The organism is Deinococcus depolymerans (genome assembly GCF_039522025.1).
Taxonomy (GTDB): domain Bacteria; phylum Deinococcota; class Deinococci; order Deinococcales; family Deinococcaceae; genus Deinococcus; species Deinococcus depolymerans.
The window spans coordinates 1-111570 of sequence record NZ_BAAADB010000011.1 but is presented as its reverse complement, the minus strand read 5'-3'; the positions used below and the strand labels follow the sequence as shown (position 1 = coordinate 111570).

Genomic DNA, 111570 nt, shown 5'->3' with positions numbered 1-111570 from the left:
GCCACGCGCGGGCGCTCAGGGGGCGGCGGGTGATGCGGGCCAGCACGTCCCAACCCTCACCCTGCTGCTGCGGCAGGATGCGGATGAGCAGTTCGCCGGTCTCGGGTTCGTGCGGGAGTTGCAGGGCCGTCTGGAGTTCCTCGGCGATGCGCTGCATGACCGGACTCTCGCGGCCGGCCGCGCCGATCCGGAAGGACGTGTGCCCGCCGACCGCCACGACCTCCTGCAGGAAGGCCGTCAGTTCCCCGAGCTGCTGGTGGCCCAGCAGGCCACGCGGGCGGGGCACGTCCCAGCCGCGCACGCGGTACACGGCCGTCACGCTCTTCATGCGGGTCAGGCGTTCCGGGTCGCCGGGGTACCAGAAGCGCGGGCCGCGGATGTCACGGGCGAGCGGCACGGTGTCGAGTTCGGTGGCAGCCACGTGTTCCAGGCCGGCCAGCGCCTCGAGTTCGTACTCGTGGGCGGGCGCGCGGGTACGGTGATCGACCTTGGGTCGGCTGGATTTCCGGCCGGTGGGCGCGGTTCGGTCTGATCGGGCGGGTCGGGGCATAGCAGGACAGTATAAGGCCGCCGCGCACCGACGGACGCGTGGGCGTAGAATCCGGGCCGATCTATGACCCGCCCACCGCCATCCCGCCCGACCGCCGGTCCACCCGGCGCAGTCCGAACCGTGCGCCGCAAGACGCTGTACTCCCGCCTGAGTCCGCCGCAGCTGATTGCGCTGTCGTTCGCGCTGGCGATCCTGGTGGGGGGCGCGCTGCTGAGCCTGCCGGTCACGCACGGCGTGAACCCGGACGGCACGCGCCGCTCCGTGAATTTCCTGCAGGCGCTGTTCACGTCCACCAGCGCGCTGTGCGTGACCGGCCTGAACGTGGTGGACCCCGCCAAGGACTTCAACCGGCTGGGGCAGGTGATCATCATGCTGCTGATCCAGCTGGGCGGCCTGGGGATCATCACGTTCGGAACGTCGTTCGCGCTGCTCTCGCGCCGCCGCGTGAACTTCAGCGAGCGGCTGCGGGTGGCGCAGCAGGTGGGCGCCCTGAACGCCGGCGGGGTGCTGTCGCTGATCCGCAGCATCTTCCTGTACACCTTCCTGATCGAACTGGCCGGCGCGGCGCTGCTGGCGTTCCGGTTCGTGCCGCTCGAAGGCTGGGGGCGGGGGCTGTTCTACGCGCTGTTCCACTCGGTCAGCGCCTTCAACAACGCGGGGTTCGCGCTGTACAGCAACAACCTGATGAATTTCGTGGCGGACCCGCTCGTGAGCCTGGTCGTGGCGCTGCTGATCATCCTGGGCGGCACCGGGTTCCTGGTGCAGCTGAACGTCGTCGCGCACCTGATGGACCCGCGCCGTAACCGCCTGCTGGTACACAGCAAACTGGTCCTGACCATGATGACGGTCCTGCTGGTACTGGGCACCCTGACGTACCTGATCTTCGAGTGGAACAACCCGGCCACGCTGGGACCGCTGGGTTTCGGCGCGAAACTGCTGGCCAGCTTCTTCCAGAGCGTCACGACCCGCACGGCCGGGTTCAACACGCTGGATTACGGCGCGATGGGCCTCACGACCCTGTTCGTCAGCATCATCCTGATGTTCATCGGCGCGAACCCCGGCGGGACCGGGGGCGGCATCAAGACCAGCACCTTCTACGTCATGATGGCCAGCGCCTGGAGCATGGTGCGCGGCCGGCGGGACGCGACGCTGTTCCACCGCCGACTGGACACCGACACGATCCTGCGGGCCATGACCGTCGGGCTGCTCAGCATCGGGCTGGTGAACATCATGTTCACGCTGCTGCTGGCCCTCAACACCCGCGCGGACGTGCGTTTCGTGAACCTGTTCTTCGAGGCGGTCAGTGCCTTCGGAACGGTTGGCCTGAGCATGAACACCACGCCGCTGCTGAACCCCGATCAGCACGTCGTTCTGATCGTCCTGATGTTCCTGGGCCGCATCGGACCGCTGACGTTCGCGGTGGCGTTCAGCCGCTCGGGTTCCGGCGACCTGATCCGCTACCCGGCCGAGAAGGACATCCTGATCGGCTGAGCCCGCCCCTCCACTGCCCTCCCGCCTCTCCCCCACCCCGGGCCGCGCAGCCCCCCAGAAAGGACTTCCCATGAAAAGCAAACAATGCCTGGTGATCGGACTCGGCCGCTTCGGAACGGCGGTCGCCACCACCCTCTACGAGATGGGCCACGAGGTCATCGCCGTCGATCAGCACGAGGAGAACGTCGAGCGGGTCATGAACCTCGTCACGCACGCCGCCGTGCTGGACGCCAGCGACGAACGCGCCCTGCGTGCCCTGGGCGTCGCGGACTTCGACGTGGTCGTGGTCGCCATCGGCACGGACGTGCAGTCGAACATCCTGGCCACCATGAACGCCAAGAGCCTGGGCGCGCCGTACGTGGTCTGCAAGGCCATCGACGAGATGGCCCGCCGCGTGCTCGAACGCATCGGCGCGGACCTGGTGATCCGGCCCGAGCATGACATGGGCGTGCGCCTGGCGCGGCAGATCGCCACGCCGAACATCGTGGATACCCTGGACCTGGGCAGCGATTACGCCGTCGTGGAGATCGAGGCGAACGAACGCCTGAAAGGCACGCTGCGCGACCTGAACCTCACGGGCCGCTTCGGGGTGCAGGTCATCGCCATGAGCCGCGCCGGGAAGATCGAGGTGACCCCCGGCGCAGAGGACGAACTGCGCCCCCACGACAAACTCGTGCTGATCGGCACCAGTCACGCCCTGGACGAACTGCGCCGTTACCTGGGCGAATGAGGCGGACCCGGATTGAATGGCCCTACAAGCCGTTCAATCCGAGCGAAGCGACCCGGAGAGCGGCTCCGCAGCGTGGGCCATGCCGCACGGGAGGCCCCACGGCCTACGGGTGACCCAGGGCCACGACCATCGCCGCCAGCAGCGGCAGGAGCGCCGCCAGGCCCCACACGGCCGCTGCGCGGGCCGCGCCGGGCCGCAGCAGGAACAGCAGCAGCAGTGCGGCGGTCGCCAGGGTCAGCAGCAGGTACACGGTCTTCATGCCGGGCAGCATACGGCGCTCAGCGCTGCGCCTGCCGCTGCGCGTCGTCCAGGGCGGCCTTTGCGCTCAGTTTGCCGGTCGTGGCCTTCTGCATGGCGTCTTCCAGCAGCGCCGTCCAGCCGGCGTAGTCGGGCGTGGTGGGGCGCGGCACGGCGCGGTTCATCTGGGCGTGTGCGCCCCGCAGCTGCGGGTTCCGGGCGTACCAGCCGTCCAGCAGCGGCACGGCCGCGCGGCGCGGGGGGGCGTAGGCGGTGGCCTGCACCCAGCTGGCGAGCCGTTCGGGTTGCGTCAGGTACGTCCAGAAGGCCGCCGCGCCGGCCTGCTCGGCTGCGGGGGTGCCTTTCGGGATGGCCAGGGTCGCGCCGCCCAGCGGGACGGTGCAGGCACCGGGTTTCTCGCAGGGGAACGGCGCGACGCCCAGCTTGAAGAACGGAAGTTTGCGGGCGTCGGTCCAGTTGGCGACGCTGGCCAGCACGAACACGTTCTGCCCGCGCGCGAAGTCGAAGGCGGCGCGGGTGGCCTCGGCCAGGCTGCGGGGCTGCGCCTGCCCGGCGGCACTCATGCGGGCCAGCTGCGTGAGCGCCTCGATGGCGTCCGGGCTGTTCAGGCGGGGTTCCTGACCGCTGCTGAGCGTCCCGCCGCGGGACAGGACGTTCGCCTCGAAGGTCCAGGCGTCGGCGGCGGCGACCAGGGGGCGGCGGCCGCCGGTGGCGAGGACGCGGCTGGCGCGTTCCAGGTCGGCCCAGGTGTCGGGGACCTTCAGGTCGGCGTTCTCCAGGATGCGGGCGTTGAACATCAGGACCGGGACGCTCACGTTCCACGGCAGGCCGTAGGTGCGGCCGCCCATCTCGCCGGCACGCCACACGGCCGGGTAGAAGTCGCTTTTCAGGGCGTCGGGCAGGGCGTCCACGGTGCGGGTCAGGTCCGTGAGCTGCCCGGCGGCGGCCAGCGCGGGAAACTGCGTGAATTCCAGCTGGACGAGTGCGGGTGCGCCGCCGGTTTTCAGGGCCGCCTGGAGTTTCGGCAGCAGTTCGCGGTAGTTGCCCTGCGCGACCGGCACGACCTCGAAGCTCCCCTGCGAGCGGTTGAAGTCGCGGGCGTAGGCGGCGACAGTGTCCTGCACGCCGGTCATGGCATGCCAGAATTCCACGCGGACCGGCGCGGCCTGCGCGGCGTTCAGGGCCGTCAGGGCCAGCGGGGCGGTCAGGGCCAGGGAGCGGAGGGACAGGCGCATGCCGCGAGTCTAGCGGCTGAACCTGACGCCAGGCTGGCGCCCCGGTGGGCGGCGTTCAGGACAGGCAGCGTTGGGGCCGTTCTCCGAATGGAGGCGTCGGACGTCGGTTGTTCCGCTGCCTCCATTCTCTGCTTCGCGGCTGTTCCCGTCCGTCCGGCCCGTCCACAGTCACCCGCTCTCCTGCGGAGCGTTCCAGGTCCGCCCGGCCATCAGGACTGCCTCTTGATGGCCACTGCTCTAGGGCAGGACGGGGTACAGGTCCACGCGGGTGCCGGGGCGCACGTCCTGGCGGGCGGCGATGCCGACGGTGGCGACCGGGCCGCTGCGCGCACCGAGGCGGCTGAGCAGCGTCACGAGTTCCGTCACGTCCAGGCCCTGCACGTACTCGCTGGGCACGCCGCGCGCCGTGATGTCCAGGACCGTGTCCTTGACGAGGTCGTTCACCTGTTCCTGCAGGGCGCCGGGCGTGACGTTCAGGTTGACGGTGGCGCGGCGGATCACCTGATCGCCGCGGTACAGGACGTTGTTCGCGCGCGCGTCGCAGCTGAGGTCCACCGGGAAGCCCACGGCGGCGTTCTGAGCGGCGCGGCACTGCACGAAGGTGCTGGCGTTCAGGCCGCGCAGCTTGGTCTCCAGCAGGCTGCGCGCGCCGGGACCGAGGCGCACGCTGGGCGTGCCGCGCGCCCCGCGCGTCTGGGCGCTGCGGGCGGCGTCGGCCAGGAAGGTGTCGAGGTTGCGGACACTGGGCACCACGGCGGCGTACACGAGGTCGTTCTTGGGGTAGGCGAGGTCGGTGTTGCGGCTGGCGCTCAGTTCGGCGCGGCTGCTGGAGTACTCGTCTTGCAGTTTGCCCAGCGTCTCGCGGGCGGCGGCGAGGTCACGGCCGAGGGCCTCGTTGCTGGCGCGCAGCTGGGCCTGCTGCGCCCGCAGCTGCGTCTGCTGGGTCTGGAGGGCCGTGAGTTCCGACCGGACGCGGTCGCGGTCGCGGGCAGCCGCGTCGCGTTCGCCGGTCAGCTGGGTGCGTTCGGCCAGCAGGCGGTCGCGGGTCTGCTGCGCGGCCTGCTGCTGCTCGCGGGCGCGGGTCAGCGCGGCCTGCGCGGCGCTCAGGGCGGCGTTGGCGGCCGCGCGTGAGGCGTTCAGGGTCCGGACCTGTTCGCTCAGGGTGGCGACCTGCGCGCGGGCCTGCTGGGCCTGTTCACGCGCGGCGCGCTGCGCGGCCCGCGCGGCGGCCTGCTGGGACGCGGCGCTCTGCTGGGCCTGCTCGGCGACCGCCTGGGCGGCGCGGGCGCGGTCCTGCGCGGTGCGGGTCTCCTGTTCGCTCAGGGCGATGCGGGCAGCGAGGTCGATGACCTGCGCGTCGAGGGTCTGGGCGCGCGCCTGGGAGCTGGTCAGGGCCTGCTCGCTGGCGGCGAGTTTCGCGCGGTTCTGCTGCGCGCGGCGTTCCAGGGCCGTCATGGTGCCGGTGAGGGTCTTCACGCGGGTCTGCAGGGCGGCGGCCTCGGCCTTGAGTTTCTGCTCGGCGGTGCGGGCGGCGTTCAGGTCGGCGCGGGTGCTTTTCAGGTCCCGCAGCGCCAGCGTCTGCTGGTCGCGCAGCGTCCGGGCTTCCTGCTGCGCGCGGTCCCGGTCGGCCTGCGCGGCCTTCAGGTCGCCCTGCACGCTGCGGATCTCGCCGCGCAGCGCCTCGAGTTGCGGGCGCAGCTGGTCGGCCTGCGCGATGGTGTTCACGGCGCTGCTGTTGAGCAGCAGGAAGGCCGCGAGGCTGGCGGCGCTGATGCCCATGCCGGAGAGCACCGCCACGAGCAGCGCGGTGGTCTTGGGGCGCAGGCCGAACAGGCGGATGTGCTTGCGGCCGGCCTTGCGGGCGATGGTGTCGGCGGCGTAGGCGACCACGCCCGAGAGGACGATCACGAACGGCAGGAACAACCACAGCATCTCAGGGCCTCCGGGGGGCGGCGGGCGTCACAGTTCGAAGTCGTCGCCCAGGTAGTACTGGCGGGCGTCCTCGTCCTGCGCGAACTGGGTGGGGGTGCCCTCGAACTTCACCTGCCCGTCGAACATCAGGTACACCCGGTCGGTCAGGGCGATGGTCTCGCGGACGTTGTGGTCGGTGATGAACACGCCCAGGCCCCGGCGGTCACGCAACTCGTGGATCAGGCGCTGAATCTCGCGGATGCTCTTGGGGTCCACGCCGGTGAAGGGTTCGTCCAGCAGCAGGTAGTCGGGATCGGTGGTCAGGGCGCGGGCCAGTTCCAGGCGGCGGCGTTCCCCGCCGGACAGCTGGTAGGCGTAACTGCCCGCCAGGTGCGTCAGGCCGAACTCGGCGAGCAGCGAGTCCGCGCGGGCTTCCTGCTCGGCGCGGCTGAGGTTCTGGTATTCCAGGATGGCCAGCAGGTTGTCGCGGGCCGTGAGTTTCCGGAAGGCGCTGGGCTCCTGCGGCAGGTAGCCCAGGCCCAGGCGGGCGCGTTCGTGCATGGGCAGGCGCGTCACGTCCCGGTCGCCCAGCGCGATGCGGCCCGCGCCGGGGCGGATGAAGCCCACCAGCATGTAGAAGGTGGTGGTCTTGCCCGCGCCGTTCGGGCCGAACAGGGCGATGATCTCACCGGGCCGGACGGTCAGGTTCACGTCGCGGACCACGGCGCGGCGCCCGTAGGTCTTGCCCAGGTGCTCGGCGTGCAGGACCGGGCGTTCCGGGGCGGCCAGGTCGGGCGTGACCGCCGTCTGAGAAGGGGTCCGGGAGGCGGGAGCAGTCACGTGCGCAGCGTACCACGCGCCCCCCATGAGCCCCGTGATGAACTCCCCTGTCCCGGCAAGGGCGCGGGGACTGTGGGCGCACGCATGGGGCGGCGCGGGCGGGCGCATTAGACTGGGCGGCATGTTGCTGACGATTGTCGTACTGGATTCCGTGGGTGCCGGCGAACTGCCGGACGCCGCGAGCTTCGGGGATACCGGAGCGCACACCCTGAACCACACCCTGCAGGCCGCGCCCGTTCACCTGCCGAACCTCGCGGCGCTGGGGCTGGCGCGCGTGCCGACCATCCACACCGACCCGGCGACCATCCCGGCCGTTCCCGCGCAGGGGGCCTTCGGGCGGATGCGCGAGGTCAGTCCCGGCAAGGACACCAGCACCGGCCACTGGGAGTTCATGGGCGTGCAGCTGGAGCACGCCTTCCAGGTGTTCCCGGACGGTTTCCCGCCCGAGGTGATGGACCGCTTCGACGCGGCGACCGGCACCGGGCACCTGTGCAACCGCCCGTACAGCGGCACCGACGTGCTGCTGGACTTCGGTGAGGAGCACGTCCGGACGGGCAAACCCATCGTGTACACCAGCGCCGACAGCGTGTTCCAGATTGCCGCGCATGAGGACGTGGTGCCGCTGGAGACGCTGTACGCGTGGTGCGCCGCGGCGCGCGAGATCCTGCAGGGCGAGTACGCCGTGGCCCGCGTGATCGCCCGCCCGTTCCGCGGCGAGCGGCCGTTCGAGCGCGTGAACGAGCACCGCAAGGACTTCAGCCTGATCCCGCCGCCCACGGTGCTGGACGCCCTGAAGGACGCGGGGCAGGCGGTCGTGGGCATCGGGAAGATTCCGGACATCTACGCGCACCGGGGCTTCACCGAGGAGATCCACACCGACGACAACGCCGACGGCATCGCCAAGACCCTGGATCGGATGCGCCGCGCGGCCGCCGAGGGCACGAGCGGCCTGATCTTCACGAACCTGGTCGATTTCGACAGTCGGTTCGGGCACCGCCGCGACCCGCAGGGCTACAGCGCCTGCCTCGCGCAGTTCGACGCGGCCCTGCCGGACCTGATCGCCGCCGTGCCCGGCGGGGGCGCGCTGATCGTCATCAGCGACCACGGGAACGACCCCACGTGGCGCGGCTCGGACCACACCCGCGAGTACGGGCTGCTGCTGGCGCACCGCGCCGGGGCGGCGGGCGTGGACCTGGGCGAACGCGCCACCTTCGCGGACGTGGGCGCCACGGTCGCCGACGCGCTCGGCGCCACCTGGAGCGGACCGGGCGAGAGCTTCTGGCCGCAGCTGGGCGCACGGAACGGGTGAACGGGCCGGCGCCCGCACCGCTGCCGGACGGCCTGTACGCCGCGCCGGAAGCGTTCACGCTGACCCTGACGCTCGGCGGCCGCTACGCCGGCGAGCAGAACTGGACCATCCATCCGGAGCGCAGCGCCGTCGTGGCCCGCGTGCAGACCGACTTCGGCGGCGTGCTGCCCGAGATCCGGCGGGTGCAGACCAGCCGCCTGCACCCCCGGCAGCACACCAGCCTGGGGTACGCCGAGGGGGACGGGCGGGGCCGCGCGGGCTTCGAGGTGAACTTCGACCGGCGCGCCGGGATGATCACGTTGCGCCAGGGCCGTGACGAGGCCAGCGCCCCCCTCACCACCGAGTACCAGGATCCGGTCAGTCTGCTGCTGTGGCTGCGCGCCCTGGTGTCGCGCGGCCCGGCGCACGCGGATCCGGACGCGCCCGAACGCACGCACGCCCAGCTGACCGGCGGCCGGGTCCTGATTCAGCGCCTGCCGGACCAGGAGATCGGCGGCGTGCCGTGCAGCGGGTTCTACCTGCGGCCCGGCGGCGCGTACGTGTTCGTGGAGCAGGCCGAGCCGTGGCGGCTGACGCGCCTGATTCAGCCCACCGATTTCGGCCCGGTCGAGGCGAACGTGGCGGCCGGCGCCGGCCGCCGCGCCCCGCCGGGCAACGCGCCCCGCCGCCGCCGCGCCTGAGTCCCCTCCCCTCCCCTTTTTCTGTTCATCCGCCTGTTTCCTGTTTCCTGGAGTGATCATGCAAGTTCTGGAAGGCCCCGACGCCCGCCGCGCCCTGACGCGCACCTTCAATGACCTGCCCGTGCCGGACGCCGTGCTGTCCCGGATCGAGGCGACCTTCGGTGAGGCCCTGAGCCCCACGCAGGTCGCAGAGCGCATCCTGGCCGACGTGCGCGAGCGCGGTGACGACGCCGTGCGCGACTGGACCGAGCGGCTGGACGGCACGCGCCCGGACGCCCTGGCCGTCAGCGCCGACGAGCTGGCCGCCGCCCACGTGCCGACCGACCTGCACGCCGCCATCCGGACCGCCATCACCCGCGTGCGCGCCTTCTACGGGCAGCAGCCGGCGCACGGGTTCCTGAACCACGGGCCGGACGGCGCACTGGGACAGCTGGTGCGGCCGCTCGGCCGGGTGGGCGTGTACGTGCCGGGCGGGCTGGCCCCGCTGATCAGCACCCTGATCCACACGGCGGTGCCCGCGCAGGTGGCGGGCGTGACGGACATCGTGATCACCACGCCGCCCGCCCGTGACGGCAGCGTTCACCCGGCCATCCTGGTCGCGGCGCGCGAACTGGGCCTGACGCAGGTGTTCCGCGCCGGGGGCGCGCAGGCCATCGCCGCGCTCGCGTACGGCACGGCCAGCATTCCCGCCGTGGACAAGATCGCCGGGCCCGGCAACCTGTTCGTGGTGATCGCCAAGCGCCTCGTGTACGGCCAGACCGGCATCGAGAGCCTCCCCGGCCCGACCGAGACGCTGGTCGTGGCCGACGACAGCGCCGACCCGCGCCACGTGGCCGCCGACCTGCTCGCCCAGGCCGAGCACAACGGCGCGGAACCCGTGCTCGTCTCGACGAGCCGCGAGCTGCTGCTGCGCGTGCAGGCCGAACTGAACGGGCAACTGGAGGCGCTGCCGGAACCCAACCGGGGCTGGGCGCGTGACAGCGTCTCGGCGCGCATGAAGGTCGTGCTGGCCGCCACGCTGGACGAGGCGCTGGAACTCTCGAACCTGTACGCGCCCGAACACCTGTGCCTGCTGACCCGCGACCCCTGGAGCCTGCTGGGGCAGGTGCAACGCGCCGGGGGCGTGTTCATCGGCGAGTACTCCATGGAGGCGCTGGGCGATTACGTGGCCGGGCCCAGCCACGTCATGCCGACCGGCGGCACCGCCCGTTTCATGAGCCCGGTGAACGTGCGGGACTTCCAGAACATCATCTCGGTCGTGGGTCTGAACGAGGGCACGCTGCGCCGCATCGGGCCGGCCGGGGCGACCCTGGCACGCGCCGAGGGCCTCGAGGCGCACGCCCGCGCCATCGAGAGCCGCCTGCCCCGCGACCCGTCATGAGCGCCGCGGTCACCCCGGCCCCCGCGCGGGTCCTGACGCCGCTGGTGCTGCTGTGCCTGGGCACCGTGTACGTCGTGTGGGGCAGCACGTACTTCGGAATCAAGGTCGCCATCCAGACGCTGCCGCCACTGGGGATGCTGGCCGCGCGCTTCGGCGTGGCGGGCGCGCTGCTGCTGCTGGTACTGCGGCTGCGCGGCGCGGCCCTCCCGACCGCGCGGCAGTGGGCGGCGAGCGCCGCCATCGGCACGCTGCTGCTGGGCGGCGGCACCGGACTGGTCACGCTGGCCGAGCGGGACGCGAGCAGTTCGGTGGCGGCCATGATCATCGCCGTCTCGCCGCTGTTCGCCGCGCTGTTCGGGCGGCTGTGGGGGGAACGCACGGGCGGCCGCGAGTGGCTGGGCATCGCCGTGGGTCTGATCGGCATCGCGCTGCTGAACGCCGGGGAACTGCGGGCCACGCCGCTGGCCGCCGCGCTGCTGGTCCTGGCGCCGCTGTGCTGGACTTTCGGCAGTCAGTGGTCCCGGCACCTGCCGCTCCCGCCGGGCCTGATGGGCAGCGCCGCCGAGATGCTGACCGGCGGCGGCGTCCTGCTGCTGCTGAGCCTGCTGATGGGCGAACGCTGGGGCGCCCCCAGCGCCGCGAGCCTCTGGGCGCTGGCGTACCTGACGGTGTTCGGCAGCCTGCTGGCGTACTCGGCGTACATGTACCTCGTGGCGCACACCCGGCCGGCACTGGCGACCAGTTACGCCTACGTGAACCCGGTCGTGGCTGTCCTGCTGGGCGTGGGCTTCGGTGGCGAGCAACTGGGCACGCTGGGCTGGGCGGCGCTGGGCGTGATCCTCACCGGGGTGCTGCTGGTCGTGTGGCCCCGCCGCGCCCCCACCCACCCGGCCGGAGCGGGCGCGTGAGCAGCGAGCTGCACCTGACCGACGCGCGGCCCACCGACCCGGTCAGTCTGGTCGTGCGCCGCCGCATCCGGCCCGGCCGGGAGGGCGAGTACGAGGCGCTGCTGACCGAGGCGAACGCGCTGCTGGCCCGCATTCCCGGTCACCGCGGGACCGGCGTGGTCCGCCCCCCGCCCGGCGAGCAGGAGTACACCCTGCTGGCCCGCTTCGACTCGCTGAGCGCCGCGGCCGACTGGGAACTCTCGCCGGAACGGGCCGAGTGGCTCTCGCGGATCGCGCCGCTGGTCGACGAGCACGTCAGTTTCGAGAAACAGCCGGGCCTGGACTTCTGGTTCACGCCGCCCGCCGCCGCGCGCCTGCAACAGCCGCCCCGCTGGAAGATGGCGCTGCTCACGCTGGCCGCGCTGTACCCGGTCAGCGTGAGCACCTCCTGGCTGTTCGGGGAGGCGCTGAAACCCTGGCTGGGCCACTACCCCATGCCGATCCGCGCCGTGCCGCAGATGATCGTGGTGGTCCTGTCCATGACCTACCTCGTCATGCCGGCCGTGACCCGCTGGGCCACTCCCTGGCTGCGGCGCTGACCGCCCCCACCGGGGATTACGGACGGCCGTCTGTTCCGCCCGTCACCCGCCCACACGCCGGGTTGCCAGCGGCACGCCCGGCAGACCGCTCTGCTCCTGCGCGGCGGGGCCGCTCTCCGAGTCGCATCCGCTCGGATTGAATGGCCTTCGCAGCCCATTCAACCGGAGTCCGTATCATACGGATTCCGTTTGTTTCGTTGACAACCCGGAACGGCACCGGGTCGTCAACTCCACGTCCGGAACCCGTTTCTCTCCTGCTCTGCGGGGCAGCTCTCCGAGTCGCATCCGCTCGGATTGAATGGCCTTTGCAGCCCATTCAACCGGAGTCCGTATCAGTTCAGCTGTGCGCCCTGCCAGTCCTGCACGGCGGCCGCGTCGCTGGCGGCGGCCAGCAACGTGACGAGCTGCCCGTCGCGGTAGGGGGTCAGCAGCAGCGTGTGGCGGCCGTACGTGACCTGCAGGCCGCTCAGGTCACCGCGGTTCAGGTGGAAGCTGGCGGTGGCGGCGGCCGTCACCAGGAACCGGGCGTACATGCCGAAGGTTTCGGGGAGCGTCTCGCCGAACTCGTCCTGGCGTTCGCCGTCGGCGTTGTACAGCACCGCCCCGAGCACGCCGGGCACCGAGCGCAGGCTGCCCAGCGGCCCGCCGGGTGCGGGGCTCGGCGCGGGCTGCTGCGGCGCAGGAACGACCGGGGCCGGGGGAACGGGGGCCGGGACGGGCGCGGGCATGACGGGCGCCGGCGCGGCCGGGACCGTTCCCTGATCCCGCGCGGCCAGCGCCGCCTGCAGGTGCGGCTCGATGGCCGGCAGCAGCTCGGTGGGCGTGAAGGGCTTGCGCAGCACGCCGCAGGCACCGGCGGCCTGCGCGTCACGCTGGGTGACCTCGTCGACGATGCCGCTCATGAGCATCACGGGAACGTTCACCTGACGGTCCCCGAGGGTACGGGCCAGTTCCAGGCCGCTCATGCCGGGCATCAGGATGTCGGCCAGGATCATGTCCGGCAGGGGCTCCAGGGCCAGCAGGGCGTTCTCGGCGCTGTCGGCCATGCGGACCACGTAACCCTGCGGCGCCAGGATGCGCTCCAGGGCCTTGCGGACACTGACGCTGTCGTCCACGACCAGCACGGTGGTAGGAGCAGTAACTTGGGTATCAGACGGGTTCATGAGGCCTCCAGGGCAGAGTTGAGAGGATCGGCCGCGCGCGTGTGATCGGTCTGCACGGCGGCTTCCATCAGGAGACGGGACGTGGGGAGGGAGATCTGCTTGGGGTACCCGTTCAGGGCGTCCGGTGAGATCAGGTGAAACCGGAACTCGCCGGGACCGGACACGGACAGCAGGTGGGTGGCCGCCTGGGACGGGTTCAGCGCGCCGTACTCCGCGTCTATGATCTCACCCCGGCGGACCACCAGGTGCGCAGGTTCGGGGCCCAGATGCACGATCAGCAGCCCCGAGAGCTGCAGTTCCTGGGCGCACAGCAGCACGTCGGTCAGGTTCAGGTCGTTCAGGGCGCCTTCGAGCGCGGCGGCGGCCGGGTCTGCCCAGCGGGGCGCGGTGAGTTCCGCCATCCGCCCCAGGGCGCGCGCCAGTCCCTCGGGCACGCTCAGACCGGCCGGGACGACGACGTCGTAGGGACCGCCGTAGCGGCTGGGCAGCTGCGCGCCGGGAATCAGGACGATGGTCTCGGCGCTGGCCGGATCGTCCCGCAGGATCTCGTGCAGGTCGGCGGCACTCAGGTCCTCGAGGTGCGGGTCGATGACCACCAGGTACGGGCGTTCCCGCTCGATCTGCGTCAGGGCGTGCAGCCCGCCGGCAGCGGTGGAGGCCGTCCAGCCGGCGGCCTCGATCAGGGCGGCGTGGGACAGGGCGCGGGTCAGCTGCGGCGAGATCACCAGACAGCAACTGTCCGAGCCGGTCCAGGTCACGCGCGGACCTTCCCGGTGGGCAGCAGGGCGTTCAGGCGCCGCTGCAGCAGGCGTTCCTCGGCCGGTTTGGCGAGGTAGTCGCTGGCGCCGAGTTCCAGGGCCAGCTGCTGGTGCTTCTCGCCGGCGCGGGTGGTCATGATCACGACCGGCAGCGTGGCGTGGGCGGGGCTGCTGCGCACGGCGCGCAGCAGTTCGAAGCCGTTCATGCGGGGCATCTCGAGGTCGCTGAGCAGCAGGTCGGCGCGCTCGCCGGCCAGCAGCCGTTCCAGGGCTTCCTGGCCGTCGCTGGCGGTGGTGACCTGAAAGCCGAAGCGTTCGAGGCTGCGGCCCACGTGGCGGCGCACGCTGAGGCTGTCGTCAACGAGCAGGATATGGGCGCGGTCCGGCGCGGCGCTGACCGGCCGGGCGGCGCGGCGCACGCCCCGCGCGCTGGCCTGCGCCAGCCCGGCCGGGTCGAGGATCGCGACCGGGAAGGCCCGGCCGGAGGGGTCGTTCAGGGTCGTCATGCCGCTGAGGTAACCGAGGCTGCCCAGCAGTTTCCCGGCGGGGCGCAGCACGATCTCCTCGAGGCTCAGGAACTCGTCCACCAGGACGTGCAGGGTCCCGGCGCCGCCCAGGGAGAGGCGGGCCACGTACCGGACGGCGGCCGGTGGCTCGCCCCACAGGTCGTTCAGGTCGACGCTGCCGGCGGGCGCGTCTCCCTCGAGCAGACTCATGCCCTGCATCTGCGAGGCGAGCACCGCGACGCGCTGCGTGCCGACCCGCATGACCAGCACGTCCGTGATCTGCTGCGCGACCGGGACGTGCAGGGTGATGGCGGTGCCCTGACCGGGCTGGCTGCGCAGGTTCACGCGGCCGCCCATGCGGGCGATGGCGTCGCGCACGGCGTCCATGCCGACGCCACGGCCGGCCTCCTGGGTGACCTGCCCGGCGGTACTCAGGCCCGGCAGGAACACCAGTTGCGCGGTCTGCTCGTCGGTGTACGCGGCGAGTTCGCCGGCGCTGGCGTGTCCGGACTGCAGGGCGCGCTGGCGCAGCGCCTCGAAGTTCAGGCCGCGGCCGTCGTCCTGCACGGTGACGCTCAGGTGACCGTCGGCCACGTGCGCCGAGACGCTGACCTGCAGGCGGGCGGGTTTGCCCTGCGCGGCGCGCTCCTCTGGGGGCTGCGCGCCGTGCACGGCGGCGTTGGTGAGCAGGTGCAGCAGCGCCTCGCCGAGCGGTCCGGCGTGCTGCGCGTCGATCAGGCTGTCCTCGCCGTGCAGGGTGAGGGTCAGGTCGGTGCGGCGGTTCGCCCAGCCGCGCAGCGGGGCGGTCACGCGGCTGACCGGGAGCAGGCGCGCGCGGCTGAGTTCCACGCGCAGCTGCCGGGTCAGTTTTTCCAGGCCGGTCAGTTCGTCGCCCAGGGCGCTGATGGCCTGCGCGTTCTGCGCGCGGATCTCGGTCAGGTCGGCGCTGAGTTCGGTCACGGCGCGCGCCAGGATGTTCAGGTCGTCGTAGGTGTCGAGTTCCAGCGCCCCGAAGTCCGCGAGGCGGTCTTGCAGGTGCAGGTCCCCGGAGGGACGGGCCGCGCCCGGCGTGGTGGGCGCGGCGCCGCCCGGCGTGAGGTTCGGGTTCAGGTAGCGTTCCTCGAAGTCGCGCACGGTGCGCTGCACGCGCTCGTGCGCGGCGTCCAGGCTGCGGGCCAGGCCCTGCTGGCGCAGCAGCAGGCCGTTCAGGCGGGCGCGGCTGGCGACCAGTCCGGCCACGTCGTCGAGCATGCCGTCCAGGCGGGCGCTGTCCACGCGGACGCTCAGGCGGGTCTCGCTGCGCGGCGCGTGGGTGGGCGCGGCCGCGACGGGCAGGGCCGGTGCCTGACCGCCGAGCAGCGCGGCGACGCTGGCGCGGTAGGCCTGCACGCGTTCCGTCTGGGAACCCAGGCGGCCCTCGGCGTGGGCCAGGACGGCCTCGGCGACGTTCAGGCCGTCCTCGAGCAGCGGCAGCGCGCGGTCCAGGGGAATGCCGTCCTCGCGGGCGCTGGACATCAGGTCTTCCAGGGCGTGCCCGGCGTCCGCGAGGTCCTGCAGGCCGACCATGGCGCTGCTGCCTTTCAGGGTGTGCGCGGCGCGGAACAGCGCGGTCAGGTCCGGGGTCTCGGCGTGCAGACCGGCGCGCAGCGCGGCGGTCAGTTCGGCCGCTTCCGGGCCGAAGTCCTCCCAGATGGGCGCGTTCACGACCGCGAAGGGCTGCTCTTCCTGGCTGTGGTCGCGGGCGTCACGGGCGCTGAGTTCGAAGGGGTGGGCGCGCAGCAGCGCGGTGACCTGCGCCGGGCCGCCGCGGTCGGCGAACATCAGGCCCACGTCGCCTTCGCCCTCGCCGCGTTCGACGCGGTCCAGCGCGGCGTTCAGGCAGGCGACGGCCGGTTCGAGCACCTCGGTGATCTGCGGTACGGCCTCCTCGGGCAGGCTGGCGCGGCCTTCCATCAGCCGTTCGAGCAGCGCCGCGAGCGCGGCGGTCTGCGGGTAGCCGTAGAGGCCGGCGGTGCCCTGCAGGCGGTGGCCGAGCACCCAGAGGGTCTCCATGGCCTGCAGGCGCGTGGCCGGGACCCACAGGTCGACGGTCGCGTCCTCGATCCCGGCCGTGACGCTGCGGGCGTCCTGCAGGTACGTGGCGATCAGGTCCGCGTCCAGGGTGACCGGGTTGTAGGGGACGGACGTCATGTCAGGGTTCCTCGCAGGGGGGTGGGGGGGGTGAGGGCCGGCAGGGCGCGGCTCAGCTGGGCAGCTTGAAGCGCGACAGGCTCTGCAGCAGGTTCTGCGCGAGGTGCTGCAGGCGCTGCGCGGCGGCGCGGCCCTGCTGCACGCTCTCGTGGGACTGCTCGGCGACCTGACCGATCTGCTGCACCGATTCGCTCACCTGTTCGACGCTGCGCACCTGTTCGGCGGTGGCGGCGTTGATTCGTTCGGCGAACTGCGCGGCCTGCGCGGCCAGCGTGCCCAGTTCCTCGATGCGCTCCCCGGCGGTCGCGGCGACGCGGTAGCCCTGTTCCACCTCGCGGGTGCCGTCTTCCACGCTGGTGACGACCTCCGTGATTTCCAGCTGCACCGTGCGGATCAGGCTGGCGATGCGGGCCGTGGCCTGCGCGGAGGAGTCCGCGAGTTTACGCACTTCGTCTGCGACGATCGCGAAGCGGCTGCCGGCCGCCCCGGCCCCGGCCGCCTCGATGGAGGCGTTCAGTGCCAGAAGGTTGGTCTGGCTGGACAGACGTGAGATGGTGTCCACGATCTCCTGAATTTCCAGCGAGCGTTCGCCCAGCGTCTTGATTCGGCGGGAGACGCCCTGCACCTCGCGGCGGATGTTCTGCATGCCGTCCAGGGTGCCCAGCACGGCCTCGCGACCCTGCTGGGACGCCGCGAGCGCCTGCCGGGCGGACTCGGCGCTCTGGCGGGCGGCGTCGGCCATCTCGCGGAAGCCGTCGGTCACGGCCTGCACCTGTTCGGCCACGCGGCGGGTCTCGGCAGTGGTGGTGTCGGCCCCGCGCACGATCTGGTCGGTGGTGCCCAGCATCTCGCGGCTGGCGTCGGTCACGGACGCCGAGGCCTTCTGCACCTCGCCCAGAACGGCGCTCAGCTCGTCGACCATCACGTTGATGGAGTCCACGACGTTGCCCAGCACGTCCTCACTGACCACGCCGCGGCGGGTCAGGTCGCCGCCCGCGATGTCCATGGTCACGTCCAGGAACGAGCCGATGTTGCCCTGCAGGCGCTGGGCTTCCTCACGCTCGGCGACGTTCTTCTGCTCGTTGACGCGCAGCTGCTCGGCGGCGTTGTTGAAGGTGTGGGCCATGAAGCCCAGCTCGTCTCGGGTCTGCACCGGCACCTGCACGTTCAGGTCTCCCTGCGACAGGGCGCGGCTGGCGCGGGTCAGCGAGCTCAGCGGTTTGACGATGGAGCGCGACAGGCGGATCAGCAGCGTGAACGCCACGACCAGCGCGGTGGCCACCAGTGCCAGGGTCAGCAGCAGCCGGCGGCGGGACTCGTCGATGCGCTCCTGGAGAATGCCGGCCAGCGCCTGGGTGCCGGCGTTCAGGGCGGCGCTGCCTTTGAGGGACGCGCCGTCCTCGATGTTGTTGACGTTGATGCCCTTGAGGGTCCCGAGTTCCACGGCCTGGTTGATGTCGGCGATCACCGGCGTCAGGGCGTCCGTGAAGCTCTGCGCGGCCTTGCCGAGGGTGTCTTTCAGGGCCGGGTTGGCGCGCACGGCGCGTTCCACGCTGCTGTTGTAGGTGCTGAGCGAGGCCTCGAATTCCGTGCCCAGGCGGCGCAGCAGGTTCAGGTAGGCGGCGTCGTCGCCGGGTTCGCGCAGGCCGGCCTCGGCGGTCAGGTACGCGATGTTCAGGCGGATCAGGATGTCCGGCAGGGCGCGCAGCGTGGAGTCCATCACGAAGAAGCTGTCGGGCACCGGGTCGAGCATCAGGCCCGACTGGGTCAGGGCGTCTTCGGTCATGCCGCGCTGGTAGGTGCCGATCAGGTTCTGGAAGGTCTGGATGATCGCCAGGTCGGCCTGCGTGCCGATGGCGTCCGGGAGGATCTTCCAGTCGTTCCTGAAGGCCTGGATACGTTCGCGGTAGATGGGGTCGGTCTGACGTTCCAGCGTGGCGATGGCGGCGTTCACGGCGGCGGCGTTCTTGGCGGCGTCGTCCAGTTTGCCTTCCAGCGAGTGGTCCACGAACGCGTTGATGTTCGTCTCGATGGCCTTGAGCGGCTCGAACAGCGTGATGCCGGTCAGCTCGCGCTGCGTGAAGGTGATGTCGCGCTGCTCGGCGGCGAGCAGCAGACTGACCAGCACGGTCAGCGGCACGCCGAAGGCCAGTGCGGTCAGCGAGAGCTTCTGCCCCACGCGCAGGCGTCCCAGCCAGCCGACTCGCTGTTCACTGGCAGGGCGGGCAGGGCGGGACAGTCGGGCAGTCTGGAACTGGAGTTGCATGGGTGAACCTCCGGGAGGGGGGGCAGGAGAGTGGGCGGGCGCGGGGAGGGGCTCGGCGTTCGGTTGGCTCAGCGGGCGAGGGGATCAGCGGGCGAGGGGATCAGCGTTCGAGGGAGTCGCGCAGTTCGAGCAGCAGGGCAGACGGGTTCAGCAGCGGGCCGCCGGGCAGGTCGATCAGCAGCGCGGCGCTCGCCGGGGCTTCCGGCAGGGCCGAGACCCCCAGCACCTCGCTGACCAGCAGGGCCACGCGGTCTCCGTCGAGGTCGGTCAGGACCATCAGCCGGTCGTCCAGCCCGGACGGGTCGGACGCGCCGGGCAGCAGCGGCGCGAGGTTCACCAGCGGCACCGCGCGGCCCTGCACGGTCGCCAGGCCCAGCAGCAGGGGCTCCCCGTTCGGCAGGGGTGCCACCGGTCCCAGCTCGGCGATGGTCTGCTCACCCGAGAGAGGCAGGGCCAGGCGCGCGCCCTGAATGCGGACCAGCAGCGCGTCCGGCATCAGCCGAGCAGTTTGGAGATGACGCCCAGCAGCTGATCCTGGGTGTACGGTTTGACGATGTAGTCGTCGGCGCCCTGTCGCAGGCCCCACTTCACGTCGGTCTCGTTGCCCTTGCTGGACACGAACACGACCTTCAGGGCGTCCATGCCGGGCTGGCGGCGCAGGCCGCGCACGACCTCGTAGCCGTTGCGGCCGGGCATGACGACGTCCACCATCAGCAGGTCGGGGCGCATCTGGTCGGCCACGGCTTCCACCTGGTTGGGGTCGTTCAGGGCGGTGACGGTGTGCGGGGAGCCGTTCAGGGCGGCTTCCATGAACTTCAGGTCGGCGGGGGAGTCATCAACGATCAGGATTCGTGCCATGCAGATTCAACTTCCTTTGCGGGCCGCGGCCCGTCAGGGCCGGCGGGGAGTGGGCCGGAACATTCCGGGAGGGTCAGGCGAAACGGGAAGACGGGGAATGCGGGCGCCGGGCGCGGCCCGGCCGGAAAGAGACCGGGGTCCGGGCGCTTCAGTCGGCGGCGCTGGTGAAGTCCATCTCACCCAGGTCGCCGCCGCGGCCGGCGTCCATCAGGATGCTCGTGACCGCCAGACCCATCAGCAGGAACGACACGACGCCCACGATCAGCGCCAGCAGCGAGGTGTCCACCCCGCCGGAGGCCAGACCGACCTTCAGTTCATCCACGATGTGGTAGCGCAGGGCGGCCATGCCGGTGTAGTGCATGCCGATCACGGCGCCGCCCATCACGAGTCCGGCGCCGATCTTCACGCCGGTCAGGGTCAGGCGGGGCTGACGCTCGGCCCAGGCGCTCGAGAGCAGGCGGAACAGGTAGAACGCCACGGCGCTGGCGCCCACGGCGATCAGCACGGAGGCGATCAGCGGGAACCACACGATGTGCGCCTCGGTGCCCGGCAGCTGGTAGGCGGCCATGCCGGTGTAGTGCATCACCACGATGCCGGCCCCCGCAAGGGCGGATGCCAGCCCCAGGCGGGCCGGGGTGAGCGGGCCACCGTGCAGGACCCGCAGCGCCGGGTAGATCAGCGCCACGGCCACGAAGCCGGAGAACAGCGTGAGGCCCGCGCTGAAGCTCGCGGCGGCGTCCACCTGGTACGCCAGCATGCCCACGAAGTGCATGGCCCAGATGCCGTAGCCGAGCACCAGGGCCTGTGCGATCAGCCAGAAGCGGCTGGCGGTGGTCTTGAAGTTCTGTCCGGCGCGGCCCGCCAGTTCCAGTGACACGTACGATGCCAGCGCGGCAATGACGTACGAGAGCACAATGTATGAGGTGTTCCACTGAGAGTGGAGCATGTCACCGTGATCCATGTAAGTTCCTCCTCGCGACGGTTGGCCCACCGTTCAACGTGGGTGAACCATAAACCCAGGGAACTCACATAAAACTTACTGACCCTGACCATGTGCAGTGGCCGGCCGGCGCGCCTCCCCGGCCGAACCCGGCCGCCCCCGCAGGTCCGCCTGCGCCGCGCGGCCACGGGCTCTATCGTGGGCGGCATGACTGACTTTCCACTCGGCGCGGCCTTCACCGAGGCCCTGCACCTGGCTGCCGCCTGGCACACCGGCCAGTACCGCAAGGTTCCGGCCGGGCAGGCCCCCACCGTGCCGTACGTCTCACACCTGCTGGGCGTGGCGTCCATCGCGCTGGAGTACGGCGCCGATCAGTCGGAGGCCGTCGCGGCCCTGCTGCACGACGCGCTGGAGGACGGCCCGGTCCACGCCCGCCGCTCCCCCGCCGACCTGCGCGCCGAGATCGCCCGCCGGTTCGGTGAGCCTGTCGCCCGGCTCGTGGACAGCGCCACCGACGACACCCCGGCTCCCGGGCAGCCCAAGCGGCCCTGGGCGGACCGCAAGGCCGCGTACCTGCGCCACCTGCCCGCCCAGCCCGCCTCCCCGCTGCTGGTGAGCGCCGCCGACAAACTCCACAACGCCCGCACCATCCTCGCGGACATCCGTGACCTGCCCGCCGGGCAGCGCGCGGCCTTCTTCGACCGTTTCGCGCAGGGCCGCGACGGCACCCTCCAGTACTACCGCCTGCTGAGTGACCACTACCTCGCCGCGCCCGCCACGCACGCCCGGCCCCGCCTGCGGGCGCTGCTGCGCGAACTGGAACGGACTGTCACCGACCTGGAACACGCCACCGGCCTGACCGGCGAGCAGACCCGCCACTTTCCGCTGCTGGGGCACGTCCAGGCACCCCGGTAACGCGGCACGCACAGGGCACGCGCCGTGATGCATGCGCGTGCCCGGAATGAAAAAACCCCCTCTGGGAGGGGGTCTGTGTGGTGTGCCCGAAGGGATTCGAACCCCTGGCCTTCTGATCCGTAGTCAGACGCTCTATCCAGCTGAGCTACGGGCACATCCTGTTTTCTGTGGTGGTACTTGGCGGAGAGAGCGAGATTCGAACTCGCGGTAGGGTATAACCCCTACGAGCGTTTAGCAAACGCTTGGTTTAAGCCGCTCACCCATCTCTCCATGCGGGCAGTACCGTGTTGTCATCTGGCGAGGGGTGAGGGATTCGAACCCCCGGTAGGTTGCCCTACTACGGTTTTCAAGACCGTTGCCTTCAACCACTCGGCCAACCCCCCCTTCTGGCGGGGCGCGCTTTCGGTGCTTCCTTGAGCGCGAGGGGAAGTATAGGGGGGCTTTGCGATCTTGTCAACGGTTGCGGCGGCGCAGCAGCAGGAGCGGCAGCAGCAGCAGGAGCGGCAGGGGCCAGCGGGCGCGGCGAGCCGGACGGGTTTCGCCGCGCAGCAGGGCGCGCAGGGCTTCCTCATGGGGGGTGGGGACGGGCGGGGTGAGGGTGGTGGGCGGCAGGGTCAGGTCGGCGCAGAGGGTGTCGGTGCGGTAGGCGTTCTCGCGGGGGTGACCGCTGCCGGCCGCGAGCTGCTGCCCGGTCTGACGTAACTGATCGGCGGGGCCGTCCTCGACCCAGGGGGTCAGGGCCAGGAAGCCGGGGCGGGGGTCGGTCATGACGTAACTGCGGGGCCGGGGCGCTTCGGCGGGCGGGCCGGTGATCGCGCTCTGCCCGTCGAAGGTGAGGTCCAGGAGGTTGCCGACGACCATGGGGTTCACGGCGTAGCGGATGCGTGGACTGGTGCTGGTGACCTGCCAGCTGCTTTCAAGCCACGCGACCGGCTGGTCGCGCAGGTGGGCCGGGTCCGGGGGCAGACCCTCGCGGGCGGTCCAGGGAGAGCCGTTCGCGTCGGGTTGCAGCAGGACGGTGCAGCCCTGGCGTTCCAGCGCGCCGATCACGTCGGGCCGGAAGGCGTCGAGGCTGATTGCCACGCCCAGGTCCCCGGCGGGCGTGGGAAACACGCGCAGTTCGGCCGGGTCGCCGGGCGTGAGGTCCACCCCGCCGCGCTGCTCGTCGGGCGTCAGGTGGATCTTGTCGGTCACGCCGATCAGTTCGCCCTGCGGGTCGAGCAGGACCGTCTGGTTGGTGAGGACGCCCGGAGCGCGGATCAGGCGGTGGCCGCGCCGGGCGTAGCGGGGCATGGGAGCGCTGCCGCAGCAGAGGTACACGCCGTACTCGCGGGCCAGGTCGCGGCAGGTGCGCAGGTACAGCGCGGTGTTCTCGTCGGTGTGGGCGAGTTGCAGCGCGCGGACGGGCGACACGCGCTCGCGCAGCAGGACGGGCAGCGTGCGGGGCAACCGCGCCAGGAAGAGGGCCAGCGCCACCCGCTCGAAGGTCCGCAGCCGCAGCGCCCAGGCGCCGCCACGCAGGACCAGCGGCAGGCCGTTCAGTTCGGTCAGCACCACCAGGTTCGGGCGGTCCGGGGCGAGGTGCGGGCGGGCCGCTTCCAGCTGGCCGCGCATCCAGCGGCGGAAGGCGGCGGCGGAGGTGAAGTCGGTGGCGTGCCAGTGGGGTTGCGCGGCAACGGCGCGCACGAGGCGGGGGGCGGCAGTCATCTGCGTGCCAGCGTAGCGGGCGGCGCGTGAGATCATGCGGGCATGAGCGGCGTGGATGTAGAGGCGTCCTTCACGTGGCTGGGGGACTCGGCGCTGGTGGTGGGCACGCCGCACGCACGCGCGCTGCTGGACGAACTGCGGGCGCGGCCGCTGCCGGGCGTGCAGGAGGTCGTGCCGGCCCTGCACCTGCTGACACTGCTGTTCGATCCCCTGCAGTCGGACGGAGCGACCCTGGAAGCGGGGGTGCGGGCGCGGCTGCTGGCCCTGCGGCAGCCCGACCCGGCAGACGGGGCGGCGCGCACGCTGGTGGTCCCGGTCCGTTTCGGCGGGCCGGGGGGGCCGGACCTCGGCTGGTGCGCGGCCCGCGCGGGCCTGGACGCGGCGGCGTTCGTGCAGGCGCTGTGCAGGACGCCGCTGGAGGTCGCGTTTCTGGGTTTCACGCCGGGCTTCGCGTTCCTGACCGGCCTGCCGCCCGAACTGCGGATGCCGCGCCTGGACGCGCCCCGCGAGCGGGTTCCGGCGGGCAGCGTGGCGCTGGGGGGGCCGTGGGCGGGCGTGTACCCGCGCGGCACGCCGGGCGGGTGGCGGATCGTGGGGGTCACGGACCTGAACCTGTTCGACCTGTCACGGCCCGAGCCGGTGCCGTGGCGGGCCGGGGACCGGGTGCGTCTCGAGGCGGTTGCCGGCCGCCCCGGGCAGGGCCGCCCGTGAGCGGGGCGCCGCTGATCGAGGTGAGCCGGCCCGGCCTGCAGACCACCGTGCAGGACGCCGGGCGGCAGGTGCGGGCGCTGGGGGTTCCGGCGGGCGGCGCGGCCGATCCGGTGACGCGCCGGCTGGCCAACGCCCTGGTCGGGAACCGGGCGGGCGCGGCGGGCCTGGAGGTCACGCTGGGCGGCCCCACGCTGCTGTTTCACGCGCCGGCGCTGGTCAGTCTGTGCGGCGCGCCGTTCGTTGCGGAACTCGACGGCGCGCCCTTCCCGCTGTGGCGGGCGGTGGCGGTGGGAGCGGGCCAGACCCTGCGGGTGGGGGGCACGCCGGTGGGCGCGCGGGCCTTCCTGGCGGTGCGGGGCGGCCTGGACCTGCCGGAGGTGTTCGGGAGCCGCTCGACCGACCTGCGCGGCGCCTTCGGGGGACTGGAGGGCCGGGCGCTGCGGACCGGGGACCGGCTGCGGTATGGCGCGGCGCCCCCCGTGACGCCCCGGCAGGCGTTCATCGCGCCGGCGCTGCACACGCCGCTGGGGCCGGAGCAGACGCTGCGGGTGACCGGCACGTCCGACCTGACCGCCGGGCTGGGGGCGGCGCTGCTGGAGCGGCCGTTCACGGTGGGCGCGCAGGTGGACCGCATGGGCGCGCGGCTGCAGGAGGCGGTGGCGGCCCCGCACGATCCGGCGCGGGCGAGCGTGCCGAACGTGCCGGGCATGGTGCAGCTCCCACCGGACGGGCGGCCCATCCTGCTGCTGCCGGACGCGGGCACCCACGGGGGCTACCCCACGCCGCTGGTGGTGATCCGCGCGGACCTGCCCCGCCTGGGACAGCTGCGCCCCGGAGACCGCGTGACCTTCCGGCCGGTCCCGCTGGCCGAGGCCCGCGCGGCGCTGTGGGCGCAGGAGCGGGCGCTGCGGCAGGCGGAATCGGCGCTGCGGGCGTGGTCCGGGTGGGCCGGGGGCGGTCCTCTCCCCTATGCTCGGGGGGATGCAGATTGACCTGAACGCGGATCTGGGGGAAGGCAGCGCGCACGAGGCGGCGGTGATGGCGTCCGTGTCGAGCGCGAACATCGCCTGCGGCGGTCACGCCGGGGACGCCGGGACCATGCGGGATTCGCTGCGGCTCGCGGCGCGCTTCGGGGTGGTGGCCGGCGCACATCCGGGCTTCCCGGACCGCGAGGGCTTCGGGCGGCGCGAGCAGCACTTCCCGCCGGACGAGGTGACCGCCTTCGTGCGCGAGCAGATCGAGGCCCTCAAGGCGGTGGCGGCGCGTGAGGGGGTCCGGCTGAACCACGTCAAACCGCACGGGATGCTGTACAACATGGCCGCGCGGGACGCGGCGCTGGCCCGGGCGGTCGCGCGGGCCGCGGCCGACAGCGGCATTGGGCTGTACTTCGGGCTGGCAGGAGCGGGCAGCGTGATGCTGCGCGAGGCGGCCGCGCTGGGCCTGCGGGCGGTGGGTGAGGGCTTCGCGGACCGCGGGTACGCCCCGGACGGCACCCTGTGGCCGCGCGGGCAGGCGGGAGCGCTGCTGGGGGCGGCGCAGGCAACCGCGCAGGGCGTGAGGATCGCCCGGGAGGGCCGCACCTTCGCCGTGACCGGCGAGGAGGTCCGGGTGCCGGCCGGGACGCTGTGCCTGCACGGGGACGGGCCCGAGGCGGCGGCGCTGGCGCGTGAATTGCGCGCGGCCCTGGGAGCGGCCGGCGTGCGGGTGGCGCCCCCGGCAGGCCCGTGAACTCCGGGCCTGTTCGTTTCGTTCACAGATCGGAACACCACCGGTCTGCCAACTCCACGCCCGGAGGGGCGTTTCTCTCCTGCTCGTTCCGCTCGGGTTGAAACGAAACAGACGGCCGTCCGTATGAACGGGTTCCGGGCAGCCGGCGGGAGGGGCGGAACGCGGGAGCCCCCCCCACCCTCCACCCGCCGCGCCGAGATGACTGTCAGGTCAGCGTGAGAGTGGCTGTGCTGCACTGCTGATCAGAATGCGTTTCCCTCCCGCCACTGCTTTGACCGCCCACCCGGCTCCCGACGGGCGGGGCCTGCGGGAATCCGGGGAGCGCCGATCGGTGAACCGCCGGCTGCTGCTGGTGCTGCTGGCGGCCCTGCTACTGCGTATGGCGTCGTTGCCCATGAACGAGTTCGAGCGGGTGGCCCTGCCGGGGCTGGCCGGGGTGGTCGCGCTGGTCGTGGCGGCGCTGCACAGCCGGCGGGTTCCCGTCCGGACGCTGCACCTGACCACGCTGCTGGGCTGCTGGGTGTACCTGCTCAGCCACCTGTGGTTCGTGCTGTTCCGGGTGCCGGAACCGCTGCAACTGGCGACCCTGGCGGGCGTGGGGCCGTGGGTGCCGGTGCTGCTGGCCGCGCACCTGTGGATGCTGGGCCGGCAGGGCAGCCTGCCACTGAACGTGGTGGGGCTGGGCGCGTCGGCCGCGCTGCTGAGCGTGTTCGTGGCCGGTCCGGCCGGAGCGCTGGCGTCTCCGGTGACGGGCGCGCTGACGCAGATGCTGCTGGCATCCCTGGTGCTGCTCGGCGGGCAGCACAGCGCAGTCGTGCGGACGCTGGGCCTCATGCGGCGTGACCTGCTGGGCGACGGCCTGCCGGATGGACGGGACGCCCTGACGGGCCTGCCGGACCGGTTCAGCGTGCAGGACGCGCTGGCACGGGAGTTCCGCCGCCGTCCGGAGGGGCTGGGCGTGGCAGTGATCGAACTGGATCAACTGCCGGCCCTGCAGGCGCAGCGCGGGCAGGGCTTCACCGAGCGGCTGATCGCGCACGTGGCGCGCGTGACGCTGGGCGCCCTGCGCGACGAGGACCTGCTGGGCCGCCTGAACCCGGATCAGCTGGTGGTGGTGCTGCGCGCCCCGGACGCCCGCGCGGCCCGCGCCGCCTGCGAGCGGCTGCGGGTGCGGGTGGCGTCCCGGCCGCTGGAGGGCGTGAACCCGACCGTGAGCATCGGGCTGGCGTTTCAGGATCTGCACGGCGACGCCACGGAGCTGCTGCGTGACGCGCAGGACACCCTGCGCGGACTCGAGGACGGACGCAACCGCGTGGTGGTGGGCGGCGTGGGCGCCCTGGACGGCGCGGGCCAGCCCCTGCTCGCCTGAAGCCGGTCGCACGATTCCCGGCGTTCTGCGCGTGGCCGACCGGAACCCGTTTTGCCCCAGCTCGGATCTAGCGTTTCCGGGCGGCACGAGACGCCCTTCAGAACGTCGCCCGGCACGGACCTCTGTGGATTTTCATCGGGCAGGACAGCTGCCATGCCACCCTACGTCGTGTGGCACACGGTTCCAGCAGTCGTGCATCCTCTCGGGAGTGAACAGGTCAGCACCCCGTTCAACCGGCGTCCGTATCATACGGATTCCGTTTGTTTCGCCAACAATCCGGAACTTCACCGGATTGCCGGCTCCACGCCCGGAACCCGTGTTGCTCCTACTCGCTTCGCTCGGACCCAGCGGGCTTTGCAGCCCCTTCAATCGGAGTCCGTATCAGTCTGCGCTGATCGTCACGCCCTTCCAGAAGGCGACGCGGCCCGCGATCTGCCGCGCGGCGTCCCTGGGTTCGGGGTAGTACCACGCGGCGTCCGGGTTCTCCTGGCCGTTGACGTGCAGGGTGTGGTAGCTGGCCTCGCCCTTCCAGGGGCAGGTGGTGTGGGTGCGGCTGGGTCGAAGGTACTCGGGGTTCACGCTGTGAGCGGGGAAGTAGTGGTTGCCCTCGACGACGACGGTGTCGTCGGACTGGGCGATGGTCGCGCCGTTCCAGGTGGCTTTCATGGGGATCACGCTACGGGCGGGCGGCGAGCGGGACTGTCGGCGGGCTTGCCACGTGAGCGCTCGGTGAAGATTGACTTCCGGAAGCGCTTCCGTCTTGAATGAATGACACATGAAACGCTTCCATACGGTCGGGCGCGCGGGCGCCCTGGCGGCCCTCACGCTGTCCCTGTCAGCCTGCAGCCTGTTCAAGGCTCCCTCTCCGCCCACGCCTCGCACCTGGCAGGACGAGGTCATCTACTTCGCGATGACCGACCGCTTCGCCAACGGTGATCCGACCAACGACAACGGCCCGGGCCGCGACGCCGGGGACCGCGCCGACCGCACCAACCCCCTGGCGTGGCACGGCGGGGACTTCGCGGGCCTGAAGGCCAGGATCGACGAGGGCTACTTCAAGCGGATGGGCTTCACGGCCATCTGGGTCAGCCCGGTCGTGCTGCAGGTCCCTGCGATCAACACCGGCAGCGGCCCCAGTCAGGGCAGACCGTTCGCCGGGTACCACGGCTACTGGGCCGAGGACTTCAGGAAGGTCGACCCGCACCTCGGGACCCTCGACGAGTACAGGGCGCTGATCGACGCGGCGCACAAGAACGGCCTCAAGGTCATCCAGGACATCGTGGTGAACCACGCCGGGTACGGCGCGACCCTCACGAAGATGAACCCCGAGTGGTTCCACACGAAGGCGGACTGCGACGCCTCAAACAACAAGACCACCGACTGCGATCTGGCGGGCCTGCCGGACTTCAGGCAGGAACTCCCGGCCGTCACCGCCTACCTGAACGACTTCGTGACGTACTGGCGCGGCGCGACCGGCATCGACGGCCTGCGCATCGACACGATGAAGCACGTGCCCGACGCCTACTGGACGCAGTTCTTCAAGGCGGGCGGCGCGGGCGACCCGGCCAGGATCTGGTCGGTCGGTGAGGTGTTCGACGGCAATCCCGCCTTCCTGGCGCGGTTCATGAACGACCTGGGTGCGCCCAGCGTGTTCGACTTCGCGCTGTACTACGCCTTCAAGGACCAGATGAGCACCGCGGGCGGGAACCTGGACCGCATGGCGGACGTGTTCGCGCAGGACGGCGTGTACCGCGACCCCACCCGCCTGACGACCTTCGTGGACAACCACGACGTGCGCCGCTTCGTGACCGAGGTGACCGAACGGGGCGGCAGCGCCGCGCAGGCCGCCGAGCGCCTGGATATGGCGCTGTCCACCATGTACTTCTCGCGCGGCACGCCCAGCGTCTGGCAGGGCACCGAGTACGCCCAGGCCGGCAAGGGTGACCCCTACGACCACCCGCTGGGGCAGGGCAACCGCGAGGACATGGACTTCACCCGCCTGGGCGGCAGCACGCTCGACGAGCGCCTGGGGGCCCTGGCCGCCGCCCGCGGCAGGTACCGCGCCCTGACGCGCGGCGCGCAGCAGGAACTCTGGCGCCCCAACGGCGGCGCGCCCGTCCTGGCCTACCGCCGCGTGATGGGCGGCGTGCAGGGCGTGGCCGGGCAGCCGGTGGTGTTCGTCGTGAACAACGGCGACACCGAACTGGATCTGGGCAGCCTGAGTGGCGGCGGGATTCCGCTGCTGGGCACCTTCTCCGGCACCGCCCTGACCGAGGTGACGGGCCGAGCCAACACCCTGAGCGTCAGCGGCGGCAAACTGGTCGGCCGCGTACCCGCCCGCAGCGTGCTGGCCGTCACCGCGCCCGGCGGCTCCGGCGCGGCCGGCACCGTGAACCCCGCCCTGCCCGAGGTCGCCGGCCTGACCGTGAAGGCCGGGGACAGCGCCGCGCAGCTCAGCTGGACGCCGGGCACGGACCCGAAGGTCGCCGGATACCGCGTATACGTGCAAGCAGCCGGTGGCACCGAGCGCCTCGTGAACTTCGCGCCCCTTCCCGCCACGCAGGGCAGCTTCCTGGCGCGCGGCCTGACGAACGACGTCAACACCACCTTCCGCCTCGTCACCGTGGACAGCGCCGGGGCCGAGAGCCGGGGCGTGACGGTCACGGGCACGCCGGGCAGCAGGAACACCGCGAAGGTGACGTTCACCGTGGACGCCCGCACCCAGGGCAACGGGCCCATCGAACTGCGCCGCTTCGACACCGGCAGTCAGATCGAGTACCCCATGACCCAGGACACGCCGGGCGTGTGGAAGACCAGCATCGACCTGCCCCTGTTCCGCGAGGTGAAGTTCAAGTTCGGGAACGACAGCGCGGGCGCGAAGAACGGCGGCTACGAGGCCCCGGGCCAGGGCGACCGCACCTACGTGGTCGGCACGAACGGCAACGCCTACAGCGGCACGTACGACTTCACCGAGCAGCCCGTCCCGGCCGCCACGGTCACCGGGCGCGTCACGGGCGGCGGGCAGAACCTGGGCGGGGCCCTGGTGGAAGCCACGAGCGCCAACCCCAGCCTGAACTACGCGGTCACCTTCCCGGACGGCACCTACACCCTGCGCGTGCCCGCCGGAGCGCAGACCCTGAAAGCCAGCGCGGGCGGGTACGTGGACGGCACCCTGAACGTCACCGCGCCCACGCAGGACGCCAACATCACCCTGGCACGCGACCTGCGCACGAAGTACACCATCGACGGCGACCTGGGCGACTGGACCGCTCCCGCCGTCAGCGTGCAGAGCCCCGCCGAGGGCACCTTCGGCGCGAACAACAACTGGCTGAGCCTGCGGGCCGACAGTGACGCCCAGTACCTGTACCTCGCGTACACGTACCGGGGGGACGGCAACAGCGCGATCCTGTACCTCGACACCGCGCCCGGCGGCGCAAAACAGGCCGACAGCTTCGACGCCTGGAAACGCGCCGCGACCTTCGGCGGTCAGATGGACGGCGTGAACGCCTTCATCGCCCGCTACGGCACCGAGAAGGCCCAGCTGCGGCTCGTGCAGAGCGACACGGCCACGCCCGAGGTGAACGCCGCCGACTACCTCCAGGCCAGCCGCGGCGCGGCCCCCGAGCAGACCGTGGAACTCGCCATACCCTGGACGGCGGTGGGCCTGAGCGGCAGACCCACCGCCGGCATCGGCCTGATGGGCGGCATCTTCGGCGGGGACGGCTACGGCGCGGGCGACATCATCCCCGACGCGAAGAGCACCCCGGCGGGCGCGAACACCATCACCGACTGCTACGCCTCCTGCCGCGCCACGTTCACGGAACCCCTCAAGCTGCCCTGAACCTCACCAGCAGAGAGGGCGTGCCGGTCAAACCTGGCACGCCCTCCTCCTCATGCAGGTTCCGTTTGTTTCGTTGACAGATCGGCACACCACCGATCTGCCCACTCCACGTCCGGAACCCGTTTCCCTCCTACTCGCTTCGCTCGGATTGAACGGTCTTTGCAGCCCATTCCATCGGAGTCCGTATCAGTCGCTCACGCGACTGGCGTCGCCCGCAGGTAATCCAGAATACCTTCCACATCCGACGGCGCCAGATTCTCCAGCAGCCACCCCGCATCCACCCGCTCCGCCTGCGCCCGCGCGTTCAACACCTGCGCCAGCACCTCCAGCACCGCGTCCATCAACTCCACCTCAGTCCCACCGTCCCCCGCACCCGCCAGCAGACGCTCCTCCGAGAGCGACAACGGCAACCCGGAAAACACCAGATCGTTCACCTCGAACGGAGCCCGCTCATTCAACTGCCGACCAAACTTCACCTGAGTCATACAAGTCCCTCCCTGTCAAGCACGGGGCAACGGCTGTCCACGCACGAACGCTTCCCTGGCCGCCCGCAACCACGCATTCTCCGGTGCGTCCTGCACCGTCGTCAGGTAATCCAGCAGCGCATCATGAATCGCCTGCAACTGCGCCGTGAACAGATTCAACGCGTCCGTCTCCGGCGACACGTAGAACTTGTTGCAGATCAGCAGCCGCTCCCGGTCAATCAGGAAACAGATCTGCCGGTGCCGCAACGCCACCCCGTTGATCAATTCCAGAATCTGCTCCCGGTACTCGTCGTACAGCCCCTCGTAATCCCGCAGATCATAGGAAATGATGATTTCCTGGCTGTTGTCCGACTTCTGCAGTCCCAGGGGCACCCCGCCAGTATCAAACGAGATGTAATGGCTGGCTTCCGACGTGACCCGGTCGCCCTTGATCTTCTTCATGAAATGCGCGAACGCCTGCCAAGACGTACCATACGTCTTTCCATTCAGATACGGCCGGAAGTGAATGAGCTTCCCGCTGTATCGTTCCCCCAACAGAGTTTCATAGATATGAAAAAATAGTTTTTCCGAAGACGCTTCCACGTCTCCCTGGTACCTAAAATCGAACTGCCGCGAAATCAACACTTTCCCTCCAACATTAACTATTCCGAAAAATGGGTCAAAGTATTCCACTCCCGAAAGATCTATGTCCGATCTGGACGTCTGGAGCTCGATATGCAAAGCTCCTTTTCCAGAGGGCAAGATCAGAATATCGTTCTTATTGGCAGTTCTTATACGAACAGACTCGCTATTTAATTCTACATCATCCAAACGGATTCCTTTAAGAAATCCAATAAATGCCGTATACGAATCGCCAGAAAACTGCTCAGGCAGATCTCTAGGTTGCCCGAAAGCGCCTCTAAATATTTTACTGAGCATAATTCACTTACCTTCTTCCTGAGTCGAGTTCGCCACTTCATGCTGATCTCCACCCACGCTATTGCCAAAAATGGCACCAGCCTGCTTAAAAAGCAGATCATATCCAGCTAGACCAGGCACCATTCCTTCTTTCTTGCCGAATATTTCGGGGGACAGTCCGACAATGCCCTGCAGGGCCGCGTCACCATAATTCGAGACTTTCGAGAATTCCCCCATCGTGGCCTGAGCCGCACTGGGAATGGCAGCCCCAGGGCCTTTCTGCGCATTGTCCTTGACGTTCTGGGAGAACTTGAGGCCCGCGAATTTCACCAGTTCTTCGCTGGTACTTCCGGCCAGGGTACCCAGTCCTCTGGCCGCGCCGCCTGCGAACGCCGAGAGGTGCAGGTTCAACTTCTGCGCGACATTGCCAGCGACCAGCCTTGGGCCCATGGTGGCCAGATTGAGCGCCTTGCCCGGCAGGGTACTGGCGTTGCCGAAGGCCACCTGCTTCACTTGCCGCCCGATGCCCCGGAAAGTCTCGCCGTAGGCCGCGCGCCGCAGCTGGGCGTTGGCCTTCCAGGCCGCGGCGATCAGTTCGTCGGGCGAATTGGCCTTCAGTTCGTTGAACAGCGCCGTCTGAAGTTTGCGGGTGCTGGCGCCGGGCATGTTCAGGCGCTGCCGGGCCAGAATCTTGCCCATCGGGCCGCTCAGTTGCGCCTTCACGCGCGCGCGGGCCACCTGATTGACGGCTTTCCTCAGGACGTCCGTTCCGGCCAGCAGGGTCGCGGCGTCCCGCTGGGCCATGCCCCGCCAGCCCGCATTGCCGAGCATGTCGCCCCTGATTCCGGCGCGGACTTCAGTCGAAATTGCACGGTTGTAGGTCTGTACGCCCTGCCGGGTAGCCTGCCAAACCTGCGAGGCTTCCTGCCGAACGACGTACATGGATCTTCTGGCACCAGCTGCACTCACCAGACCAAGCTGCCGCAACGCTGAAACCTTGGCGTTCTGCAGACCCGCTCCGGCGTATTTCCCGGCGATTTTCAGGCCGCCGCCGGCGTATTTGGCGGCGCTGCCGACGAGGCGGCTGGCGGCGCCGCCGACGATGCGGGCGGCGGGGCCGAGGGCGACGCCCAGCGCGCCGTCGATGAGCATGGTGGTGGGGGTGATGCCGTGGGTCAGTTTGCGTCCGGCGTATTTCGCTTCGCCGGAGCCGCGAAGGACGGCGTTCTCGGCGAGGCTGCCCGCGACGCCGCTGGCGACTCCGGCGGCTGCCAGGACGAGGGGCAGGGCGGCGCCGCCGGTGCCGACCACGGCGACGACCGCGACGCCTGTGGCGATGGCCGCGCCGAATTTGGCCAGGGTGGCTTTGCCCTCGGTGCTTTTCATCCACGCCCAGCTTTTCTGGATGCCCTGGCCGACCTTGCTGTGTTTGGCCTGCTCGAATTTCCTGGTGGCCCAGGCCATGGCCTCCCCGCTTTTCTGGACGACGCTGACCATGGCGTCCCTGCCGAGGCTGCTGATGTCGCGGCCCAGTTGCGTGACGGGCAGGGTGATGCGCTGTCCGGCCTGCGCGAGTCGGTGGAGTTGCTGGGCGCGGTAGGCGCGGTCGGTGGTGAAGCGCTGCAGGTTCCCGCCGACCTTCGCGAGGCCGCTGACCATGGGGGTCTGCGTGAGGCGGGTCAGGGTTTCCTTGCGGTAGGTGGGGTCGGTGGTGAACTTGTGGACGCTGACGCCCAGTTGCCTGAGGTTGTGGGCGGCGGCGGTGGCGGTCCGTCCGATCCTGCTCAGGGTGGCCTGCGCGCGGGGAGGGAGGCGGCGGGCGGCGGCCTGGATGGTCTGCTGGGCGGCCGCGCGGGCGCGCTGGGCGAGGTGGGCGCGGCCGCTGGCGGTGCCGAGGGTCTGCGCGGCCTGCCGGATGCGGGTGGCAGCGGCGATGGCCGTCCGGGCGCGGGCCGGGAGACTGCTGGCGACCTTGAGGAGCTTCTGCACCTGCGGGGCGCGGCGGGCGACCTGCGTGACGCGACTGACAGTGGCCTTGACGCGCGTTTTTCCCTTCTGGATGGCGTTCTGGACGCTGCGGCGGATCTGGGCGGGCACGGCGCGCTTGATGGCGTTCAGGGCGGCCTTGCGGGCGGCGGGCTCGCGGACAGTGCGGATGACCTGCCTGACAGCAGTTTTCGCTTTCTCCTTGAGTTTCCGCAGGTGGTCCAGAGGATTGGCCCAGCGCTGCACGGTGGGGGCGGCGGGTGCGGTGGGGTTCAGGAGGGCCGCGCGGGGCATGGGGGTGTGTTTCGTGCCGAACTGCGGGCCGCTCTGCGCGAGTCTGGCGCCCATGCTGCGCGCTTCGGCTTCCAGTCCGGCGTCCGGGTCGATGCCCCGCCCCACGCGCCCCTGGCTCTGCTGCACCGTGTGCGTCACCTCGTGCGCCAGCAGCTCCAGCCCGCTCTGCGTGTTCGGGTTGAACTGCCCCGCCTGGAAGAAGATGTCGGTGCCCGTGGTGAAGGCGGTGGCATTCACGCCCTTCGCCAGTTTGTCTGCTTCCGCGTCGTCGTGAATCCGCACGCGGCTCAGGTCATGGTTCAGGCCCTGTTCCAGGTGCCGCTGGATCGCCTCCGGCAGCGGGTTCCCTGCGCCCCGCCGCGCCTGGATGCGCTGCAACACGGGTTGGGTCGCCTCGGCGTCCAGCTCGGCCAGGTGCCGTTGCAGGGAACCGAGGGTGTCGAAGTTCAGTGCGGCCTGCTCCTGCGCCATCTGACGTTGCAACGCCTCTTCCGTCGCGCGCTGAAGCGGCAGTCGCTCGGCCGGGGGAACCATGCCGAGCACCACACGGGACACCGGGGCACTCAGCGCGTGGCGTTGCAGGGTGGCGAGGTGCTCGCCATAGGCGGCGTAGCGGGCGGCGGGGTTACCCCGGTCCATCCGGAAACCCTGACCCAGCGACTGGGCAACCTGCCGCTGGAGGGTCTGGAAGTCGCTGAAGGTGCGGGTGTCCAGGCGTTGCCCCTCGACAGTCTCGGCGCGGTGGCGCATCACGGTCACCCAGTCGGACGGCGTGACGGGCCGTGCGGGAACGGGCAGATCAGCGTGCCGCTGGACGGGGGCGACGTCACCCACCGCCTCGACCTGTCGTTGGACCGTCTGACGGGCACCCGACAGGCGGTCCTCCTCCTGCCGCTGGAGCGTTGCGGCGCGCAGGACGGGCCGGGCGACCTGCCCCTGCGCGCGGGCAGGCGTGCTCAGGAATCGCTGCAGGGGCGCGGCCGCGCGTTGTGCAGCAGTCTCGGCTGGCTCCGGGCTGGGGCCGAGGCTGGTCCTGGGCGCGGCCCGGCGGTCCGGGGTCCGGGAGCGGTGCTGGAATTCAGCCATGAGTGCCATGATAGGCGGGGCCGTCACGTGACTGTGCCGCAGGTCAGCAGAACGGGATTGGTGTTTGGGGAACGTGAAGTGTAGTGTCTGTACAGTGCGGGAGGTGACCACAGTGGCCCTCCCGGTTGTTCTTGCCCGCCCGGGCTGACATTTCCATGACATTCGGGCGGACAATCAGGAGGATTGTCATGGTTCTGTCTAAATTCATGCCCAGCAACCCCAAATTCAGCCAGAAGTTCGCTGAAGCCGCCCGGAACGCCCACGCCACCGCCACCGCGCTCGTGGACCTGCTGGAGAACTACACCGACGTGGAAGCCAAGGTGCAGCGCGTCCGCGACCTGGAGCACGAGGGGGACCGCCTGACCGGCGAGATCACCAACCTGCTCGCCGAGTCCTTCATCGTGCCGTTCGACCGTGAGGACATCATCAGCCTGAACAACGAACTCGATGACCTCGTGGACGACATGGAGGACGCCGCACGCAAACTCAGCCTGTACGGCGTGGAACGCCCGCTGCCGCAGATGGCGCAGCTGGCCCGCATCGTCGAGCAGCAGTGCGCCCTGCTGGCCCAGGGCATGCCCCTGATCGAGAACAAGGGCAAACTGAGCGACCTGGCCCGGATCGCCCGGGAGATCCGCGCGCTGGAAGACCAGGGGGACACCATCAGCGACGAGGTGCAGCGCCACCTGTACGACGGCGTGAACGACGTGCCCGGCATGATCCGCGCCATGCGCGGCGGTGAGATCGTGGCGCTGATCGAGGACGCCAGCGATCAGGCGCAGCGGGTCGCCAAGACCGTCGAAAGCATCCTGCTGAAGAACGCTTAAGGCAGCGGACCATGGAACCTGCCCTGCTCGCACTGATCGTCATCGTCGTTCTGGCGCTGGCCTTCGACTTCATTAACGGCTTTCACGACACCGCGAACGCCATCGCCACCTCGGTCGCCACCAAGGTCCTCACGCCCGCGCAGGCCATCACCATGAGCGCCGTCCTGAACGTCGTGGGCGCCCTGACCGGCACGGCTGTCGCCAAGACCATCAGCAAGGACATCATCCCGCAGGAGTACGCCACGCTGGAACTCGTGGGCGCCACCCTGGTCAGCGCCATCGCCTGGAACCTGTTCACGTGGTGGAAGGGCCTGCCCAGCAGTTCCAGCCACGCACTGGTGTTCAGCATGGTCGGCGCGGGCGTCGCGGCGGGCGGCTGGAGCATCATCATCCCGAAGGGCGTGAACAAGACCCTGACCGGACTGGTCTCCAGTCCCGTGCTGGGCTTCATCGTGCCGATCCTGCTGATGTTCCTGCTGTCGTGGCTGGTGCTGCGCTGGATGAAACCCCGGCTGGTGACCCGCAATTTCCGGGTGCTGCAGATCTTCAGCGCCGCGTTCATGGCCTTCTCTCACGGCGGGAACGACGCGCAGAAGACCATGGGCATCATCACCTTCGCGCTGGGTGCGTATTTCGGCGTGAAGTACGAGACAGTACCGACCTGGGTGATCCTGTCGGCCGCCGCTGCCATGGGTGCCGGGACCGCCGTGGGCGGGTGGCGGATCATCAAGACCATGGGCTTCAAGGTCGTGGATCTCAAACCCGTGGACGGCTTCGTGGCCGAGACGAGCGCCGCGCTGATCATCGAGACGGCCAGCCGCCTGGGCATCCCGGTCAGCACCACGCACACCATCAGCACCGCGATCATGGGCGTCGGGACCACCAAGGGCTTCCGCAAGGTCAAGTGGCAGGTCGCCGGGCGGATCGTGCAGGCCTGGATCTTCACGCTGCCCGTGTGCATCGCGCTGGGCTGGTTGGCTCACAAGCTGATCCTGGCCGCCGGGCTGTAACGCCGGGCCACACCCGCACGCCGGCCGACCGGACGCAGGCAGGGGGAGGGGGGATCCGCGGGGGTCCCCCCTCCCCCGTTCATGCCCGGCCGCCTGTCATACCGACTCCGATTGAATGGGCTGCAAAGCCCGTTCAATCCGAGCGAAGCGAGTGGGAGCTGGGCGGGTTCCGGACGTGGAGTTGGCAACCCGGCTGCCTTCGGGGTTGTGAATGGAACAGACGGAATTCGTAGCATGGACGCCGGTTGAACGGGTTGCCACCACCATTCCATCCGGGCGGAGGCGACTCGCACAGAGGCCCCGCAGAGGAGGAGCGCGACGGGGGTGCCGTCCCTTTCAGCCCCGGACGCGTTCGCTCTGGCCGGGGGTGGCCTCGCCGCGCAGCAGGGCCGCGAGGACCTCCGCGCCGCGCACCACGCCCAGCGCGGGGCGGCTGAACAGGGCGTTCGCGTCCACCGCCCACACCTGCCCCAGCGGTCGCTGCGGGTCCAGGGCGCGGGCGAAGCTGACGTTGTCGCGCAGCCCGTACCCGCAGCACATGACGACCGTCACGTCGGGCCGCAGCGCCTCGATCTGCGCCCAGCCCGCGCGGCCCGAATCCGTTCCGGCCGCGCCCAGCACGTTCACGCCGCCGGCCCGCTCGACCTGCTCGGGCACCCAGTGCCCCCCGTAGAAGGGCGGGTCCGTCCATTCCAGCGTCAGGACGCGCGGCGCGTGCGGGGCACTCGGCACGGCGTCCCAGCGGGCCTGCGCCCGCGCGGCCAGCGCCCCGGCGTGTTCCGGCACGCCAGCCGCCTCGCCCAGCGCCCGCAGGTCGTCCAGGATGCCGCTCAGGCGGCGGCCCTCCAGGCTCAGGACGTTCGCGGCGGGCAGGCAGCCCGGCAGGTACCGCACGGCCGCCTCGATGGTGCCGGGCGTGACCGCGCAGACCTCGCACACGCCCTGCGTGACCACCAGGTCCGGGTTCAGGACGTCCAGCCGCGGGCCGTCCACCCGGTACAGCGCGCGGCCCTCGCGCACGGCGTCGCTGACGGCCCGGTCGATCTCGGCCTGCGGGGCGGCGCTGTCCACGATGGAGCGCGTCAGGACCGGCAGTGACCGCGCCTGCGGGTGGTCGCAGGAGTGACTAACCCCCACCACCCGCGCGCCCAACCCCAGGTCGAACAGCAGGTCGGTGGCGCTGGGCAGCAGGCTCACGATGCGGGTCGGGGCCGGTCGGTCGGCGGGAGCGGTGGGGGCCGGGTGGGTCATCCGTCCAGGGTACGGCCCGCCGCGCTCGGGCGTGGTGCCGCCGCAGGACAGGGAGGCGGGGCCGTCCGTCACTGCTGTCCGGAGGCCCCGCTTCCCTGTCGTTCATCCCTGCGCCCTGCTAAGCGCGGTATCTCTCTGGGCGCGCTGGTGTCAGCGCGCGCTGCCGTCGGTCCTCAGGGGCGTTCGGTGCTGCCGCTGGCGTTCACGCCGAGGTTCAGGGCGCTGGTGAGGCCGCCGAGCAGGCCGGCGCTGCCAGCGCTGTCGTTCCCGCTGACGCCGGCGCCCAGCAGGCCGCTCAGGGCGCCGGACAGGCCGACGTTCACGCTGCCTGCGCTGCCCGATTCCCGGCCTTCACGGTCGGTGGTGGTGCTGCCGCTGGCGTTCACGCCGACGTTCAGGGTGCTGTCGACCGCGCCGAGGAGGCTGGCACTGCCTGCGCCGTCGCTCCCCTGCGCCTGTCCTGCGAGGCCCGCACCCAGTCCGGCGCCGAGGTTCACGCCGACGCTGCCGGTGCTGCTGGTCTGCGCCGAGGCGACACCGGCGGTCAGGGCGAGGGCGGTCAGGGCGGTCATCATCTTGGTCTTGGTCATGGTGGTTCCTCCTGGGACCGATGATGCGGGCGCCGTGTGGCACGACCTTGAGAGGATCGCGGTGACCCTTGCGGCTTGGCCCGGACGCCCTCATGCGGGCCGGGGCCGCTCGGGGGCCTGGAAGGCCGTGTGGCACGGCCAGGATCGTGCCCGGGCGACCGGGCGCCCGTCTGAGAGGACCGTTTATTTCCGCGCTGCGTGCGGGTGCCGGGTCATCCGATCCGGCCGGACTGGTATACGCGCGTGCAGTGAGAGCGTGCAGTCAGGGTGGTCAGGGGCGCGCGGCAGGAGTCGTGGGGTCGGACGCACTCCGGCACCGCCGGATGCCTGCCAGCCGCATGATACGGACTCCGATTGAAGGGGCTGCAAAGCCCGTTCAGTCCGAGCGGATGCGACTCGGAGAGCTGCTCTGCAGAGCAGGAGAAAAACGGGTTCCGGACGTGGAGCCAGCAATCCGGTGAAGTTCCGGATTGTTGGCGAAACAAACGGAATCCGTATGAGAGGCCGCGTTGACAGGCTGTTCACGCAGGGCCGCGCCGGGACCGGGGAGGCACACAATGGCAGCCATGCGAGTCCCGACACGTCTGCTCCTGACGGCCGCCGCTGCCCTGGCCGCCCGACGCGCCCTCCGCTCTCCGGCCGGCCGGTACGACCTGACGGGCCGGAGCGTGCTGATCACCGGCGGTTCGCGCGGGCTGGGGCTGGCGCTGGCCCGGGAGTGCCTGTCGCGCGGGGCGAACGTCACGCTGATGGCCCGCACCGCCGAGGACCTGCGCCGGGCGCAGGAACGCCTGAACGCCGGGCCGCGCGTGCACACCGTGACCGGCGACGTGCGACGCGACGGGGACGCCGCGCGGGCCGTGCAGGAGGCCGTGCGCGCCCACGGGCGGCTGGACGTGCTGGTGAACAACGCCGGCATCATCCAGATCGGGCCGGAGGCGAACACCACCGAGCAGGATTACCGCGACGCGCTGGAGGTGAACACGCTGGGGCCGCTGCGGATGGTCCGCGCGGCCCGGCCGCACCTGCGCGGGGGCGGCCGGGTGCTGATCGTGTCGTCGGTGGGGGGGCGGGTGGCGATTGCGCACCTGGGGCCGTACTCGGTCAGCAAGTTCGCGTCGGCGGGGCTGGGGCAGGCGCTGCGGGCGGAACTGGCGCGCGAGGGCATCGTGGTCAGCACGGTCCTGCCGGGCCTGATGCGCACCGGCAGTCCGCTGAACGCGCCGGTGAAGGGGCAGGTGCGGCGCGAGTACGCGCTGATCGCCACGCTGGCCGCGCTGCCCGTGCTGTCGCTGGACGCGGCCGAGGCGGCCCGGCGGATCCTGAACGCCCTGGAGGCCGGGCGGGCGGAGACCATGATCGGCGGTCCCGCGGCGGTGATGCGGGCCGTGCAGGGGGCCGCGCCGGAACTGACGGCGTCCCTGATGGCCTTCGCGGCGCGGCTGCTGCCGGGGCCGGCCGGCTCGGACCGGGCCGTGACCGGCCGGGACGCCGAGGGTCCGCTCACTCAGGGAAATCCCATGAAACGCGCCGCCGAGGGGGCGTTCAACCAGCGCCGGGCGCATGGGCGCCAGCCGGGTGACCGGGAAACCTGAGCGTTCACCTGAGGGTCACACAGTGCGCGCGGACGCAAAGGACCCCCGCCCCGCAGGCTTGACTGGCCGGACCGGACCGGCTGCGCCGTGACCCCTGGGCAGACGTCCGCCTCTGCGTCGTTCTCTTCCGTTCTCTCTCTTCTGCCGGAGGTCACCATGAACCCAGACAGCACGAACCCGGACACCACGAATCCGGACACCACGAATCCGGGCAACACCAGCCCGGACAGCCCGAAACCCGACGGGCAGGTCACCTCCGACCGCACCCCCGAGTCGCAGGCGGCCGGGGAGGGCAGTACCGGCGCCCACATGCCGCCCCTGGAACGCTCGGTGGTGGGCAGCGTGGGCGTCGCCCTGATCGGCGCGGGGCTACGCAGCGCCCGGCCGCTGCAGAAGCTCGTGCTGGGGGGCGTCGGGGCGGGGCTGACCGCGCTGGCTGCCACGGGCCGCAACCCGCTAGCGACCGCGCTGAAGATCCGGCAGAACGCGCAGGGCGAGGTCCTCGTGAGTGACGCGGTGACGGTCGGGAAACCCGCCGCCGAGCTGTACGCCCGCTGGCGGGATCTGGCCCGGCTGCCGGACCTGATGACCCACCTTCAGGCCGTCGAGGTGCTGGACGGGCGCCGCTCGCGCTGGACCGTGAAAGCCCCGGCCGGCACGGTCAGCTGGGAGGCGGAACTGACGGCGGACGAACCGGGCCAGCGGCTGGCGTGGCAGTCCCTGCCGGGCGCGGCAGTCGAGAATCACGGTGAGGTGCTGTTCCGCCCCGCGCCGGGCGACCGGGGCACCGAGGTCATCGTGCGCCTCACGTACCGCCCGCCAGCCGGCACGGCCGGGGCCGTCGTGGCGCGGCTGGCCGGCGAGGAACCCGCCCAGCAGTTGCGGGACGACCTGATGCGTTTCAAGCGCGAGCAGGAACTGGGCTTCGCGCCGACCACGCAGGGCCAGAGCAGTGGCCGCGCCGCGACGGGCGGTCCGGCATGAAGGCCATCGTCTGGCAGGGCACGAACCGCGTGGGCGTGGAGACGGTCCCCGACCCCACGCTGCTGCTGCCCACCGACGCCATCGTGCGTGTCACCTCGACCGCGATCTGCGGTTCGGACCTGCACCTACTCGACGGCGTGATTCCCAGCATGGAGCGCGGTGACATCCTGGGCCACGAGTTCATGGGTGAGGTCGTCGAGATCGGGCGGGACGTGAAGAACCTGAAGGTCGGGGACCGGGTGGTCGTGCCGTTCAACATCGCCTGCGGGGCCTGCGACCCCTGCCGCCGGGGCCTGTTCAGCGCCTGCGACAACTCGAACCCCAACCACCGCATGGCCGAGGCGCTGTACGGCGGGGTCAGTGGCGGCGGGCTGTTCGGGTACTCGCACATGTACGGCGGGTACGCGGGCGGTCAGGCGCAGTACGTGCGCGTGCCGTTCGCGGATGTCGGGCCGCACCGCATCGAATCGGACCTGCGGGACGAGCAGGTGCTGTTCCTGACCGACATCTTCCCCACCGGGTACCAGGCGGCCGAGCAGTGCGGCATCGTGCCGGGCCGCGACGTGGTCGCGGTGTTCGGGGCCGGGCCGGTCGGGCAGTTCGCGGCCCGCAGTGCGCAGCTGCTGGGCGCGGCGCACGTGATCGTGATCGACCGGGTGCCCGAGCGGCTGGCGATGGCGGCCGCCGCCGGGTGCCAGACCATCAACTACGAGCAGGACGACGTGCTGGTGGCGCTGCGTGAGGCGACCGGCGGGCGCGGCCCGGACCACGTGATCGACGCGGTGGGCATGGAAGCGCACGGGCACGGTCCCGGCGCGCTGGCCGACACCGCCAGGCAGCGGCTGCGGCTGAGTTTCGACCGGATCACGGCGCTGCGCTGGGCGCTGCTGAGCTGCGCGAAGGGCGGCACGGTCAGCCTGCCCGGCGTGTACGGCGGCCTGATCGACAAGGTCCCGATGGGCGCGGCGTTCGCCAAGGGCCTGACCTTCCGCATGGGTCAGACGCACACGCACCGGCACGTCGCGCCGCTGCTGTCCCGCATCGAGGCGGGCGAGATCGACCCGAGTTTCGTGATCACGCACCGCGCCACCCTGGACGAGGCGCCGGACCTGTACAGGACCTTCCGCGACAAGCACGACGGCTGCGTGAAGGTCGTGCTGAACCCCTGGGGCTGACAGGCTGCGGAGTAGAAGGCCGCCGGAGGCATGAGCTTCCGGCGGCCTCTGTCACGCGGCGTTCAGCGGCTGGCCCAGAGTTCCACGAGGCCGCGCAGGGTCAGGGTCTCGTCGTAGTGGTCGATCTCGCGGCAGATGCCCTCGATGGTCCGCGAGAAGCCCCCGGTGGCGATGGCGACCGCCGGTCCCGGCAGTTCCGCGCGGATGCGGCGCAGCAGGCCGTCCACCATCTCGGCGTACCCGAACACCAGACCCGACTGCAGGGCGTGCGTGGTGTTCGTGCCGATGGCGCTCTGCGGGGCCTGCAGGGTGATGCGCGGGAGTTTCGCGGCGCGTGCGAACAACGCGTCGGCGCTGACCTGCGCGCCCGTGGCGAGCACGCCGCCCAGGAACCGGCGGCCCCGGCCGATCACGTCGAAGTTCGTGCTCGTCCCGAAGTCCACGACCACGGCGTACTCATGGGTGTTCAGGTACTTCTCGGCGCCGAACAGGTTGCACAGGCGGTCCGCGCCCACGGCGTCCGGCACGTCGAGTTCCACCTGGACGTCCGGGAGGTTCGTGGCGCTGACCTCGAAGGCCTCCACGGCGAAGTGGCGGCGCAGCGCCAGCACGTAGTTCTGGCCCAGGGGCGGCGCGACGCTGCTCAGGACGGCGGCGCGCGGCGTGGGCGCGCCGGTCAGGGCCAGCAGGCTGTGCAGCCGCATGGCGAGGTCGTCCGGCAGATGCTCGCGGTTCGTGCGGATCCGCCACGTGTGCGTCAGGTCCAGGCGTTCGTCCGCGAGTCCGATGACGGTGCTGGTGTTGCCGATATCCACGGCCAGAAGGGGAAAGGCGGGCACGCCCCTCAGTGTAGGGCAGTCGGGTGGGGGTCGCCGCGCGGCGCGGTGGTGCGCACCACGCGCCCGTTCCCGCGTGAGGGACAGGCCGCGGCTGGGTCGCGCCGCTCATGTGGCCGCGTTACCCTGAAGGTCCACACAACCCGACATCCTTTCCTCTCTGCCCCCCGGAGGTTGTTTCATGGACGCTGCCCTGCTGTCTGTTCCGCTCGTGTCGCCCACCGCCGCCCTGAGCGCCTGCCCGCCCGTCCCGCCCGCCGAGGCCGAGCGCCTGCGTCACCTGGACCCGCAGGCGTACTGGCTGCATATCGCGCAGGAACTGACCTGGGACACGCCTCCCACCACGGCCCTGGAGGGCACGCTGGGGGACTTCCGGTACTTTCCGGGCGCGACCGGGAACGTCAGCGTGAACTGCCTGGACCGGCACCCGCCAGAGCGTGTGGCGCTGCGCTACGAGCGTGAGGACGGCCTGCGGGAAACCTGGACGTACGGGGAGCTGACCGACGCCACCGCCCGCTTTGCCGCTGCCCTGCAGGACCTGGGCGTGGAACGCGGGGACCGCGTGGCCGTCTACCTGGGCAACGTGCCCGAGGCGTTCATCGCCATTCACGCCTGCTACCGCATCGGGGCGATCTACTCGGTGATCTTCGCGGGCTTCAGCGCCGCCGCCGTGCGTGACCGCCTGGAGGACGCCCGCCCGAAGGTCGTGGTCTGCACGGACGCCACGCTGCGGCGCGGGCGGATCGTGCCGCTGAAGGCCACGCTGGACGAGGCCCTGACCGATCTGCCGCCCACGCAGGTGATCGTGGCGCGGCGCGTGAACGCCGGTCACCCCCTGCGGGCCGGGGAACTGGACTTCCAGGCGCTGCTGGACGCCACCACCCGCCGCGCCGACCCGGTGATGCTGGAGGCGAACGAGCCGGGGTTCATCATCTACACCAGCGGCACGACCAGCAAACCCAAGGGCCTGGTGCACGCCGGGCTGGGCTTCCTGACCGGCGCGTACGCGAACGTGAAGTGGACCCTGAACCTGCGCGGGCAGGACACGTACTGGTGTACCGCCGACGTGGGCTGGCTGACCTTCCCGATCTTCGCGCTGGTGGGCGGACTGGCGCACGGCGCGACGCACGTGATCTACGAGGGCAGCATCGACACGCCCACGCCCGCCCGGCCGTACGAACTGATCGCCGCCTACGGCGTCACGAAGGTCTTCACGGCCCCCACGGCCCTGCGGATGCTGCGCCGCGCCGGGGACGACGCCCTGCGCGGCCACGACCTGGGCCGGCTGCAACTCATCGGGCTGGTCGGGGAACCGCTGGACCCGGAAACGTGGCACTGGGCGCACGACACGCTGGGCGGCGGGAACGTGTTCATCAACAACACGTACGGGCAGACCGAGACGGGCACCGCCTGGGCGGCCAGCATGGTGGGCCTGACCCCCACCCGCCCCGGCGCGTGCGGGCACCCGCTGCCCGGCTACCGCGCCCGGATCGTGCGGGACGACGGCCATGAGGCCGCGCCGGGTGAACTGGGCGCCCTGACCCTGACCGAACCGTTCCCGTGCCTCGCGCGGACCGTGTGGGGCGACCACGACCGTTACCGCGCCACGTACCTCAGCGACCATCCGGGCGCCTACGCCGCGAGCGACGCCGCGCTGCTCGACCACGACGGGCAACTGTGGGTGACGGGCCGTCTGGACGACGTGATGAACGTCGCCGGGCACCGCATCGGTACCATGGAGATGGAAGCGGCGCTGATCACGCACCCGGCCGTGTCCGAGGCGGCGGTGGTCGCCATGCCCGACAACGTGAAAGGCTCGGTGCCCGTCGCGTTCGTCGTGCCGCGCGGCGACGCGCAGGGCAGCCCCGAACTGCAACGCGAACTGGCCGAAGCCGTCGTGCGGGGCGTGGGCGCCATTGCCCGCCCGGCGCGCGTGATCGTCACGCCGACCGTGCCCCGCACCCGCAGCGGCAAGATCATGCGCCGCGTCCTGCGCGACCTGCTGATCACCGGTCAGGCGGGCGGCGACCTGAGCAGCCTGGAAAACCCGGACGCCATCGCCACCGTTCAGGCGCTGCTGGAGGGGGCCAGCGGCACGGCGTAGGCAGCCGGGACAGCCGCCGGGAGGGAGCGTCGGCCTGCGCCAGCACGCCCTCCCGGCGCCCCCCTGCTCAGCTGAACTGGCCGAGGTTCACGGGAATGGCGTACGCGCAGCTCGTGTCCGCCTCGGTCCGCAGCAGCAGGCTGACGGTGTCGCTGGCCCCCAGCCCGGCCTTCAGCGGCTCGAAGTAGTACACCAGGGTGCCGCTCCAGGTTCCGCCTTCCTCCCTGAAGTCGTTCACGTAGGTGCTTTTCACCGGGGCGACGAGTTTGCCGTCCGCGCCCTTCAGGCGCACGAGGTACGCGGCGCGGGCCTTCTCACTCGGGAGGCCCTGCACGGCGAGGTCGAGGCGCAGCTGCCCGTCCGGGAGGCGTCTGCTGGCGGACTCCTCGCTCAGGGCCTCTTTCACGCTGAGGTTCCTGAAGTTGTCGCGGGCGTCCTGCGCCTGGAAGAACAGCTGGTCGGCCTGTCCGCTGGCGGTCAGGGTGACGGGACGGCTGCCGCGCGCGTGGTCCTGTGGGGCGGCCAGCCAGTCGGTGACGCAGGCGGGGCCGCCGTCGAAGGCGGTGACGGCGCCCGCCCCGGCCTCGAACTGACCGTCCCTGACCTTCAGGCTGGTGATCAGGTACGTGGGGACCGGGTCGCGGCGGCCGTACGCGCCGTCAATGACGTTCTTCGCGGTGGTGTCTTCCAGCCTGGGAACCCAGGCGTGGGCGGGCGCGGCGAGCAGCGCGGCGAGACTCAGGGACAGGGACAGGCGGGCGGGAATGCGGATGCTCATGGGGAACCTCGGGGAGAAAGGAATTGCTCGGGGGGCAGGTCAGGTTTTGAGGTACACGACCCGGCAGGCCTGTCCGGCCGAGCGGAACTGCGCGGCGGCCTCGGCCGGGAGGGTCACGTCCGTGTACACCTTCGAGGTGGGCGCGAAACGGTTGGGTTGAATGCGGGCGGCCTTCAGGCGGGTGACGTTCTTGAAGGCGGACAGTTCCGCCTCGCTGGTCACGTAGGTGTGCAGGTTGCCTTCCTGCACGAGGCGGCTGCTGACACCCCTGATCAGGGTGGCGTCCGGCCACAGCTGCGTGCCGTCCTGGGCGTACACGACGCTGGTCATGTCCCGCTGGAACGCCCCGAGGCCGCGCACGTCGATCACGACCGTGCAGGTCAGCGGGCGCGTCTCGCCGCCCTCGCCGCCCTCGCCGCCACGCGCGACGGTCCCGGCGGGCGCGGCGGGGGTCGCCCCGGTGCCGCCGGGACCGCTGCGCGGCGTGGCGGACGCCGGACCGTCCGTGCCAGGAGCGGCGTCACGGCCGCCCCCGGGCGCACCCCGGCTGGCCTGCGCCGGGGCGGGCCCCTCGCCGCCATCCGGGGCGTCGCGGGTCACGCCGCCGGACGGGCTGGCAACCGGGCCGCTGTCCTCCGGGGCACTGGCAGCGCCGCCCGGAGCCGTGGCGCGGGCCGCCGCGCCTTCAGGGAGCCGGGAACCGCCCCCCGGGGTGGCGGGCGGAGCGGGTCGGGCCGCCGGCACCGGGGTCGGCGCAGGGGGTGCCGGGGTGGCCGCCGCGCCGGAAGGTGCCGTGACGGGCGCCGCCTGCGCGGGTACCGGGGCCGGGGTGGGCCGCGCGGACGCCTGCGGGGCGCTGCCGGTCGCGTTCCCGGCGCTGGTGGCCCCGCTGACCTGGGCGCGGCTGGGTGCTGCCGGGTCCGGCGCGGCGACGGGCGAAGCGTCCGGCAGGGTGGCGCGCGGGGCCGCCCCGGCGGGCGTGCCGGTGGCGGCCGGTCCGGATGGCGGGCGGGCCGGGATGGCCGTCACGGTCACCGGGTCCGGCGAGTCTGTGGGACGGCCCGCTGCGGCGCGCGGCGCGGCGTCGGCGGGGGCGCTGCTCTCGGGGGTGGCGTCCTCGCGGCGGGGCAGGGCCGCCACCGGCCCGGCCGCCTCCTGCGCCTGCGGGTCCGGTGTCGTCACGCCCGGGATGCGGGCGGGAGCCGCCGGGCCCTCCGGAGTGCCTGCCTGGGCACCCGCCGCAGGAAGCGGGGCGGACGGCGTGTCAGCCTGCGCTGATGTCCGGGCAGCCACCGGGGCCACCGGGTCGACCGGGGCCGGGGTGAGCGTCCCGGGCGCGGCCTGCGCCGGTGTTGCCTGTACTGGGGCTCCCTGTACTGGGGCTCCCTGTGCCGGGCGGGCCGCCGGGGTCGGCGTGAGGTCGGGCGTGGGGGCCGGGTCGGCCGGGCCGGGTCGGGCGGGTTGCGGAGCGGCGGGTGGCGGGGTGGCCGCGCGGGGCGCCTCTGCAGGCGGCGCGGGCTCGGCCGGGGCCGGGTCGGGTGTGGCGGCCGGGGTGGGTGCCGGCGTCGGCGGGGTGGGTGCCGGCGTCGGCGGGGTGGGTTCCGCTTTCGCTTCTGCTTCCGGTTTCGTTTCCGGCTGCGACGGCGTCTGCCGGGGGTTCGTGATCGCTCGGGGCGTGGGGGCTGGCGTGGGGGCCTGCGGGACGGCGGGTGTCGTGAGGGGCGCGCTGGCAACTGGTGCGGCCAGCGTCACGACTTCCATGGGGGCGGTCGTCAGGTCTGGCGGCGCGGCGGGCGGCAGGGGCTGGGGGCGCAGCAGCAGCAGGCCGGTCAGCAGGGCCACGTGGACGGCGGCGGCCACCACGCCCGCCCGGACCTGCTCGCGCCGTTCGGGTGAGGACCGGCCGGGGTGCGGGGCGGTGGTCACGGCGCGCCCTCCCCCGCCGCGCCGCCGGGCTGGGTGCCGAGCGCCAGGCGGGAGCCTCCGGCCTGCTTGATCTCGTCCATGACCCGCACGACCGTGCCGTAATTGCCGCGTTCGTCGGCGCGCAGGCCCACCACTCCGCCCGAGGCTTTCGCCAGGGGCTCCAGCGCGCCGCGCAGGCGGGTCAGGGTGGTTTCCTGGCCGTTCAGGAACACCTGCCCGGTGCGGCTGACGCTCACGATGGGCAGGTCCGGGGTTTCCTGCACGGTGCTGCTGGCGCGCGGCAGGTCCAGCGGGAGGGCGTTGTGCCGGGCGCCCAGGTTGCTGGTCAGGAAGAAGAAGATCAGCAGCAGCAGCACGATGTCCACCATGGGCGCGAAGTCGAAGGTCACGGTGTCCGTGTCCTCCCGGAAGCGGCGGCGGGCGGCGCTCACGCGGACCCCACGGCGCCAGCCCTCACGGCGTTCCGCCGAAGCTCAGCGCGACGTCCGGCAGGGGCGCAGCCGGCACGGCCGGGCGGGCCGCCGGCACGGGGCGGGTCAGCCAGCCCGGCAGGTCCTCGCGCACCTGTTCGGCCTGCAGGGCCAGCCGGTCGGCTTTCAGACGCAGGGCGTTGCGGCACACGTACGCGATGATCGCCACGGCCAGCCCGGCCGCCGTGTTGACCAGCGCCTCGCTGATCCCGGTGCCCAGCTGCGCGGGCGTGGGGTTGGTCGTCTGACTGAACACCAGGAACGACCGCACCATGCCGATCACGGTGCCCAGCAGGCCCAGCAGCGGGCCGATCTGCGCGGCGGTGCCCAGTGCGCCCAGGCCGGCGTACAGGCGGGCGTCCTCGGTCAGCAGCGCGGACTGCATGGCGGCCTGCGCGGCCTCAGCGCCGCGGTCGGCGCGGGCCAGTCCGGCCCGCAGGACCTGCGCGGCCGGGCTGGGGTGGGCGGCGCGGTCCACCTCGGCCAGCGCGGCGGCCGGGCCGCTCTCGGCGGTGACGGCGCGGGCGCGTTCGATCAGGGTGCGGGCGTCCGCGCCCAGGCGGGAGAGTGCCTGGGCGCGGGCGGCACTCAGGTACACGACGTACACGGACAGGGCCAGCAGGACCCACAGCAGGGGTCCGGCGGCGCGGAGGAGATCAATGACGTTCATGTGCCCCACGGGTAGCACGCAGGGGCGTGGCAAGCGTGAAAGGGGCGTGCGCGGGCCTCATGAGGGGGGCGGGGCGGGTGCGTGGGGCGTTCACGGGGGTGGCGCGTGTGGTTCTCCGGCCATCACCGGTCGGGCGGGGGCTTCCCCCGCTTCCACGCCCCAGTGTCGCCCGGCGCCGCATCCCGCCTCCCGCGCGCCGCGCCCCCGCAGAATCCGCAGTGAATCACTCGACTTTAAGGGGCGATGCGGGTAAAATAGGCCCGTAAGTAGGAATCATTCCTAACAAAACCCCCTGATTCCCCAAGGAGCCCGCATGACCCACCAGCTCGAAATCCGCAACCTGCACGCCACCGTCGGCGACACCGAAATCCTCAAGGGCATCAACCTGATCGTCCCCAGGGGCGAACTGCACGCCATCATGGGGCCGAACGGCAACGGCAAGAGCACCCTCGCCAAGGTCATCGTCGGCGACCCCGAATACACCGTCACGCAGGGCGAAGTCCTCGTGGACGGCGTGAACATCCTGGAGATGGAACCCGACGAACGCGCCCGCCTCGGCGTCTTCCTGGCCTTCCAGTACCCCGTCGAGATTCCCGGCGTCACCATCGCCAACTTCCTGCGCCTCGCCATGCAGGCCCGCAAGGAAGAAGGCGAAGAGGTCTCCTTCACCGAGTTCTACGGCAAGCTCCAGAGCGCCCTCAAGACCCTCGAATGGGACGAGAGCATCGTCGAACGCTACCTGAACGCCGGCTTCTCCGGCGGCGAGAAGAAACGCAACGAGATCCTCCAGATGCTGATGCTGGAACCCAACTACATCATCATGGACGAAACCGACAGCGGCCTCGACGTCGACGCCCTGAAGATCGTCTCCAAGGGCGTGAACTCCATGCGCGGCCCGAACCTCGGCGGCCTGATCATCACCCACTACCAGCGCCTGCTGGACTACATCGTCCCCGACAAGGTCCACATCATCCTCGGCGGCAAGGTCGTGCAGACCGGCGGCCCCGAACTCGCCAAGAAGATGGACACCGAAGGCTACGACTGGGTCAAGGAACTCGCCACGGCGTAACGCCGCAGAAGGCTGAAGGCAGACGGCTGAGGGCCAGAAGCGCTCCAGCAACAGCTCAAGCCGCGCCCGCGCCATCTGCCTTCGACCAGTTGCCATCTGCCCCCTGAAGGAGCACCCCCATGACCATTAATCCCGAAGTCAACGAGATCAACAAAGAGTACGAGTACGGCTGGAGCAACCCCGAACGCTACGCCGTGAAGGCCCCCAAGGGCCTGCGCCGCGACGTGGTCGAGATGATCAGCAAAGCCAAGGACGAACCCCAGTGGATGCTGGACTTCCGCCTGAAGGCGCTGGACATCTTCTACTCCAAACCCATGCCCACCTGGGGCGCGGACCTGAGTGGCCTGGACCTCGACGAGATCTACTACTACATCAAGCCCGAGGGCGCGAACGCCCGCTCCTGGGATGACGTGCCGGACGACGTGAAGCAGACCTTCGAGCGTCTGGGCATCCCCGAAGCCGAGCGCGCCGCGCTGGCCGGCGTGGGCGCCCAGTACGAGAGCGAGATGGTGTACCACAACCTCAAAGAGGAGTGGGAGAAGCTGGGCGTGGTGTTCCTGAGCATCGAGGACGGCCTGAAGGAATACCCGGACCTGTTCCGTGAGCACTTCGCCACCATCGTGCCCCCCGAAGACAACAAGTTCGCGGCCATCAACTCCGCCGTGTGGTCCGGCGGCTCCTTCGTGTACGTGCCCAAGGGCGTCAAGGTGGACATCCCCCTCCAGACGTACTTCCGCATCAACGCCGAGAGCAGCGGCCAGTTCGAACGCACCCTGATCATCATCGACGAGGGCGCGCAGGCCCACTACATCGAGGGCTGCACCGCCCCCGCGTACTCCAGCGACTCCTTCCACTCCGGCGTGATCGAGATCGTCGTGAAGGAAGGCGCCCGCTTCCGCTACAGCACCATCCAGAACTGGAGCCACAACGTCTACAACCTCGTGACGCAGCGCGCCGCCGTGTACGGGAACGGCGTCATGGAATGGGTGGACGGCAACCTGGGCAGCAAGGTCACCATGAAGTACCCCGCCTGCTACCTCCTCGAAGAGGGCGCGCGCGGTGAGGTGCTGAGCATCGCCATGGCCGGCCGCGGCCAGCACCAGGACGCCGGCGCGAAGATCGTGCACTTCGCCCCGAACACCAGCGGCACCATCGTCAGCAAGAGCATCAGCAAGGACAGCGGCCGCAGCTCCTACCGTGGCCTCGTCAAGATCTACGAGGGTGCCAAGGGCAGCCAGACCAACGTGGAATGCGACGCCCTGCTCCTCGACGACGAGGCCCGCACCGACACCTACCCGTACATCGAGATCGAAGAGAAGGACGCCCGCGTCGGCCACGAAGCGACCGTCTCCAAGATCAACGACGACCAGATCCTGTACCTCCAGAGCCGCGGCCTCAGTGAAGACGAGGCGGCCGGGCTGATCGTGCGCGGCTTCATCGAACCCATCGCGAAAGAACTCCCGCTGGAGTACGCCGTGGAACTGAACCGCCTCATCGAACTGGAAATGGAAGGCAGCGTCGGCTGATCTCCGTTCGCCTGCCGGGCCGGTCACATCGCACCGGTCCGGCAGGCAGACGGACTTCATCACCGACGCCGCAGGGCGACCCCTCCGCCCCTCCGGGGCACCTCCCCTTGAGGGGAGGCAGGGCAGTCGCTTTCTGGCTCCCCTTGAGGGGAGCTGGCCGCGCAGCGGACTGAGGGGTTCCCCCCGCCGGAGCAGCCGCGCTGCCCGGGGATGCCCATAACAACGCAAATCAAGGAGGGTTCATGACCAAATTCAATGATCAACTCGCGCAGGTGCAGGGGCCGGAGTGGCTGACTGCGAAGCGTAAGGAAAGCCTGGAGCTGTTCACGACGCTGGACGTCCCGCAGGAGAGCGTGGAGGCGTGGAAGTACACGCGCGTGGACGTGGATTTCGACGCGCTGCGCCCGCACGGCAAGCGTGACGTGGTGACGGACGTGTCCGCGCTGCCGCAGAGCGTGCAGGACCGCCTGACCGGCACGGACGTGGGCGCGTTCCTCGTGCTGGACGGCCCGGACGTGGTGTACCGCACGGAACTCCCGGCGGAACTGACGGCGAAGGGCGTGATTTTCACGGACCTGAAGACGGCGGTGGAGCAGCACGCAGATAAAGTGCAGCAGTACCTGTACTCCGTGGTGCCGGCGGAAGTGCCGGACGACACGACGATTGCCGCGCCGGGCACGACGCCCAGCAAGAGCCCTGATCCCAGCGAAGGGAAGTTCAGTGCGCTGGCGGCGGCCCTGTGGACGAACGGTGCGTTCGTGTACGTGCCGCGCGGCGTGGAGGTCGAACTGCCCCTGGGTTCATTCCGCGTGATGAGCGAGGCCGGGACGTACACCGCGACCCGCACGCTGGTCGTGGCCGAGGAGAACGCGCAGGTGACGTTCATCGACGAGCAGGACAGCGAAGCGCTGCCCGGCACGTACGCGATCGGCGCGGTCGAACTGGTCGTGAAGGACGCCGCGCGCGTGCGCTACGTCAGCATTCAGAACTGGGGCGAGGGCGTCACGCACATCCAGCGGCAGCGTGGGGACGTGGGCCGCGACGCGACCCTGAACTCCCTGGTCGTCACGATGGGCGGCACGCTGAGCCGCACCGAGATGCAGTCCTACCTGCGCGGGCAGGGGTCGAACAGCGAGATGCTGGCCCTGTACTTCGCGAACAGGGATCAGCACTTCGATCACTACACCCTGCAGCATCACGCCGCGCCGAACGCGTACAGCGACCTGCTGTACAAGGGCGTGAACAATGATTCTTCCGTCGGCGTGTTCAGCGGCATGATCAAGGTGGACCTGGGCGCACAGAAGACCGACGCTTACCAGAAGCACCGCACCCTGATGCTGAGCAGCGACGCGCGGAACTTCAGCGTGCCGCAGCTGGAAATCAACGCGAACGACGTGCGGTGCAGCCACGGCAGCACCACCAGCCCGGTGGATCAGGAGGCGCTGTTCTTCCTGCGTTCGCGCGGCATTGCCCGCGAGGTCGCCGAGAAGATGCTGGTCACCGCGTTCCTGGAGGACGTGCTGGGCCGCGTGCCCCTGAAGAGCGTCGTGAAGTACATCGAGGGCATCATTGCCAAGAAGGTCGGCGCGGCCTAATACGGACTCCGATTAAATGGGCTGCAAAGCCCGTTCAATCCGAGCGGATGCGAGTGGGAGCAACACGGGTTCCGGACATGGAGCCAGCAATCCGGTGAAGTTCCGGATTGTTGGCGAAACAAACGGAATCCGTATAAGCAGCCTGTGCCCGGCGGCGGTCAGTTCCTGCGGGAGCTGACCGCTCTGCTGTCTGCTGCTGGCGGCGTGCGGATCACAGTTCGATCTCGCCGTCTTCCTCGCCCCACCAGTTCACGCGCCGGGCCTTGACCTCGATCATGGTCAGGCCGGGCGTGTCCAGGCCTTCTTTGAACCACTGCGTGAGTTGCTCCTGCCAGTGCTCCTGCATGGCGTCGCGGTCGGTGGTCAGGGTGGCTTCGCCCTGCACGGCCACGAACAGGAATTCCTTCTCGGCGCGGAAGTTCAGTTGCACGTGCCTGTTCTTGCCGATGTCCTGTGCGGTGCGGGAGTCCGCCCAGGTGAAGAAGTAGCTGGTGCCGTCGTACTCGACCTCGCCGTTGTTGCTCATGGGTCTGGAGGCGAGGTGGCCGTCGCTGGTGACGGTGGTCATCAGGCACAGGTCCAGGCCGCGCATCTTGCGGGCCAGCCGGGTCATCTTCTGGTCGGGCATACCTGCCACGCTACGGGGCGGGCTGGGCGGGCGGGTGCGGCGGGATTCATGGAGCGGCGAGGCGGCCTTCATGCGGCCTTGCGCGGCCGGGGCGTTTGCGGGTGGGCGTGCACTTCGTGGGGGCGCGGCGGGGTATCAAGGGCGCATGCGACTGAATCACCTGAACCTGAGCGTCACGGACGTGCCGGGCACCGTTTCACTCATGGAGACCTTTTTCGGGTTCTCGCGCACGGCGGACATGCCGGTGAACGAGCACATGGCGTTCCTGCGCGGCCCGGACGGGTTCCTGCTGTCCATGTTCCGCGCGCGGGACGTGGCGTACCCGAAGTCCTTTCACGTGGGCTTCCTTCAGGACACGCCCGAGCAGGTGCTGGCGGTGCGGGAGCGGCTGCTGGCGGCCGGGTTCACGGTGCCGGAACCGCAGCGGAATCACGGCCGCCTGACGTTCTACTTCGACGCGCCGGGCGGGTTCGTGATCGAGGTGGAGTCGTTCCTGGGTGAATGACCGGCGTGCCTGTGTGCTACATGATCTTCGTGGGCGCGTCTGCCTCGAACGCGATGATGCTCAGGTCGGTGATGCCCAGGGCGTGGACAGCGGCGACGGCCTCGGCCACGCCGGGCAGCGCGAGGTGCGCTTGCATGTCCTGCATGGAGTGCCAGTGTTCCGTGATCAGGAAGTGACCGGGCCGTTCCAGGACCTCGGAGACGACGTACAGCTGGCAGCCGCGTTCCTGCCGGGTGGCCTGCGCGATCCGGGTCAGCAGGGCGCGGACCTGCCCGGCGTGTTCGGTGGGGGCGCTGAGGGTGCCGTGGGAGATGATCATGGGTGAAACCTCCTGAACGTCCGGGTGGGTTGTGGGTGCGGGGTTCACCTTACGCTTTTTGCGGGTGTGCGTGGGCGGGGCATACTGGGCCGCATGAGGCGGTCAGCGTGAGGTGGGCAGGGGGGCGGCGTGTGCGGGCGGGTCTGGTGCTGGGCGCGGTGGCCGCCGTGCTGGCCCTGAGTGGGTGCGCGGACGTGCGGTACCTGACGCAGGCGGCGGGCGGGCAGCTGGATCTGCTGCGGCGGGCGCGGCCGGTCGAGGCGGCCCTGGCGGACCCGGCCACGCGGCCGGAGCTGCGGCGCAAGTTGCAGTTGGCGTCGGACGTGCGGGCGTTTGCGGTGGCGTCCGAGGCGGCGGGCGGGCTGGGCCTGCCGGATCACGGGTCTTTCCTGACGTTCGTGGATGTCGGGCGTCCGTTCGTGGTGTGGAACGTGTTCTCCGCGCCGGAGTTCAGCGTGACGCTGGACACGTCGTGTTTCCCGGTGGCGGGCTGCGTGGGGTACCGGGGGTACTTTGCCGAGGCGGACGCGCGGGCGTACGCGCAGGAGCGGCGCGCGGCGGGCCGGGACGTGAGCGTGGGCGGCGTGAGTGCTTACTCCACGCTGGGGTACCTGAAGGACCCGCTGCTGTCGACCATGCTGGCGTACCCGGACGCCACGCTGATCCGCACGGTGATTCACGAGCTGGCCCACCCGGACCTGTACGTGCCGGGTGACACGGTGTTCAACGAGTCGTACGCCACGGCGGTCGAGGAGGAAGGCATGCGCCGCTGGCTGGCCGCGCACGGCACGCCGGAGCTGCGCGAGCAGGACCGGGCGGCGCAGGCGCGGCAGGCGGCATTCGAGGCGCTGCTGCTGGACGCCCGCGCGCAGCTGGAGGCGCTGTACGCGCAGCCGGACCTGCCGGACGCTGACCGGCGCACGCGGAAGGCGGCGGTGCTGGCGGCCCTGCACGCCCGCTACGGGGCGTTGAAGGCGTCGTGGGGCGGGTACGCGGGGTACGACGCTTACTTCGCGCGGGGTGTGAACAACGCGGCGCTGGGGGCGGTGGCGGCGTACGCGACGATGGTCCCGGATTTCCAGGCGCTGCTGGCCCGGGTGGATGGGCACCTGCCGGCGTTCACCGAGGCGGCGCGGGTGTGCAGTCGCCGGCCGCAGGCGGAACGGGCCGCGTGTCTGCGCGGCTCCTGATGGGGCGGCTCCTGATACGGATTCCGTTTGTTTCGCCGACAATCCGGAACTTCACCGGATTGCCAGCTCCACGTCCGGAACCCGTTTCTCTCCTTCTCTGCGGAGCAGCTCTCCGGGTCGCATCCGCTCGGACCCAGCGGGCTTTGCAGCCCATTCAATCGGAGTCCGTATGACCTGGCAGTTCCTGACGGGTAAATGAGGGTCGGCGGGGTCGGGGCCGCTGGTGATGCGTGTCCGTGGGGGTGTGGGCGTGAGGACACGCGCCCATCCGCCGGCCGGGCCGGATGTGGTAACGCGGGTCCCCTGCGGCGCGTGCGGCGGCGCGGTGGGCGGGCGATGGGGTGAGGGGTCCCTGACGGCCGGCTGAGGCAGGTGAGGGATTCGCGTGCCTGTCCTGAGCCGAGCGGGGGGGCGCCCTTGAGCGTCCACGCAGGGAAAGCGCAGGTCCGCCCGGCATGGTGAGGGGCAGGAACGGCCGCGATCCCGCCGGGCCGTTCACTTTCCCGCACTGACCCGCTCCTGGCGGGCACTGCCTATCAAGAGGTGCCTCATGCGTTCCACTGAAACCACCCGCTTCGTTCCTGCCCGCTCCCGTCACCTGCTGGGGCTGCTCACGCTGGGCCTGCTGGCCGGTGCGCCCGCCTTCGCCCAGACCGCTCCGGGCGGCACGCCGGCCCTGGGCACGCCGCCCGTGACGACGCCGGTCACGGAGCAGGTCCCGAACCTGGGGCTGCCGGCCACCGGGTCGGGGCCGGCGACGCCCACCCCGACCGACACCGCCCCGGCCGGTAGCGCCCCGGCCGGTAGCGCCCCGGTCGAGACTGCACCCGCCACCCCGGCCGACACCGCACCCGCGGACCCGGCACCTGTCGGGACTCCGGCCGACACCGCCCCGGCCACGGACTCGGCCCCGGCCGACACGGCTCCCAGCGGCGCGGCCCCGACCGATACGGCGCCGGCCGGGACTGCTGCGCCCGGCCTGCCCGAGCCGGGCAGCGTGAAGGTCCCGGTCCTGGACGGCGAGAAGGTCCTGAAGACCGTGCCGACCGTGCTGGGGGAGGCGCTGATCTACGCGGCCGGCACCAGGGACGCGCTGCCCCGCACCCTGGAAGCCCTGCAGGCCGACGGGTACACCCCGGTCGGTGAGGCCGGAACGGGGGACCGCGTCCTGCTGTCCCGCGACGATCAGCAGTTCGAACTGAGCCGCCGCGAGTCGTTCGGCGTGACGGTCGTGGCCCTGGCCCGCGTGCCGGCCGGCGCGGTGACCGGTCCGCAGGCCAGGCCGGATGGCGCCCCCACCGACGCCCCCACGGAACCCGCACCCGGCCCGGACGACTCCACCGGTCCGGCCGGGGGCACGCCGGCCACCCCGGCGGACACCGTCCCGGTCCCCGCGCCCGGGGAGCCCGGCACGGACGCCCCGGCCCCCGCGCCGGTCACGCCCGGCCAGCCCTGACGCCAGCCTCCGGCTGTGAACGACCGCCCCCGTGGGGGCGGTCGTTCGTGTGGTTCATGGGGGGCAGGGTTTCCCGTGCGGGGACGCCGCTCACGGGCAGAGGCGCGGCTGCCGCCCCCCGGCAGGCCGCCCTCAAGTGGCCGGGGACGTCCCTGCAGACCGGACACCCGGCAGGCCAGGCGGCGCAGGCAGGGCCGGGACAGAAGGGGCCGCCCCCCTCCCGGTGTGGGAGGGGGGCGGCCCTGTCGCCTGGGATCAGGCTTCGCTGGTGTCGTCGGCCTTGACGTCGTCCAGGCTGGCTTCGCCCTCGAGGACGGCCGTGGCGGCTTCCTCGCTGAGTTCGCCGCTGGCGACCATGCCGGCCACCTGGGCGGCCTGCTCCTCGGCGGCGGCTTCGCCGTCGCTGAGGCGGGGAGGCAGCACGCTGATGACGACCTGGTCGGCGTCGGCGGCGAGCTTCACGCCTTCCGGGAGTTTGATCTGGCCGGCGGTGACGTGGTCACCGATGGCGAGCTTGGTGACGTCCACGACGAGTTCCTGGGGAATGCGGCGGGGGCCGGGGGCGATCACGGCGAGGTTGTGAACGACGATGTCGAGCAGGCCGCCCATGACGACGCCCTGGCTCTTGCCGGTGGTGTGGACGGGCACGTTCACTTCGACGGGTTCACCGTAGGTGACCATGTAGAAGTCGACGTGGATGGGGGTGCGCTTGCGCTTGTCCATCTGCACGGTCTTGACCAGCGCGGGGAAGGTCTCGCCGCCCTCGACGGTGATGTCGAACAGGCCGGTGGTGCTCTGCGTGCGGAAGGCGCGGTCGAAGGCCTTCTTGTCGATGGCGAAGGAGACGTTGTTCTCCTTGTTGTAGGCGACGGCGGGGATCATGCCTTCGGCCAGTTTCTCCTGGCTCTTGCGGGGTTTGGCGTTCAGTTCCATGTGCTCTCTCCTTGGCGTTCTTCGCCGCCTCGCTCTCGCCGCGCGCCGGGACCCGGCGGGGTCGGTCCGGGGGCGGGGGCGGACGTGCAACCGTGACAGCATAGCAAACGCGCCCCGCCCGGTGGAAGGGTTGAGGGGGGGTCTGCTAGACTCCTATGCGTTGCCGCGCGGCTCCCCGCGCCCCTGCCTGGCGGCGGGCGGTGCGGAGGCGGCCCCGGCTAGAAAAAAGGAGAATGACATGATCAGCGTTACTGAACTGCGCAACGGCACCAAAGTGGAGATGGACGGCGGCCTGTGGGAATGCCTGGATTACTCGCACCTGAAGATGGGTCGCGGCGGCGCGAAGGTCGTCACGAAGTTCCGGAACATGGAGTCCGGCGCCATCGTGGACCGCACCTTCAACAGCGGTGAGAAGCTGCAGGACATCTACGTCGAGGGCAAGAAGATGCAGTACCTGTACAAGGACGGCGAGGACTTCATGTTCATGGACATGGACACCTTCGAGCAGGTGACGCTCTCGCCGGCGCTGGTGGGTGACGCCGCGAAATTCATGAAGGAGAACACCGAGATCGAGGTGGCGATGTACGGCGAGAAGGCGCTGAGCATCACCCTGCCCAACCAGGTGATCCTGAAGATCGTGGAGACCGACCCCGGCGTGCGTGGCGACACCGTTTCCGGCGGCACCAAGCCCGCCAAGCTGGAGACCGGGGCCGTGGTGCAGGTGCCGCTGTTCGTGGAGCAGGACACCAGCGTGAAGGTGGATACCCGCACGGGCGCTTACCTCAGCCGCGCCTGAACCGTGATTGCAGGGCCGCTCTCCCAGCCGACAGTGCGGGGGGCGGCCCTGGCCTTTGCATTAGACTCGGTTCAGCCAAACGAGCGTTAGGCAGCCGGTGACACCCCCTCTCATCCCGCACAGGGCATGATTGGGGGCAGCGTCAACCGCAGCACACACCAGATCTTCAAGGAGGGGCCATGAACCCGAACGACCTGAAACAGATTCTCGATGCACTCACGTACGCCGACGTGCGCGAATTCCACCTGCGCACCGGCAGCTTCGACCTGAGCCTCAAGCGCGGCCCGCAGGCCTTCGCGGCCCCCGCACCCCAGCCCACGCCCGGCCCCGCGCCGCTCGCGGCCCCGGCGCCCGCCAGCGCCCCCACCTTCGCGCCCATGCCCGCACCCAGCGCGCCCACCCCCCAGGCAGCGGCCAGCGCCCCCGCCCCGCAGGCCGCGCCCACCCCCGCCCCGGCAGAGGCCCCCGCCGAGAAACCCGCCAGCAAGGGCACGCCCGTCAAGGCCCCCATCGTCGGGACCTTCTACGCCTCCAGCAGCCCCGACGCGCCCCCCTACGTGAAGGTCGGGGACACCGTGCAGGCCGGGCAGGTGCTGTGCATCATCGAGGCGATGAAACTGATGAACGAGATCGAAGCCGAACAGGGCGGCACGGTGCGCGAGATCCTCGTGAAGAACGCCGAACCCGTCGAGTACGGCCAGACGCTGTTCATCATCGAATAAGAGACAGAAGGCCGGTGGAAGAAGGCAGAAGGCCACCCCGCGCCTGCGCTCTCGCCATCCGGCCCTGAGCCTTCTGCCATCTGCAAGGAGCGAAAGTTCATGTTCAAGAAGATCCTGATCGCCAACCGTGGCGAGATTGCCCTGCGCGTCATCCGGACCGCGCGGGAGATGGGCGTGAAGACGGTCGTGGTGTACTCCACCGCCGACGAGAAGAGCCTGCCGGTGCTGCTGGCCGACGAGTCGGTGTGCGTGGGGCCACCCGCGAGCAACCAGTCGTACCTGAACATCCCGAACATCCTCTCGGCCGCGCTGATGACCGGCGCGGAGGGCATTCACCCCGGGTACGGCTTCATGGCGGAGAACCCGGATTTCGCGGAGATGTGCCGCGAGCACGGCATCACGTTCATCGGCCCGACGCCCGAGAGCATGCGCGCCCTGGGCAGCAAGGCCGGTGGCCGCGAGATCGCCGCGCTGAGCAACGTGCCGGTCGTGCCGGGCACCGGCGTGCTCGACACCGTGGACGACGCGCTGCTGGCCGCCAAGCAGATCGGGTACCCGGTCCTGCTGAAGGCCAGCGCGGGCGGCGGCGGGCGCGGACAGAAGGTCATCCGCACGCAGGAGGAACTCGCCAAGGGCTTCGCGCAGGCGCAGGAGGAAGCGCGGCTGTACTTCGGTGATCCCGCGATCATCATGGAGAAGTTCCTGGAGGAATTCCGGCACGTCGAGGTGCAGGTCATGGGCGACGGCAACGGCCACGTGATCCACATCGGCGAGCGCGACTGCTCCATCCAGCGGCGCAACCAGAAACTGATCGAGGAGGCGCCCAGCACCCTGCCGGACACGCTGCGTCAGGAGATCCTCGCGGCCGGCGTGCGCCTCGCCAAGCACGTCAACTACGCCGGGGCCGGCACGCTGGAATTCATCGTGGACCGCGACGGGAACTACTACTTCATGGAGATGAACACCCGCATCCAGGTGGAACACTGCGTCTCCGAGGAGATCTCCGGCCTGGACTTCGTGAAGCTTCAACTGGAGATCGCCGCCGGGTACGGCCTGAAACTCCAGCAGGAGGACGTGGTCCTGCGCGGGCACGCCATCGAGTGCCGCCTGAACGCCGAGGACCCCGACAAGGACTTCCGCCCGGCCGCCGGGAAGATCGACGACGTGCACTTCGCAGGCGGACCCGGCGTGCGCGTGGACAGCCACTGCTACACCGGCTACGTGATTCCCCCGCACTACGACAGCCTGATCGGCAAACTGATCGTCCACCACGACACCCGCGAGCAGGCGATCAGCCGCATGAAACGCGCCCTGGAAGAAACCGTCATCCAGGGACCCAAAACCACCATTCCGCTGTACGTGAAGATCATGGACAACCCCTTCTACAAACGCGGGGCGGTCATGACGAACTTCCTGAAGACCCGGATGGAAATGTAAGAGCTGATGGCAGATGGTCGGAGGCAGATGGCTGGGGGGCACCCGGCGTCTGCCTCTGCCCGTCTGGAGGCGCGGGACGCTCTGCTCTCGCGCCTGTGTGGGCAATCCTGGCCGGAGGGGGTACTGCTGGACGCGCTGGACCTCTCCCCTGCCCTGGACGTGCTGGATGTGGGCACGGGGGACGGTCGGCTGCTGCGGGAGCTGGCGCAGCGGGGGCACGCGGGCCGGGTGGTGGGGGTCGATCCCACGCCGGGGCCGGGCGTGCAGCCCGCGTCGTCGGAGGCGCTCCCGTTCCCGGGCGCGAGTTTCGACGTGGTGCTGTTCGCGCGCGTCCTGGCGCACCTGCCCGATCCGGCGCGGGCGCTGGCGGAGGCGCGGCGCGTCCTGCGGCCCGGCGGGCAGGTGTGGGCGGCCGCGCACGGTCCGGCGCACCTGCGGGTCACCTGGGCGACGCTGGGGCAGTCCCTCGCACCGGGGGACACGTTGCCGGAACCCGCGTCGACCCTCACCTGCCCGCTCACGGTGACCGGTGACGATGCCCGGTTCCTGCTGGGCACGTACGGGAAAGAGGCGGAGGTTTCCCCCCACCTCTTCCCCGTTCAGGACGCCGCGCAACTGCTGGTGTGGCGGCCCTGACGGCGCTTACACGGGGTCGGTGGCGGCGATCCGGTCGAGCACGCCGGGGTCTTCGAGGGTACTCGTGTCGCCCTGGATTTCTTTGCCGGCGGCGATCTGGCGCAGGAAGCGGCGCATGATCTTGCCGCTGCGGGTCTTGGGCAGGGCGTCGGCGACGTAGATGGCGTCGGGGCGGGCGAGGGCACCGATCTCGCGGTTGACGTGCGCTCGGAGTTCGGCGGGGTCGATGGTGCGGTCGCCCTGCGGGAGGACGAACGCGACGACGCATTCGCCTTTCACGTCGTCGGGGCGGCCGACGACGGCGGCCTCGGAGACGCTGGGATGTGAGACGAGGGCCGATTCGATCTCCATGGTGCCGAGGCGGTGGCCGCTGACGTTCAGGACGTCGTCCACGCGGCCCGTGACGGTGATGTAGCCGTCCGCGTCGCGGCGGGCGCCGTCCCCGGCGAAGTACACGCCGTCGATCTCACCCCAGTAGCTCTTGCGGTAGCGGTCGTCGTCGCCGTACACGGTGCGGAGCATGCTGGGCCAGGGGCGTTTGATGACCAGCAGGCCGCCGTCGTCGGGGCCGAGCTCCTCGCCGGTGTGGGTCATGATGGCGGGTTCGATGCCGAACATGGGCAGGCCCGCGCTGCCGGGTTTGCTGGGGTGCGCGCCGGGCAGGGTGGTCAGCATGATCGAGCCGGTCTCGGTCTGCCACCAGGTGTCCACGACCGGGCAGCGCTCCCCGCCGATGGTGCGCCAGTACCACATCCACGCTTCGGGGTTGATGGGTTCCCCGACCGAGCCGAGCAGGCGCAGGCTGCTCAGGTCGCGGCTGGCGGGGAGTTCGTCGCCCTGGCGCATGATGGCGCGGATGGCGGTGGGCGCGGTGTACAGGATGGTCACACGGTGTTTCTGCACGACGTCCCAGAAGCGGCCCCAGTCGGGGTGGTTGGGGGCGCCCTCGTACATGACGACGGTCGCTCCGTTCAGGAGGGGGCCGTACACGCTGTAGGAGTGGCCGGTGATCCAGCCGACGTCGGCGGTGCACCAGTACACGTCGTCGTCGCGCAGGTCGAACACGGCCTGGGTGGTCAGGTACGTGCCCACCATGTACCCGCCGGTGGTGTGCTGCACGCCCTTGGGTTTGCCGGTGCTGCCGGAGGTGTACAGGATGAACAGCGGGTGCTCGCTGTCCAGCGGCGCGGCCTCGTGGTCGTCGCTGGCGGCGTTCAGGGCGTCGTGCCAGAACACGTCCCGGCCGGGCTGCATGGGCGCGTCGCAGTCGGCGCGGCACACGACCAGCATCTTCTCCAGGCCCGGTGCGAGCGCGGCGGCAGCGTCGGCGTTCGCCTTGAGGTTCACCAGGGTGCCCCGGCGCTGTCCGGCGTCGGCGGTGATCAGCACCCGGCTCTGCGCGTCGTTGATGCGGTCGGCCAGGGCGCTGACCGAGAACCCGCCGAACACCACGGAATGCACCGCCCCGATGCGGGCGCAGGCGAGCATGGCGATGGCCGCCTCGGGCACCAGCGGCAGGTACAGGGTCACGCGGTCGCCGGGCTTCACGCCCAGGTTCAGCAGGGCGTTCGCGGCCCGTTTGACCTCGCGCAGCAGTTCGGCGTAGGTGTAGGTGCGGACCTCGCCGTCCTCACCTTCCCAGATGATCGCGGTCTTGCCGCCCAGGCCGCGGGCGACGTTGCGGTCCAGGGCGTTGAAGGCGATGTTCGTCTGCCCGCCCACGAACCACTGCGCGTGGGGCGGCTGCCAGTCGAGCACCTGCGTCCAGGGTTTGAACCAGTGGAGTTCCCCGGCGACTTCCGACCAGAAGGTGTCGGGGTCGTCGAGGCTCTGGCGGTAGCGGCGCTCGTACTCCTCGCGGGTCACGCGGGCGCGGGCGCGGAAGTCGGCGCCCGGTTCGATCACGCGGGTCTCGTGCAGCATCGCGTCGATGTGGTCGCTGGCAGGGTGGTCGCTGGCAGGGTGGTCGCTGGCGGGCATGGGGGACTGGGACATGCGGGGAACCTCCGGGGGATGGGGCCGTCGGTGTGGCCCCGGACGCTGGGTCGGGCTGGTTGTGTGTGGAATTCACTGTACTCGCCCAGAGGTGGGATTCCGGATGGGAACCCTGCACGGGTACTGCGGCGGTACTGCACCCGGTTCAAGTTCCTGGGGTTCAGGTTCACCCGGTTCAGGCCAGCGGGGTTCAGTGCATGGAGTTCAGGCCAGGGCTTCCTGCTGACGCTGAAGCAGGCGGCCCCGCACGCGTCCCTCCAGGGCCAGCAGCAGCAGCGCCGCCATGAACGCCAGTCCGGCGATCACGACCCACAGGCCGCCCGCCCCGAGCGTCTGCAACAGCGCGCCGCCCAGCAGTGGGGCGAGCAGGGTCGCCAGGCCCGCCATGCTGCCCACCAGTCCGATGTACGTGCCGCGCTGCGCGGGCGGCCCCAGTTCGCTGATGATGCTCTTGCTGATGCCGTACGCGATGATCTCCCCCACTGTCCACACCGCGACGGCCAGCATGTGCGCCCACAGGGTGTGCGCCACGGCGTGCCCCAGGAATCCCGCGCCGAGCAGCGCGGCGCCCAGCGCCTGCCAGCGCGGGTGGCCGCTGCGGGCGATCAGGTGCCCCAGCGGCAGGCCCAGCAGGACGACCAGCGCGCCGTTCACGGCGAGCACCTGTCCGTACTGCACGGCGCTGAAGCCCTGCTGCGCGAACACCACGGCCAGCACCTTGTAACTCTGGTACGTCAGGCCGAACAGCAGCGAGGCGAGGCAGAACTGCCACAGCAGCGCATCGCGGGGCAGCAGGCGGCGGGTGCGGGCGTCGCCCTGCGGCGCGGCGCGGGGCGTGCGCGGGTACAGCAGCGTCAGCAGCAGCGCGAACGCAGCCATGGTGGCGGCGTCCAGCCAGAACAGCAGCCGCATGGACCGCCCGGCCAGCCAGCCGCCCAGCACGGGCGCGGTGGCCGCGCCGACGTTGATCGCCCAGTACAGCAGGTTGTACGCGCGGGTCCGCTGCGCGCCCTGCGTGAGTTCCGCGACGGCGGTGCTCGCGGCGGGTTTATACAGGGCCGACAGCAGTGAGAAGCCCAGCACACCCGCCGCCGTCCACCAGAAGCCCTGCGCGAAGGACATCGCCAAGATCATCACGGCCCCGCCGGTCAGCGCGAGGATCATGGTGAAGGCCGGGCCGCGCCGGTCGGTCAGCGGCCCGCTGAGGCCCTCGGACACGAAGCGGCCCAGGCCCAGCATGGCCAGGATCACGCTGACCTGCGTCACGCCCAGGTGCGCGTGCGCGGTCAGGTAGAAGCCCAGCAGCGGCACCACGAACTCACCCAGGCGGTTGATCAGCGTGCCCCACCACAGCACCCAGAACCCGGTCGGATAGGCGGAAGCGGCGCGGGCCAGGGCAGTCACGCGCGCCATGGTAGGGCCTGTCCCGCGCGGGCGCATCTGCACAACAGCGCATCCATGCCAGCAGAGGGGGCCCGCACGTCACGCAGCGTGCGGGCCCCATCCCATGCTGGGTTCAGTCGTGTGCGGCGACGGTGCCGTCCATGCCGGCGCCGGTGTAGGCGCGGTACTGCATTTCCTCGAAGTGGCGGGCGTCGTCGGCGGTGTTGCGGCGGGCCGCGCCGATCAGCGTGCCGATCACGGCGAACAGGAACCCGGCGGGAATGCTGATGATGCCGGGGTTCTCCAGCGGGAAGATGGCGTTCGCCTGGATCAGGTGACGGCCGGTGGTCAGGGTGTCCGGATCGATCTTCATGATGTTGGGGCTGACGGCGATGAGCAGCAGCGTGAACAGGATGCCGCCCACGAGGCCCCAGATGGCGCCGGTGGCGTTGAAACGGCGCCAGAACAGCGTGAACAGGATGACCGGCAGGTTGGCGCTGGCGGCGATGGCGAAGGCCAGTGCGACCAGGAACGCGACGTTCTGGGTCTTGGCGGCGAGGCCGAGCAGGATCGCGGCGACGCCGACGGCGACGGTGGCGAGGCGGGCGACGCGGAACTGGTCCTTCTCGCTGGCCTGTCCGCCCTTCATCACTCCGTTGTAGATGTCGTGCGTGAAGCTCGTTGAGGCGCTGATGGTGAGGCCGGCGACGACCGCGAGGATGGTGGCGAAGGCGACGGCGGTCACGAAGGCCAGCCCGAACTCGCCGCCGGTCGTGCCGGCCCCGCCGAACAGCGCCTGGGCGAGAAGCGGCGCGGCCATGTTCCCGGCCTTGTTGGCGGCCTCGATGGCGTCCTTGCCGAGCAGGACGTTCGCGGCGTTGCCCATGAGGGCGGTCATGACGTAGAACGCGCCGATCAGGACCATGGCCCACACGACGCTCTTGCGGGCGTCCTGCGCGGTGGGGACGGTGAAGAAGCGCACCAGGATGTGCGGCAGGCCGGCCGTGCCGAGCACCAGCGCGAGGCACAGGCTGATCAGGTCGATGGGGTTCTTGTATTTCACGCCGGCGCCGAGGAATTCTGCGCCGTTCTTCGCCTCGACCTGCCCGAGGAGGTTGGAGAAGCTCCAGCCGAAACGGTTGAGGATCAGGACGGTCATGACGATGGTGGCGAACATCAGCAGCGCGGCCTTGATGATCTGCACCCAGGTGGTGGCGAGCATGCCGCCCACGACGACGTACACGATCATCAGGACGCCCACGAGCGGGATGGCCAGTTCGGCCTTGATGACGCCGCCGGACAGCAGGCTGATCAGGCTGCCGGCCCCGACGACCTGCGCGATCATGTAGAAGGTGCTGATGGTGATGGTGCTCAGGGCGGCGTAAGTGCGCACGCGGGGGTCTTTCAGGCGGTAGACGAGCATGTCGGCCAGGGTGTACTTGCCGAGGTTGCGCAGGGGTTCGGCCACGATGAACAGCACGGTGAGGTACGCGATGAACCACCCGACGGAGTACATGAAGCCGTCGAAGCCGTTCAGGGCGATCAGGCCGGTGATGCCCAGGAAGCTGGCGGCGCTCATGTAGTCCCCGGCAATGGCGACCCCGTTCTGCGTGGCGCTGATGCGCCCCCCGGCGACGTAGAAGTCCCCGGCGCTGGTGTTGCGCCGGGAGGCCCAGAAGGTGACGGCCAGGGTGATGGCGACGATGACGGCGGCGAGCAGCAGCGTCACTGCTGGGCCTCCTGCGCCAGGCGGTCGAAGGTGCGGGCCTTGACGACGTACAGGTACGCCATGGCCCAGCCCATGATGAATTCCGCGAAGGCCAGCACGTAGCCGAAGGTGACGTTCCCGAGGACCTTGGTGGCCATCAGGGGTTTGTTGTACCCGGCGAGCAGGGGCAGCAGGAAGTACAGGACGAGGAATGTGGCCGTCATGGTGAGGGTGAAGGCGTTGCGCTGGGCGACCAGTTGCTGGTACGCGGCGTTTCGCTGGGTGGGGTGGACCGGTGGCGCGCTGGATACGGTCATGGGTACCTCCTCGGGAACGGGTCGGGGGCGGGATGGGCAAACGAACGGTCGTTTGCAGGTGGGTGAAACTGTGGGGGCGTGGGATTCAGGGTAGAAGTCATTCAATCTAAAATCAATGAACCCGGTTCAAGGTCTCCGTTCCTGCGTCCGGAACAGTGCACGCCCGGCACCGATCATTCGAACCCGCAGCCTGCCGGCAGGCTTTCATGCCGGAAAGCTGGACAGGGCGACAGCCGATCAACTGCCAGCCCGGCCACGACCCGGGCGTTCCCGGTCACGTCACAGTCAGGGTCATACGGGCGGCCGTCTGTTGCGTTCACACCCACGCACCGGGCTGCCAGCGCCACGCCCGACCGTCCTCGGGGCTCCCACGCTGCGGGGCCGCTCTCCGGGTCGCTTCGCCCGGACAGAACGGCGTTGGTCAACCGGTCCATCCGAGTCCGGGTCAGACCGGCGGGCGCGGCGCGAATGGCGACCTTCCTGCCACTTTCCAACCCCGGGGCGCGTATGCTGCGGGGCAATGCTTGCCGACCAGTTGGGACGTCCCCTGCGTGATCTGCGGATCAGCGTGACTGACCGCTGCAACCTGCGCTGCACGTACTGCATGCCCGCCTCGGTGTTCGGGCCGGACTACGCCTTCCTGCCACGCGCCGAGCTGCTCAGCTTCGAGGAGATAGAACGGCTTGCGCGGGCGTTCGTGGACCTGGGCGTGCGCAAACTGCGCGTCACGGGCGGCGAACCCACCCTGCGGCGCGACCTGCCGGAGCTGATCGGGCGCCTGTCGGGCATCGCGGGCGTGAAGGACGTCGCCATGACCACCAATGGGCTGCTGCTGCCGCGCCTGGCCGCGGACCTGAAGGCGGCGGGCCTGAACCGCGTGACGGTCAGCATCGACAGCCTCGACCCGGAGGTGTTCGGGCGCATGAACGGCCTGGGCACGCACCCGCAGAAGGTTCTGGACGGAATCGAGGCGGCGCTGACGGCGGGACTGGGCGTGAAGATCAACACGGTCGTGCAGCGCGGCGTGAACGACGCGGGCCTGCGCGGGCTGTGGCTGGCGCTGCGGGACCTGGCGCCGGTGCGGTTCATCGAGTTCATGGACGTGGGCAACCACAACGGCTGGAACATGGACAGCGTGGTGCCGTCCCGCGAGGTGCTGGCGCGGCTGGCGGGTGAGGACACGCACTTCAGTCCGGTGAACCCGGAGTACCGGGGCGAGGTGGCCGCGCGCCACACGGACGGGCAGGGGCACGAGGTGGGGCTGATCAGTTCCGTGACCGCGCCGTTCTGCGGGGACTGCTCGCGGGCGCGGCTCTCGGCGGTCGGCACGCTGTACACCTGCCTGTTCGCCGGGAGTGGCACCGACCTGCGGGGGCCGCTGCGTGGGGAGGGCGGCGCCGTGCCCCTGACGGACGCGGCGTTGCGGGAGCTGGTGGCGGGCATCTGGGCGGCCCGCCGGGACCGCTACAGCGAGGAACGTGGCGAGGCGACGGCCGCCTCGGGGGGGCGGACCGCGAAGGTCGAGATGTCGCACATCGGTGGGTAGGCGGGGTCTGGCCGCGCGGGGTCACCGTGCGCCAGCGAGCAATTTCTGCAGCATTCATGGGTGATCGGCGATCTTTCCGGGCTGCCGCAACCGATCAGAGGTGTGGAGAATTGCCCGCCGCGGGCAGCCTAACGAGCGTTGTACCGCCCTCCGTGACAGCTAGACAACCTTGTGTACTTCTGACACTAACCTTAAGATGAGGTCGGCTCCGCCCGCCAGCGGACACCCGGAGGGATGCATGGCGAAGTACCCGCTTATCAAGACCACCCTGAAAGATCGCCTGCTCGGCGGTCACTACGCCGAAGGACTCCCCCTGCCCAGCGAGCCGCAGCTCGCCCGCGAATTCGAAGTGTCCCGCATGACCGCCCGCCGCGCCATCGACGAACTGGAACGCGAAGGTTACGTCTACCGCGTTCAGGGCGCCGGCACCTTCCCCACCGGCAAACGCTTCCGGCAGGGCATGTTCCGCGTCCGGCCCTTCAAGGAATGGGCCCGCCACCCCGACCACCGCACCACCGTCCTGCGGGCCATGCAGATCGAGGCCACGCCCGAGATCGCCATCGTGCTGCAGATCCAGCCCGGCGACCCAGTGATCTTCATCCACCGCCTGCGCAACGCCGGCGACGAGGCCCTGGTGATCGAGAAACGCTACATCAACGCCGCGCTCGTCCCCAGCCTGCTCGACCACAACCTCGCCGTCGAGAGCATCCACGAGACCATGATCAGCATGGGCGTGCCCCTGCAACGCGTCGAGCAGAACCTCGAAGCCGTCAACCTCCGCCAGGAGGAAGCCGAACTGCTGCGCGTGCCGCTGGGCACCGCCGCCTTCCTGCTGCGCCGCACCACCTACAGCGGCCAGAAACGCGCCAGTTACGTCAACTACTGGGTGCGCGGCGACCGCTACGCCTTCCAGGACACCTTCGAACCCTGAGCGGTGGGCGGGTCAACGGTGGCGGGCTGTCGGGGGATTTCCCTCACAGCCCGCCACTTCTGTTGCAAGCGCGCAGGGCAGAAAATTCGCGTAAGACGGACTGCCGTTTGTTTCGTTAACAGATCGGAACACCACCGATCTGTCAACTCCACGTCCGGAACCCGGTTTTCTCCCACTCGCTTCGCTCGGATTGAACGGCTTTGTAAGCCATTCAATCGGAGTCCGTATAAGACGAGCAAGCTTGACATCATGTCGTGTCTGCTTTACTCTTCTGTCAAGCAAGCTTGACCTAAAGACAAGGAGAGATGACATGAACAACCTGACCCCTGCAACCCTCCAGCTCCTCACCCTCGTCGCCGTCTCGGGCGCCCCCCTGGTCCTTATGGGCCAGACCAGCAGCCACCCCCACTCCGGAACCGTCACCCACCTCGCCTACTGGCTGACCGTCGCCGCCGCCGCCGTTCTGCTCGTCATCGCCGCCCGCAACGTCGCCCGCGACCTGCGCCAGTGACCCGCGCCCGCCGCTACGCCCGGCACCAGACCCTGCTGGCCGCCCTGACCGGCGCGTGCGTACTGGGCATCCTGGCAGCCCTCATCCTGGGCCCGCGCGGACAGGTCAACCTGACCGCCACCGCCCTGCTGGCCGCCATTCCACTCCTGGACGCCGCGCGCCTGAGCTTTCACTACCGCGACAGCGACGAGTACGGCCGTCATGTCCTGCTGCTCGCCGCCGCCGCCGCCCTGACCGTCACGCTGACCGCCCTGACCCTCACCGCCCTGATCAGCGCCGCCAGCCCCCACGAAACCGTCCCGGCCACCGCCCTGATCAGCCTGTCGTACCTGGGCTGGCTGACCCTGGCCGGCACGCACGCCCTCCTGACCCGCCGGGACACGCAGGCACCGGAATGAACAACCGGCTGAAAGTCCTGCGGGCCGAACGCAACATGACCCAGGGGGCCCTGGCCGAGGCGCTGGACGTATCCCGCCAGACCATCAACGCCCTGGAAACCGGCAAGTACGACCCCAGCCTGCCACTGGCCTTCAAACTCGCCCGACTGTTCGGCGTCCCGATCGAGGACATCTTTCAGGACGAACCGGGACAACCCTGAACCAGACGAACACCGCCGCCCCCCGTTTCCGGAAGGGCGGCGGCGTTCGTGTCAGCCGTTTTACTTGCTGTTCTTGGCCGCTTCGACCAGGGCCTTGAAGGCCTCGGGCTCACGGGCGGCGATGTCGGCCAGCACCTTGCGGTTCAGGTCGATGTTCGCGCGCTTCAGACCACCGATGAAGGTGGAGTAGTTCATGCCGTGCAGGCGGGCGCCGGCGTTGATACGCTGGATCCACAGGCGGCGGAAGTCACGCTTCTTGTTGCGGCGGTCGCGGTACTCGTAGGTCGCGGCGTTCAGCAGGGTCTGGAACGCGTTGCGGTACTGCTTGCTGCGGCTGCCCCAGAAGCCCTTGGCGCGCTTCAGGACTTTCTTGTGACGGCGGCGACGGATGATCCCGGTTTTGGCGCGAGGCATCTACTTCACTTCCCCTTCGGCAGCATGAGTTTCATGCGTGCCCATTCACTCTTGGCGAGGACGAAGCCCTTGCCCTTGCCGCGGATTTCGTTGCCGCTCTTGCCGGTGTTCTGGTGGCGCTTGCCACTCTTGAACGCCATGACTTTGCCGGTGCCGGTGATCTTGATCCGGCGCGTGGCGCTTTTCAGGGTCTTCATTTTAGGCATGGTGATTGCCTCCTTGTAGTCCGGTCGCACCCCGTCACGGGGGCTTCCGTCTGGGGTTTCGGGCCGCCTGGCGGGAGGACGTGTCAGTGACGCGTGATCCACAGACTGTTGGTCGCCCTGCCCCACTTGACCAAGAGAGAACTATACGCGGGCACGCGCACGCGGGTCAAGGGGTGGGCCAGGGCCGGTCAGGCCTGCCGGTAGTAGGCCTGGGTGGCGCTGAGGACGCTGCCGCTGCGTTCGAAGGTGCGGCGCATGGCGTGGTTCCCGGCGTCGGTGCCGCCCGTGTGCGAGGCGAAGGTCTGTGCGGCCACGCCCAGCAGGTGCGCGTGCAGCCGCGCACCGTACCCGCGCCCGCGCTGCGCGGGCCGCACGCCGATCAGGTCGAGGCCAGCCTCGCCGGGGCGGCCACCGGGGCCGGTCGCGCCGAGGGCCAGCACCTGCCCCTCCCGGCGCAGGGCGTGCAGGGTCCAGCCCCCGGCGGCCTCCCAGTCCGGGCGGCCCAGCTCCCGCAGCGCTTCCGCCACACCGGGATCGTCCGGATGAACAGGCGTCACGTCCGGGTCGGGCGCGTGGGACCGGGCGCGCAGGTCCGTGCGGTACAGCACCTGCTGCGAGTCGGGCACCCAGCCGGCCTGCACCGCCTCCTCCGGGCGCGGCGTGACCAGCGTGTCGTCCAGCAGCAGTTGCCGGTCGGGAGTGTCCGAGACGCGGCGGCGCAGCTCCCGCAGGAACGCGGTCAGGGCGTCGGCGGGCGTGTCCGTGCGGTAGGTGGGGAACAGGGGCACGCGGGCGTTCGGCCCGATGAAGCACACCCCCTGCACGGCACCGCCGGCGCGCAGCAGCAGGAACCGCGCCGGGTCGAGTTGACCGGCCCGCACGCGCTCCTGCGTGACGCTCAAGCGGCGGGCCGCCTCGGCGGGGTCGGGGTGCAGGGCGTGAATGTCGGTCAGCGTGTCGGGCGTGGCCGCCTGAAGGGTAAAAGCAGTGGACATGAAGTGACCTCGGGGCAGGGGCCGGGTCAGAGGGGCGCGCCGGGACTCCGGGCCATGAATCTGGGCACAGTCAGAGTCCGGATCAGGCGGCCATGACCCCGGCAGGAACGGCGGGCACGGAACGGGCAGCGGTCTGAAGTCGCGTCATGGGAACCTCCGGTACAGCAGTGGGATGCCGCGCAGCGTAGCGCAAGCGGGTGCCGAAGAAGACCGCACCTGAGCGCGGCCCCCCGGACAGGGCGGGGGGCCGCAGGTGCAGGTTCGGAGGCGGGCCGGCCGCCGGGAGCGTTCAGCGGCGCGGTGGGGGTTTCCCCGCCTGCCGGATGGACGTCAGGAGGCTGCCGACCGCCTGCGCGACCCGGGCGGCGTCGCGGCGGACCTGCGGGTCGCGGCTCAGGTGCGCGAGGCGGTCGGCGGCGCTGCGGGCAGCGTCCAGGAGTGTCTCGGTGGGAATCCGGATGGGGCGCTTGCGGGTCATGGGGCGGACCTCCGGGCGCGGGGCCGCGCCGCCTTCATCCTGCCTGTCCGGCCGGCGCATTGGTGGGCGCGGCCCCATGAAGCCTTCACCTTCACGTGCCGGTGCGCCCGCTTCAGGCCTGCGTGAGCCACAGCGCGCGGTACGGTTCGAGCGTGACGGCGCCGCCACCCAGGTTGAAGGCGCTGCCCGCCACGTGGTCCAGGGCGTGGTCGCCCAGGTGATCGCGCAGCGCCCAGGCGGGGAAGTCGATGGTGTGTTCGCTGAAGTTGTACGCGGCCAGCATGACGCCCAGCGGGTGGTCGCGGCGCAGCAGCAGCACGCAGGGGTCCGGGCTGTGGACGGGGTGGCTCTCGATGCCCGCGTGCAGGTGCGGCAGGCTCCGGCGGACGCCGATCAGGTGGCGCAGCCCGGCGTTCACGCGGCCGTGCGGGGTGCCGGGGTTGGCCTGGGCGTCGGCGGCGCGTTCCCAGTCCATGCGGGGGCGGTGGACCCAGCGGTTGTCGGCGGCGTGTTCGGGAATGTCGGCGAAGGAATGGTCGTTCAGGAGGGCCAGTTCGTCGCCCATGTACAGCAGGGGCAGGCCGCCGAAGCCCAGGGTGACGGCGTGCAGCAGCAGCAGTCGGCGCACGGCGTCGTCGGTGCGGCGGGGGTCACCGGCGTCCAGCGCGGCTTCCAGGCCGGCGAGGCTGGCGGCCGTGCCGCTGATGCGGCGGTCACCGGTCTGCGGGTTGAACTGGAACACCAGGCCACGCGCGAAGGTGCCGGGGTGCCCGCCGCTGTAGAAGTCGCTCAGGAAGTGCCGGTGGGCGGCGCCGTCCAGGCCGGCGCGGCTGGCGTCGGCGTCGCTGATGGCCCAGCCGATGTCGTCGTGGCAGCGGACGTACAGGCCCCAGGTGGTGTTCGTGGGTTTGGGCGGGAAGACGCGCAGCGCCTCGGCGAACAGGCGGGTGTCGCGGCTGGCGAGGCTGCTCCAGAGCTGCACCATCAGCGAGTTGTGGTACGCCATGTCACTGACCCGTCCGTGGTGCTCGCCGGTCCCGAGGTAGTGGATCAGGTCGGCGGGCGCGACGATGGCCTCGGCCTTGAAGGCCACGGCGGGCGCGACGATGCGGGCGCAGGCGCGCAGGGCCTGGGTGATGTGATGCACTTCCGGCTGGTTCTGGCAGTCGGTGCCCAGGCGTTTCCACATGAAGGCGATGGCGTCCAGGCGGAAGACCTCCACGCCCCGGTTGGCGAGGTGCAGGATGATGTCCACGAACTCGGCCAGCACGCTGGGGTTACTCCAGTTCAGGTCCCACTGGTAGGTGTTGAAGGTCGTCCAGACCCACCCGCCGGCTTCCTCGTTCCAGGTGAAGTTGCCGGGCGCGAAGTCCGGGAAGACCTCGGGCAGGGTGCGTTCGTACGCGTCGGGCATGGCGCGGTCCGGGAAGACGTGGAAGTACGCGCGGTACGTGGGGTCGCCCGCGCGGGCTTTCTGCGCCCACCCGTGTTCCTGCGCCACGTGGTTCAGCACGAGGTCCAGCACGAGGCTCACGCCGCGCACCCTCAGGTCGGCGGCTAGGGCGGACAGGTCGTCCATGCTGCCCAGGTCGCTGCGCACGGCGCGGTAGTCGGCCACGGCGTACCCGCCGTCGTTCTCGCCGGGGCGGGGTTGCAGCAGCGGCATCAGGTGCAGGTACGTGACGCCCAGGTCCTGCAGGTAGTCCAGGCGGTCGCGCACGCCCCTGAGGGTTCCGGCGAAGCGGTCGGTGTACGCCACGTACCCGAGCATGCCGGGGGCCTGGAGCCAGTCCGGGCGCAGCAGGCGGGCCTCGTCCAGGCGTTTCAGGTCGGCGGGGCGGGCGTGGTAGGCGTGCAGCATGAGTTCCAGCAGGCGGTCCATCAGGGCGGGGGCGGCGTCGCCGTACACCGCCTGGAGGCTGGCCGTCAGTTCCGGGCCGTAGCGGTCGAGGCGCAGCAGGAAGGTATCAGCGTCGCGGTCATCGTCGAACGCCTGCCGGAGCTGGCCGGCCAGGAGCGTCCGGGAGGGGTCTGTGTGCGGCATGCCCCTCAGCATAAACACTTTTTGGAACTGTTTCCAATATGCTGGTGCCGCGCTCACCACGGGACGCCCGCACTCCCTCCCCTGCCGCGCTGTGCTTCGCTGCCCGGCGACGGAGAGGGCCGGTCCGGAACAGTCCCGACCGGCCCCCACACCCGTACTCAGCGGGCCACGAATTCCAGCAGAATCTCATTGAACTCGTCGTTGTGCGTGGCGTTCAGGCCGTGCGGCGCACCCGTCATCACATGCAACTCGGCGTTCGGCGCGTACTGCGGCACGCGCTGCCCACTCGCCGCCAGCGGCACGATCTGGTCCCTGTCGCCGTGCACGACGAGCGTCGGCACGGTCAGCTTCGCCAGATCCGCGCGGAAGTCCGTCTCGCCGAAGGCACGCACGCACGCCTGCGTCGCCACCGGGGACGCCTGCAGGTACATCATGGCCGCGAAGTCCAGGAACCCGTCGCCCAGCTCCCTACCGTTCTCGTCCCAGTTCAGGAACTTCCTCGTGAACCCGGCCAGGAACTGCGGGCGGTTCTGCGCCACCTGCCTCACCATGCCCTCGATGTCCTCGAGGCTCATGCCGCCGTCCGGGTTGTCGGCGGTCCTGAGCAGGTATGGCGCGACGGACGCCACGAGCATCGCGCTGCGCACGCGGTCCGTGCCGTACAGCCCGGCGTAGCGGCTGACCTCGCCCCCACCCATGCTGAAGCCCACCAGGGTCACGTCGGTCAGGTTCAGTTCCTCCAGCAGGTCCTTCAGGTCACTGGCGAACACGTCGTACGTGTAGCCGGTCGCGGTCTTGCCGCTCTGGCCGAAGCCGCGGCGGTCGTACGCGATCACCTGATACCCGGCGCGGCGCAGCGCGTCGATCTGCCCCTCCCACATGCGGCCCGACAGCGGCCACCCGTGAATCAGCACGACCGGGCGGCCCTCGCCGTAGGTCTCGTAGTACAGCTCGGTCTGCGGGGCGTGGGCGTGCTTCGTCTGAATCGTGGGCATGGGAACCTCCGGTCAAAAGGGGCGGGATGGGCGGCAGGACCGCAGGCCGTGTGGCGGCAGGTCGTACGACGTCGAACCGTTCCACCCTATGCCCGCCCCGCAGCGGCCTCCTGAGCGGGACCTTCAGGCTCCCTCAGCAAGGCTTCAGCGGACCCCAACGTTCCTCCGCCCTGCACGGGCAACGGACAGGGCGGCGTGACCTGCCCACCACACCGCCCGCAGGGGGTCCACCGGGATTACGCGATCGCGCTGCGCTCCACGTTCAGGTACACCGCCACATCGTCCACGCTCTCCACCTGATCCAGGGTCAGGTAGTGATGCTGCCCGTCGGCGCTGTCGTTCTTCGTGAGTTTCACGCGCCCGCCGTCCATGTGGTCCACGGTCCCCACGTGCTCGCCGTTCACGTCCTTCACCTGCAGGTGCTCGCCGCCCTGCTCCAGGCGCGCCTTGAGGTTCTGGGCGATACGGTCGCTGATCTCTCCGGCATTCATCCTCGTCATGCGGGCAGTCTGGGCCGCGAACATGGCCCCCCCATGACAGCACCCTTCAGGCCCCCGTCACGCGCCCTTGAGCGAACCGTCACGCGCTCAGCGCCCAGACACCGGAATCGGCCTTTCGGCGCAGCGGGCGCGTGCGCGGATGGCCGACGCGGGCCTCTGCCCCGGCCCGGTATCATGCGGGGCGATGACTAAGGACGGCGGCAAACAGGACAAGAAGGCGCAGCAGTACGGCGTGACGCCCCAGAGCGTGGATTTCAACGACTGGTACAACGAGGTCGTGAAGAAGGCCGACCTGGCCGACAACAGCCCGGTGGCGGGCGCGATGGTCGTGCGGCCCTACGGCAGCGCGCTGTGGGAGAACATCCAGCGCTGGCTGGACGACCGGTTCAAGGCGACCGGGCACGAGTCGCTGATCTTCCCCACGCTGATCCCCATGGGCTTTATTACCAAGGAAGCGGATCACGTGGAGGGTTTCGCGCCGGAGCTGTTCACGGTGAACAAGATCGGCACCGAGGAACTGGCCGAGCCGTACGTGATGCGCCCCACCAGCGAGACGATCATCGGGCACATGTGGAGCGGCTGGCTGAACTCCTACCGTGACCTGCCGTTCCTGCACTACCAGTGGGGCAGCGTGTTCCGCGCGGAGCTGCGCACGAAGGCGTTCCTGCGCACCAGCGAGTTCTACTGGCACGAGGGGCACACCGCGCACGCCGACGAGACCGAGGCGCGCGGCGAGGTGCGGCAGATGCTGGACATCTACCACGAGTTCTGCCGGGACGTGCTGGCGCTGCCCGTGGTGCGCGGCGAGAAGACCGCCAGCGAGCGCTTCGCCGGGGCGGTCGCCACGTACTCCATCGAGGGCATGATGCGTGACGGGAAGGCCCTCCAGAGCGGAACGTCACACTACCTGGGGCAGAACTTCAGCCGGGCCTTCGACGTGAAGTTCCAGACGCGCGAGCAGCGCGAGGAGTTCGCGCACACGACCTCCTGGGCCATTTCCAGCCGCATCATCGGGGCGATCATCATGACGCACGGCGACGACTTCGGGCTGATCATGCCGCCCCGCATCGCGCCCATTCAGGTGGTCGTGATTCCCGTGGGCCGCAAGGACAACTTCGATCAGATGGTGGAAGAAGGCGAGAAGCTGGCCGCCGAACTGCGCGCCCAGGGTGTGAAGGTCAAGGTCGATAAACGCGACGGCGTGACGAACGGCTTCAAGTACAACGACTGGGAACTCAAGGGCGTGCCCGTGCGCATCGAACTCGGCCCCCGCGACCTGGAGAGCGGCGTGGTCGTCGTGAAGAACCGCAACGGCGACGAGAAGGAAACCCTGCCCCGCGCCGAGGCCGTGACTGGCATGAACGCCCGCCTGGACGGCATTCACGACTGGCTGCTCAGCCGCGCCACGGGCTTCATGCTGGAGCACACCATCCCCGTGGACGACTTCGAGACCTTCGCCGCGAGGATCGAGGACGGCAACTGGGTGCGCGCGTACCACTGCGGGGACGCCGACTGCGAGAAGAGCATCAAGGAGGCCACCAAGGCCACCACCCGCAACGTTCCCCTGGACGACGCCGAGTTCTTCAACGAAAGCGGCGAGGGCCAGTGCGTGAAGTGCGCCAGGCCCAGCGCCTACGGCAAACGCGTGATCTTCGGCCGCCAGTACTGATACGGACTCCGATTGAATGGGCTGTAAAGCCCGTTCAATCCGAGCGAAGCGAGTGGGAGCAACACGGGTTTCGGGCGTGGAGCCGGCAATCCGGTGAAGTTGCGGATTGTTGGCGAAACAAACGGAATCCGTATGATACCGACTCGGAGAGCTGCTCCGCAGAGGAGGGGAAAAGCGGGTTCCGTCTGCTTCGTTGGCCATCCGGCGCATGGGCGGGGTCGGGCGTCTGCACGGTGACCGCCGGGCCCCCTCTCCCCGGCCACGGTGGGAAGGGCCGGCGGGGGGAGGGTGTCCGGGGGGTACCGGTCAGGGGGAGGGCGCGGCCTATACTTGCCTATGACCCCAGTGGACCGCGTGCTTCAGGAGGCGTGGCGACGGCGTGAACTCGAACCTGCCCGTGCGTGGACGCTGCTCGGGCAGGTCCGGGACGCGCCGATGACGGCGCCGGAGCGGGCGGCGTGGCAGGTGACGGACAGCTACCTGCAGTTCCGGGAGGCGCGGCAGGCCGAGGCGCTGGAGGCAACGGGGCAGGCGCTGGCGGTGCTGGAAAAGCAGCCGTCGTCATGGTGGTACTCGCGGGCGCTGAACGTGCGGTCGTGCGCGCTGCTGGAACTCGGGGAGTGGGAGGGCGCGCTGGAACTGCTGGGCACGCAGCTGGCCGCCTGCCGCGCGAACGGGGACCGGGAGACCGAGGGCTGCACGCTGCACGACCTGGGGGTCATGCACACGCGGCGGGATCCCGCGCACGCGCGGACGTACCTGCGTGCGGCCCGGGAGGTGTTCACGGCGCTGGCGCACGGGGTGGGGCTCACGTACGTCGCCTGGAGTGAGGGCGAGCTGCTGGACGCGCTGGAGCGGCCGGAGGAGGCCACTGCGCGGTACCACGAGGCGCTGGACCTCGCCAGGGCGCACGGGCATCACTTCATGGAGGTGCTGGTGCTGGCGCGGCTGGGCGAGGTGGCGCTCGCGCAGGGGCGCGCCGCGCAGGGTGAGGAGTGGCTGCGGCGGGCGCTGGTGAAGCAGGATGCCGGGCCCGGGCGGCCGCTGTGGGTGTCGGTGCCGCCGATGGTGCACCTGCTGCGGCGCAGTGGCCGGCTGGCCGAGGCGCAGGAGGTACTCGAGACGCAACTGGCGCGGGCAGACGCGGCCGGGATGATCGTGGCGCAGCTGTCCATGCGGGAATTGCTCTCGGAGGTGCTGGAGGAACGGGGCGACGCCGTGGGGGCGCTGCGTCACGCGCGGGCGCACCTGCAGCTGCTGCGGCGCGAGCACGCCGAGGAGCAGCAGCGGCGGGTGCGGGCGCTGGAGGTGCTGCACCGCACCGCGCTGGCCGAGTGGGAGGCGCAGTCGCAGCGGCAGCAGAACGGAGCGCTGCGGGCGGCGCTGGCGGACCTCGAAGCGCTGCACCGGCAGGCCGAGCGGGTCAGCCTGACCGACGAGCTGACGGGCGTCCACAACCGGCATTTCCTGATGACGCGCGTGGCGACGCTGACGGGCTCGCTGCCGGACGGGACGGCGGTGGCGATCCTGGACATCGATCACTTCAAGCGGGTGAACGACCGGTACGGGCATGACGGTGGGGACCGGGTGTTGCGGGCGTTCGCGCAGCACCTGGCGGGGCGTCTGGCGGCGGGGGAGCTGCTGGCGCGGTTCGGTGGTGAGGAGTTCGTGGTGGTGTCGCCCGGCCGGTCGGTGGGTGAGGCGCAGCGGACCCTGCAGGGCACGCTGGCGTCGCTGGGGGAGCTGCGGATCGCGGGCCTGCCGGCGACGTTCCGGCTGTCGTTCACGGCGGGTGTGGCGGCGTTGCGTGGCGGCGACCTGCTGGGGGCGCTGCGCCGCGCCGACGACCTGCTGCTGCGCGGCAAGCGGCAGGGGCGGGGGGTGGTGCTGCCTGAGCCGGACTCCGGTTGAAAGGATTGCAAACCCTTTCAACCCGGGTGGAGTGGGCAGGAGAGAAACGCCCCTCCGGACGTGGCGCTGGCAATCCGGTGAAGTTGCGGATTGTCGGCGGAACAAACGGCAGTCCGTGTGAGCGGGGTGGCCGGGGGGCCGGGACCGGCCATCGCCAAGCAGATTACAAATTAGGTAAACTGTTCTGCTATGCTGCCCGGAATGAAGCGTGCCCTCCTGCCCCTCCTGACCCTCTCCCTGATCGCCAGCGCCAGCGCGCAGCAGGCGAAAGAACTGCGCCTGGGCGTGTTCCCCAACGTCACGCACGCCGCCGGACTGGTCGGCGTGCAGCGCGGCCTGATCCAGAAGAACCTCCCGGACGGCGTGAAGCTGGTCGTCCGGGAATTCGCGAACGGCAGCCAGATCAACGAGGCCTTCGCCGCCGGCGCCATCGACGCCGCGTACGTCGGCCCCGGCCCCGCCATGAACGCCTTCATGCGCGGCGTGCCCATCCAGGTGTACGCCGGGGCCGCGAACGCCGGGGCGGTGCTGGTCGCCCGCAAGGACAGCGGCGTGCGCAACGTCAGGGGCCTGGCCGGCAAGAAGGTCGCGGTCCCCACGCGCGGCAGCACGCAGGACATCAGCCTGCGTCACCTGCTGCACGAGAGCGGCCTGAAAGCCACCGACGAGGGCGGCACCGTCACCATCGTGCCCATCGACCCGGCGAACATGCCCGCCGCGTTCGCCGCGAAACAGGTGGACGCCGCGCTCGTGCAGGAACCCTGGGGCGCCGTCATGGAAACGCAGGGCGCGAAACTGATCGTGAACGAGAAGGGCATCTGGGAGGGCGGCAACTACACCACCACCGTCCTGACCATGAACACGAAGTACGCCGCCGCGAACCCCGAGACCCTCAAGGGGCTGCTGAAAGGACACCTCGCCGCGATCAGTTACATCAAGGGCAGCAACGCGGGCGCGCAGAAGGCAGTCGCCGAGCAGATCTACGCCTTCACCGGCAAGCGCCCCAACACGAACGAGCTGTTCAAGGCGCTGGCCCGCACGCGCGTCACCTGGGACATCAACCTCAAGACCCTCGCGGAGTACGCGCAGCTGAACAAGGAAGCGGGCTTCGCGCGGGACGTCCCGGACCTGAACCGCTTCGTGAACCTCGACCTGATCCGCACCCTCGCGAAGTGAGCCCCGGCGCCGGCACTCCGTCCGGGCGGGACGGAGGCCTTCCCCGGATGCTCTAGACTGAAGGGATGACGGGGCCAAAGAAAGGTTCACGGGGCCGAGCCCCACAACGCAATACAGCTCAGGGTCGCGGTGGCATCACGCGCGACACCATCAAACCGGCCCGCCCGGCGCGGGACACGGGCGGCACGGACCGCAAGGACGGACCGCGCCGGGACACCCGCAGCGAGACCCGCAGTGACCGCCCGCCCGGCCCGCGCGGCAGTGACGCCCGCCCCGGCCGGGCAGGCGCGGCAGGCGGACGTGGCGGCGTGAGCGGCAGCCGCAGCGGCGAGAATCCCGCGCGGCGCAAACCCGGCGAGGGCAGCCGCAGTGACGAGGGCCGCAGCGAGGGCCGCGGCGCGGTCGAACGGCGCTTCACCTCGGGCGGCCCGGCCCGGCGCAGCCCACCCAAACCGGGCAAGAAGGCCCTGCCGGAACTCAAGCGCGTGCAACTGGACGCCCCCGCACCCGACGCGGCCTTCCGCGACCGGGACGGCGAGACGCTGACCTTCCCGGACAGCAACCTCAAGCGGGTTGCGGCGAAGATCCTGACCGAGAAGAAGAAGGCGTGGCGCTACCGGCCCTTCGCGTTCCCGCTGTTCACGGACCGCGGCAGCGAGCAGTCCTTCCACTTCGACTTCTACATCTACGACGCCGAGGACAGCGTGATCCGCCTGATCCTGGTCATTCCCTTCGAGTCCCGTGAAGTCTGGGACCGCGTGGGGCGTTTCAAACGGCAGTACCCGATGTACACCTACGAACTGTGGACGCCCGAGAAACTGGCCCGCCTGAGCGGCCCGCGCGGTCGCCTGGAATTCTGAGCGGTTCCCGCACGGCCCGCCGCCCCTGCCCGGATCCGGGCAGGGGCGGCGTCCTGATACGGCTTCCGTCTGTTTCGTTCACCACCCGGAACAGCACCGGGTTGCCGACTCCACGTCCGGAGGGGCGTTTCTCTCCTGCTCTGCAGGGCAGCTCTCCGGGTCGCATCCGCCCGGACCCGGCGGCGTTGCACGCCAGTCCATCGGAGTCCGTCTGAACGGCCGATGATCCGGGCGCTGGCGCCCCGCCGCGTGCCCGTGCGTGAGGGCCATGAGAGGTCCCTTGAGCGTCACTTGGTTTTGTGCCGCGCTGTACAGGAATCCCGGGAGCATCTGGTAACGTTTCCACACAGGCGCCCCTGGCGCCGCCGCGTGCGGCTCCCGGTCGCCGAGCCGCCGCGCACCCCTGCTCCCCTGCCCCATCCACTGCCTGAACACCCTGCCCCACGCCCGACGCAGTGCGGGAAGGCACGGCTTCCCAAAGGAGATTCACGCACATGACGACCCCCACCCAGCCCCACCTGCGTCCCGGCCGCCCCTATCCCCTGGGAGCCACCTGGGACGGCCAGGGCACCAACTTCGCCCTGTACTCCGAGAACGCCAGCGGCGTGGAACTGTGCCTGTTCGACGAGCAGGGCCGCGAGACCCGCCTGCCGCTGCGCGAGCAGACCGCCTTCGTGTGGCACGCCTACCTGCCCGGCGTGCAGCCGGGCCAGCGCTACGGCTACCGCGTGCACGGCGAGTACGCCCCGGAACGCGGCCTGCGCTTCAACCCGAACGTCGTGCTGCTCGATCCCTACGCCAAGGCGCTCGACGGCACCGAACGCTTCGACGAGGGTGTGTTCGGGTACGTGCCGGGCGAGGACGACAGCGTCATGCAGCAGCAGGAGCAGCGGGGCGCGCCGCTGGGCATCGTCGTGGACCCCAGCTTCGACTGGGGAAACAGCCGCCGCCCCGAGATCCCGTTCCATCAGGCCGTGATCTACGAGGCGCACGTCAAGGGCCTCACCATGACCCACCCGGACGTGCCGGACGAACTGCGCGGCACCTACGCCGGGATCGCCACCGAACCCATCCTGTTCTACCTGCGTGAACTGGGCATCACCAGCATCGAACTGATGCCCGTGCACCAGCACGTGGACGACCCCTTCCTGCTCGACAAGGGCCTCACCAACTACTGGGGGTACAGCACCCTGTCGTTCTTCGCGCCGGACGTGCGCTACAGCGCCGAGGCCCGCAGGGGCAACCCCGCCGGGGCCGTGGACGAATTCAAGCAGATGGTCAAGGCGCTGCACGAATCCGGCATCGAGGTCATCCTGGACGTCGTGTACAACCACACCGCCGAGGGCAACCACATGGGCCCGACCATGTCCTTCAAGGGCATCGACAACCCCACGTACTACCGGCTGGTGGCCGAGGACCCGCGCTTCTACTTCGATTACACCGGCACCGGCAACAGCCTGAACGTCCGCCACCCGCAGACGCTGCAGCTGATCATGGACAGCCTGCGTTACTGGGTCACCGAGATGCACGTCGACGGTTTCCGCTTCGACCTCGCCAGCACCCTGGCACGCGGCCTGCACGAGGTCGATCAGCTCTCGGGCTTCTTCACGATCATCCACCAGGACCCGGTCATCAGTCAGGTGAAACTGATCGCCGAACCCTGGGACGTCGGTGAGGGCGGCTACCAGGTCGGGAACTTCCCCGTGAACTGGGCCGAGTGGAACGGCATCTACCGCGACGACATGCGCGCCTTCTGGAAGGGCGACGGCGGCCTGGCCTCCGAGATCGGGTACCGCCTGACCGGCAGCAGCGACCTGTACCAGAACGACGGCCGCAAACCGTACGCCAGCATCAACTTCGTGACCGCCCACGACGGCTTCACGCTGCGTGACACCGTCACGTACGAGCAGAAACACAACGACGCCAACCAGGAAGGCGGCAACGACGGCCACAACCACAACATCACCTGGAACTGCGGCGTCGAAGGCGAGACCGACGACACCGAGATCAACGCGCTGCGCGCCCGCCAGCAGCGCAACTTCCTGGCGACCCTGCTGCTCGGGCAGGGCACCCCGATGCTGCTGGGCGGCGACGAGATCGGCCGCACCCAGGGCGGCAACAACAACGCCTACTGCCAGGACAACGAGATCAGCTGGTACGACTGGGCGAACCTCGACGAGGGCCTGCTGGCCTTCACGAAGAAGGTCATCGCGCTGCGCAAGGCGCACCCGGCCCTGCACCGCCGCAAATTCTTCAGCGGCCGCACCATCCGCGGCGAGAACGTGCGGGACATCGTCTGGCTGCGCTTCGACGGCGCCGAGATGAGCGACGAGGACTGGAACAACCCCCAGACGCAGAGCATGGGCATCTTCCTGGACGGCAACGGCCTGGACGACCTGGACAGCCAGGGCCGGCCGCTGCTGGACGACCACCTGCTGCTGCTGCTGAACGCCTCGCACGTGGACCTGCCGTTCACGCTGCCGGACCTCGCCGGCTGCCAGCACTGGGAACTGCTGCTCGACACGGGCGACGATCAGGCCCGCGAGACCGTGACGGCCGGCCAGGAAACGAACCTGCAGGCCCGCAGCGTCAAACTGTACCGCTGCCCCCGCCCGTAACCCCCATCCGGGACAGAGCAGTCATACGGACTCGGATTGAATGGCTTACAAAGCCGTTCAATCCGAGCGGATGCGACCCGTAGAGCTGCGCCGCAGAGCGAGCGGGAGCCGAAGCGGGTTCCGTCTGCTTCAGGTCTCGTAGGTGCGGGCCACGCTGGTCAGGACGCTGCGGTACTCGCCGGCAGTGATCAGGCCCATGGCCATGGCGTGACTGGCGGCGTTCAGGCTGTCGGCGGCCAGCACGAGGTCCGCGCCGGTCCTGCGGACCTCCTCGCGGAGTTTCAGGACGCCGCTGTCACGGGCGCCCTCGGTCACGTCGCGGATGTACACGGCCAGCACGCGGCCCGGGTGGCGGCGCACGACCTCGGCGTAGATTTCCGGGTCCTTCTCGCCGCTGTCACCGATCAGCACGAAGTTCAGGTCCGGGAAGCGCGTGAAGATCCGTTCGATCACGCCGTGCTTGTACCCGCCGTGCCCGCCGAGCAGGTCCACGCCCCAGTTGCGAAGGAACATCGGCCCCAGCGGAATGCGGCGGTAATCCAGGAACTGCCACAGCAGGTCGAAGAAATTCCAGGGGCTGCTGGACACGTAGAAGATCGGGTTGCGGGCCTCGCCGTCGCGGGTCAGGGCGCGGTACAGGGCGCCGACGCCGGGGAACGGCAACCTTGTGCGGGCGTTGCCGGTCAGGACGGTGGCGAGCATGCGCGGCAGGCTGGTCACGTCCGACTGGATGACCGTGTCGTCGAGGTCGCTGATCACGCCGAAGCGGGCGTCCGCGACGACCTGCACGCGCGCCGTGGCGGTCACGTCCCGGCCTTCGAGCGTCAGGGCCGCCTGATGCCACCCGCCGGGCAGCGGCACCTGCGGCGTGAAGATCAGCGTGAAGTACCCGTCGGCGTCGCTGATGGCGCTGACCTGCTGACCGTCGAGGGTGCCCGTGACCGTCACGCCGCCCACCTCGCGGGACAGCAGGCGGCGCAGGACGTTCTGCGCGTTCCGCAGGCGGCGGTCCCCCTTGCGGGCGGGCTGCATGGTGCGCGGCAGCAGCACCCGGCCCATCAGTTCCACCTGGGCGGGCGTGCCCCAGCCCACGTACGGCTGCAGCAGCAGCTTCCCGCGGGCCCGGCGCGGCTGGATGAAGGTACTGAACGCCTGATCGGCCGCCAGCAGGGCGCGCTCCAGCATGGGCTGCAGGGTCTTGAACGCAGTCGTTACTGGATTCACCCGCCCAGTGTAACGGCCCGGCCCGCGACCGTCAGGATGGGGGGGCGGTCCTCACCCGGCGCGGCGTTCAGAACAGGACCATCCCGCCGGTCGCGCCGAGCGTGCTGCCGCTGGTGTAACTGCTCTCCTGCGACGCCAGGAACACGTACATGGCGGCCAGTTCGGCCGGCTGGCCGGGGCGGCCCAGCGGGGTGTCCTTGCCGAACTGCATGACCTTCTCCTGCGGCTGCCCGCCGCTGGGTTGCAGGGGCGTCCAGAACGGGCCGGGCGCGACCGCGTTCACGCGGATGCCGCGCGCACCCAGTTGCTGCGCGAGCGCCTGCGTGAACGCCACGATGGCCGCCTTGGTGCTCGCGTAGTCCAGCAGGTTGGGGCTGGGCCGGTACGCCTGGATGCTGGTCGTGTTGATGATGCTGGCGCCCGCGCCCATGTGCCGGACGGCCTCCTGCGTGAGCCAGAACATGGCGTACACGTTCGTGCGGAACGTCAGGTCGAACTGCTCGGTCGTGATGTCCGCGATGCCCGGCTGCGACACCTGCTTCCCGGCGTTGTTCACCAGGATGTCCAGCCCGCCCAGCTCCTGCACGGCCCGCGTGACGAGGCCGCGGCTGAACGCCTCGTCGGTGATGTCGCCCGGCAGCGCCACAGCTTTGCGGCCCGCCGCCTCAATCAGCGCCACGACCTCCCGCGCGTCCTGCTCCTCCTGCGGCAGGTAGCTCAGGGCGACGTCCGCGCCCTCACGGGCGAAGGCGATCGCCACGGCCCGCCCGATGCCGGAGTCCGCGCCCGTGATCAACGCCCGGCGGCCCTGCAGGCGGCCCAGGCCGACGTAACTGTCCTCGCCGTGATCCGGCAGGGGCTGCATGGCCGACGCGAGGCCCGGCGCGTCCTGCGGCTGACGCGGGAACGGCGGGGCCGGGTACTGCGCGCGGGGGTCCTGCATCTCGAATTGCGGCTGGCTCTGGCGGGCATCCTGATCACTCATGCCCCCAGCCTCCCCCCCCACACCCACCCACCGCGTGACCCGCCCATGAACCCCACTTGGCCCGACGTAAGGCCCACCTTGACGCGCCGCTCATGGGTGATGGGTGGCAGCGTGCGGGCAACCCGATCGCCCCTGTCAAGCCGCACCCACTCCCGGCCTACTTCCCGGTGTGGTCGTAGCGCCGCACGATCAGCCGGCGCACCACGCGGTCACCCAGGGCCGGGAAGCGCCGGTCGAGCCACGCGAACAGGTGGTAGAGGCGGGGCACGATCACCTCGCGGCGGGGCCGCAGCAGCACACCCGCCACGGCGCGCGCCACGACTTCCGGGCCGGGCATGGGCAGGCGGGCGCGGGCGGTCATCTCGCTCCGCACGAAGCCCGGCGAGACGAGGCTGACGTGCACGCCGCTGCCGAGCAGTTCGCGGCGCAACCCGAGGCTGAAGCCCCGGACGCCGTACTTGCTCGCGGAGTACATGCCGTTCGTGGCGGCCTGCCCGGCCACCGAGCCGATGTTCACGACGTGCCCGCTGCCCCGCCCGCGCATCTCGGGCAGGACCAGCCGGGTCAACTCGATGGGCGCGTCGAGGTTCACGCGCAGGACGCGCAGCGGGTCCGGGTCGTCCCACCACCAGCCTCGCTCGACCGTGACGCCCGCGTTGTTGATCAGCACGTCGATCCGCCCGAAGTGGGCGTGCGCGGCGGCGATCAGGGCGCGGCGCGAACCAGCGTCGGTCACGTCGGTCGGCACGGCGATCACGCGGTGCCCGGACGGGTCGAGGCGGCGGGCCAGGGCAAGCAGTTCGTCCTCACGGCGCGCGGCGAGCACCAGCGCGTAGCCCAGCGCGGCGAGTTCCGTGGCGGTGGCCAGACCGATCCCGCTGGACGCGCCGGTCAGGACCACCACCGGGCGGGCCGTGTTCCACGGGGGGGTGGGGGCCGTCATGACGCGGCCTGTGACGTGCGGGGCTGTGACATGAGGTGATGGTATCCCCAAGCGCCGCTCAGCTGCCCGTCAGGCAAGCCCCCGACACTGGGGGGATGCGCCGCGCCCACTTCCTGTCCCGCCTGGGCCTCACGCTGCTGGGCAGCCTGCCCGCCTCGGCCCTGAACGTCCCCGCCCTGCCCGCCCTGCCGGAGATCGCTCCGGTCGGCGCGCCCGCGCGCCCCACCCCCGCCCGGCCGGTCCTGCCGCAGCCGGCCACACAGCCAGCCCAGCCGGTCCGGGCGGCCAGCGCTCCCAGCGACCCGCTGTTCGCGCAGCAGTGGACGCTGCCGGTCATCCGCGCGCCGCAGGCGTGGGCGCTGAGCGGCGTGCAGGCGGCGAAACCCGTGACGGTCGCCGTGCTGGACACGGGCTTCGTGAACAGCCCGGAACTCGCGGGCCGCGCCGTGAACGGCCACGACTTCGTGAGCGATCCCGCCCGCGCCGGGGACGGCGGCGGCCGGGACGCCGACGCCAGCGGCGTCGGACCCTACGCCTTCCACGGCGAGGTCGTGGCGAACATCATCGCCGCCGCGCACGACGGGCGCGGCATGGCCGGCCTGAACCCACGCGCCCGCGTCGTGCACGTGCGCGTGGCAGGCACCGACGGGCAGATCGACGTGCCGGACCTCGTGGACGGCCTGAAGTGGGCGGCAGGCCTGCCCGTGCCGGGCGCACCCAGCAACCCGAACCCGGCGCGGCTGCTGAACCTCAGCCTGTTCGCGGATTTCATTCCCCTGACCCGCTGCGACCCGCGCGTGCAGGCCGCCGTGGACGCCGTGACCGCGCGCGGCGCACTGGTGATCGCCGGGGCCGCGAACGACGGCGCGGACGCCGGGGGGTACTCGCCCGCCGGGTGCCGCAGCGTCCTGACCGTCACCAGCGTCACCGCGCAGGGCGCGCGGCCCGCGTACGCCAACTGGGGCCGCAGCGTGGCCCTCGCCGCGCCCGGCGGGGAGGTCGGGCACGGCGTGACCGTCAGCAGCGTCAGCGGCGCGGGCGGCGTGCGCGACCCGAACGGCACCAGCCTCGCCGCGCCGCACGTGACGGGTGTCGCCAGCCTGCTGCTGGGCGTGCGGCCCAACCTGACACCCGCCTCGCTGCGCCGCATCCTGACGTCCACCGCCGCGCCCTTCCCCGGCGGCAACTGCGACCCGCAACCCGCCCGCAGCTGCGGCGCCGGCACCCTGAACGCCGAGGCCGCCCTGAACAGCGCGCTGTCCAGCAGCCTGGGGAAGTGAACGTACCGTGGCTGGCGGGACGCGCGGCCCCCACCCCACCCGCTACCCTGAACGCATGAGGTTCGAACAGTGAACGCGCCCGCGTGGCGCATCTGGCTGGTCGCCGCGCTGATGTGCGGCTGGGCCATCCTCGCCATCCGTTTCGGCACCCGGCAGGAGTGGCCCATGGTCGGCCTGAGCGTGATCCTGCTGATCAGCAACGGCGTGACCCTCTGGCGTCTGACCCGCCACGGCAAGTAATCCGGGTTCCGATTGTTTCGCCCTCCCCCCACCCATCCGCCGGATTGCCAACGCCACGCCCGGATGGAACGGTGTTGGTCACCCATTCAACCGGAGTCCGTCTAAGGGGTTCTAGCGGTGGCCGCGCCGGGGGAAGTCCGGGGCGGGTTCGCCGTGCAGCACCTCGCGTTCCACCTTCTTCCAGAAACCGAAGAAGCGCCGCAGCGGGCCGTCGAAGCTGGTCAGGCGTTCCGGTTCGTGAATGACGACTCGCAGGTCCGGGCGGGCGGCGCGCAGGCCGTCCACGATGCGCGCAAAGTCCGGCGTGAAGTTGCGGGTGACGTGCAGCTCGGCGGCGTGGTGCGCGGCGGCGAAGGCGGCGAGTTCGTCCGGCACGGCCCCCACCCGGAGCTCGGTCGGGCCGGGGCGGTGCGCGGCGAGGTCCCGCACACCCTGGTACATGAACGCCAGACGCGGAAACGCGACCGGCACCGCCTGAAGGAACGGACGGTCGAACACGAACAGCGCCGGGGCGTCCGGGCAGGCGCTCAGGGCCGGGTCCGTGACGGACAGGCTGTCCCCGTGAACCCACACGACCCGGCGGACCTGGGCGGCGGTCACGGCTGCGTCCCGAACAACTGCGTTTCGAGTTCCCCGTACGAGGCGCGGAACGGACACGCGGCCCGGCAGGTGCGGCACCACCGGCCGCCGCTGAAGCGGTCGATGTTCTCCTGATTCATGAAGTACGGCTTGTTGCTGAAGGTGCTCGCCACCCACTGCCACGACAGGGCATTGTTGGCAATGTCCCCGTCGAGCAGGTGCTCGCGGAACAGGGCGTACCCGGCCCGCCAGTCCACGCCGCGCCAGTGCACCAGGTACGCCGCGAACCACAGCCGCTCGTGGTTGTGCAGCCACCCGTCCCGGATCAGGTGCGTGACCCAGGCGTCCGCGCAGGGCAGCCCGGTGCGGGCCCCACGCACGTCGTCCGGCAGGGTGCCCGTCCAGCGGGCCGGGTACTTGGGGTCCTCCAGGTTCCCCAGGACCCGCGCGCCCTCCTGGCGCAGCACCAGCCGGTAGAATTCCGCCCAGGTCAACTGCCGCAGGAACTCGTCCCGCTCGCGGCCCCGCATGACGGCGCGGGCGTGCGCGGCGACCTCGCGCAGGCCCAGCATGCCGTGCCGCAGGTACATGCTCAGGCGCGACACGTTCCCACCCAGGAAGTTGCGGCCCGCGTACCCCTCGCCCGTCCAGGCGTGCAGGGCGGCCAGTCCCGCCGTGCGGCCGCCCGCGCGGGCCGGGAGGCGCGGCTCGCCCGTGTACAGGCCGGTCAGGGCCTCGCCCAGCACGCGGGGCAGCTGATCGTCCGGCAGGTCGGGCGGCAGGCGCAGGGCATCGGTCATGCGGTCAGCATCGCCGCCCACGCCACCGCACACCGTACGGCCCGGCACAGCGCGCGGGCAGGTGAAGGGTCAGCCTCCCGGCACCTCGCCCGGCAGGCCCAGGTCCGTGTCTGGCCCCGGCGGGTACGGGAACCCCAGCACGCGTCCCATCGTCAGCATCTGGCCCTTGTGATGAAACTCGTGCGTGACCGGGTGCATGACCAGCCACCGCTGCGTGACCCTCAGCACCTCGCCCGGCAGGACCAGATCGAACGCTTCATCCGGCGCCGCGAAGGTGTCCAGCGCCCGCTCCATCATGCTGTCCACGTCCGCGAACACGCGGCGCATGGCGGTCACGTCCGGTACGCTCGCCGGGTCCGGGCCGCCCACGTCCTCTCGCAGGCCCCGCGCGCCCACCCACACCCGGTAACACCCGGCCACGTGCGCCTGCACGTTCCGCAGGCTGCCGAACGCGAACTCGGAGCCCTCCAGGGTGTACACGCCGTCCGGCAGCGCCTCCGCCCACGCGAACACCCGCTCGCGTGAGACCTTCACCCAGGCGTAGAGGGAACCGAGGTCAGGATTCATGCCGTGAGTGTAAGGACACGCAGATCCCACGGACACAGGCCCCACCACTATGCATGGCTGGCCCATCATACTCACATTCTGATATCAGACACTGATACTCGTGGATACGAACCTGTTCAAGGGCAACCTGGACCTGATCCTCCTGAGCGTCCTGGAACGCGAGGGCGGCTACGGCCAGGACATCGCCAAGCGCGTCAGCGCCGTCACGGAGGGCAGCATCACCCTGAACGCCGGGAGCCTGTACCCGGCCCTGCACCGCCTGGAAAAGGGCGGGTTCCTGAGCGCCGCCGAGACGACCCCCGCCCGTGGCGGCCCCCCGGTCCGCACGTACACCCTGACCGACGCGGGCCGCGCCGAACTGCGCCGCAGACGTGACTCGTACCGCGCCTTCGATGCGGCCCTGCGGAGCCTCTGGTGACCCCGCCCGCCGTTCAGGCGTACCTGCGCCGCGTGACGCGGTTGCTGCCACCCACCGCCGCCCGGAGGGTCAGGGCGGAACTGCACGGGAACCTGCACCAGAGCATGCTCGACGCCCGCCTGCGCGGCCTGACCGAAACCGACGCCTGGACCGCCGCCCTGAGTGAGGCTGGACCGGCCCTGCCCGCCGCGCTGCGCTTTGCGCGCACGCACACACTGGGACTGGCGCTGCGCTGGCTGCTGGCCGCCGGCCTGCTGGGCGGGGCCGCGTACGCCCTCCAGGGCACTCACCCAGCCGCACCCACCCCCACGACCACGCAGGCGCAGCCATGACCGCCGCCCGCCAGGACAGTCGCCTGACCCGCCTGTGGCGCGACTGGCTGTCCCCGCTGGCCTTCGCGCTGCTGCTGACGCAGTTCGGCGCGACCGCCGTGCGCGTGGACGGCGTGAGCATGCTGCCCGGCCTGCGCCACGGCGAAACGCTGCTCGTCCCGAAAATCGAAGGGGGGGCGCACACCCTGGGCGTCGGCAGCTACGGTCGGGGTGACGTCGTGGTGTTCAAATCACCCCGCACCGCCACCCAGGAGTGGACCCGCACGTACCGGGGACTCACCCTTCCCTGGGCGTACCGTCCGTACCTCGTCAAGCGGGTGATCGGACTGCCCGGCGACACCGTACAGGTCACGCAGGGCCGCGTCACCGTGAACGGCCACCCCCTGAACGAACCCCGCACCACCGCCTACTGGAGTGGGGCGTGCCACGACACGACCAGCCCCCTGGCGAACACGCCGCCCGTCACCGTCCCGGCCGGAACGTACTTCGTGCTGGGCGACAACCGCAGCCCCGGCGGCAGCCGCGACAGCCGCGTATTCGGCCCGGTCGGCACCGCCGACATCGCCGGACGCGCCGTCGCCAGCGTCTGGCCCCTGAGTGTCACCAGTGAGGCCGCGCCCCCCTGCAACGGCCAGCCGCACCCCGAGCAGCGCGTGAAGACAGGCGGCCCGCAGCAGTGGAATCCGCGTCTGCTCCTGCCCTGACCCATCCTCCGGAACGACATGCCAGCACCCCCGCCACTCGGACGGGGGTGCTGTCTTGCCTTCAGCCTTCTGCCATCGGCCTGTCTTATACGGATTCCGTTTGTTTCGCCTACAATCCGGAACTTCACCGGATTGCCGACTCCATGTCCGGAACCCGCCCAGCTCCCACTCGCTTCGCCCGGATTGAACGGGCTTTGCAGCCCATTCAATCGGAGTCCGTATTACAGCGAGATCAGGAAGGGGTCTTCGAGGCTTTCGCAGATGAAGCGCACGAAGCGGGCGGCGTCGGCGCCGTCGATCAGGCGGTGGTCGTAGGTGAGGCTGAGGGGGAGCATGTTGCGGGGTTCGAACGCGCCCGTTTCCTTGTTCCAGACGGGTTCCATGCCGCCGCGGCTCACGCCGAGGATGGCGACTTCGGGGCTGTTCACGATGGGCGTGAAGGCGTGTCCGCCGATCCCGCCGAGGTTGGAAATCGTGAAGGTGGCGCCCTGCATCTCGTCGGGTTTGAGTTTGCGGTCGCGGGCCTTGCCGGCGAGTTCGCTCAGTTCGAGGACGAGTTCGGTGATGCTCTTGCGGTCGGCGTCCTTGACGACGGGGACGAGCAGGCCGACGGGCGTGTCGACGGCGACGCCGATGTTCACGAAGTCCTTGTAGATGACCTGCTGGGCGTCGAGGTCGAGGCTGGCGCCGAATTTGGGGAACTGACGCAGGGCGTTCGCGACGACCTTCATCAGGATGTGGGTCATGGTGAGTTTGCCGCCGGCCTTCTCGACGCGCGCGCCGAAGCGTTTGCGGGTCTCTTCCATCAGGGTCACGTCGGCCTTGTCGAAGTGCGTGACCATGGGGATCGCGGTGCTGGCGGTCATGGAGCGCACGGTGGCCTTGCGGATGCCGCTCATGTCCTCGCGGGTCACGCGGCCCCACTTCTCGAAGTTGGGGAGGGGCGCGGCGGCCACGGCGGGCGTGGCGGCAGGTGCGCTGGCCTGCGCGGCGGCGGGCGCGGTGACGGTGGGGGTGCCGCCGGTGCGGCGCACGTCCTCCTCGCTGATGCGGCCGGCGATGCCGGTGCCCTGCACGGCGTGAATGTCCACGCCGAGTTCACGGGCGAGGCGGCGGACGCTGGGCGCGGCGGGAACGACGCTGCGGCCGTCGAAGGTCTGGGGGTTCTGCGTGCCGGACTGCCTGGGGGCGGCGGCCTGCGCGGCGGGCGCTCCGGCGGGCTGGGCCGGTGCGGCGGCAGGGGCGGAGGGTGCCGCCGGGGCGGGCGCGGGAGCAGCAGCGGGCGCGGCCGGGGCGCTGCCGCCGAGGGTGGCGATCACGCCGCCGACCTTCACGGTGTCGCCCACGTTCACGCTGACGCTCTGCACGGTGCCGCCCGCGTTGGCGGGCACCTCGACGACGGCCTTGTCGGTCTCGATCTCGATGACGGGCTGGCCCTCGGTGACGGTGTCGCCCGCCTTGACGAGCACGGTCACGACGGTGCCCTGTTCGATGTTGTCACCCACGTCCGGCAGGGTGATCTGTGCGCCGCCGCTGGCCGGGGCGCTCGCGGGGGCGCTCGGGGCGGTGTCGGCGGCCTGCTCTTGCTGGGAGGCCTGCTGTGCCTGCGCGACCTGCTCGCTGCTGGCGGTGTCGGTCGCGTCGACCGGGGCGCTCGCGGGGGCGGCCTGGGTGCTGGCGCCGCCCAGGGTGGCGATCACGCCGCCGACCTTCACGGTGTCGCCCACGGTCACGTTCACGGCTTCCACGGTGCCGGCGGCCTCGGCGGGCACCTCGACGACGGCCTTGTCGGTCTCGATCTCGATGATGGGCTGGCCCTCGGTGACGGTGTCGCCCGCCTTGATCAGCACGGTCACGACCGTGCCCTGCTCGATGTTGTCGCCCACGTCGGGGAGTTTCAGTTCAGTCGCCATGATGGGTTCTCCTTCGGAGAGGGGTTGATGGTCGAAGGTTGAAAGTTGACAGAGCGCTGCGCTCCTCCATCAACGTTCAACCTTTAGCGCAGGACGGGGGCGTCGCGTTCCGGGTCGATGCCCAGGTCGGCGATCGCCTTGGCGACGACGTCGCCCTTGATCTTGCCGTCGCGTTGCAGGGCGTACAGGGTGGCCAGGACGACGTGCTTGGCGTCGACCTCGAAGAAGTCGCGGAGTTCCTCGCGGGCCTCGCTGCGGCCGAAGCCGTCGGTGCCCAGCGTCCAGAGTTTGCGGTCCAGGTGGCCGTTCAGGCCGTCCGCGCCGAGTTTCATGTAGTCGCTGACACTGATCAGGACGCCGGGGGCGTTCTCCCTGCTCAGCTGCTGCGCCACGTACGGCACGCGGGGTTCCTCGGTGGGGTGCAGCATGTTGTGCCGCTGGGCGAGCAGGGCGTCCTGGTGGAGTTCCTTGTAGCTGGTCACGCTCCACAGGTCGGCGGCCACGCCGTACGCCTCGAGGGCCTTGACGGCTTCCTGCGCGGCGCCCATGGCGGGGCCGCCCGCGAGGATCTGGGCCCGGAGTTTGCCCTTGTGGGCGCTCTTCTGCAGGCGGTACAGGCCGCGCACGATGCCCTCGCGGATCTCCTCGTGGCTGCGGTCAGCGGGCATGGCGGGCTGGAGTTCGTTCTCGTTGTCGACGGTGACGTAGTAGAACTCGTCGATGCCGTCCACGTACATGCGCTGGATGCCGCTCTCGATGATCACGGCCAGTTCGTACGCGAAGGCCGGGTCGTAGGTTTTCAGGTTGGGCACGACGTACGCCTGCAGGTGGCTGTTGCCGTCCTGGTGTTGCAGGCCCTCGCCGGCCAGGGTGGTGCGCCCGGCGGTGGCGCCCAGGATGAAGCCGCGGGCGCGCTGGTCGGCGGCGGCCCACACGAGGTCACCGACGCGCTGCATGCCGAACATGGAGTACAGCACGAAGAACGGGATGGTGGGCACGCCGTGGTTGGCGTACGCGGTGCCGGCGGCGATCCAGGAGGCCATCGCGCCGTCCTCGGTGATGCCTTCTTCCAGCATCTGGCCGTTCACGCTTTCCTTGTAGGCCATCAGGCTGCCACTGTCGACGGGCGTGTACGTCTGGCCGCGCGGGGAGTAGATGCCGATGCGGGGCACCAGGGCGTCCATGCCGAAGGTGCGGGCCTCGTCGGGCACGATGGGCACGATCAGTTTGCCGATCTCCTTGTCGCGCAGCAGTTTGCTGATGATCTGCACGGCGGCCATGGTGGTGCTCACCTGACGGTCGCCGCTGCCCTTGGCGAACTCCTCGTAGAACTCGCCGTTCGGGATGGTGGGGTGCGGGTACTCGACCCGGCGGGCGGGAATCGGGCCGCCGAGCGCGGCGCGGCGTTCGAGGGCGTACTTGACTTCCGGGCTGTCCGGGCCGGGGTGGTAGTACTCCATGTGCTCGACCTGCTCGTCGGTCAGGGGGAGTTCCAGCGTGTCGCGCAGGTCCTTGAGGGTGTGGAAGTCCAGTTTCTTGACCTGGTGGGCGACGTTGCGGGCCTGGGCACTCTCGCCGAGGCCGTAGCCCTTGATGGTGCGCGGAATGATGATGGTGGGGCTGCCCTTGTGTTCGGTGGCGGCCTTGTACGCGGCGTAGATCTTGTGGATGTCGTGCCCGCCGCGGTTCAGGAGTTCCAGGTCGGCGTCGCTCCAGCCTTCAATGAGTGCCTTGAGTTCCGGGGTGTTGAAGAACTTCTCGCGCAGTTCCTTCCCGCCGAAGGCCGCGTAGCGCTGCGATTCGCCGTCCACGAGCAGTTCGAAGCGTTTGACGATGGTGCCGTTGTAGTCCTTCTGGAGCAGTTCGTCCCACTTGCTGTCCCAGATGACCTTGATGACGTTCCAGCCGGCGCCGCGGAACAGCGCCTCGAATTCCTGGATGACCTTGGAGTTCGCGCGCACCGGGCCGTCGAGACGCTGGAGGTTGGCGTTCAGCACGAAGATCAGGTTGTCGAGGTTCTCGTACGCGGCAAATCTGATCGCGCCGATGCTCTGCGGTTCGTCCATCTCGCCGTCCCCGAGGAACGCCCAGACCTTGGCGTCGCCCCTGGGTTTCAGTTCGCGGTTTTCCAGGTACTTGATGAAGCGCGCCTGGTAGATCGCCTGGATGGGACCCAGGCCCATGCTGACGGTCGGGAACTCCCAGTAGTCGGGCATCAGCCAGGGGTGCGGGTAGGAGCTCAGGCCCGCGCCCTCGGGTTGCAGTTCGCGGCGGAAGCGGTTCATGCGGGCCTCGTCGAAACGGCCTTCCAGGAAGCTTCGGGCGTACACGCCGGGGCTGGCGTGCCCCTGGTAGAAGATCAGGTCGCGGTCCTGTCCGGCGCCGTGCCCGCGGAAGAAGTGGTTGAAGCCCACCTCCAGCAGCTCGGCGGCGCTGGCGTAGGTGGACAGGTGCCCGCCGATGCCGTCGCTCTTCTTGTTGGCTTTGATGACCATGACCACGGCGTTCCAGCGGATGATGTTGCGGATCTTGCGTTCGATCTCGGGGTCGCCGGGGTACTCGGGCTGCGCCTCGACGTCGATGGTGTTGATGTACGGGGTGTTCTGCTTGAAGGTGATGGGCGCGCCGTGGAAGTACGCGTAGTGGTCGAGTTCCTCGAGCAGTTCCGCCGCGCGGTTGTCGCCGGCGTCGGCGAACACGTACGCCAGGGAGTCCAGCCACTCCTGCGTCTCGACCGTGTTCAGTTGCTGCCGCTCCTGCGCGTTCATGCCGGCGCGCGGCGGACGGTTCGGGGGTGCCGAGGTCTTGGGAGACTGGGTCATGCTGCCCAGCATAGGCCTCCCCATTCCACACTTCCAACAGGGCATTCTCACAGGATTCACCACTGGCAATGGTGGGTGGCGGGCGGTACGCTGCAGGGAATGCCCTCCCGCGCCGCCCGGCTCCCACACCCATGATCGAACTGCGTCACCTGCGCCACTTCGTCGCCCTGGCCGAGGAGGAACACTTCGGGCGGGCCGCCGAGCGCGTGTTCGTGGTGCAGCAGGCCCTGAGCAACTCCATCCGCAACCTGGAAGAAGAGGTGGGGGTGCCGCTGGTGCTGCGCACCACCCGCCGCGTGCAGCTGACCCCCGCCGGGCAGGAGTTCCTGATCGGCGCCCGCGAGACGCTCGCCCTGGCGGCCCAGACGGTGGAACGTGCCCGCCGCGCCGCGCGGGGCGAGGTGGGCCGCCTGACGGTCGGTTTCGTCAGCGGCCTCGCCTTCGGGGGCCTGCCGGAGATCGTGCGCCGCTTCCGGGACCTGTACCCGAACGTCAGCGTGGACCTGCGCGAACTGACCGCGCAGGAACAGGAGGCCGGCCTGCGCGGCGAGCAGATCGACATCGGCCTGATGCTGCTGCCCGTGCGGGACCCCAGCCTGGACTCGCGCCCCCTCTGGCGTCAGCCCCTCGTCGCGGCCCTGCCCGCCGAGCACCCGCTGGCCCGCCGCCGCCGCCTGAAGATCAGCGACCTGCGCGGCGAACCCTTCGTGTTCTTTCCGCGGCAACTGCGCGCCACGTACTTCGATCAGGTCATGCGCTGGTGCGCCGCTTCCGGCTTCATGCCGCACGTCGTGCAGGAAGCCATCGAGGTTCCCACGCTGCTGTCGCTGGTCGCGGCGGGTGTGGGCGTGTTCCTGCCCATCGAGTTCTTCAGCCGCCTCTCGCTGCCCGGCGTCGTGTACCGCCCGGTGGAGGACGCGCCCATCGTGGAGATCGTGGCGGTCTGGCGGCGCGGCGACGGCCACAGCCCCACGGTACGGGCCTTCCTGAGCGTCGCGGAGGAAGTGCTGCGGGAGGGCAGCGGGCAGTAGGGCGTGGGCAGTGGGGCCGGTCGCAGCGGGCGTTCAGGTCGCGTGATCGCGGTTCACTGTCCTCCGCCATCAAGCCTTCTGCGGACGCCCGGTGTCGGGAATGCCGCGCAGGACGCCCAGGATCAGGACCGTGCCCGCCACGGACAGCAGCGCGCCCATCAGGAACGCCGCGCCGGGCAAGCCGTGCGTGAGACCGTAGGCGTACACGCTGGTCGCCAGGACCGGCCCGACCACGGCGACCAGGGAGTTCAGGCTGGTGATCGCGCCCTGCACGCGGCCCTGCTCGGACTCGCTCACCTGCCGGGAGATCAGGCCCTGAATGGCGGGGTTGGCCAGGCCGCCCAGTGCGCCCACGACCAGTGAGGCGTACAGCAGCGCGCCGCTGCGGGCCACGCTGAGCACCAGGAATTCCAGGACGCTGCTGACCAGTCCGGTCATGATGGTCCGCCGGTCCCCGAAACGCGCGATGAACGGCCCGATCAATCCGCCCTGCACGGCGGCGGTCAGCAGTCCGAAGAAGGCCAGCGCCACGCCGTTCTGCCCCGGCGTCCAGGTCAGGACCCGTTCGGTGTACAGCACCCAGGTGCTGAAGATCACCTGCCCCGCGAGGCCCAGCAGCACGAACGTCAGCGCCAGGGACCGCAGGATGGGGTACTCGCCCAGCGCCCGCAGGGGCAGCAGGGGGTTCAGGTCGCCGCGCCGCATGGCCTTGCCGCGCGCGCTGACCGGCAGCGACTCGGGCAGCACGAACAGGCCGTACAGCACGTTCAGGCCCGTCAGGGCGGCCGCGACCATGAACGGCACGCGCAGCCCGTACTCGCCCAGCAGGCCGCCCAGCGCCGGTCCCAGGATGAACCCCACCCCGAACGTCGCGCCCAGCAGCCCGAAGTTCTTCGCGCGGTCCTCGGGGGGCGACACGTCCGCGATGTACGCGTTCGCGACGGTCAGGCTCGCCCCGGTGATGCCCGCCAGGATACGGCCCACAAAGAGCCACGCCAGGTTCGGCGCGAAGGCCAGCAGGAGGTAATCCAGGCCCATGCCGGTCAGCGCGAACAGCAGGACCGGCCGCCGCCCGAAGCGGTCACTGAGTGCCCCCAGGATCGGCGCGAACACGAACTGCATCACCGCGTAGGCGGCCGTCAGCAGCCCGATGGTGCGCGCACCCGCCACCTCCGAGCCTGCCAGTTCCTTCACCAGCCCCGGCAGTACCGGAATGATCAGCCCGATCCCGACGATGTCGATCAGGGCGGTCAGCAGGATGAAGATCAGGGCGGCAGGGCGGGCGCGCATGACGGGCAGTGTACGGCCCGCAGGTCAAGGTTCCCTTCAGCCATCTCGCTTACCATCCGCTTACGTCCGGGGCGTAAAATAGGGAGATTCGTTCGGGCCGCGCCCGTACCCTGCCCTCTCCCCCACCCCCGGAGGTCCCATGCTCAAGGTCCAGTCGAACTTCACGCCGTCCGGCGATCAACCCACCGCCATCCGCTCGCTGGTCGAAGGGCTGGACAGCGGCCTCCGGTTCCAGACACTGCTCGGCGCGACCGGCACCGGGAAGACCTACTCCGTGGCGAAAGTCATCGAGGAAACCCAGCGCCCGGCGCTGATCATGGCGCCGAACAAGATCCTGACCGCTCAGCTGGCCAGCGAGTTCCGGGAGTTCTTCCCGGACGCGGCGGTCGAGTTCTTCATCAGCTACTACGACTACTACCAGCCCGAGGCGTACGTGCCGGGCAAGGACCTGTTCATCGAGAAGGACGCCAGCGTGAACCAGGAGATCGAGCGGCTGCGGCACTCCACGACGCGCAGTCTGCTGACGCGGCGGGACACGATCGTGGTGGCGTCGGTCAGCTGCATCTACGGGCTGGGCGACCCGAAGGAGTACACGGCGCTGAACCTGATCCTGAAGAAGGGCGGGCAGGTCAGCCGGGACGAGATTCTGGGGCGGCTGGTGAACATGCAGTACGAACGCAACGACATCGAGATGATGCCGGGCCGCTTCCGCGCGAAGGGCGAGATGATCGAGGTGTGGCCCGCGTACGACGAGCAGCCCCTGCGGATCGAGCTGTGGGGCGACGACGTGGAGCGCATCACGGTGGTGCACCCGCTGACCGGGGACCGGCTGGCGGAACTGGACGCGACGGTGGTGTACCCGGCGAAGCATTACGTGTCCAGCGCGGGGAACATCGAGCGGGCCATCGTGACCATTCAGCAGGAACTGGACGAGCGGCTGGAGTACTTCCGGTCCACCGGGAAGCTGCTGGAGGCGCAGCGCCTGAAGGAACGCACCCTGTACGACCTGGAGATGCTCAAGGTGCTGGGGTACTGCTCGGGCATCGAGAACTACTCGCGGCACATCGACGGGCGCGCGGCGGGCATGACGCCGTACACGATGCTGGATTACTTCCCGGATGACTTCGTGACGTTCATCGACGAGTCGCACGTGACCGTCCCGCAGATCGGCGGGATGGCGAACGGCGACCGCGCCCGCAAACAGACGCTGGTGGATTACGGCTTCCGCCTGCCGTCGGCGATGGACAACCGCCCGCTGAACTTCGACGAGTTCATGAGCAAGACCGGGCAGCTGGTGTTCGTGTCCGCCACGCCCGGCCCGTACGAGCGCGAGCACAGCGACTCGGTGGCGGATCAGATCATCCGCCCGACCGGACTGGTGGACCCGCCCGTGACGGTGCGCCCCATCAACGGGCAGATCGAGGACCTGCTGGGCCGCGTGCGCGAACGCGCCGCGAAGGGCGAACGCACCCTGGTCACGACGCTCACCAAGCGCATGTCCGAGGACCTCACCGAGTACCTGCTGGAGAAGGGCGTCAAGGCGCGGTACATGCACAGCGACATCGACTCCGTGGAGCGTCAGGTGATCATCCGCGACCTGAGGTTGGGGCACTACGACGTGCTGGTCGGGATCAACCTGCTGCGCGAGGGCCTGGACCTGCCCGAAGTGTCGCTCGTCGCCATCCTCGACGCCGACAAGCCCGGTTTCCTGCGCTCCGAACGCGCCCTGATCCAGACGATCGGCCGCGCCGCCCGCAACGTGAACGGCGAGGTCATCCTGTACGGCGACTCGGTCACGCCCGCCATGCAGTTCGCGATGGACGAGACCCGCCGCCGCCGCGAGAAGCAGACCGCCTACAACGAGGCGCACGGCATCACGCCCACCACCGTCATCAAGGGCGTACGCAACGTCATCCGCGGCGAGGAACAACCCGACGAGGTCACCTCCGAGAACGTCGGCAGCGACCGCGACGCCCTGACCGCCCAGCTCACGGACCTGGAACTGGACATGTGGCAGGCGTCCGAGGACCTGGACTTCGAGCGGGCCGCCAGCCTGCGCGACCAGATCCGCGCCATCGAGGCCAAACTGCAGGGCAGGGAGTTCAAGCAGGCGACCGTGCCAGGGCAGAAAGTCCGGTCACGCGGCCGGCGCTGAGTTCCCCGGCCACCAGCACCAGGGGGGCTCAGCGTTTGAGGGTCAGGGTGCAGGTTCCGGCGTTGACGCCGGCTTTGCGGACAGCCTGGACGAGTTCGTCGGCGGTGCGGGGGTCGCCGGTCGCGCCTTCCAGCTGGCTGACCCGCTCCTGAATCTCTTCGAGAGAGCCGCTGAAGAGCACGCCGCGTGCGCCGCCGCCCTCGACCATGCCCAGGCACAGATGGATGTCGCTGTCCTCGTCCATGCCGGTCAGGACGTCCGCGGCGATCATCAGGCGGTCCTCGGGGTTCCAGCTGAAGGGGCCGTTGTCCGCGTCGAAGTCCCAGCCGTCGTCCCACTCGGGCGCCTGGGCGCTCAGTTTCAGGTCGCGGCTGATGCGCTCGCCGCCAGCCGTGGTGCCGGTCAGGATCCAGGTCTGGCTGGGGCGGACCAGGGCGTTGGCGGGCAGGGCTTTCGGTGCGCCGAAGGGCGTCACGGCGCGCGGGGCGACGTTGCCGCTGCCGGCGTGGGCGAGGGGCGTGAGGGTCAGCAGGGCGGCCAGGACGAGGTGTCGTTTCATGACCGCGAGCGTAGCAGCACGCGCCCCGGCCCGCTGCCTCAGGTGACAGCCGGGGGCCGGGGCGCGGGACATCTTCAGTGCAGGGTGCGTTCGGGCTCGTCCGTCTCTGGTTTCTGGGTGGGCAGGATCAGGTTGGCGAGGATGCCGACCAGCGCGGCGAGGGCCATGCCGTGAAGTTCCAGGCTGGTTCCGGCGACGCTGATGGGGAACGCGGCGCCGCCCAGCCCGAGAACCAGGATCAGGGACACGATGATCAGGTTGCGGCTGTGCGCGAAGTCGATCCGCGCCTCGCTCAGGGTGCGGATGCCGACCGACGCGATCATGCCGAACAGCAGGATGCTCACGCCGCCCAGCACACCCTGCGGGAGGCTTTTCAGGACGGCGGCGAGTTTCGGGGAGCAGCCGAACAGGATGGCGAACGCGGCCCCGATCTGCAGGACGCGCGGGTCGTACACGCGGGTCAGGGCGAGGACGCCGGTGTTCTCGGCGTAGGTGGTGGCGGCGGGTCCGCCGAGCGCGGCGCTGCTCATGTTCGCCAGGCCGTCGGCAAACAGGGTGCGGCTCAGGCCGGGGTTCTCCAGGAAGTTCTTCCCGACGACGCGGCCGTTCACGATGACGTCCCCGACGTGTTCGATGAACGTGACGACCGCGACGGGCGCGATGATCGCCACGGCCCGCCAGTCCAGGGCGGGGGCGTGGAAGTCCGGGAGGCCCAGCAGGGGCGCGGCGGCGATGGCGTCCAGGCCCTCACGGCTGACCTGCCCGGTCAGCAGGGACACGACGTACCCGGTGACGACGCCGATCAGGATGGGCAGCATGCGGAACAGGCCGCGCCCGTAGATGCTGGCCACGATGGCGGCCAGGAGAGTGGCGAGGGCCAGCCACCAGTTCGTCTTCGCCTGGTTCACGGCGACGCTGCTGAGGCCCAGGCCGATCACGATGATGACGGGGCCGGTCACGACGGGCGGGAACACCCGCAGCAGGCGGTCCGTGCCCAGGAGTTTCACGAGGCCGCTGAACAGCAGGTACATGAGGCCGGCGGCCATCAGGCCTCCCCCGGCGGCGGCCGGGCCGAATTCCTTCACGACCAGCGCGGTGGGCGCGATGAACGCGAAGGAACTGCCCAGGAAGATCGGTACCTGCCCACGCGTGAGCAGATGGAAGATCAGCGTGGCGACGCCCGCGCCGAACAGTGCGACGCTGGGCGACAGGCCCACCAGGATGGGCACGAGGACGGTCGCGCCGAACATGGCGACCGAGTGTTGCAGGCCCAGCACGACGCGGCGGGCGGGATCGTTGACGGTGGATGCGCTCAAGGTGAAATGACCTCCGGAGGGAAAAAAGGGGCAGGATGACGGCGCCCGCGCGGCCCGGATGGGGGGGCCAGGGCAGGGGCGGATGGGCGCGAACAGGCCGTTCGCGTGGGTTGCTCCGGGCGCTCAGGGTAGCGCACACGCCAGGGTCAGTCTGGGTGGGTGTCGTCAGGGGTCCCGGTTCGGTCAGGGGATCTGGACGCTCAGCGCGCAGCTTCCCAGGCCGAGTTCCCGCGCGGCCTCCTCCTGCTGCTGCGGGGTGCGGGTGACGTTCAGGACGGCCAGCGCGGCTTCCAGGCGGGCCGGCAGTTCGGTCAGGGTACCGCTGGCCAGCACGCCGGCAGCCTCCAGGGCGCTGCGGTCGGCGTTCAGGCGGACGGCGCAGGCCAGACCCAGACCTCCGTCCCGGGCGTCTTGCAGGTCCAGGGCGATCAGCGTTCCGGCCTCCGCGTCCAGCAGCAGGGTGCCCCGGTCGGCGCGGAAGGTGCCGGGGTCGGCGGGGGGCGCGGCGCTGAGGCGCAGGGTCGTCCGGAAGGTCTCGCCGTCGGCCGTGCGGGCCTCCAGGGTCCAGTGCTGACCGGGCCTGGGCAGCGGGACGCCCCCAGTAGCGGGGATGGCGACGGGGGCAGCCTGACTGGCGGCAGGAGGCGCGGTGAGGGCAGTGCCCAGCAGCAGGGCGCACAGCGTTGACAGGGGGCGCAGTGTCGGTAGGAGGCACAGTGTCGGCAGGGGGCGCGGCATGGGTCAGCGTAGCCCCTGCGGGCCGCGCCGCGCTACGCTGGGCGGCATGAATGCCAAGGGTGATCTGATCGCGCGGGCGCTGACGCTGGGCCTGGGCGCCCCCACCTTCGAGGCGGAAGCGCACGGTCCCCCGCATGACCGCCGCTTCCGGGTGACGGTCCGGGCCGGCGGGCAGGTGCTGGGCGAGGGAGGCGAGGGCCGCAGCAAACGGGACGCGGAGCGCGCGGCGGCCGAGTCGGCGCTGGGGGTGCTGAACGCGCAACCCGGCGCGGACCTGCCCGGCGCGACCGGACCGGCCGGCACGGGCCAGGAGGTCAGCGCCGCCGGTGAACGCTGGCCGATCTACGGCGCGGTCCTGGCCGGGGCGCTGGAGGCCGCGCTGGAGTTCGCGCCGGAGGACGCCACGCTGGACGACGTGCGCCGCCGGGCCGGGCGGCTGTACCGGGACCTGCTGCTGGACCTCGGGCACGGCCCTGACGACCTGGAGCGGCCGGACGGACCGCTGTGAGCGGCTGGCCGTGGCGTCCGGCGGGCGTGCTGTTCGACATGGACGGCGTGCTGACCGCGAACAATCACTTTCACCGGCGGGCGTGGCAGGAGGTGGCGGCCGAGGTGCTGGGCCTGGCCCTGTCCGACCACGACCTGGACACCAAGGTGGACGGGGGCCGCAACCCGGAGATCATCGAGCGGCTGACCGGCACCTACCCGGACGCGGCGCTGGCCGCGCGTTTTCATGAGGCCAAGGAGGGCCGGTACCGTGAGCTGGCGGCGGGGGCGCTGCGCGAGGTGGCGGGCCTCAGCGGGTACCTGGACGCGCTGGACGCGCGCGGCATTCCGTTCGCACTGGTCACGAGTGCCGACCGCGTGAATGTCGGGTTCGGCATGGAGGCGCTGGGGCTGGGGCACCGTTTCGGGCCGCGCGTGCTGGGCGAGGACGTCACGCGCGGCAAACCGCATCCGGAACCGTTCCTGCTGGGGGCCGCGCGGCTGGGCCTGCGCCCGGCCGACTGCCTGGCGCACGAGGACGCCGTGAACGGCGTGCGCAGCGCGGCCGGGGCGGGCTGCCGCGTGGTCGCGCTGACCACCACCGCGCCCGGCGCGGCCCTGCGGGAGGCGGGGGCGCAGTGGACCGCGCCGGATTTCACGTCCTGGGCCGACTGGCTGGCATGAGCGGCCCCGCGGCACCTGCCCGTGGACGGCAGGCGTGAAGGGCGCGGACGCCGAGGACCGCGCCGAGGCGCACCTGCGCGCGCTGGGCCGCGAGGTCCTGCGCCGCAATTACCGCGTGCCGGGCGGCGAGATCGACCTGATCTCCCGGGAGCCGGACGGCACGCTGGTGTTCACGGAGGTCCGGCAGCGCCGCTCCGCGCGCTTCGGGAGTGCCGCCGAGAGCGTCACCCCGCGCAAGCTGGCGCTGATGCGCCGCGCGGCCCTGGGGTACCTGACGCGCGAACTGGGCCGTGACGATCTCCCCTGTCGCCTGGAGGTCCTGACCATTGACGGGCGGGCGCTGGACGGACGCCTGAGCCTCCTTCCACTGGACTGATACGGACTGCCGTTTGTTTCGCCGACCATCCGGAAGTTCACCGGATTGCCAGCTCCACGTCCGGAACCCGCCCAGCTCCTGCTCTGCGGCGCAGCTCTCCGAGTCGCATCCGCTCGGATTGAACGGACTCCGGGAGTGGTGTTGGCCACCCGGCTTCCTTGCGGGTCGTCAACGCCACGCGCGGGTGTCCCGGCAAGCCGCTAGAATCCCCTGCATGAGAAGCTCGTACCTGACCGCCGCCCGCGCCCTGCAACTGGGCCGTGAATGGGCGGTCGAGGGCGACCAGCGCCGCGCCCTGGCGTCCTACGAGGAGGCGCTGGGCATCCTGACCCTGCTGCCGCCGGAACGCACGCGGGACGTGCTGCTGGCGCACACGCACCTGGCGTTCTACCAGACGCTGGAACTCGTGGGCGGGCCGGGCAGTCAGCGGCACCTGCAGCTGGGCGTCAGTTACGCCCGCAGCACCCGCGATCCGCTGGCCCGCGCCATTGCCGAGGAGTGCCTCAGCGGCCTTGAAGGGGTGATGTGATACGGAGTCCGTATCATACGGACTCCGATTTAATGGCTTACAAAGCCGTTCAATCCGAGCGAAGCGAGTGGGAGAAAACCGGGTTCCGGACGTGGAGTTAACAGATCGGTGATGTTCCGATCTGTGAACGAAACAAACGGAGTCCGTATGAGTGGTCCTGCCATCCGGGCGGAAGGCGCGGCGGCCGACGGGATGAAAGCGGCAGGCCGCGCCGTGTGGGGGCGCGGCCTGCCGCTCGGCTGTGTGTGCTTACTGGCCGGGCAGGCTGAGCTGCGCGGTGGTCTTGCCGGTCTTCTTGTCGTGGGCGCACTGCAGGGGGAGCTGGCCGAGGGTGTTGACGCCTCCGGCGCGGCTGTGGACGGCCACGGTGGCGGGAGCGGTCAGGGTCCAGCCGCCGCCGTCGACCGGCTGGGTGGCCTTGATGATCTGGGCGGGTTCGGCGTCCAGGTCGGCGTGGATGGTGTCGCCGGCTTTCAGCGGGGCGCTCTGCTCGATCAGGGTCTTGAGGGGAATGCTCTGGCCGGCCGCGCCGACCGTGAGGGCCTCGGTGTCGGCGGCCAGTTCCTTGCAGGTCTCGATGAAGCGGTACTTGCTGACGCCGTTGGCTTCCCGGTCGCTGTAGATCGGGTTGTTACGGACGGCGGTGGCGGTCACGAAGCCCAGCAGCGTCACGCTGAGAAGGATGGCGACCCACAGCAGCGCGCGGCCCGCGCTTCCGTGGCCGGTGGTTTTGGTTTGCTCGCTCATGTCGCTTCCCAGCATAGCGTCCCGGCGGGTCGGGAACGGCGTGGGTGGTGACGGTCAGCTCGGTGGGGGGCCGGGGTGGGGGCGGAGCCAGTGGGGGTCGCGTTCCCCCAGCCCGCCGTTGCCGAGGCGGCGCAGGGCGTCCTGCACGCGCTCGCCACTGAGCGGGGAGCGCAGGTCCGGCTGCAGGTCGCGCAGCGGGGCCAGCACGAAGGGCCGCTCCCAGGCACGCGGGTGCGGGAGGCTCAGGGCGGGGTCGGTGCTGATCAGGTCCGCGTACGTGATCAGGTCGAGGTCCAGGGTGCGGGCCGCCCAGCGTTCGTGGCGTTCCCGGCCGGCCTGGGCTTCCAGGGCGTGCAGCGCGGCCAGCAGGACTGCCGGGGCCAGGGTGGTGCGCAGCTGCGCGGCGGCGTTCAGGTAGTCGGGCTGGCCGGGGGGACCGCCGACCGGCGCGGTGCGGTACAGCGCCGAGACGCCCTGCACCCGGCCCAGCGCGCCGAGCTGCGTGACGGCCCAGCGCAGCGTGCGCAGCGGGTCGCCGAGGTTGGCGCCCAGCGCGATGAAGGCGTCCGCGTGGGCCGGGGGGTTCGGGGAGGGAGCGGGGCGGGTCATGGGTCAGGGCCCGGGGCGGGTCAGGGTCAGTTCCGTGAACACGTCGCGGAACACGCCGGGCAGCGGCGCGAAGGGCTTGTGGACCCGCACGGTCACGCGCTGCAGGGTCGGCTGGTCGCGCAGCAGGCGCCGGGCGATCCGGACGGTCAGGACCTCGATCAGCTGGTGGCGGGGGACCGTGACCTCCTCCTGGATGGCGGCGTACACCTCGGCGTAGTTGACGGCCTCGTTCAGGTCGTCGTTCAGGTCCGCGAAGGGATAGTGCAGTTCGGCGTCCACGACGAAGCGGGCGCCCAGAACGGCTTCGGTGTCGAACACGCCGTGCCGCGCGTGAAATTCGAGTCCCTGGAGAACGACGCGGCTCACGCGTGGTTCCTGGTCGTGTCGTGGGGCATCACACCCGAGTCTAGCGCGGGGCGGGTCAGGGCGTCCTGGACCCGCAGTGCCTGGACGTGCGCGGCGGCGGCGTGCGCGCGGACCAGCGCGGCGCCGCTGCGGGCGGCGTGCAGGTGCAGGGCCAGCGTGCCCGGGTCGCGGTCGGCGGCGTCCGGGACCTGCGCGATCAGGTCGATCAGGCGCTTGCGGCTCGCGCCGATCAGGACGGGGTGCGGCCCTGCACTCAGGTCGGGCAGGGCGCGCAGCAGGCTCAGGTTGTGTTCCAGCGTCTTGCCGAAGCCGATGCCCGGGTCGAGGATCACGTCGGGGACGCCGGCGGCCAGCGTTGCGTGTGCCTGCTCCCGCAGGTAGCCGTGCACCTCGGTCACCACGTCGTCGTAGTGGGGGGCGAGCTGCATGGTCTGCGGCTTGCCCTGCATGTGCATCAGGCAGGCGGGGGCGCCGGCGTCGGCGCACACGCGGCGCATCTCGGGGTCGCGCAGGCCGGTCACGTCGTTGATCAGGTGCGCTCCGGCGCGCAGGGCGGCGGCGGCCACCTCGGCCTTCATGGTGTCCACGCTGAGCAGCACGTCCGCGTCACGCAGGGCGCGGATGACTGGCAGCACCCGGTCGAGTTCCTCGTGGGCCGCGACGGGGTGGGCGCCCGGGCGGGTGCTTTCCCCGCCGATGTCCAGGACGCTGACGCCCGCCGCCTGCATGGTGCGGGCTGCCTGCAGGGCGTCTTGCAGGGCCGCGTGCCGCCCCCCGTCGCTGAAACTGTCCGGGGTGACGTTCAGGATGCCCATGACGGCCGTGCCGGTCCAGCGCCACTCCCAGCCGCGTGCCGTGCGGGTCGTGCCGGGGGCCGGGCGGCCGAAGGTCAGGCGGTTCACGCCTCTCACGCCTCGCCCCGCGGCGCGGCCGGTTCGGCGGCGCGGCCCGGCAACAGGAAGCTCACCAGTACGCGCTGCCGGTCGGGGAAGGCGTCGACCTGCGCGGGCATGCGCCGCCCGGAGCGGAACGGCACGTAACTGTCCTGCACGATGGGCAGCCGCGTGTCGAGCGCCACGGCGACCGGGTGGTCATCGGGAACGGGCGTGCCGGGCCGCAGGCTGTATTTCACGCCGGGGGCGCCGCCCGAGACCCGCACGGTCAGGACCTTCCCGCCGGGAGGGGGGGGGCTGTCGTCCGGGTCGTCCGTTTCGGGACGGGTCAGGGCGCACACGGCGTACAGGACCGGGGCTTCGGTGTGTTCGGCCAGGGCGTACAGGGCGGTGCTGGCGCTCACGTCGGCGCGGCGTGCGAGTTCGCCCAGGGCGCGGCCGGTCGGGCCGAAACGGGCCAGCATGCCGGCAATGAGGTCGTCCGGCATCAGCAGCGCGGCGGCGCCCACGTTGCACAGCGTCTCGATGACCTGTTCCAGCCGGTCGCCCTCGAAGGCGTCGTGCAGGTCGCTGAGCAGGTCGTCGTCGCCCAGCAGCAGCGCGTGGCTGATCTCGTGCGCGAGCGTGAAGCGTTGCCGTTCGGGACGCACGCGGCTGTTGATCAGGATGACGCTGTGTTCCGGGTCGAAGGCACCGTCCCGGTCACCCATGGGCAGGAAGCTCAGCTGCACGCCGTTCAGGCCGTGCATCAGGCTGTGGGTGTCCAGGCCGGGCAGATCCGCGGCGTAGGTGGCGGCGAGCGCCTTCATGCGGCCCTTCGCGGCCGCCAGCATGTCGGGGCCGGGCGCGGGGTCGGCTCCGGGGGCCGGACGGGGCGGCAGGTCGGCAGGCACGTCACTCACCCCCGCAGCTTACCGTGCGGCGCGGCCGGGGGGGAGGAAGGTGCGCCGCCGGGTGGGGCCCCGGGGCGAAGGGGCGTGCCTGCCCGACTTGAGCGGGGCAGAGGCACGGAACGGGGGCGGGGGTCAGTCCTTGGCTTTGAGCTGCTCGACCAGCGCCACGTACTGCGCCTGGGCCTGTTCGGGCGGGGTGCCCTGGAGTTCGGCCCAGGCGTCGTACTTGGCCCCGCCGACGAAGTCGAAGCCGCCGGGCCGTTTGCCGCTCACGTCGCCGGCGCTGCCCTGTTTGAACAGGGCGTAGAGTTTGAGAAGCACGTCGTTGCCGGGTTTGCGGGTCAGGGTCTGAACGTCCTGCTGGGCCTGCTCGAAGGGTGTGGTCATGCGCGGATTGTACCGGGTTCAGGTTTCCCGCGGCGTCAGCAGGCCCCGGGCAGGGTGAAGCTGCCGCGCGGGCGGTGCAAGAGTACAAAAGACGCTGGCCCGGTCTTGGAAGACCGGGCCAGAGGAGAGCAGCACTTGCCAGCCACGCGTGGCTGGGTGGGAAGAGATGTGGAACCTATAGAAAGGAGGTGATCCAACCGCACCTTCCGGTACAGTTACCTTGTTACGACTTCACCCCAGTCATGAACCA

The 111570-nt window shown here is 70.5% G+C and carries 106 protein-coding genes, 3 tRNA genes and 1 rRNA gene (1 of these 110 only partly in view); 50 read left to right on the top strand and 60 right to left on the bottom strand.

What is annotated here, in order from left to right:
- Positions 1–550, bottom strand: the 5' portion of a protein-coding gene (locus tag ABDZ66_RS06925) for a methyltransferase domain-containing protein (RefSeq protein ID WP_343757332.1). It extends 530 nt beyond the left edge of the window; only the first 550 of its 1080 coding nucleotides appear in the window; the start codon lies at positions 548–550; the stop codon falls past the left edge of the window.
- A gap of 120 nt (positions 551–670) precedes the next feature.
- Here ABDZ66_RS06925 and ABDZ66_RS06920 point away from each other — a divergent pair, with 120 nt between their 5' ends.
- A complete protein-coding gene (locus ABDZ66_RS06920) occupies positions 671–2041 on the top strand; it encodes a TrkH family potassium uptake protein (protein WP_425544410.1) in 1371 nt (456 codons plus the stop codon).
- Positions 2042–2111: 70 nt separating this feature from the next.
- Positions 2112–2771, top strand: a complete 660-nt coding sequence (locus ABDZ66_RS06915) for a potassium channel family protein (protein ID WP_343757330.1) — start codon at positions 2112–2114, stop codon at positions 2769–2771.
- A gap of 103 nt (positions 2772–2874) precedes the next feature.
- On the opposite strand, the gene ABDZ66_RS06910 is transcribed toward ABDZ66_RS06915, so the two are convergent.
- The 4 genes from ABDZ66_RS06910 to lptB form a co-directional block, all read right to left on the bottom strand.
- Entirely contained in the window at positions 2875–3030 is a 156-nt protein-coding gene (locus ABDZ66_RS06910) for a hypothetical protein (protein ID WP_343757329.1), read from the bottom strand.
- A 19-nt stretch (positions 3031–3049) separates the two neighbouring features.
- A complete protein-coding gene (locus tag ABDZ66_RS06905; protein WP_343757328.1) occupies positions 3050–4264 on the bottom strand; it encodes an ABC transporter substrate-binding protein in 1215 nt (404 codons plus the stop codon).
- A gap of 237 nt (positions 4265–4501) precedes the next feature.
- Positions 4502–6196, bottom strand: a complete 1695-nt coding sequence (locus ABDZ66_RS06900; protein WP_343757327.1) for a DUF3084 domain-containing protein — start codon at positions 6194–6196, stop codon at positions 4502–4504.
- Positions 6197–6223: 27 nt separating this feature from the next.
- Positions 6224–7015: an LPS export ABC transporter ATP-binding protein gene (lptB, locus tag ABDZ66_RS06895; protein ID WP_343757326.1), complete on the bottom strand. Its 792-nt coding sequence runs from the start codon at positions 7013–7015 to the stop codon at positions 6224–6226.
- Positions 7016–7136: 121 nt separating this feature from the next.
- On the opposite strand from lptB, the gene ABDZ66_RS06890 reads away from it, so the two are divergent.
- From ABDZ66_RS06890 to ABDZ66_RS06870, 5 genes are read left to right on the top strand one after another with little or no spacing between them, the layout of a single operon-like run.
- The gene (locus ABDZ66_RS06890) at positions 7137–8324 is read left to right on the top strand and encodes a phosphopentomutase (RefSeq protein ID WP_343757325.1); all 1188 of its coding nucleotides are present in this window, start codon (positions 7137–7139) and stop codon (positions 8322–8324) included.
- Positions 8321–9004: a hypothetical protein gene (locus ABDZ66_RS06885; protein WP_343757324.1), complete on the top strand. Its 684-nt coding sequence runs from the start codon at positions 8321–8323 to the stop codon at positions 9002–9004. The genes ABDZ66_RS06890 and ABDZ66_RS06885 overlap by 4 nt, the downstream gene beginning before the upstream one ends.
- A gap of 58 nt (positions 9005–9062) precedes the next feature.
- On the top strand, positions 9063–10385 hold the full coding sequence (gene hisD / locus ABDZ66_RS06880; protein ID WP_343757323.1) for a histidinol dehydrogenase: 1323 nt from the start codon (positions 9063–9065) through the stop codon (positions 10383–10385).
- Entirely contained in the window at positions 10382–11293 is a 912-nt protein-coding gene (gene yedA, locus ABDZ66_RS06875) for a drug/metabolite exporter YedA (RefSeq protein WP_343757322.1), read from the top strand. The genes hisD and yedA overlap by 4 nt, the downstream gene beginning before the upstream one ends.
- Positions 11290–11871 (top strand): antibiotic biosynthesis monooxygenase, encoded by a 582-nt coding sequence (locus ABDZ66_RS06870; protein ID WP_343757321.1) that lies wholly within the window; start codon positions 11290–11292, stop codon positions 11869–11871. Before yedA ends, ABDZ66_RS06870 begins: the two co-directional genes overlap by 4 nt.
- Before the next feature lie 332 nt (positions 11872–12203).
- On the opposite strand, the gene ABDZ66_RS06865 is transcribed toward ABDZ66_RS06870, so the two are convergent.
- From ABDZ66_RS06865 to ABDZ66_RS06835, 7 genes are all read right to left on the bottom strand, one after another.
- A complete protein-coding gene (locus ABDZ66_RS06865) occupies positions 12204–13034 on the bottom strand; it encodes a response regulator (protein ID WP_343757320.1) in 831 nt (276 codons plus the stop codon).
- Entirely contained in the window at positions 13031–13792 is a 762-nt protein-coding gene (locus ABDZ66_RS06860) for a DUF4388 domain-containing protein (RefSeq protein WP_343757319.1), read from the bottom strand. The genes ABDZ66_RS06865 and ABDZ66_RS06860 overlap by 4 nt, the downstream gene beginning before the upstream one ends.
- Positions 13789–16488 (bottom strand): hybrid sensor histidine kinase/response regulator, encoded by a 2700-nt coding sequence (locus ABDZ66_RS06855; RefSeq protein WP_343757318.1) that lies wholly within the window; start codon positions 16486–16488, stop codon positions 13789–13791. The genes ABDZ66_RS06860 and ABDZ66_RS06855 overlap by 4 nt, the downstream gene beginning before the upstream one ends.
- A gap of 52 nt (positions 16489–16540) precedes the next feature.
- Positions 16541–18754, bottom strand: coding sequence for a methyl-accepting chemotaxis protein (locus tag ABDZ66_RS06850; protein ID WP_343757317.1), 2214 nt, complete (start codon positions 18752–18754; stop codon positions 16541–16543).
- 100 nt (positions 18755–18854) lie between these two features.
- Positions 18855–19250 (bottom strand): chemotaxis protein CheW, encoded by a 396-nt coding sequence (locus tag ABDZ66_RS06845; protein ID WP_343757316.1) that lies wholly within the window; start codon positions 19248–19250, stop codon positions 18855–18857.
- On the bottom strand, positions 19250–19612 hold the full coding sequence (locus tag ABDZ66_RS06840) for a response regulator transcription factor (RefSeq protein ID WP_343757315.1): 363 nt from the start codon (positions 19610–19612) through the stop codon (positions 19250–19252). The genes ABDZ66_RS06845 and ABDZ66_RS06840 overlap by 1 nt, the downstream gene beginning before the upstream one ends.
- A gap of 148 nt (positions 19613–19760) precedes the next feature.
- On the bottom strand, positions 19761–20525 hold the full coding sequence (locus tag ABDZ66_RS06835) for an MHYT domain-containing protein (protein ID WP_343757314.1): 765 nt from the start codon (positions 20523–20525) through the stop codon (positions 19761–19763).
- Between the two features lie 234 nt (positions 20526–20759).
- Between ABDZ66_RS06835 and ABDZ66_RS06830 the strand changes: the two genes are divergently transcribed.
- On the top strand, positions 20760–21467 hold the full coding sequence (locus ABDZ66_RS06830; protein ID WP_343757313.1) for an HD domain-containing protein: 708 nt from the start codon (positions 20760–20762) through the stop codon (positions 21465–21467).
- 78 nt (positions 21468–21545) lie between these two features.
- Here the strand turns inward: ABDZ66_RS06830 and ABDZ66_RS06825 are convergent.
- The 4 genes from ABDZ66_RS06825 to ABDZ66_RS06810 form a co-directional block, all read right to left on the bottom strand.
- Positions 21546–21622: transfer RNA gene (locus ABDZ66_RS06825), tRNA-Arg, on the bottom strand.
- A 23-nt stretch (positions 21623–21645) separates the two neighbouring features.
- Positions 21646–21737 (bottom strand) — tRNA-Ser (locus ABDZ66_RS06820).
- A gap of 25 nt (positions 21738–21762) precedes the next feature.
- A tRNA-Ser gene (locus ABDZ66_RS06815) sits at positions 21763–21850 on the bottom strand.
- Between the two features lie 70 nt (positions 21851–21920).
- Positions 21921–23174 carry a nitrilase-related carbon-nitrogen hydrolase gene (locus ABDZ66_RS06810; protein WP_343757312.1) on the bottom strand — a complete coding sequence of 418 codons (1254 nt, stop codon included), beginning with the start codon at positions 23172–23174 and terminating at the stop codon, positions 21921–21923.
- 42 nt (positions 23175–23216) lie between these two features.
- Here ABDZ66_RS06810 and ABDZ66_RS06805 point away from each other — a divergent pair, with 42 nt between their 5' ends.
- From ABDZ66_RS06805 to ABDZ66_RS06790, 4 genes are all read left to right on the top strand, one after another.
- Complete coding sequence (locus tag ABDZ66_RS06805; protein ID WP_343757311.1) at positions 23217–23885, top strand: 5-oxoprolinase subunit B family protein; 669 nt, start codon at positions 23217–23219, stop codon at positions 23883–23885.
- Positions 23882–24877, top strand: coding sequence for a 5-oxoprolinase subunit C family protein (locus ABDZ66_RS06800; protein WP_343757310.1), 996 nt, complete (start codon positions 23882–23884; stop codon positions 24875–24877). The genes ABDZ66_RS06805 and ABDZ66_RS06800 overlap by 4 nt, the downstream gene beginning before the upstream one ends.
- Positions 24867–25613 carry a 5-oxoprolinase subunit PxpA gene (gene pxpA / locus ABDZ66_RS06795; protein WP_343757309.1) on the top strand — a complete coding sequence of 249 codons (747 nt, stop codon included), beginning with the start codon at positions 24867–24869 and terminating at the stop codon, positions 25611–25613. The genes ABDZ66_RS06800 and pxpA overlap by 11 nt, the downstream gene beginning before the upstream one ends.
- Positions 25614–25944: 331 nt before the next feature.
- Positions 25945–26982, top strand: a complete 1038-nt coding sequence (locus ABDZ66_RS06790; protein WP_343757308.1) for a GGDEF domain-containing protein — start codon at positions 25945–25947, stop codon at positions 26980–26982.
- Between the two features lie 381 nt (positions 26983–27363).
- Here the strand turns inward: ABDZ66_RS06790 and ABDZ66_RS06785 are convergent, their stop codons facing one another.
- Positions 27364–27648 (bottom strand): DUF427 domain-containing protein, encoded by a 285-nt coding sequence (locus ABDZ66_RS06785; RefSeq protein WP_343757307.1) that lies wholly within the window; start codon positions 27646–27648, stop codon positions 27364–27366.
- 109 nt (positions 27649–27757) lie between these two features.
- On the opposite strand from ABDZ66_RS06785, the gene ABDZ66_RS06780 reads away from it, so the two are divergent.
- Complete coding sequence (locus ABDZ66_RS06780; RefSeq protein WP_343757306.1) at positions 27758–30823, top strand: alpha-amylase family glycosyl hydrolase; 3066 nt, start codon at positions 27758–27760, stop codon at positions 30821–30823.
- A gap of 194 nt (positions 30824–31017) precedes the next feature.
- Here the strand turns inward: ABDZ66_RS06780 and ABDZ66_RS06775 are convergent, their stop codons facing one another.
- From ABDZ66_RS06775 to ABDZ66_RS06765, 3 genes are all read right to left on the bottom strand, one after another.
- The gene (locus ABDZ66_RS06775) at positions 31018–31308 is read right to left on the bottom strand and encodes a hypothetical protein (RefSeq protein ID WP_343757305.1); all 291 of its coding nucleotides are present in this window, start codon (positions 31306–31308) and stop codon (positions 31018–31020) included.
- A gap of 15 nt (positions 31309–31323) precedes the next feature.
- Positions 31324–31749 carry a hypothetical protein gene (locus tag ABDZ66_RS06770; RefSeq protein WP_343757304.1) on the bottom strand — a complete coding sequence of 142 codons (426 nt, stop codon included), beginning with the start codon at positions 31747–31749 and terminating at the stop codon, positions 31324–31326.
- A gap of 480 nt (positions 31750–32229) precedes the next feature.
- Positions 32230–35571: an eCIS core domain-containing protein gene (locus ABDZ66_RS06765; RefSeq protein WP_343757303.1), complete on the bottom strand. Its 3342-nt coding sequence runs from the start codon at positions 35569–35571 to the stop codon at positions 32230–32232.
- Between the two features lie 188 nt (positions 35572–35759).
- Between ABDZ66_RS06765 and ABDZ66_RS06760 the strand changes: the two genes are divergently transcribed.
- The gene (locus tag ABDZ66_RS06760) at positions 35760–36398 is read left to right on the top strand and encodes a DUF47 domain-containing protein (protein ID WP_343757302.1); all 639 of its coding nucleotides are present in this window, start codon (positions 35760–35762) and stop codon (positions 36396–36398) included.
- A gap of 11 nt (positions 36399–36409) precedes the next feature.
- Positions 36410–37408 (top strand): inorganic phosphate transporter, encoded by a 999-nt coding sequence (locus tag ABDZ66_RS06755; protein ID WP_343757301.1) that lies wholly within the window; start codon positions 36410–36412, stop codon positions 37406–37408.
- A 336-nt stretch (positions 37409–37744) separates the two neighbouring features.
- On the opposite strand, the gene ABDZ66_RS06750 is transcribed toward ABDZ66_RS06755, so the two are convergent.
- Both ABDZ66_RS06750 and ABDZ66_RS06745 read right to left on the bottom strand, forming a co-directional pair.
- Positions 37745–38659: a TroA family protein gene (locus tag ABDZ66_RS06750; RefSeq protein ID WP_343757300.1), complete on the bottom strand. Its 915-nt coding sequence runs from the start codon at positions 38657–38659 to the stop codon at positions 37745–37747.
- Positions 38660–38832: 173 nt separating this feature from the next.
- A complete protein-coding gene (locus ABDZ66_RS06745) occupies positions 38833–39249 on the bottom strand; it encodes a hypothetical protein (RefSeq protein ID WP_343757299.1) in 417 nt (138 codons plus the stop codon).
- Positions 39250–39815: 566 nt separating this feature from the next.
- Between ABDZ66_RS06745 and ABDZ66_RS06740 the strand changes: the two genes are divergently transcribed.
- The 3 genes from ABDZ66_RS06740 (at position 39816) to ABDZ66_RS06730 (ending at position 43003) form a co-directional block, all read left to right on the top strand.
- Positions 39816–40844 (top strand): SDR family NAD(P)-dependent oxidoreductase, encoded by a 1029-nt coding sequence (locus ABDZ66_RS06740; protein ID WP_343757298.1) that lies wholly within the window; start codon positions 39816–39818, stop codon positions 40842–40844.
- 156 nt (positions 40845–41000) lie between these two features.
- Positions 41001–41828: an SRPBCC family protein gene (locus ABDZ66_RS06735; protein WP_343757297.1), complete on the top strand. Its 828-nt coding sequence runs from the start codon at positions 41001–41003 to the stop codon at positions 41826–41828.
- Complete coding sequence (locus ABDZ66_RS06730; RefSeq protein WP_343757296.1) at positions 41825–43003, top strand: zinc-dependent alcohol dehydrogenase; 1179 nt, start codon at positions 41825–41827, stop codon at positions 43001–43003. The genes ABDZ66_RS06735 and ABDZ66_RS06730 overlap by 4 nt, the downstream gene beginning before the upstream one ends.
- Before the next feature lie 62 nt (positions 43004–43065).
- Here the strand turns inward: ABDZ66_RS06730 and ABDZ66_RS06725 are convergent, their stop codons facing one another.
- Entirely contained in the window at positions 43066–43842 is a 777-nt protein-coding gene (locus ABDZ66_RS06725; protein ID WP_343757295.1) for a type III pantothenate kinase, read from the bottom strand.
- 178 nt (positions 43843–44020) lie between these two features.
- Here ABDZ66_RS06725 and ABDZ66_RS06720 point away from each other — a divergent pair, with 178 nt between their 5' ends.
- Entirely contained in the window at positions 44021–45943 is a 1923-nt protein-coding gene (locus ABDZ66_RS06720) for an acetate--CoA ligase (protein WP_343757294.1), read from the top strand.
- Positions 45944–46010: 67 nt separating this feature from the next.
- Here the strand turns inward: ABDZ66_RS06720 and ABDZ66_RS06715 are convergent, their stop codons facing one another.
- Genes ABDZ66_RS06715 through ABDZ66_RS06700 form a run of 4 tightly spaced genes read right to left on the bottom strand, consistent with a single transcriptional unit; the run spans position 46011 to position 49787 of the window.
- Positions 46011–46721, bottom strand: coding sequence for a hypothetical protein (locus tag ABDZ66_RS06715; RefSeq protein WP_343757293.1), 711 nt, complete (start codon positions 46719–46721; stop codon positions 46011–46013).
- Between the two features lie 39 nt (positions 46722–46760).
- Positions 46761–48647, bottom strand: coding sequence for a hypothetical protein (locus tag ABDZ66_RS06710; RefSeq protein ID WP_343757292.1), 1887 nt, complete (start codon positions 48645–48647; stop codon positions 46761–46763).
- The gene (locus ABDZ66_RS06705; protein WP_273989396.1) at positions 48644–49078 is read right to left on the bottom strand and encodes an ExbD/TolR family protein; all 435 of its coding nucleotides are present in this window, start codon (positions 49076–49078) and stop codon (positions 48644–48646) included. Before ABDZ66_RS06705 ends, ABDZ66_RS06710 begins: the two co-directional genes overlap by 4 nt.
- Before the next feature lie 22 nt (positions 49079–49100).
- Positions 49101–49787 (bottom strand): MotA/TolQ/ExbB proton channel family protein, encoded by a 687-nt coding sequence (locus tag ABDZ66_RS06700; RefSeq protein WP_273989397.1) that lies wholly within the window; start codon positions 49785–49787, stop codon positions 49101–49103.
- A gap of 313 nt (positions 49788–50100) precedes the next feature.
- On the opposite strand from ABDZ66_RS06700, the gene sufC reads away from it, so the two are divergent.
- From sufC to sufD, 3 genes are all read left to right on the top strand, one after another.
- Complete coding sequence (gene sufC / locus ABDZ66_RS06695; protein WP_343757291.1) at positions 50101–50856, top strand: Fe-S cluster assembly ATPase SufC; 756 nt, start codon at positions 50101–50103, stop codon at positions 50854–50856.
- Positions 50857–50975: 119 nt separating this feature from the next.
- A complete protein-coding gene (gene sufB, locus ABDZ66_RS06690; protein ID WP_230287171.1) occupies positions 50976–52382 on the top strand; it encodes a Fe-S cluster assembly protein SufB in 1407 nt (468 codons plus the stop codon).
- Between the two features lie 242 nt (positions 52383–52624).
- Positions 52625–53977 (top strand): Fe-S cluster assembly protein SufD, encoded by a 1353-nt coding sequence (gene sufD / locus ABDZ66_RS06685; protein WP_343757290.1) that lies wholly within the window; start codon positions 52625–52627, stop codon positions 53975–53977.
- 211 nt (positions 53978–54188) lie between these two features.
- Here the strand turns inward: sufD and ABDZ66_RS06680 are convergent, their stop codons facing one another.
- Positions 54189–54605: a pyridoxamine 5'-phosphate oxidase family protein gene (locus ABDZ66_RS06680; RefSeq protein WP_343757289.1), complete on the bottom strand. Its 417-nt coding sequence runs from the start codon at positions 54603–54605 to the stop codon at positions 54189–54191.
- A 145-nt stretch (positions 54606–54750) separates the two neighbouring features.
- Here ABDZ66_RS06680 and ABDZ66_RS06675 point away from each other — a divergent pair, with 145 nt between their 5' ends.
- Positions 54751–55110, top strand: coding sequence for a VOC family protein (locus ABDZ66_RS06675; protein WP_343757288.1), 360 nt, complete (start codon positions 54751–54753; stop codon positions 55108–55110).
- A gap of 16 nt (positions 55111–55126) precedes the next feature.
- Here the strand turns inward: ABDZ66_RS06675 and ABDZ66_RS06670 are convergent, their stop codons facing one another.
- The gene (locus tag ABDZ66_RS06670; RefSeq protein WP_343757287.1) at positions 55127–55429 is read right to left on the bottom strand and encodes a putative quinol monooxygenase; all 303 of its coding nucleotides are present in this window, start codon (positions 55427–55429) and stop codon (positions 55127–55129) included.
- A 107-nt stretch (positions 55430–55536) separates the two neighbouring features.
- On the opposite strand from ABDZ66_RS06670, the gene ABDZ66_RS06665 reads away from it, so the two are divergent.
- Together ABDZ66_RS06665 and ABDZ66_RS06660 are read left to right on the top strand one after the other, a co-directional pair.
- The gene (locus ABDZ66_RS06665; protein ID WP_343757286.1) at positions 55537–56619 is read left to right on the top strand and encodes an aminopeptidase; all 1083 of its coding nucleotides are present in this window, start codon (positions 55537–55539) and stop codon (positions 56617–56619) included.
- A 550-nt stretch (positions 56620–57169) separates the two neighbouring features.
- The gene (locus ABDZ66_RS06660) at positions 57170–58075 is read left to right on the top strand and encodes a hypothetical protein (protein WP_343757285.1); all 906 of its coding nucleotides are present in this window, start codon (positions 57170–57172) and stop codon (positions 58073–58075) included.
- Between the two features lie 255 nt (positions 58076–58330).
- Here the strand turns inward: ABDZ66_RS06660 and ABDZ66_RS06655 are convergent, their stop codons facing one another.
- Positions 58331–59008 (bottom strand): 50S ribosomal protein L25/general stress protein Ctc, encoded by a 678-nt coding sequence (locus ABDZ66_RS06655; protein WP_343757284.1) that lies wholly within the window; start codon positions 59006–59008, stop codon positions 58331–58333.
- A gap of 238 nt (positions 59009–59246) precedes the next feature.
- On the opposite strand from ABDZ66_RS06655, the gene efp reads away from it, so the two are divergent.
- From efp to ABDZ66_RS06635, 4 genes are all read left to right on the top strand, one after another.
- Positions 59247–59804, top strand: a complete 558-nt coding sequence (efp, locus tag ABDZ66_RS06650; protein ID WP_343757283.1) for an elongation factor P — start codon at positions 59247–59249, stop codon at positions 59802–59804.
- Positions 59805–59983: 179 nt separating this feature from the next.
- A complete protein-coding gene (accB, locus tag ABDZ66_RS06645; RefSeq protein WP_343757282.1) occupies positions 59984–60526 on the top strand; it encodes an acetyl-CoA carboxylase biotin carboxyl carrier protein in 543 nt (180 codons plus the stop codon).
- Between the two features lie 99 nt (positions 60527–60625).
- Positions 60626–61963 (top strand): acetyl-CoA carboxylase biotin carboxylase subunit, encoded by a 1338-nt coding sequence (gene accC, locus ABDZ66_RS06640; RefSeq protein ID WP_343757281.1) that lies wholly within the window; start codon positions 60626–60628, stop codon positions 61961–61963.
- A 27-nt stretch (positions 61964–61990) separates the two neighbouring features.
- Positions 61991–62599: a class I SAM-dependent methyltransferase gene (locus tag ABDZ66_RS06635; protein ID WP_343757280.1), complete on the top strand. Its 609-nt coding sequence runs from the start codon at positions 61991–61993 to the stop codon at positions 62597–62599.
- Positions 62600–62605: 6 nt separating this feature from the next.
- On the opposite strand, the gene acs is transcribed toward ABDZ66_RS06635, so the two are convergent.
- The 4 genes from acs to ABDZ66_RS06615 form a co-directional block, all read right to left on the bottom strand.
- Positions 62606–64594 carry an acetate--CoA ligase gene (gene acs, locus ABDZ66_RS06630; protein ID WP_425544409.1) on the bottom strand — a complete coding sequence of 663 codons (1989 nt, stop codon included), beginning with the start codon at positions 64592–64594 and terminating at the stop codon, positions 62606–62608.
- A gap of 204 nt (positions 64595–64798) precedes the next feature.
- Positions 64799–65998: an MFS transporter gene (locus ABDZ66_RS06625; protein WP_343757279.1), complete on the bottom strand. Its 1200-nt coding sequence runs from the start codon at positions 65996–65998 to the stop codon at positions 64799–64801.
- A 112-nt stretch (positions 65999–66110) separates the two neighbouring features.
- Positions 66111–67706 carry a solute symporter family protein gene (locus ABDZ66_RS06620; protein WP_343757278.1) on the bottom strand — a complete coding sequence of 532 codons (1596 nt, stop codon included), beginning with the start codon at positions 67704–67706 and terminating at the stop codon, positions 66111–66113.
- Positions 67703–68002 (bottom strand): DUF485 domain-containing protein, encoded by a 300-nt coding sequence (locus ABDZ66_RS06615; RefSeq protein WP_343757277.1) that lies wholly within the window; start codon positions 68000–68002, stop codon positions 67703–67705. Before ABDZ66_RS06615 ends, ABDZ66_RS06620 begins: the two co-directional genes overlap by 4 nt.
- Before the next feature lie 520 nt (positions 68003–68522).
- Here ABDZ66_RS06615 and moaA point away from each other — a divergent pair.
- From moaA to ABDZ66_RS06590, 5 genes are all read left to right on the top strand, one after another.
- The gene (gene moaA, locus ABDZ66_RS06610; RefSeq protein WP_343757276.1) at positions 68523–69548 is read left to right on the top strand and encodes a GTP 3',8-cyclase MoaA; all 1026 of its coding nucleotides are present in this window, start codon (positions 68523–68525) and stop codon (positions 69546–69548) included.
- Positions 69549–69786: 238 nt separating this feature from the next.
- Positions 69787–70479: a GntR family transcriptional regulator gene (locus ABDZ66_RS06605; protein WP_343757275.1), complete on the top strand. Its 693-nt coding sequence runs from the start codon at positions 69787–69789 to the stop codon at positions 70477–70479.
- A 310-nt stretch (positions 70480–70789) separates the two neighbouring features.
- Positions 70790–70990, top strand: a complete 201-nt coding sequence (locus tag ABDZ66_RS06600) for a hypothetical protein (protein ID WP_343757274.1) — start codon at positions 70790–70792, stop codon at positions 70988–70990.
- Positions 70987–71388, top strand: a complete 402-nt coding sequence (locus ABDZ66_RS06595) for a hypothetical protein (RefSeq protein WP_343757273.1) — start codon at positions 70987–70989, stop codon at positions 71386–71388. The genes ABDZ66_RS06600 and ABDZ66_RS06595 overlap by 4 nt, the downstream gene beginning before the upstream one ends.
- Positions 71385–71588 carry a helix-turn-helix transcriptional regulator gene (locus tag ABDZ66_RS06590; RefSeq protein WP_088248160.1) on the top strand — a complete coding sequence of 68 codons (204 nt, stop codon included), beginning with the start codon at positions 71385–71387 and terminating at the stop codon, positions 71586–71588. Before ABDZ66_RS06595 ends, ABDZ66_RS06590 begins: the two co-directional genes overlap by 4 nt.
- A gap of 60 nt (positions 71589–71648) precedes the next feature.
- On the opposite strand, the gene rplT is transcribed toward ABDZ66_RS06590, so the two are convergent.
- The 7 genes from rplT to ABDZ66_RS06555 form a co-directional block, all read right to left on the bottom strand.
- Positions 71649–72002: a 50S ribosomal protein L20 gene (rplT, locus tag ABDZ66_RS06585; RefSeq protein ID WP_343757272.1), complete on the bottom strand. Its 354-nt coding sequence runs from the start codon at positions 72000–72002 to the stop codon at positions 71649–71651.
- Between the two features lie 5 nt (positions 72003–72007).
- Positions 72008–72208 carry a 50S ribosomal protein L35 gene (gene rpmI / locus ABDZ66_RS06580; RefSeq protein ID WP_343757271.1) on the bottom strand — a complete coding sequence of 67 codons (201 nt, stop codon included), beginning with the start codon at positions 72206–72208 and terminating at the stop codon, positions 72008–72010.
- Positions 72209–72396: 188 nt separating this feature from the next.
- Entirely contained in the window at positions 72397–73203 is an 807-nt protein-coding gene (locus ABDZ66_RS06575) for a GNAT family N-acetyltransferase (protein WP_343757270.1), read from the bottom strand.
- A gap of 289 nt (positions 73204–73492) precedes the next feature.
- Positions 73493–73681, bottom strand: coding sequence for a hypothetical protein (locus ABDZ66_RS06570; protein ID WP_343757269.1), 189 nt, complete (start codon positions 73679–73681; stop codon positions 73493–73495).
- A 112-nt stretch (positions 73682–73793) separates the two neighbouring features.
- On the bottom strand, positions 73794–75725 hold the full coding sequence (locus tag ABDZ66_RS06565) for an alpha-amylase family protein (protein ID WP_343757268.1): 1932 nt from the start codon (positions 75723–75725) through the stop codon (positions 73794–73796).
- A gap of 158 nt (positions 75726–75883) precedes the next feature.
- Positions 75884–76720, bottom strand: coding sequence for an alpha/beta fold hydrolase (locus ABDZ66_RS06560; RefSeq protein WP_343757267.1), 837 nt, complete (start codon positions 76718–76720; stop codon positions 75884–75886).
- Positions 76721–76956: 236 nt separating this feature from the next.
- The gene (locus ABDZ66_RS06555) at positions 76957–77220 is read right to left on the bottom strand and encodes a DUF2171 domain-containing protein (RefSeq protein WP_343757266.1); all 264 of its coding nucleotides are present in this window, start codon (positions 77218–77220) and stop codon (positions 76957–76959) included.
- 184 nt (positions 77221–77404) lie between these two features.
- Between ABDZ66_RS06555 and proS the strand changes: the two genes are divergently transcribed.
- The 5 genes from proS (at position 77405) to glgX (ending at position 85454) form a co-directional block, all read left to right on the top strand.
- Positions 77405–78889 carry a proline--tRNA ligase gene (gene proS / locus ABDZ66_RS06550; RefSeq protein WP_343757265.1) on the top strand — a complete coding sequence of 495 codons (1485 nt, stop codon included), beginning with the start codon at positions 77405–77407 and terminating at the stop codon, positions 78887–78889.
- Positions 78890–79225: 336 nt separating this feature from the next.
- A complete protein-coding gene (locus ABDZ66_RS06545) occupies positions 79226–80800 on the top strand; it encodes a GGDEF domain-containing protein (protein WP_343757264.1) in 1575 nt (524 codons plus the stop codon).
- A 201-nt stretch (positions 80801–81001) separates the two neighbouring features.
- Complete coding sequence (locus tag ABDZ66_RS06540; protein WP_343757263.1) at positions 81002–81976, top strand: ABC transporter substrate-binding protein; 975 nt, start codon at positions 81002–81004, stop codon at positions 81974–81976.
- A gap of 65 nt (positions 81977–82041) precedes the next feature.
- Complete coding sequence (locus ABDZ66_RS06535; protein ID WP_343757262.1) at positions 82042–82836, top strand: hypothetical protein; 795 nt, start codon at positions 82042–82044, stop codon at positions 82834–82836.
- A gap of 494 nt (positions 82837–83330) precedes the next feature.
- The gene (glgX, locus tag ABDZ66_RS06530; RefSeq protein ID WP_343757261.1) at positions 83331–85454 is read left to right on the top strand and encodes a glycogen debranching protein GlgX; all 2124 of its coding nucleotides are present in this window, start codon (positions 83331–83333) and stop codon (positions 85452–85454) included.
- Between the two features lie 129 nt (positions 85455–85583).
- Here the strand turns inward: glgX and ABDZ66_RS06525 are convergent, their stop codons facing one another.
- The 3 genes from ABDZ66_RS06525 to ABDZ66_RS06515 form a co-directional block, all read right to left on the bottom strand.
- Complete coding sequence (locus ABDZ66_RS06525) at positions 85584–86639, bottom strand: App1 family protein phosphatidate phosphatase (protein WP_425544412.1); 1056 nt, start codon at positions 86637–86639, stop codon at positions 85584–85586.
- A 106-nt stretch (positions 86640–86745) separates the two neighbouring features.
- Positions 86746–87663, bottom strand: a complete 918-nt coding sequence (locus ABDZ66_RS06520; RefSeq protein ID WP_343757259.1) for an SDR family oxidoreductase — start codon at positions 87661–87663, stop codon at positions 86746–86748.
- Between the two features lie 157 nt (positions 87664–87820).
- Entirely contained in the window at positions 87821–88606 is a 786-nt protein-coding gene (locus tag ABDZ66_RS06515) for an SDR family NAD(P)-dependent oxidoreductase (RefSeq protein WP_343757258.1), read from the bottom strand.
- A 95-nt stretch (positions 88607–88701) separates the two neighbouring features.
- Here ABDZ66_RS06515 and ABDZ66_RS06510 point away from each other — a divergent pair, with 95 nt between their 5' ends.
- Together ABDZ66_RS06510 and ABDZ66_RS06505 are read left to right on the top strand one after the other, a co-directional pair.
- Complete coding sequence (locus ABDZ66_RS06510) at positions 88702–89886, top strand: S8 family serine peptidase (protein ID WP_343757257.1); 1185 nt, start codon at positions 88702–88704, stop codon at positions 89884–89886.
- Between the two features lie 69 nt (positions 89887–89955).
- A complete protein-coding gene (locus ABDZ66_RS06505; protein WP_343757256.1) occupies positions 89956–90126 on the top strand; it encodes a hypothetical protein in 171 nt (56 codons plus the stop codon).
- A gap of 111 nt (positions 90127–90237) precedes the next feature.
- Here ABDZ66_RS06505 and ABDZ66_RS06500 read toward each other — a convergent pair whose 3' ends face one another.
- The 3 genes from ABDZ66_RS06500 to ABDZ66_RS06490 form a co-directional block, all read right to left on the bottom strand.
- Positions 90238–90726: a deoxyribodipyrimidine photo-lyase gene (locus ABDZ66_RS06500; RefSeq protein ID WP_343757255.1), complete on the bottom strand. Its 489-nt coding sequence runs from the start codon at positions 90724–90726 to the stop codon at positions 90238–90240.
- Positions 90723–91505, bottom strand: a complete 783-nt coding sequence (locus ABDZ66_RS06495; RefSeq protein WP_343757254.1) for an FAD-binding domain-containing protein — start codon at positions 91503–91505, stop codon at positions 90723–90725. The genes ABDZ66_RS06500 and ABDZ66_RS06495 overlap by 4 nt, the downstream gene beginning before the upstream one ends.
- 69 nt (positions 91506–91574) lie before the next feature.
- Positions 91575–92072 (bottom strand): DinB family protein, encoded by a 498-nt coding sequence (locus ABDZ66_RS06490; protein WP_343757253.1) that lies wholly within the window; start codon positions 92070–92072, stop codon positions 91575–91577.
- A gap of 100 nt (positions 92073–92172) precedes the next feature.
- Here ABDZ66_RS06490 and ABDZ66_RS06485 point away from each other — a divergent pair, with 100 nt between their 5' ends.
- Genes ABDZ66_RS06485 through lepB form a run of 3 tightly spaced genes read left to right on the top strand, consistent with a single transcriptional unit; the run spans position 92173 to position 93526 of the window.
- Complete coding sequence (locus tag ABDZ66_RS06485; protein ID WP_273987102.1) at positions 92173–92490, top strand: PadR family transcriptional regulator; 318 nt, start codon at positions 92173–92175, stop codon at positions 92488–92490.
- On the top strand, positions 92487–92822 hold the full coding sequence (locus ABDZ66_RS06480) for a hypothetical protein (protein WP_343757252.1): 336 nt from the start codon (positions 92487–92489) through the stop codon (positions 92820–92822). The genes ABDZ66_RS06485 and ABDZ66_RS06480 overlap by 4 nt, the downstream gene beginning before the upstream one ends.
- Positions 92819–93526 (top strand): signal peptidase I, encoded by a 708-nt coding sequence (gene lepB / locus ABDZ66_RS06475; RefSeq protein WP_343757251.1) that lies wholly within the window; start codon positions 92819–92821, stop codon positions 93524–93526. The genes ABDZ66_RS06480 and lepB overlap by 4 nt, the downstream gene beginning before the upstream one ends.
- Positions 93527–93747: 221 nt before the next feature.
- Here the strand turns inward: lepB and aceF are convergent, their stop codons facing one another.
- The gene (aceF, locus tag ABDZ66_RS06470) at positions 93748–95439 is read right to left on the bottom strand and encodes a dihydrolipoyllysine-residue acetyltransferase (protein ID WP_343757250.1); all 1692 of its coding nucleotides are present in this window, start codon (positions 95437–95439) and stop codon (positions 93748–93750) included.
- An 83-nt stretch (positions 95440–95522) separates the two neighbouring features.
- Positions 95523–98261, bottom strand: coding sequence for a pyruvate dehydrogenase (acetyl-transferring), homodimeric type (aceE, locus tag ABDZ66_RS06465; RefSeq protein WP_343757249.1), 2739 nt, complete (start codon positions 98259–98261; stop codon positions 95523–95525).
- Positions 98262–98395: 134 nt separating this feature from the next.
- On the opposite strand from aceE, the gene ABDZ66_RS06460 reads away from it, so the two are divergent.
- Positions 98396–99292, top strand: coding sequence for a LysR family transcriptional regulator (locus tag ABDZ66_RS06460; RefSeq protein WP_343757377.1), 897 nt, complete (start codon positions 98396–98398; stop codon positions 99290–99292).
- 69 nt (positions 99293–99361) lie between these two features.
- On the opposite strand, the gene ABDZ66_RS06455 is transcribed toward ABDZ66_RS06460, so the two are convergent.
- Positions 99362–100582 (bottom strand): TCR/Tet family MFS transporter, encoded by a 1221-nt coding sequence (locus tag ABDZ66_RS06455; protein ID WP_343757248.1) that lies wholly within the window; start codon positions 100580–100582, stop codon positions 99362–99364.
- Positions 100583–100721: 139 nt separating this feature from the next.
- Between ABDZ66_RS06455 and uvrB the strand changes: the two genes are divergently transcribed.
- Positions 100722–102737: an excinuclease ABC subunit UvrB gene (uvrB, locus tag ABDZ66_RS06450; RefSeq protein ID WP_343757247.1), complete on the top strand. Its 2016-nt coding sequence runs from the start codon at positions 100722–100724 to the stop codon at positions 102735–102737.
- A 28-nt stretch (positions 102738–102765) separates the two neighbouring features.
- On the opposite strand, the gene ABDZ66_RS06445 is transcribed toward uvrB, so the two are convergent.
- The 3 genes from ABDZ66_RS06445 to ABDZ66_RS06435 all read right to left on the bottom strand — a co-directional run bounded on the left by ABDZ66_RS06445 (position 102766) and on the right by ABDZ66_RS06435 (position 105350).
- Entirely contained in the window at positions 102766–103296 is a 531-nt protein-coding gene (locus ABDZ66_RS06445; protein WP_343757246.1) for a hypothetical protein, read from the bottom strand.
- A 74-nt stretch (positions 103297–103370) separates the two neighbouring features.
- Entirely contained in the window at positions 103371–104612 is a 1242-nt protein-coding gene (locus tag ABDZ66_RS06440) for a uracil-xanthine permease family protein (RefSeq protein ID WP_343757245.1), read from the bottom strand.
- Positions 104613–104795: 183 nt separating this feature from the next.
- Positions 104796–105350 (bottom strand): hypothetical protein, encoded by a 555-nt coding sequence (locus ABDZ66_RS06435; RefSeq protein ID WP_343757244.1) that lies wholly within the window; start codon positions 105348–105350, stop codon positions 104796–104798.
- 46 nt (positions 105351–105396) lie between these two features.
- Between ABDZ66_RS06435 and ABDZ66_RS06430 the strand changes: the two genes are divergently transcribed.
- The 4 genes from ABDZ66_RS06430 to ABDZ66_RS06415 all read left to right on the top strand — a co-directional run bounded on the left by ABDZ66_RS06430 (position 105397) and on the right by ABDZ66_RS06415 (position 107425).
- Positions 105397–105858 (top strand): putative dsRNA-binding protein, encoded by a 462-nt coding sequence (locus tag ABDZ66_RS06430; protein WP_343757243.1) that lies wholly within the window; start codon positions 105397–105399, stop codon positions 105856–105858.
- The gene (locus ABDZ66_RS06425; protein ID WP_343757242.1) at positions 105855–106520 is read left to right on the top strand and encodes an HAD family hydrolase; all 666 of its coding nucleotides are present in this window, start codon (positions 105855–105857) and stop codon (positions 106518–106520) included. Before ABDZ66_RS06430 ends, ABDZ66_RS06425 begins: the two co-directional genes overlap by 4 nt.
- Positions 106521–106554: 34 nt before the next feature.
- On the top strand, positions 106555–106896 hold the full coding sequence (locus ABDZ66_RS06420) for a YraN family protein (RefSeq protein ID WP_343757241.1): 342 nt from the start codon (positions 106555–106557) through the stop codon (positions 106894–106896).
- A 214-nt stretch (positions 106897–107110) separates the two neighbouring features.
- Positions 107111–107425 (top strand): hypothetical protein, encoded by a 315-nt coding sequence (locus ABDZ66_RS06415; protein ID WP_343757240.1) that lies wholly within the window; start codon positions 107111–107113, stop codon positions 107423–107425.
- Positions 107426–107674: 249 nt separating this feature from the next.
- Here the strand turns inward: ABDZ66_RS06415 and ABDZ66_RS06410 are convergent, their stop codons facing one another.
- From ABDZ66_RS06410 to ABDZ66_RS06380, 7 genes are all read right to left on the bottom strand, one after another.
- Positions 107675–108172 (bottom strand): hypothetical protein, encoded by a 498-nt coding sequence (locus ABDZ66_RS06410; protein ID WP_343757239.1) that lies wholly within the window; start codon positions 108170–108172, stop codon positions 107675–107677.
- Positions 108173–108226: 54 nt separating this feature from the next.
- Positions 108227–108781, bottom strand: coding sequence for a 2-amino-4-hydroxy-6-hydroxymethyldihydropteridine diphosphokinase (gene folK, locus ABDZ66_RS06405; protein WP_343757238.1), 555 nt, complete (start codon positions 108779–108781; stop codon positions 108227–108229).
- A gap of 3 nt (positions 108782–108784) precedes the next feature.
- On the bottom strand, positions 108785–109147 hold the full coding sequence (gene folB, locus ABDZ66_RS06400; protein WP_343757237.1) for a dihydroneopterin aldolase: 363 nt from the start codon (positions 109145–109147) through the stop codon (positions 108785–108787).
- Positions 109144–110049, bottom strand: coding sequence for a dihydropteroate synthase (gene folP / locus ABDZ66_RS06395; RefSeq protein ID WP_343757236.1), 906 nt, complete (start codon positions 110047–110049; stop codon positions 109144–109146). The genes folB and folP overlap by 4 nt, the downstream gene beginning before the upstream one ends.
- Before the next feature lie 5 nt (positions 110050–110054).
- The gene (locus tag ABDZ66_RS06390; RefSeq protein WP_343757376.1) at positions 110055–110849 is read right to left on the bottom strand and encodes an ImmA/IrrE family metallo-endopeptidase; all 795 of its coding nucleotides are present in this window, start codon (positions 110847–110849) and stop codon (positions 110055–110057) included.
- Between the two features lie 216 nt (positions 110850–111065).
- The gene (locus ABDZ66_RS06385) at positions 111066–111320 is read right to left on the bottom strand and encodes an acyl-CoA-binding protein (RefSeq protein WP_343757235.1); all 255 of its coding nucleotides are present in this window, start codon (positions 111318–111320) and stop codon (positions 111066–111068) included.
- A gap of 181 nt (positions 111321–111501) precedes the next feature.
- A 16S ribosomal RNA gene (locus ABDZ66_RS06380) occupies positions 111502–111570 on the bottom strand; the annotation flags it as partial.

Bases quoted from the DNA above. Each gene is read 5' to 3' on its own strand.
- ABDZ66_RS06730 (WP_343757296.1), top strand. From the start codon at position 41,825: ATGAAGGCCATCGTCTGGCAGGGCACGAACCGCGTGGGCGTGGAGACG.
- ABDZ66_RS06555 (WP_343757266.1), bottom strand. From the start codon at position 77,220: ATGACGAGGATGAATGCCGGAGAGATCAGCGACCGTATCGCCCAGAAC.
- ABDZ66_RS06750 (WP_343757300.1), bottom strand. From the start codon at position 38,659: ATGACCCACCCGGCCCCCACCGCTCCCGCCGACCGACCGGCCCCGACC.
- sufC (WP_343757291.1), top strand. From the start codon at position 50,101: ATGACCCACCAGCTCGAAATCCGCAACCTGCACGCCACCGTCGGCGAC.
- ABDZ66_RS06845 (WP_343757316.1), bottom strand. From the start codon at position 19,250: ATGCCGGACGCGCTGCTGGTCCGCATTCAGGGCGCGCGCCTGGCCCTG.
- ABDZ66_RS06670 (WP_343757287.1), bottom strand. From the start codon at position 55,429: ATGATCATCTCCCACGGCACCCTCAGCGCCCCCACCGAACACGCCGGG.
- efp (WP_343757283.1), top strand. From the start codon at position 59,247: ATGATCAGCGTTACTGAACTGCGCAACGGCACCAAAGTGGAGATGGAC.
- folK (WP_343757238.1), bottom strand. From the start codon at position 108,781: ATGACCCGCCCCGCTCCCTCCCCGAACCCCCCGGCCCACGCGGACGCC.
- ABDZ66_RS06410 (WP_343757239.1), bottom strand. From the start codon at position 108,172: ATGAGCGAGCAAACCAAAACCACCGGCCACGGAAGCGCGGGCCGCGCG.
- ABDZ66_RS06855 (WP_343757318.1), bottom strand. From the start codon at position 16,488: ATGACGTCCGTCCCCTACAACCCGGTCACCCTGGACGCGGACCTGATC.
- moaA (WP_343757276.1), top strand. From the start codon at position 68,523: ATGCTTGCCGACCAGTTGGGACGTCCCCTGCGTGATCTGCGGATCAGC.
- ABDZ66_RS06765 (WP_343757303.1), bottom strand. From the start codon at position 35,571: ATGGCTGAATTCCAGCACCGCTCCCGGACCCCGGACCGCCGGGCCGCG.
- aceE (WP_343757249.1), bottom strand. From the start codon at position 98,261: ATGACCCAGTCTCCCAAGACCTCGGCACCCCCGAACCGTCCGCCGCGC.
- ABDZ66_RS06635 (WP_343757280.1), top strand. From the start codon at position 61,991: ATGGCTGGGGGGCACCCGGCGTCTGCCTCTGCCCGTCTGGAGGCGCGG.
- ABDZ66_RS06740 (WP_343757298.1), top strand. From the start codon at position 39,816: ATGCGAGTCCCGACACGTCTGCTCCTGACGGCCGCCGCTGCCCTGGCC.
- ABDZ66_RS06785 (WP_343757307.1), bottom strand. From the start codon at position 27,648: ATGAAAGCCACCTGGAACGGCGCGACCATCGCCCAGTCCGACGACACC.
- ABDZ66_RS06520 (WP_343757259.1), bottom strand. From the start codon at position 87,663: ATGAGTGATCAGGATGCCCGCCAGAGCCAGCCGCAATTCGAGATGCAG.
- rplT (WP_343757272.1), bottom strand. From the start codon at position 72,002: ATGCCTCGCGCCAAAACCGGGATCATCCGTCGCCGCCGTCACAAGAAA.
- ABDZ66_RS06655 (WP_343757284.1), bottom strand. From the start codon at position 59,008: ATGGAACTGAACGCCAAACCCCGCAAGAGCCAGGAGAAACTGGCCGAA.
- ABDZ66_RS06805 (WP_343757311.1), top strand. From the start codon at position 23,217: ATGAGCGGCGTGGATGTAGAGGCGTCCTTCACGTGGCTGGGGGACTCG.
- ABDZ66_RS06715 (WP_343757293.1), bottom strand. From the start codon at position 46,721: ATGAGCATCCGCATTCCCGCCCGCCTGTCCCTGTCCCTGAGTCTCGCC.
- ABDZ66_RS06700 (WP_273989397.1), bottom strand. From the start codon at position 49,787: ATGAACGTCATTGATCTCCTCCGCGCCGCCGGACCCCTGCTGTGGGTC.
- ABDZ66_RS06495 (WP_343757254.1), bottom strand. From the start codon at position 91,505: ATGACCGATGCCCTGCGCCTGCCGCCCGACCTGCCGGACGATCAGCTG.
- ABDZ66_RS06390 (WP_343757376.1), bottom strand. From the start codon at position 110,849: ATGAAGGCGCTCGCCGCCACCTACGCCGCGGATCTGCCCGGCCTGGAC.
- ABDZ66_RS06680 (WP_343757289.1), bottom strand. From the start codon at position 54,605: ATGCCCGACCAGAAGATGACCCGGCTGGCCCGCAAGATGCGCGGCCTG.
- ABDZ66_RS06430 (WP_343757243.1), top strand. From the start codon at position 105,397: ATGAATGCCAAGGGTGATCTGATCGCGCGGGCGCTGACGCTGGGCCTG.
- ABDZ66_RS06525 (WP_425544412.1), bottom strand. From the start codon at position 86,639: ATGCTGGAGCGCGCCCTGCTGGCGGCCGATCAGGCGTTCAGTACCTTC.
- pxpA (WP_343757309.1), top strand. From the start codon at position 24,867: ATGCAGATTGACCTGAACGCGGATCTGGGGGAAGGCAGCGCGCACGAG.
- ABDZ66_RS06455 (WP_343757248.1), bottom strand. From the start codon at position 100,582: ATGCGCGCCCGCCCTGCCGCCCTGATCTTCATCCTGCTGACCGCCCTG.
- ABDZ66_RS06915 (WP_343757330.1), top strand. From the start codon at position 2,112: ATGAAAAGCAAACAATGCCTGGTGATCGGACTCGGCCGCTTCGGAACG.
- ABDZ66_RS06810 (WP_343757312.1), bottom strand. From the start codon at position 23,174: ATGACTGCCGCCCCCCGCCTCGTGCGCGCCGTTGCCGCGCAACCCCAC.
- sufD (WP_343757290.1), top strand. From the start codon at position 52,625: ATGACCAAATTCAATGATCAACTCGCGCAGGTGCAGGGGCCGGAGTGG.
- ABDZ66_RS06745 (WP_343757299.1), bottom strand. From the start codon at position 39,249: ATGACCAAGACCAAGATGATGACCGCCCTGACCGCCCTCGCCCTGACC.
- acs (WP_425544409.1), bottom strand. From the start codon at position 64,594: ATGTCCCAGTCCCCCATGCCCGCCAGCGACCACCCTGCCAGCGACCAC.
- ABDZ66_RS06565 (WP_343757268.1), bottom strand. From the start codon at position 75,725: ATGCCGCACACAGACCCCTCCCGGACGCTCCTGGCCGGCCAGCTCCGG.
- ABDZ66_RS06590 (WP_088248160.1), top strand. From the start codon at position 71,385: ATGAACAACCGGCTGAAAGTCCTGCGGGCCGAACGCAACATGACCCAG.
- ABDZ66_RS06720 (WP_343757294.1), top strand. From the start codon at position 44,021: ATGGACGCTGCCCTGCTGTCTGTTCCGCTCGTGTCGCCCACCGCCGCC.
- ABDZ66_RS06445 (WP_343757246.1), bottom strand. From the start codon at position 103,296: ATGAAACGACACCTCGTCCTGGCCGCCCTGCTGACCCTCACGCCCCTC.
- ABDZ66_RS06780 (WP_343757306.1), top strand. From the start codon at position 27,758: ATGAAACGCTTCCATACGGTCGGGCGCGCGGGCGCCCTGGCGGCCCTC.
- ABDZ66_RS06900 (WP_343757327.1), bottom strand. From the start codon at position 6,196: ATGCTGTGGTTGTTCCTGCCGTTCGTGATCGTCCTCTCGGGCGTGGTC.
- ABDZ66_RS06385 (WP_343757235.1), bottom strand. From the start codon at position 111,320: ATGACCACACCCTTCGAGCAGGCCCAGCAGGACGTTCAGACCCTGACC.
- ABDZ66_RS06490 (WP_343757253.1), bottom strand. From the start codon at position 92,072: ATGAATCCTGACCTCGGTTCCCTCTACGCCTGGGTGAAGGTCTCACGC.
- ABDZ66_RS06545 (WP_343757264.1), top strand. From the start codon at position 79,226: ATGACCCCAGTGGACCGCGTGCTTCAGGAGGCGTGGCGACGGCGTGAA.
- ABDZ66_RS06890 (WP_343757325.1), top strand. From the start codon at position 7,137: ATGTTGCTGACGATTGTCGTACTGGATTCCGTGGGTGCCGGCGAACTG.
- ABDZ66_RS06910 (WP_343757329.1), bottom strand. From the start codon at position 3,030: ATGAAGACCGTGTACCTGCTGCTGACCCTGGCGACCGCCGCACTGCTG.
- ABDZ66_RS06535 (WP_343757262.1), top strand. From the start codon at position 82,042: ATGACGGGGCCAAAGAAAGGTTCACGGGGCCGAGCCCCACAACGCAAT.
- lepB (WP_343757251.1), top strand. From the start codon at position 92,819: ATGACCGCCGCCCGCCAGGACAGTCGCCTGACCCGCCTGTGGCGCGAC.
- ABDZ66_RS06660 (WP_343757285.1), top strand. From the start codon at position 57,170: ATGCGTTCCACTGAAACCACCCGCTTCGTTCCTGCCCGCTCCCGTCAC.
- accB (WP_343757282.1), top strand. From the start codon at position 59,984: ATGAACCCGAACGACCTGAAACAGATTCTCGATGCACTCACGTACGCC.
- sufB (WP_230287171.1), top strand. From the start codon at position 50,976: ATGACCATTAATCCCGAAGTCAACGAGATCAACAAAGAGTACGAGTAC.
- ABDZ66_RS06415 (WP_343757240.1), top strand. From the start codon at position 107,111: ATGAGAAGCTCGTACCTGACCGCCGCCCGCGCCCTGCAACTGGGCCGT.
- ABDZ66_RS06755 (WP_343757301.1), top strand. From the start codon at position 36,410: ATGGAACCTGCCCTGCTCGCACTGATCGTCATCGTCGTTCTGGCGCTG.
- ABDZ66_RS06560 (WP_343757267.1), bottom strand. From the start codon at position 76,720: ATGCCCACGATTCAGACGAAGCACGCCCACGCCCCGCAGACCGAGCTG.
- ABDZ66_RS06510 (WP_343757257.1), top strand. From the start codon at position 88,702: ATGCGCCGCGCCCACTTCCTGTCCCGCCTGGGCCTCACGCTGCTGGGC.
- ABDZ66_RS06570 (WP_343757269.1), bottom strand. From the start codon at position 73,681: ATGACCCGCAAGCGCCCCATCCGGATTCCCACCGAGACACTCCTGGAC.
- ABDZ66_RS06600 (WP_343757274.1), top strand. From the start codon at position 70,790: ATGAACAACCTGACCCCTGCAACCCTCCAGCTCCTCACCCTCGTCGCC.
- ABDZ66_RS06675 (WP_343757288.1), top strand. From the start codon at position 54,751: ATGCGACTGAATCACCTGAACCTGAGCGTCACGGACGTGCCGGGCACC.
- uvrB (WP_343757247.1), top strand. From the start codon at position 100,722: ATGCTCAAGGTCCAGTCGAACTTCACGCCGTCCGGCGATCAACCCACC.
- aceF (WP_343757250.1), bottom strand. From the start codon at position 95,439: ATGGCGACTGAACTGAAACTCCCCGACGTGGGCGACAACATCGAGCAG.
- ABDZ66_RS06905 (WP_343757328.1), bottom strand. From the start codon at position 4,264: ATGCGCCTGTCCCTCCGCTCCCTGGCCCTGACCGCCCCGCTGGCCCTG.
- ABDZ66_RS06540 (WP_343757263.1), top strand. From the start codon at position 81,002: ATGAAGCGTGCCCTCCTGCCCCTCCTGACCCTCTCCCTGATCGCCAGC.
- glgX (WP_343757261.1), top strand. From the start codon at position 83,331: ATGACGACCCCCACCCAGCCCCACCTGCGTCCCGGCCGCCCCTATCCC.
- ABDZ66_RS06515 (WP_343757258.1), bottom strand. From the start codon at position 88,606: ATGACGGCCCCCACCCCCCCGTGGAACACGGCCCGCCCGGTGGTGGTC.
- ABDZ66_RS06830 (WP_343757313.1), top strand. From the start codon at position 20,760: ATGACTGACTTTCCACTCGGCGCGGCCTTCACCGAGGCCCTGCACCTG.
- ABDZ66_RS06770 (WP_343757304.1), bottom strand. From the start codon at position 31,749: ATGAAGAAGATCAAGGGCGACCGGGTCACGTCGGAAGCCAGCCATTAC.
- accC (WP_343757281.1), top strand. From the start codon at position 60,626: ATGTTCAAGAAGATCCTGATCGCCAACCGTGGCGAGATTGCCCTGCGC.
- hisD (WP_343757323.1), top strand. From the start codon at position 9,063: ATGCAAGTTCTGGAAGGCCCCGACGCCCGCCGCGCCCTGACGCGCACC.
- ABDZ66_RS06760 (WP_343757302.1), top strand. From the start codon at position 35,760: ATGGTTCTGTCTAAATTCATGCCCAGCAACCCCAAATTCAGCCAGAAG.
- ABDZ66_RS06865 (WP_343757320.1), bottom strand. From the start codon at position 13,034: ATGAACCCGTCTGATACCCAAGTTACTGCTCCTACCACCGTGCTGGTC.
- ABDZ66_RS06735 (WP_343757297.1), top strand. From the start codon at position 41,001: ATGAACCCAGACAGCACGAACCCGGACACCACGAATCCGGACACCACG.
- ABDZ66_RS06775 (WP_343757305.1), bottom strand. From the start codon at position 31,308: ATGACTCAGGTGAAGTTTGGTCGGCAGTTGAATGAGCGGGCTCCGTTC.
- ABDZ66_RS06605 (WP_343757275.1), top strand. From the start codon at position 69,787: ATGGCGAAGTACCCGCTTATCAAGACCACCCTGAAAGATCGCCTGCTC.
- ABDZ66_RS06850 (WP_343757317.1), bottom strand. From the start codon at position 18,754: ATGCAACTCCAGTTCCAGACTGCCCGACTGTCCCGCCCTGCCCGCCCT.
- ABDZ66_RS06435 (WP_343757244.1), bottom strand. From the start codon at position 105,350: ATGCCGCGCCCCCTGCCGACACTGTGCCTCCTACCGACACTGCGCCCC.
- proS (WP_343757265.1), top strand. From the start codon at position 77,405: ATGACTAAGGACGGCGGCAAACAGGACAAGAAGGCGCAGCAGTACGGC.
- yedA (WP_343757322.1), top strand. From the start codon at position 10,382: ATGAGCGCCGCGGTCACCCCGGCCCCCGCGCGGGTCCTGACGCCGCTG.
- rpmI (WP_343757271.1), bottom strand. From the start codon at position 72,208: ATGCCTAAAATGAAGACCCTGAAAAGCGCCACGCGCCGGATCAAGATC.
- ABDZ66_RS06615 (WP_343757277.1), bottom strand. From the start codon at position 68,002: ATGACCGTATCCAGCGCGCCACCGGTCCACCCCACCCAGCGAAACGCC.
- ABDZ66_RS06575 (WP_343757270.1), bottom strand. From the start codon at position 73,203: ATGTCCACTGCTTTTACCCTTCAGGCGGCCACGCCCGACACGCTGACC.
- ABDZ66_RS06840 (WP_343757315.1), bottom strand. From the start codon at position 19,612: ATGGCACGAATCCTGATCGTTGATGACTCCCCCGCCGACCTGAAGTTC.